The following is a 115,343-nucleotide window of genomic DNA, read 5'->3' on the forward strand; positions in this document are numbered from 1 at the left end:
CGCGCGCGAATGAGTTTCGGGTCATACCACCCACGCCGCCCGGGCACCGGAGCGATGCCAGTCCTACGGCAGAAATCATAGAAGGACGCGCTCGGCTCACTGTAGCCGAAGAGAAGCGCAAGCTCTGGGGTCGGAATCAGCTGAATATGGCTTGGGCTCATTTTTCCGCACTCTCACCCACGGCTTCTTGCCGCGACATGGCTGCCCGCAAACAAGACACCACCTGAGCGCCTTGTGAGCGCAAGTTCCGCACAGCCTCCTCTTCGAGCCAAGCTTTCACGTCCGCTGGAAGGTTAAGTTTGAACTGGGTTGTCTTCATATTTACACCTCAACAAAGGGACATAAAATGTCCATATCATTGAGGACAAATATTGTCCATCATGGAATCATGAAAGAAGAAGCCTTGGTCCAATTCAAACTCTTGCTTCCTGCCGCGCTCAAGAAGCGTCTGGAAACGCATGCAACACTGAACCGGCGCAGCCTGTCTCAGGAAATCGTCGTCGCCCTTGAGGAGAAGTACCCGGCTGCAGAACCGGACGCGACGTCGGATCCAGCAGCCCGGATGCTCTTCTGGCTTGCCAAACGTATCCGTCGAAGAAACCCGAAGCCCGGAACTCCCCGAGATAAGCAAGCCGCCCTATATGAGCGCATTGCGGGCGATATCGCGGAACGCATGAAAGACATCGGCGAATAGCCCTAGTAGGCCACCCACTCATATCCATGGTTGCCTTCGTGATCTTCCCATTCCACGCCAACTCCTCGTCGCCAATTCGATGATGAACAGCGCCGTGACGGCAGAACCCACTGCGGGGCATCTACAGGTGTCGTGCGTTGCCAGCCGAATTCGCCCTGCGTGCCGTAGGTGCCGAGGCGCATATTGTAACTCTCAGAACAATCATCGTCGCGCCCGCCTTTGCGGTGGCTGTAGTGCCGAACATCCCAGACGCGGATCGAGCGCACGAAATCGAATTCCAGACCGCTGATGTCGATATCGGCACCGCCTTCGATCACTTGTGCCAGAATGACTTGGGCGAGCGACTGACCAGCTTGATTGCTGACCTCCCAGATTTTCGGGACGGTGCTTTGCAGCGGTGCACGCTCAGAAACACCCATCGGGCAGCGCCAGATTTGCAACGGCGGCTCAATTGGCCAGGGCGTAATCCTGCGGATAAACACGGCGCGGGCATAAGCACATTCTGCGGACGCGGGCCACCCACCAGCCAGGCAAAGCAGAATGGCGCAATCGACCTGATAGGCCTTTGCCGCCTGCGGGGCCACGGTTGAAAGAAGAGCCACGACAGCTCCGGCGCTCCAATTTCTGATAAGTCTGCACCACATGTCAATAAATGCCTTATGCTTACATTACTGTATTATTGATACACTAGCGCCAACCTCAACCTTCACACCATATGCGAGCATAGAGTTTGTTACGTTCGCGTGCGTTTTGTGGAATATATTCCGTAGAGCGGCTCCTGTGATCTGGCCGAATACAGGCCATGAAATTGAGGGAACAAGTAGGGCTAAACATCCGGAATCTAAGAAATTCCAAAGGTATGAGCCAAGAACAACTAGCTTTGGCTGCAGACATGGACCGCAGCTACATCAGCGAGATCGAACTCGCCAAGAATTCAGCATCAATCGATATTCTGGAGCAGATTGCGCTTGCCCTCGATGTTGCCCCGAAGGAATTGTTTAACGAGAGGGGCTAGTTTTGCCCGAACTTGAGAGTGTTCGCACCACGGCCGAAGCCATCGGTCGCATTACGTGTATCAAGACTGGCGAAGAAATCGGTCTGCTGTATCAGTGGGATAACGGCGAGACGCAGGCAGCGTTATACGATGGCTGCCATCCTAAAACACCACTCAGCTCGGATCACTCCACTGAACCGGACCTTGGTGCAAAACAAAGCTAAAGGCCGGAAAGAGCCTGAAGTGACCGATGCTGTACGACGCACGAATGTTTGGTTCACATTTCAGCGGCGTGATGTCGCCGTAGTGCCGCAGTTAAGAATTTCTCCATTGAAAAGTGTTTGGATTGGAAAGTCGGGCAAGGGTGGTTCTTGTGCGGTCATCGCGCCAACCCCTGACATGATAGATACGACTTCGTCGTGGAATCCAAGCTGATCAGAATTCGTCTTCTGTGCCAGGTCATCAATATGGAACGACTGCTTTTCAGCATACCAGTCTTCAAGCCAAGAAATCAGTGGAGTGCAGGGATGGTCAAGGTAGCGAAGCAAAACCTGATCTTTAGGAATGCTGCCCATCATTCGGTCGAGATACTCAGTCATCTCGTTGAAATACATGATCTGTGATGCTCGCACTTGTGTTGATCCATCAATCTCTCCTCTCGCAAGGTGCTGAACGTCATAGTAATCGAGATGTTGATTAAAGCGGATTGCAAAGACGTCCGTATAAGGCCCGAACCCTTCTCTCCCCTTGCTTTCGTCGAAGGTCGCATAGGCTTCGATCTGCACAGCCGGGGTAAGGCTAAGCGTAAAGTACTGGTTGTCATGCACATCGGCATGTCCGCGCGTACGAAGAAATTCTACTAGAGCGCGACCATTGGTCGTTAATGGCGCTATGAAAGTTGGTTGTTCCATCTTCCGGTAGAGGGAGTCGTTGACGTCGTCGATATCAATCTTTGCAAGGCCGTGGTCGGTCAACAGGCGGATATACTTAACTATGAACGGGTAGATGTCGCCTCTAGAGAACGTGTATGCGATAGGCGCATCCTTCCCACGGCTAATAACCTGTTTCCGAATGCGCTGAAGCAGAACACTTGCATGAAACTGAACCTTGCTGCAAAGCCCCCAAAGCCCTCCAACGAATAGATCAAGTGCACTAATCGTCACCGCCGCTGTGCCATGACCGACCGTGATGGTTGATGCAACCATCTCATCTGTGAGCAAGGTCAAGCGGTCCGCATCGTAAACTTCTAGGGCAAACAATGTGACAAGATAATTCGCAAACGCTTTATCGAGCTTGTTTGATTTGGATATGACAATATGGGTGCTTTGAGAAGTCTGACCCTCGTCGTCGGGCACGTAGTTTGTGACGTGGTGCCAATAGACCTCGTCATCTTCCGGATGGTAAACGAACAAAAACAGGTGGATTGACAGTTGCAGCCAATATTCAAGGTCCGCAGCTCTAGCATAGAACTTGAACTGATCCGGTCGATCCCCGTTGACGTAGCTCATCCCGGATTTCACCTGCGCACCGACGATCTTACCCGTCGGAAAATCTCCAAGGCACACCTCTATCGTCCCATCGACGCCGACATCCTCTTGCAGTAAGTCCCGCCAAATTAGGTCATGATCGTTACATGCTTTTTCGACGGCAAGTAGTCCCGCCTTCTCGGCAGTCGCCGAGCTCGATCTTTTTTTCGGCAATGGTAGTCTCCCGCATGCTCTAGGGTCAGATAAATGGCGAAACTAGTACAACGCTGTCATCGGTGATAGCGGCAATTTCTTGGCAACTCATTTCAGTGAGCTGTCATTGGCGCAGTCGCCTTGAAAGGCAGTTTTTTTCGTGTTGGCGACCTTCGCCGCCAGTTTATTGAACGACAGCGTTCTCTATGTCAGGACGGGTATCAATTCATCACATCATCCAGGAATTCCAGAACGCGCGCATAGCTTCCGCTGACGTCGCGCGCTTGGTCGAAGACCTCTCGCCTCTGCTGATCTAGGCAACGAAAGTACCGCTCGACATCGGTAAAATAAGCCTCCGCATCGCGCTTCAACAGATCCGCATAGGCCTGCACGTCATCGGCATCGGTCGGCATCCACGGCGGCGCAGGCGGCAGGCAAGTGCCCGCAATCGCGGCAGAACCCCAGCTCAGAACGACCATAACCGCCCATGTTGGTTTCAAAAGCGCCATATTATCTTGGCTCAGCCACTCCGTTGCAGTAAATTTGTTTCAACGCATGAAGGGCGCAACAACTCAAATTGCACCTATTGATTGCAAGATTATAATATTGTATCGGTTCGGTAGTCCATGAGGGACTGCCGGGTCAATGCACAATTCTGCAAGGCTCGATCCTATGAATTTGATGCAAGACGCCCCCAATGTTGTCAGTGAAGACGGGCTGCGCACGTTGCTTGCCGAGGGCCATTCGGCAGATGTTGTGTGCCGGGTTACGCCCAAACGTACAGGTGCTCAGTGGTCCGGAGTTTGGACCGTGCATTGCGTCTCGCCAGATGGCGAGACGCGTCGCCTGCTCGTCACTGCACGCAACAACATGGCTGCCCGAGAGTTCAAGACAATCAATGGCTTATCCAGCTTCCTTGCTGGCCTTGGTGTTTCAATCGTCTCGATCCCGATGCTTGAAGGCAAGATCGCCTCTCACACGTTGGACGACGCGGGCTAAGCTACTTGCCGTCCTCGCAGCATTCCTTGCTGACCCTGCCTATTCTGAAGGCTTCGTGCTTTCCATGCGGGCCGATGGCCAGCTGGAGACCAAAACACCCCAATCAGGTTTTGCACAAAGCTATGTCGACGGGATTGGTGCAAACCCGCCAGAGCTGATCGTTTTTGCAGCGCCTGAGCCTGAAGCTCCGCCTCCTACACCCGCCCGCGCAGTTCCCCGCCCCGAAATCCTCGCCGCCCTTGAAAGCACCGCGCATCGATATGGCGGGCACCCGGCGTTGCGTCGCGCGGGTCTGTCGGTGACGGAATGGCAGGCACTCTTCCAAGCCAATATCGAGATCGAAAGCGCTTATCGTCCGAATGCACGCAGCTCTGCAGGTGCGATCGGCCTCGGGCAGTTAATGCCTGCGACGGCTGCACAGCTCGGCGTTGATCCGCATGACTGGCAGGCCAACCTCGATGGCTCTGCCCGTTACCTTCTGATGATGTTGGCGCAGTTCGGCACGCCCGAACTCGCACTTGCCGCCTATAACGCCGGACCAGACGCGGTCGCGCGCTATGGCGACATCCCTCCCTATCGAGAAACCCAAAATCACGTGCGCCGCGTCATGTCCGTGCGTGACCGACTGACTGGAGCCTCCTGATGCACATACAATTTCGCACGATCCTGTCGCTGGCTCTGGCCAGTCTAATGATTGCCAATCCCGCCATGGCGCAGAGCATCGACCTTTCGCCGGTGCAGAACCTGCTGCAGGGCATTGTCGACACGATTACTGGCCCCCTGGGCATTGTCATCGGCACCTTGGCCTTGATCGGTGTGTTTCTCTCCTGGCTCTTTGGCATTCTGGATTTCCGCCAAGCTCTTTGGGTGCTTGTTGCGATTGCAGGCATCGCAGCTGCACCGACCATCGTGACCGCGATCTGGGGCGCGTAAAATCGACATGGCAACGCAAACCCGCCTCTTCCTCGGTCTGATCCGGCCGCCAAAGCTCATCGGCTTGCCGATCATGTACGCCATGGTCTGGCTGTTCGGGTTTGTGTTGCTGTTTCTCTGGGTCCAGAGCTGGCCGGTGATCATCATCGCCGCTCTGGCCTATCCCGCACTGTGGAAAGCAGCCGATTGGGATCCGGCCTTTCTTGAGGTGATGGTCACTGCCCTGCAGGAAACGCCGCCCACCCCGAACCGCAAGATCCATTCGGGGGACAGCTATGCTCCGTGACCCCTCGGATGATCTTGAAACGCTGCCGGACTGGGCGCGCAAAGAGCGCCCGATGGCCAGCATGCTGCCCTATGTCAGCCTCGTGAATGGTGTGACGATCCGCACACGCGGAAATGCGCTGTTCCAGTGCATCCGCCTTGATGGCGTCAACAGCATGACCAGCGATGACGCGCATCTGGAGAAGGTCCGCGCGCTTTTCGCGGCGATCATTGCGCAGATTGGGCCAGAATACAGTTTCTACGTTCACAAAGTCTCAAAAGCGATCGAGACAGCATTGCCACCGGTGCCCAAGGAAGGGTTTGCCAGAGCGTTGGACGCCCGCTGGCAAACGGCGATGGCGCGGACAGGCCTGCGGGACAAGACGCTCACGCTCACAGTGCTGAAACGCCCTCCCCTCGGCGCGCGGCTGCGTCTGAAACGTTCAGACTCCATCGCACAGATGAAAGACCAGACAGCGAAGCAACTGCGTAAGCTCGAGGAAGTCGTCGGGTTTCTACTGTCGTCCTTTGCAGAGACGAACCCGCGCCTGCTTGGGGCTGAGAGCGGCGAACTGCTCGGGTTCCTCGGGGCGCTCAATATTGGTCAGGAACGGCCGCTGTTCGCCAAATCGCGATTTGGCGTCATTGCCGAAGATGTCGCCAACACGCGCGTCACGTTTCAGGGGCGAGGCTTTACGCTGGACGATGGAACCGCGGGCAAGCGGTTTGGTGCGAGTTTTGCAATCAAGACCTATCCAGCCAAAACCAGATGCACCATGTTCGATGAGCTGAACTTGCCTGTCGACATGGTGGTCACACATTCCTTCACGCCGATAAACAGCAACATCATGGCCAGCCGGATCAAACGCCAACAGCGCCTGATGAAGGCCAGCGATGATGGCGCGATTTCCCTCGCCGAAGAACTGGTCGACGCGCTAGATGATTTGGAATCCAAGCGTCTCAGCTTCGGCGATCATCACATGACGGTCACGGTTTTCGCCGAGACCGAAGAAAAACTGGAAGCCATCGCGGCCGAGGTGCGCAACATCGCCGCCAGTGAAGGCGTCAATCTGGTGAATGAGAGCTTCGCGGCTCGGACCCATTATTTCGCGCAGCATCCGGGCAACGGACAGATGCGCAGCCGCAAGGCCGCCATCACGAACACGAACTTTGCCGACCTCGCAGCGCTGCATCGCGGTCAATTGGGCAAACCCGGACACAAAGTCCCATGGGGCAAGCCGATCACTCTCTTCCCGACACCTGAACGATCTGGTTTCTTGTTCAACTACCATGAGGCTGGTCAGCCAGACAAAGAGCCGACCGGTGGTCATACTTTGATCCTCGGCCGTCCTGGCTCAGGCAAATCGGTGTTGTCGGCCTTCCTCATGACCCAAGCCCGTCGCTGCGACGCGCGCGTCTTCGTCTTCGACTATCGCGCTGGCATGGAAATGGCCGTGCGGGCCAATGGCGGGCGCTACAGCGCCATCAAGGCGGGTGAAGCAACCGGCCTGAACCCGCTGCGCACCGAAATCGATGGGCGCGGGCAAGCCTGGCTTTCTGATTGGCTGGCCACGTTGTTGCATCGCGCCGACAAGCCACTGAGCCCGGTTCAGATCAACCGCATCCAAGAGGTGGTGCGCCAGAACGCCGGGGCGAGCGATGCTGCCCTTCGCAACTGGCAGGATTTGGCCTCACTCTTTGTCGCTGGGGCGGATGAAGGCGATCTGTTCGAGCGGATTCAGGAATGGACCGCAAATGGTCGCTACGGTTGGATTTTCGGGCAAAGCTCTGAGGACACCTTTTCGCTCGATGGTGATGTCGTCGGGTTCGACCTGACCGGCATACTCGACAGCGAAAGCGAAAAGGAACGCATGGCGGTCCTCTCCTACCTGTTTCGGCGGGTCGAACGCGTGATCGAGGATCGCAAGCCGACGCTGATCATTATCGATGAAGCGTGGAAGGCGCTCGACAATCCGTATTTCGCAGACCGGCTGAGCAACTGGCTGGTCACAGCGCGCAAACAGAACGCGGTTGTCGTGATGATGACCCAATACGCGAGCCAGCTTGAGAAAACTCGCACTGGCAAAACGATTGTCGAGGCTGTGCCGACGCAACTTTTGCTTCCTAACATCCGCGCTTCGGCCAGCGATTACACCATGCTGGGGCTAACCGAAAAAGAGCTCAGCGTATTGCTCGGCACGGGCAGCAACTCCCGTTTGGCGCTGGTACGCGATGATCAAGGCTCGGTTGTGATCGACGCTGATCTGAGCGCCCTTGGCCCCTACCTCACGATCCTTGGCGGCATGGAAAAAGGCGAAGCGCTGGTCGGCGCGGATTATCGCCAGAACCCCGATTTTTGGAGACAGATTAATGCGTAGACTTGGCGTACTGGCCCTCACCCTTTTGACCCTGACAGCCTGTGCGGAATACCGGCCGTCAGAAGCCGAATGCTTCAACTCCTTTGCCCAGGTCAGCCGCAGTAACTGCAATTTCGAGCTGCTCGGGCCGATTGGCATTCTCAGTGACTAAGTTCCGCCTGCATATCTTTGCGGGCCTTGCCTGTTTCGCTGCGCCATTGGCCTTTGCCCAAGGCGTGCCCACATTCGATGCGGGCATGTTTCTGCAGCGCGAGCGCGTGTTGCAGCAGGGCGAACAAGATCTGGCGCTGCAGCGAGACCGGCTGACCAAAGAAGAAGGGCTCGAAGCGCTCGAGCAGGAACAACTCCAAGCGCTAGAAGACATCCTCGATGCCACGACGTTGGCCAGCGGGAACTCAGGCGCAATAGTCGCGAACTTGGAAGCTGGTTCATCACCTGAAAGCGCCGCAGACACGCTCTATGGTTCGGTCGACCCAAACCCCGGCGCAGCCCAGATGTTCGGCGATGCCTCGGGGTCGATTGAAGAGCTGATCATTCGCGCTTCTCAGGAAACGCACCATATGTCTGGCGTGCGCGCAGCTGGCCTATCGCCCAAGCAGTGGCGCTGCCTGTTGCAGGCGCTGATCTGGCAAGAAAGCCGTTTCGCCATCGGCGCGCGCTCCCCTGTCGGCGCATTCGGCCTGACCCAAATCATGCCCGGCACCGCGCAGGATCTCGGGATTTATCCGGCCTATTATGAAAATCCCTACATCCAGGTCGCTGGCGGCGCGCGCTATCTGGCCCAGATGCTGGCCATGTTTGATGGCAACATCATTCACGGGCTGGCCGCCTACAATGCCGGTCCTGGCAATGTGCAGCGCTACGGCGGCGTGCCGCCATTTGCCGAAACCCAACACTACATTCAGGTGATACCGGAGCGCTACAACCTTTACCTTGCCCGCGTCGGCGGCGTCGATGCGCTTGGCACGATTGATCCTGTCTTGCTTGCCAACTCCACGATGAGCCTGACCTCGTTCGGCGCAGGGGTCTATGGCGACTACTCCTTGGTCTCGGTGCAAGCGGCCGCGCTTCGCGTGCAGGACATCATCACCCGCATTGGTGAGACAGATGACATTCACGCGGCCATGTCGCTCAACACCTACGCGCGGGCTGAACTTGCTCGCCTGATCGCGATCCGCACACGCCTCAAGGCCGCCCATACCCGCCCGCTTAGCGCGGCAGAGCTGGCCATGGCGGCCGCGCAGGCCCGCGAACAAGACTTCATGCAATTCGATCTGGAGGCACTCCGATGACCCGCTTTCTATCCACCGTTGCCACTTGCGCGCTGTTGGTTGCTTCACCTGTGTCTGCCCAAGGTGTTCCGACTGTCGACACACGCAACATCGCCCAGGAAATTCGTCAGCTGCAGCAGATGCTGGAGGATTTCGGGATCCAGACCGACCAGCTCGACACACTTCTCGAACAACTCGATCTCGTGCAGCAGCAACTCGACACACTCAATGAGACTTACGACGCCCTGACTGGCGCGACGGATATTATCGAGATGGCCATGGGTGGTGATCTCGACGGGCTTCTCGATCAGGAATTCGGCGACCTCCTTGGCACCATTCGGCAAATCCAAAGCGGCGATTTCAGCGGCCTAATCGGCAATGCGGCCCCTCAGATGGAAGGACGCATGACGCAGGCTTTGGAAGATGCGGGCTTTGACCAAGACAGCCTTTCCGACATGGCCAACAGCGGCAATCCTGGGGCGGAGCGCATTGCCAGCCAGGCAGGCACTGGGGCTGTGATGTCGGCGGCCGCTGAAAACAGCTATGAAGAGGCCGCGCAATCCCTTGAACGGGTCGAGCAGCTGGTCTCGCTGATCCCGGACATGGAAACGCTCAAGGAAGCCGTCGATCACAACACCCGTGTCACCGCTGAGCTGGCCATCGCCATGACACGCATGTGGGAGCTCGAAGCCATTCAGACTGTCGGCGCAGGTCAATCCGGCGTGGTGGATGCCGCCACGCTGGCCGAAGAGCGCCGCTACATGGACTTCACCCTGCCAGAGCTTCGCGCGGACTGACCACATGAACAGCGAGGCCGAAATCATCGAAGAAGAGCTCGTCTACGGCGCAAGACGACGCGAGCTCATGTGGCAGAAATTGGGGCTGACAGGCATGGCGTTTGGCATGGCAGGTTGTCTCGCCGCTGCTCTTGTCGCTCTGTTCGACGTGGACCCGCCGCCCATGATCGTGCCCTTTGATAGCGAAACCGGCATGGCCCTCCCCAATGCCGTGGTTGAAGCGGTCTCACTCACGGAACGCCCCGCTATCATCGAGGCGCAGGTCTACCGCTATGTCATCGATCGAGAGACATACAATCAGCTCGACAATGATGTGCGTGTGCGGCGGGTCCTGGACCAGTCGGACAGCGCGGCAGCTGCAGGGCTGCGCGCATTATGGACCAGCGGCCACGAAGCCTATCCGCCCGACAGCTACGGCACAGATGCGCGCCTCGATGTCGAGGTTCTGTCGATCACCCATATCAGCGCCAACCGTGCCCAGGTGCGCCTACGTAAACGCCTCAGCACGCCGCGCGGCAATCAAAACGGGCTCTTCACCGCAACGCTGATGTTCGAGTTTAGGCCCGAGAATAGCCGGTCGATCGACGATGTCTGGCAGAACCCTTTCGGCTTCACCGTCACCGAATACGCGATCCGCTCGGATCGTCTGGAGTAACCCATGCGCCGCCTGTTCCTGATCCTCGCCCTCATTTTTCCGATTGCTGGCACCGCCTATGCGGAGACTCAGCCGCGCCAAGGCCCCTTTGATGCCCGTGTCCGGCTGGCTACCTATCAAGATGGGCAGGTCTACCGCATCCGCACCAGCCTGACCCACGTGACCAGCATTGAATTCGGCCAGGGCGAGACCATCCGCTCGATCATCGCGGGCGACACTGAAGGGTTTCTCCTGGACGGCGTGCCCGGCGGTCAGGCCTTTGCGATCAAACCAGTCTCGCGCGGCGCGCATACCAACATCACCGTCTACACCAACCGGCGCAGCTATTACTTCAACGTGACCGAGGCGAGCTCACCGACGTTCTATGTCATCCGTTTCACCTATCCCGATTCTGCCCCCCAGCAGTCTCGAGTTGCCGCAAGCAAACCTGCAAACCACGCCTATGGCGTCAGCGCACGGTCCGAGATCACACCGCGCGAAATCTGGGACGATGGCACCTTCACCTATTTCCGCTTTGCCGCAAACGCGCCGCTGCCAGCGATCTTTCGCTGGTCCGGTGGCAACGAGCGCAGCGTGAATGCTCTAGCCCGACCAGATGGCGTGATCCGTGTGTCAGGTGTCAGCGATCGATGGGTTCTCAGGCTTGGGGAGGACGAGATCTGCGTCCAAGAGATGAGCGAGGCAAACCAAGATGAGTGAAACAGCTGAGCTTAAGAAGCGCCTCGAAGCGCTTGAAGGAAAACCACAAAACCTAAAAGCGCGGCCATCTTTTGTCGCCATCGCCCTGGGCATTGGGGCAATCGCAGTCCTTGGTGGTCTCTTGCTGCTGTTCTCTGGCAGCTCTGAACCCGACAGCCTGGAAACCGCCTCACCGGATGAGTTCCAGGCGGCGGGACCGGGCTTTGGTGCGCTCGAGCCCACGCCTGCACCGATAGACACAACCCCACCGCCGGAGCCGCAAGCAGACAGAGAAACAGAACAGCTGCGCGCGCAAATGGCCGCTATGCGGGCCGAACTTGAAGCACTGCGCAACGCGCCAGCACCTGAAGCCCCAACTGTCGACCTCGAGGCACTGGATACCTTGGGCGCAGAAATCGACGCCCTGCGCAGCGAGGCAGAAGCAACGCAAACCGCCTTGCGCGAAGAGTTGGAAGAACGTGCGCGGCAAATCCAGCGCCTGCAGAACGATCTTGAGCTTGCACGCCTGGAAGCCCCGCGCTCGCCTGCACCAACCGGCCCGACGGCCGAGGAACTGCGCCTTCAGGAGCTGGAACGGCGGCGGCAAGCCGAACTTGAAGAGCTGCAAGCCCGTATCGCCAGCCCAATCATTGCTTTCGGCGGCTCGGGCAGCGGCAACAATGAAACCGCCACGCAGCAACGGCGGCTTGATGGTGACACAGACTTTGTCCGCAACGGCGCTGAACCTGCTGAGGTGACGCAAGCCCAGTTGATTGTGAACCCGTCAAATACGGTAGTTCAGGGCACGATGATCCAGGCGGTGCTTGAGACCGCGATCGACAGCTCGCTCGCCGGTCAGGTTCGCGCGATGGTATCGGAAGATGTCCACGCTTATGACGGCTCACAGATACTGATCCCGCGCGGGGCGCGCCTGATCGGGCGGTATCAATCCGGCCTCGACATAGCGCAACGACGCGTGACCATCGCCTGGGATCGGATCATTCTGCCCAGCAACCAGACCGTCGAAATCAGCGCCTTCGGCGGTGATGAGTTGGGGCGCTCCGGCACAACCGGTTTCGTCGACAGCCGCTTTGGCACGCGGTTCGGGTCAGCCGCACTGATATCGCTGATCGGAGCCTTGCCCGCCGTGGCAGCCCAGAACACCGAAGATGAGATCACCTCTGATGTTCTGGAAGGCATTGGCGAAGACCTGCAAGACAGCGCGCAAAGCGTGATCGGCGAATACCTCTCCGTCTCGCCCGTGATCTATGTCGATCAAGGTGCCCGTGTCACCGTGATGGTCGATCGCGATCTGGAGATTTTCTGATCATGGCGGCCAGCTATCTGCAAAGCTCAATGGACAAGATCCCCAAGGCGCGTGATCCGAAGCTGATCGAGCTTTGCATCAACCCCGACGGCACGCTGTGGGCCGAGTTTCAGGGCGATCACTTCATGCGGTCCGTCAGTCGACAGCTCTCGCAGAACGAGATCAAAGACTTGGGCAATCAGATTGCTTCCGCCGCCAACACCACGCTCAGCCGGACCAAGCCGATCGTGTCGGTCAGCATCACTTATCGCGACCGCCCCATCCGCGCGCAAGTCGTCCAGCCTCCAGCAGTTGAGGGCGATTACGCGATTTCTTTGCGGTTCTTTGCGGACCTTCCATTGGATCAGATCAAACTGTCTTATCTCTTCGGAAAAGAGCGCAGCAATGAAGGTGCAAGACGCAAGCGCAATGCCGAGCTGCGCGATGTCGTGGCCACCGGAGACATCGACGCCGCGATCAAGTTCTGCGTCACGCACAAGCTCAACATGATCGTGTCCGGCGGGACCTCGACCGGCAAGACCGTCACAGCGCGCAAGATCCTCTCCTTCGTGCCCGCCGACGAGCGTATCATCACGATCGAAGAGGCCGCGGAGCTGCGTCCAACACAGCCCAATGTCGTCACGCTGATGTCTGACCGCGACGAAGCCACGCGCAGCGCTGACGTCCTGCTGACTTCCACCCTTCGCATGCGGCCGGACCGCATCGTCCTAGGCGAAGTACGCGGCAAAGAGGCGATGACCTTCCTTGAGGCCATCAACACCGGGCATGGCGGCTCTCTCACCACGCTCCACGCTGAAACCCCTCAGCTGGCGGTCCAGCGCCTCGCCATCGCCGCCCTGAAAACCGACGTGCCTATGACCTACCAGGACATGAACGACTATATCACCCGCTCGATCGATGTGATCATCCAGGCCGGTCGCCATGAAGGCGCGCGCGGCATCACCGAATTCTACCTGCCGATTGATCCGGCCCATCCAAAGGAAACAGCCCATGTTTGAATACAAGATTGAACAGATTAACACCGCCAATACAAAGCCGCCAAAGATCGAAGCGCAGCTGACGGCTCTTGGTCAGGATGGTTGGGAGTTGGTCTCCGTCGTGCCGGATTTCGACGGCGAACACATCCTGAAGGCCTTCATGAAACGTCGCACTGGTGACAACGCCTAAAACAAAGCGAGGAAGATCCGATGGGCGTTGTCACCTGGATGGTTGAGACAACCGACAACTTTCTGGACGACGCGGCCCAAACCACTTTTGGCAACGTCGCCGGTCAGCTTGGCGGCATCGTTGCAGTCGCCTCGACGCTCGCCGTGATCGGCGTCTTCCTCAACATGGTGTTTCAGTACAAATCCATGGATGGGCGAACCGCCTTCTGGTTCGCCCTCAAGCTCATGCTGATCTCTTTATTCGCAATGAACTGGGTCCAATTCAACGCGGTGGCGAGCGCGCTGATCGATGGGCTAGACCAACTCGCGGGTGGCATGGTGGCAGGGCTTGGCGGTGGCGGTGCCGGTGCATCCTACTTTGCCGGGGCCTTCGACGATCTCATCGAGGAATTTGGCGACTACCTGAACGCGGCCGGTGACAACATGCATTGGATGGCCGGAGCCCTGATCGGCGCGATAGGTGCATTCCTTTTGGGCGTCATCGGCGCGCTCTGCGGCCTAGTTCTGATCTTCGCGAAGATCATGCTGGCCTTCATGATCGGCATCGCGCCAATCATGATCGCGCTTTCGCTGTTCGACGTCAGCAAGGACTATTTCCACCGCTGGCTGTCGAGCACAGTATCCTACGCGCTCTACCCTCTCGTGATCGCGGGCGTGTTTTCCACCGTCGTCGGAATGTCGCGCTCGCTGATGACTGAACTCGGTGATCCCTCAGGCGCTAGCAACATCGGCGCGTTGGTGCCCTTCTTCATGATGATGTTCCTCGCTGGCGGCATGATCATCGCCACCCCGCTGATCGTGCGCTCTATCTCAGGCAACTTCATGATGGCCGGACCGCCAAGCATTCCGGGTCCCGGCGGGTTCGCAAAGGGCTTAATTGGCACCAAAGGGTCACGGGCGCGGGCACGGTTTGGGACCAGGTCGAACGCTGAAATTGCGGGAGCTGGGATACGGCAGGCAGGCGGTGCGACTGTTTCGATGGTTCAGAGAGTTGCTGAACGGGCGAAGCGGTTGGGGTGAGATCGGCCCTGAGCCGCCGCTGGCTGATGTGTTGAATGCTTTGCAGCAGCGTCACCAGAACGGCCATTCGCACACAACGCAGCATTCTTAGGTTAGGCAAGACCGCGCCCAGCATTCTGCGCCAATGTCGCATATGAGTAATACAAACTCTGGCTGAGAAGCTAACTTGCCTGGAGTGACCACTTCGATTGGCCCGAAATGAAATCTATCTCACCCTCCTCTTCTCATGCGGACGCCCACAAGTACGGTGTGCTCTTCGTCTTTGCGGCGGGGGTCTTGTGGTCGACCGTCGGCCTTGGCATTCGCCTGATCGAAGATGCTGTCGTGTGGCAGATTCTGCTCTATCGGTCGATCAGCATGTCGCTGTTTCTTTACGTGCTTATCCGCGTGCGGTCTGGCGAAAGCCCGTTTGTTCAGATCCGCCGTATCGGCGCCCCTGCCATCATCGCAGGGCTTTCACTGGTCGCGGCCTATTCCGGCGGCATCTACGCGATCCAGAACACCTCGGTCGCGAATGCGATGCTCTTGTTCGCGACAGCACCGTTTATGGCTGCAGTACTCGGATGGATCGTGTTGCGAGAACCCGTTCGCGCGGCAACCTGGATAGCGATCGCCGTCGCAATCGGCGGGATCGCGATCATGGTCGCCGGCAAGTCCGGCGGCGTCGCCCTGAAGGGCAGCCTTGCAGCACTTGGATCAGCCTTCGGGTTTGCCGTTTTCACCGTGGCGCTGCGATGGGGCCGCACAGGGGAGATGCTACCGGCAGTCTTCCTGTCGGGTCTCTTCGCGATCGTAATTACTTTGGCCATATGCCTCGGCCTCGGGCTCTCAATCGTATTGAGCCCCAGTGATGGCGGCATTGCGATGGGTATGGGGGTATTCCAGGTCGGCGCCGGTCTGATCCTCTACACGCTGGGCTCGCGCAGCCTCCCGGCAGCAGAGCTCGCTCTGCTGTCTCTGGCCGAAGTCCTGCTCGGCCCACTCTGGGTGTGGCTGTTTCTGGGGGAAACCGCGACCGAAAATACCCTGATCGGCGGCGCAGTTCTGCTCGCGGCGATTGCGGGCAATGCGCTGTCGGGCAAGAGAAGAAAGCCACCTCCCATTACCGCACCGTAGAATAGGAGCCAACGGCCCTTTGCAGACGTTGGCGCGACGATCTGATGCTACGTCGCGGCTTCACCACTGCGGACATTCGGGGTGCCTGCAGCAATCTTCCTGTCCGAGCTTGAAGCAGGCTTCGCGCGGATTGCGGGTTGGCGTCGCGCAGAGTAAAAAATTCCGAGCAACACCGGGAGGTATTTATGGACCAGTCCGATCAGGAACTCGAGCGTCTCAGCGCGCTGTTGCATGCGCTGCCCATCGAGAACATGCCCATGACGCTCAGTGAACTTGATGGCTATGTAGTCGGTGTTCTTGCGTGCCCGGATATGATCCCGCCCTCGGAATGGATGTCCCATGTCTGGGGAGAGACAGGTGAGGCAAATTTTCCCGATCAGAAAACCGCCGAAGCCACGGTCGGTGCGGTCATGGCTCACTACAACTCGGTTGCGGAGGCGATGACCCGCTCACCTTGGATCGAACCCATCTACGAGGTTGACCCCAACAGTGATGAGGTGATGTGGGAGCCTTGGATCGATGGCTTCACTCGCGCTATGGGGCTAAGACCGGATGCTTGGGATCGACTGCTCGCTCAGGCCGACGAAGAGACGCGGACGACGATGATCTTCTTGATGGCGCTTCAGGAAATATACACTGGCCACAGCAAGTTCACGGATGAGGAGATCGACGAAATCGACCTTGAAGCACCCAATCTGATCCCGAACTGCGTTGCGACGATACTCTATCAGTCTCGTCCCGAGCTTTCCCGCATGGAGCCCGCAAATCGTTCCGAGATGCCGTTCAACGCCGGTCCCCGGCCCGGGCGGAACGACCCATGCTCCTGTGGGTCGGGCCGCAAATACAAGCAATGTTGCGGTCGGAATTGACCGATCGCCCAAGTCTCTCACGGCCCTGAGCCGACCGCCGCCGTCAGGTGCGATGCCGTAATGCAGCTTCACCAGACCGGACATTCGTGCATGGGTGCAGCATTTTCGGAGGGTGAAGGTCGGCAAAGCGGGGCGGAGCTGCCGGTCGAAAATGGGCGACTACACTTCATGCGTCAAATGGCAATGCAGATTGCTCGGCCAACACGATGATGATACCCTGAGACCTCAATCTCTTGTTGAAAATGTGAAATTGTATCCGCCGAAATGTCACTGTTGAATACCATAATCGAGAAAGCCAGCCTTCCGAAGGTGGCGTTCGTTGTGTGCGGTCTGTGCCTGCCTTTAAAACCAGCTTATGCTTGTATGCGTCTTAACGAGCCGCTGGATATTTCGATATGTGTCGCGGGCACGTCATGGGAGCTGCGTGAAGACAAGGCGGATAGCGCCCTCTTCTACAACACAGAAGATGGTTTTGCCGGGAGCCTCGGGTTTTTTGACGGGGGCACAGATAACGGGGTGGAAAGCGAGCACGCCGCACGCCTCATGGCCCAGTCAGATGGTAAAGAATCCCAAGACTTCGCTCTTTTGAAGTCGGGGAAGGTTTCAAGCGGCAATTATGTTTATGCAGCACGTGGGTCGGTGAATGGCCGATCCAATATCTATGTGAATACGATCTCTGTGGGCCCAACGAAAACGCTGCGCATCACCACTTGGCGCATTGGCGACACGATGTCCGATAAAGATCGCGAGATGCATATTGCGTTCGGGAATCTGCTAAAGACCGGGTTGTGAGAACGGCAGAGACGGTCCTTATGTGAGCCGAACGCAACCGGCAACGAGGTGCCATACAGTGGGATTTTTTATTGGATTAGGCGCCAAGGATCATTGCGGGCATTTCAATGCGCTACATGACATGGTGGAGGCGAAACACGGAGTTACGATTCCCCGAACGCACAAGCGTGCAGAACTTCTGCATCAGGCAGAAACCGTTTTCAAAGCTCCGCTTGGCCAAGAGGTAAAGTCGTTCCTGGGTTTCCTCGCAGATATCTCTGCCAGCAACGTTTTCGAGGCACTGGTCGCTGACAAAGGGAAAATGAAGCCAACCGAGCCCTGCCAGTATCACCTTGAATTGAAGGATCTGAGCGATATCGACCCTTCGATCGAAGGGATCAGTTTCATGGAAACGCGTGATGCGCGATCATATTTTACAATACTGAAATCACATCAAGCTCATTCCCCCTGTCCAACAGCAAACTATTCGCTGCGAAGAAACAAGGCGAAGCGAGAGCTTGCCCGTAGCCCATATGGTGATATCAGCCTCATTTCCTTCGCCTTGCGTTTCTTCGGGCAAAGATTGACGAAAGAAGGCCGTGCGCTGAGTTCGGTCTCATCAAATTCTGAGGCGTTTTTTGCGGAGGCATGCCGGTGTTTTGGCGCTCCCGCTGAATTGGGCGGAGGGGTGTATTTTTTCGAATCTGATAATGCCGAGATATTGGTAAGGCCAGTCGCCGATATTGGGATTGATCTGCATGTATTCGACTTGTGCAAGCCGTCGCCCGTTTCAGATGAGCTATTAAGGCTGTTGGATGGCGGGATGGCGACGTTCAGAGCCTGACCGACCACATCCAATGTCCGACTTGGGCTGATTGTGTTGAAAAAGTCGGTGTGCAGCAAAGAAGAAGCAAATCTGCAGAACATCCTCCCGCGAAAGCTACATCGCTCAAACACAGCTTGCCCAAGGGTGACATGCGGGAACGCTGTTCCAAAATTTTGAGGCGATTTTCCGGTTGCAGAGTTTTTCAACAGAATCGGCCCATAGCCGCCCTAGTGCACCTCCTGAAAATGCTGCGGTGGCAACCCGCTTTCCTGCCATTCGCTGCATATGAGAAGCTATAGATATGCCAATGAAAAACGGAAAGCTGCGGCCGCAGCTGGCCACGTCCCGCGTTGCGGCGCCTTCCCGATTTCGGGGCGCGCTATGGCATGCGGCGTTACTGATCAGCGACGACGATCTTTGTCCGCCACGCGTCACATGACGCAGCCAAATCTCTGGGCAGCGGCCTATCCGTAAAAAATGTGTCGATATCGGCGAGCGACGCAATCCGCGCCGGGGCGCTGCGCGACAGCTTTGACTGGTCGGCTACCAGATAGGTTTTGCGGGATTGGCGCAGGATGGCCTGGCTGACGGTCACTTCCTGAATGTCGAAATCCAGCAAATCGCCCTCGACGTCGAGCGCGGAACAACCAATCACCGCCAGATCGAATTTGAATTGGCGAATGGTCTCCGTGGCCAGATTGCCGACCAGACCGCCATCGGCGCGCCGCAGCTGGCCACCTGTCACGATAATTTCGCAGTCCCTGTTGCCGGCAAGAATGTTGGCCACGTTCATATTGTTCGTGACCACCATGAGGTTTTCATGATGCATCAGTTCCTGTGCGACGGCCTCGGTTGACGTGCCGATATTGAGAAACAGCGAAATGCCGTTGGGGATCTCGGCGGCACAGGCGCGGGCCATGGCGCGTTTTTCTTCAGCTTTGAGGGCACGGCGCTCTTCATAGCCGATATTGGTCGTGCCTGACGGCAAGACCGCCCCGCCATGCACCCGTTCCAGCCGACCCGCATCGGCAAGGTCGGTCAAGTCTCGGCGAATGGTCTGCAGTGTAACGTCAAAATGCCGGGCCAGCCCTTCGACCGTCACCTTGCCTTCACGACGCGCGATCTCAAGAATTTCGGGATGGCGGAATGTTTGCGACATGATCTTCCTTTTCACCAATGTTCGTTTGTGGCCGGGTCCATGCCGGTTTGGGGTAGGAGAATCGCGAAAAACGAATGAAAAGGCAATAAAAATTCTTCTGTTTGGCGCTGTGCTGGCTGTAATCGCTCGGATTTACGCCAGATAAGCCTTTGATAAACGGGTAAAAGTGTAAAACCGAACACAAACGAAAAAATAGTTGTTGCGATATGTCGGTGATTTCGCCACAAATGTGGCACAACGCGCTTGGAGGAGAATCGCGTGGAACACCCGAACGATACGGAAATCACTGACCTGTTCATCATTGGTGGCGGCATCAATGGCTGCGGTATCGCCCGGGATGCGGCGGGCCGTGGGCTGACGGTGGCGCTGGCCGAGATGAACGACCTTGCTTCCGCCACATCTTCGGCGTCGACCAAGCTGTTTCACGGCGGGCTGCGCTATCTCGAATATTTCGAATTCCGGCTGGTGCGCGAGGCGCTGATCGAGCGTGAAACACTGTTGAAGGCGATGCCGCATATCAGCTGGCCGATGCGTTTTGTGCTTCCATATCATAAGGATATGCGTTTTGAGTCGGATACGCCAACCTCGAAACTCCTCAGCCTGTTCATGCCCTGGATGAAAGGGCGTAGGCCCGCATGGCTGATCCGGCTGGGGCTGTTCATGTATGACCATCTGGGCGGACGCAAAATCCTGCCCGGCACGGCAACGCTGGATTTGACCGGCACCACCGAGGGCGCGCCGCTGCAGGATCGCTTTGCCAAAGCCTATGAATATTCCGATTGCTGGGTCGAGGATTCGCGCCTTGTCGTGCTCAATGCCCGTGACGCCGAAGCGCGTGGTGCACATATCATGACCCGCACGCAGGTGGTCAGCGCGACCAACGAAAACGGCATCTGGCGCATCGAAACGCGCAATACCGAAAACAACCATCTGCAAACCTTTTATGCCCGGATGCTGGTAAATGCCGGTGGTCCGTGGGTTGGCGACATCATCCAGACCAAAGTGCGGCTGAACTCGCGCGAAGGTGTGCGGCTGGTGCGCGGCAGCCACATCGTGACCCGCAAACTCTACGATCACGACAAGTGCTATTTCTTTCAGGGCACCGACGGGCGGATCATCTTTTCGATCCCCTATGAGACCGATTTCACCCTGATCGGCACCACCGACGCGGAACATGCCGACCCGTCGGTCAAACCGGAATGCACGCCCGAGGAACAGGACTACCTGCTGGGCTTTGCCAACCAGTATTTCAAACAGCAACTGACCCGCGATGATGTGGTCTGGACCTATTCCGGGGTGCGTCCGCTTTATGATGACGGCGCTAGCAGCGCCACGGCGGCGACGCGGGACTATACGCTAAAGGTCGATACCAGCGCGGGCGCGCCGGTGCTCAATATTTTTGGCGGCAAGATCACAACCTACCGCCGTCTCGCGGAAAGCGCGATGGACAAAATCGGGGAGCACCTGACGCTGGCCAAGGGCAAATGGACTGCGGGCGTTCCCCTGCCTGGTGGCGATTTCCCGGTGGATGGCGTGGCGGGCCTGATGGCCGATCTGCAATCCCGTTTCCCGTTCCTGAGCGATTTCTGGGCCAGGCGGCTGGTACGCGCCTACGGCACGGAAGCCTCCGACATCCTTGGCAATGCGGAGCAAGCTTCTGATATGGGTCAGGATTTTGGCGCCACGCTGACTGAGGCCGAGATCGCTTGGCTTATGACACATGAATATGCGCGCACGGCAGAAGACGTGATCTGGCGGCGTAACAAACTGGGACTGCGTTTGAGCAAAGAGCAGGTCCAGGCACTTGACGACTGGATGGCGCAGCGCCGCCATCCATCACCCGCGGCGGCGGAATAAGGAGGAGGACCTGATGACGCTGGAACTGAGAGGCGTATCAAAGACCGTCGAGGGGCAGACCCATATCTTCCCGACGGATCTGACGCTGGAAAAAGGCACGATGAATGTGCTGCTTGGACCGACCCTGTCGGGCAAGACATCGCTGATGCGGCTGATGGCCGGGCTTGATGTGCCCGCCACGGGGCAGGTCTTTTGGAACGATCAGGATGTGACCGGACAGCGGGTTCAGGATCGCAAGGTCGCGATGGTGTATCAGCAATTCATCAACTACCCGTCGATGAGCGTGTATGACAACATCGCCTCGCCGATGAAGCTGATGGGCGTGAACAAGGCCGAGATCGACACCCGCGTGCGCGAAACCGCGGAGTTGATGAAGCTCACCCCGATGCTGGAGCGCAAGCCGCTGGAGTTGTCAGGCGGTCAGCAACAGCGCTGTGCGCTGGCGCGGGCGCTGGTCAAGAATGCCGGTCTGGTGCTGCTCGATGAGCCGCTTGCGAACCTCGACTACAAGCTGCGCGAAGAGCTGCGGGTCGAGATTCCGAAAATTTTCGAAGCTTCCGGCTCGATCTTTGTCTACGCCACCACGGAACCCGAGGAGGCGCTTCTGCTGGGCGGCAATGTCGCCACCCTGTCCGAAGGCCGCATCACCCAGTTCGGCCCGACCCCGTCGGTCTACCGCCAGCCGGTGGATGCCACCACGGCGCGGGTGTTCTCGGACCCGCCGATGAACTTCCTGCCGATTTCCAAGACCGGCAACCGGATCATGTTCGGCGACGGTCAGAGCGCGGCGGCGACAGGCAAGCTCGCGGAACTGGCCGATGGCCGTTACACCGCCGGGTTCCGCCCGAACCATCTGGAAATCAATCAGCATTCTCCGGATGTCATGCAATTCGCCACCAAACTGTCGGTGACCGAGCTGACCGGGTCGGAGACCTTCGTGCATCTCGACCATTTCGGCGAGCGCTGGGTCGGTCTGATCCATGGTGTGCATGAGCTGGAGCTGGGCGCGCGGCTCGATGTCTGGCTGGACCCCCGCCATGTCTACATTTTTGGCGAAGACGGCAAGCTGGTGGCACCTGCCGCTTATGCGCTCGCGGCCTGAGGGAGGGAACCATGGCCAAGATCACACTTGATAACCTCGCGCATTCCTACCTGCCCAATCCGGGCAGCGAAGATGACTTTGCGCTGAAGGAACTGAACCATGACTGGACCGACGGCGAAGCCTATGCGCTGCTGGGCTCGTCGGGCTGTGGCAAGTCCACGCTGCTCAACATCATCTCGGGGCTTTTGCACCCGAGCCAGGGCCGCATCCTGTTTGATGGCAAGGACGTGACACACGCCCCCACCGCCGAACGCAATATTGCCCAGGTGTTCCAGTTCCCGGTCGTCTACGACACGATGACCGTGCATGACAATCTTGCCTTCCCGCTGCGCAACCGTGGCAGGGACGAGAGCTATGTCGCGGAGCGCGTTCAGGAAATCGCCCGCATGATCGGCATGGAAGACATGCTGCGCAAAAAGGCGCGCGGTCTCACCGCCGATGCCAAGCAAAAGATTTCGCTGGGCCGTGGCATGGTGCGCAAGGACGTGAACGCGCTCTTGTTTGACGAGCCGCTGACCGTGATCGACCCGCATATGAAATGGGAACTGCGCACCCAGCTGAAGCAGCTGCACCATGATTTCGGGCACACCATGATCTACGTCACCCATGACCAGACCGAGGCGCTGACTTTCGCCGACAAGGTTGTGGTCATGTATGACGGTCGCGTTGTGCAGATCGGCACGCCCGAAGAGCTGTTCGAGCGTCCCGAGCATACTTTCGTCGGCTATTTCATCGGCTCGCCCGGCATGAACGTGATCCCGGCGCGGATCGACGGCAACAAGGCCTATGTGAACGGCTCCTATGTCGAGCTCGCGCAGGGCTACAAGCCGCTGGATGGCAAGGTCGAGATCGGCGTACGCCCGGAATTCGCGCGCCTGTCGCAGTCCGAAGGCCTGCCGGTCAAGGTGCGCCGTGTCGAGGATGTGGGCCGTCACAAGATCATCCGCGCCGAGTTCTTTGGCAGCGATATCAATATCATCGCGGGCGAAGACGACCATATCAGCGCTGATATGAACCGGGTCACATTCGATGCGAACCGCGTCAATGTTTACGCCAATGACTGGCGCGTCAACGGGAGGCCGCGTGATGGAGGGCCGTCCGATCCTGACACCGCAACAGATCATGGAACGCCAGATCCAAATGGTTGACCGTTTCCTCGATCAGGCATCCGCACAAATCGCGCGCCCCGTGGCGCACTCGTCCGGGGAGGGGGCGAAGTAATGGAAAAGACAGTCAATCAAAAGGCATGGTTTCTCGTCTTGCCTGTGCTGCTTCTGGTGGCCTTTTCGGCGGTGATCCCGCTGATGACCGTGGTCAACTACTCGGTTCAGGACACGTTTGGAAACAACCAGTTCTTCTGGGCCGGGCTTGAATGGTTCGAAGAAATGCTGCGCTCGGAGCGCATGTGGGACGCGCTTGGCCGTCAGCTCATGTTCTCGGGCATCATCCTGGCCATCGAGATCCCGCTGGGCATCTTCGTGGCGCTGAACATGCCGAAATCGGGCTTCTGGTCGTCCTTCTGCCTCGTGCTGATGTCGCTGCCGCTGCTCATTCCATGGAACGTGGTCGGCACGATCTGGCAGATCTTTGGTCGCGTCGATATCGGCCTGCTGGGCTACACGCTGGACGCGCTTGGCATCAACTACAACTACACGCAGGACATTCTAGCGGCCTGGGTCACGATCATCGTCATGGATGTATGGCACTGGACCTCGCTTGTGGCGCTGCTGGCCTTTGCCGGTCTGAAGTCGATCCCCGACGCCTATTATCAGGCGGCCAAGATCGACCAGGCGTCGCGCTGGAAGGTGTTCCGCTTCATCGAACTGCCCAAGATGATGGGCGTGCTGATGATCGCGATCCTCTTGCGCTTCATGGACAGCTTCATGATCTATACCGAGCCGTTCGTCGTCACCGGCGGTGGCCCCGGCAACGCAACCACGCTGCTGTCGATCGACCTCGTCAAGATGGCGCTGGGACAGTTCGACCTTGGACCGGCCGCGGCCTTCTCGATCATGTATTTCCTCGTGATCCTTCTCATCTCCTGGGTGTTCTACACCGTGATGACCAACCTCGAAAAGCGGGAGGGCTGATCCATGGCCGATATGACCGTAAACCAATTCTCATCCCGCGGGCTGTCTCTGCCCAAGATCAACAGCAGTCTCGTGGTGATGACCCTCTATCTCCTGTTCCTTCTGCTGCCGATCTACTGGCTGCTGAACATGAGCCTGAAGACAAACACCGAGATCCTGAACGAGTTCACTCTGTTCCCGCGTGACCTGACATTCGCCAACTACGCCACGATCCTGACCGATCCGGCCTGGTACATGGGCTATGTGAATTCGCTGATCTACGTGACGCTGAACACGGTGATCAGCCTCGCGGTGGCGCTGCCTGCAGCCTATGCCTTCTCGCGCTATCACTTCATGGGCGACAAGCACTTGTTCTTCTGGCTCTTGACCAACCGGATGGCACCGCCCGCGGTTTTCGCGCTGCCGTTCTTCCAGCTCTATTCGTCGGTGGGCCTCTTTGACACCCATATCGCCGTGGCGCTGGCGCACTGCCTGTTCAACGTGCCGCTCGCGGTGTGGATTTTGGAAGGCTTCATGCGCGGCGTGCCCAAGGAGATCGACGAGACCGCCTATATCGACGGCTACAGCTTTGGCGCCTTCTTCGTGAAGATCTTCACGCCGCTGATTGCCAGCGGAATCGGGGTCGCCGCGTTCTTCTGCTTCATGTTCTCATGGGTGGAACTGCTCTTGAGCCGCACGCTGACCACCGTGGATGCGAAACCCATCGCCGCGATCATGACCCGGACCCAAGGGGCATCGGGCATCGACTGGGGCGTGCTGGCGGCTGCCGGTATCCTGACCATCGTGCCCGGCGCGCTCGTGATCTACTTCGTCCGCAACTACATCGCCAAGGGCTTTGCCCTGGGTCGCGTGTAAGCCTGAAGAAAGGGAGGATTTCCAATGGACTGGATGGCATGGACCTGGCCGACCGCGATCTTCTTCGCCGTCATCGCCTCGCTGCTGATCACCTTCACGGTGTTGGCCATTAAATTCCCGGAAACGCCCCGCACGGGCATTCTGCGGATCGAAACCACGAGGGGCGACCGGCTCTTCATCACCCTTCTGGGCTCGGCCTTTATCAATCTGGCCTGGCTCGGGATCGTTGGGGCGCAACAACCTTACGCCCTCATCGTCTGCCTGATCTACGCCGCCGCGGTGTTCCGCTGGGTGTAGCCACAGGCACCCGTGGCCGGGACAGGAGGAGACCCGTCCACGTCTCGAACTTCCTCATTCATCGGTTCAAAATGGGAGGACAAAACCAATGAACCTCAACCTCAAATCCACCACAGCGGCGCTGCTGGTCCTTGCGGGACCTGCCTTTGCCGACATGGACGCCGCCAAAGCGTTCCTCGATGCGGAAATCGGCGATCTGTCGTCGATCAGCCGCGCCGAGCAGGAAGCGGAGATGCAGTTCTTCATCGACGCTGCCAAGCCGTTCGAGGGCATGGAGATCAAAGTCGTTTCCGAGACCATCACCACGCATGAGTACGAATCTCAGGTGCTGGCCCCGGCCTTTACCGCGATCACCGGCATCCAAGTCACACATGACCTGATTGGCGAAGGTGACGTGGTCGAGAAGCTGCAGACGCAGATGCAGTCGGGCGAAAACATCTATGACGCCTATGTCAATGACTCCGACCTGATCGGCACCCACTGGCGCTACCAGCAGGTGCGCAACCTGACCGACTGGATGGCAGGCGAAGGCGCGGCGGTGACTCTGCCGACCCTGGATCTGGAAGATTTCATCGGCCTGAGCTTCACCACCGGTCCGGATGGCAAAGTCTACCAGATGCCGACCCAGCAGTTCGCGAACCTCTACTGGTTCCGCTATGACTGGTTCAATGACCCCAAAAACCAAGAGGACTTCAAAGCGGCCTATGGCTACGATCTCGGCGTTCCGGTCAACTGGTCGGCCTATGAGGACATCGCGGAATTCTTCACCGGGCGCGACCTGTCGCATCTGGGTGTCGAAGGCGAAGTCTTTGGCAACATGGACTACGGCAAGAAAGACCCCTCGCTAGGCTGGCGCTACACCGATGCGTGGATGTCCATGGCTGGCATGGGAGACGTGGGTGAGCCCAACGGTTTGCCCGTTGACGAATGGGGCATTCGTGTGAACGAAAACTCCCAGCCGACCGGTTCCTGTGTGGCCCGTGGCGGTGCAACCAACTCTCCGGCAGCTGTCTACGCAGTGGAAAAAGCCATCGAGTGGCTGAACAAGTACTCGCCGCCCGCCGCCGCAGGCATGACCTTCTCCGAGGCAGGCCCGATCCCGGCCCAGGGCAACGTGGCCCAGCAGATGTTCTGGTACACCGCTTTCACCGCCGACACGGTCAAGCCGGGTCTTCCGGTGATGAACGAGGACGGTACGCCGAAATGGCGCATGGCACCCAGCCCGCATGGCGTCTACTGGAAAGAAGGCCAGAAGGTCGGCTACCAGGACGCTGGCTCCTGGACGCTGATGCAATCCACCCCGGTGGATCGCGCGCAAGCCGCGTGGCTCTATGCCCAGTTCGTCACCTCCAAGACCGTGGACGTAAAGAAATCCCATGTGGGTCTGACCTTCATCCGCGAATCAACCGTGCAGCATGACAGCTTCACGGAGCGTGCCGACAAACTGGGTGGTCTGGTGGAATTCTACCGTTCCCCGGCACGTGTGGCATGGTCCCCGACCGGCACCAACGTTCCGGATTACCCGAAGCTGGCCCAGCTGTGGTGGCAGAATATCGGTGATGCTATGTCCGGTGCCAAGACCGCACAGGAAGCACTGGACAGCCTTTGCGCCGACCAGGAGCGAGTTCTTGAGCGTCTGGAGCGCGCCGGTATCCAGGGTGACATCGGTCCCAAGCTGAACGAAGAGATGGATGCGGAGCACTGGTTCGCCCAGCCCGGCGCCCCTTACGCCAAGCTTGAGAACGAGGACGAAGAGCCCCAGACCGTCAGCTACGATGCGTTGATCGCGTCCTGGAAGTAAGCCTTCCTCCCCGGTCGGGGCCCTACGGGGCCTCGGCCAATTCAATCCCCCACAAACTCCGCACCGGTTCGGTGCATCGCTACATCGCTTTAAGGAGAGGCGGTCATGACCCATATTCTGGCCATTGATCAGGGCACGACATCGACGCGGGCGATTGTGTATGACGCGGCAATGCAGGCCGTTGCTTCGGCGCAGGAAGAATTCCCCCAGTATTTCCCCGACAGCGGTTGGGTCGAGCATGACCCGGACGATCTCTGGGCGACCACGGCGGCGACCTGCCGGGCGGCCATCGAGAAATCCGGCGGAGCCGATATTGCCGCCATCGGCATCACCAACCAGCGCGAAACCACGCTGGTCTGGGACCGCGCCACGGGCAAGCCCATCCACAATGCCATCGTCTGGCAGGACCGGCGCACCTCGTCCATGTGCAAGGCGCTGAAAGCCGATGGGTTCGAAGAGGTGGTGACAGACCGCACCGGGCTGTTGCTGGACCCGTATTTCAGCGGCACCAAGCTGGCGTGGATACTCGACAACGTTGAAGGTGCCCGCGCCCGGGCCGAGGCCGGAGAGCTGGTCTTTGGTACGGTCGATACATGGCTGGTCTGGAACCTGACCGGCGGCAAGCAGCATGTCACCGACGCCACCAATGCCGCGCGCACGATGCTGTATGACATCCGCAAAGGGCGCTGGTCACGGACGATTTGCGACCGGCTGAACATCCCCATGTCCATGCTTCCCAAGGTGCGCGACTGTGCCGCCGATTTCGGCGAAACGCGTGCCGATCTTTTCGGCCACCCGATCCCGATCCTGGGCATCGCGGGTGATCAGCAGGCGGCCACCGTGGGTCAGGCCTGTTTCGAACCGGGGATGTTGAAATCCACTTATGGAACGGGCTGTTTCGCGCTGATCAACACGGGCGACACGCCCGTTCGGTCACAAAACCGGCTGCTCACCACCATCGCCTATCAGCTGGACGGCAAGCCGACCTATGCGCTGGAAGGCTCGATCTTTATCGCCGGTGCCGTGGTGCAATGGTTGCGCGACGGGCTGAAGATCATCCGCGAGGCCAAGGAAACCCAACCGCTGGCAGACGTCGCAGATCCGGCTCAAAACGTGGTGCTTGTGCCGGCCTTCACCGGGCTGGGCGCGCCTTATTGGAACGCCGAATGCCGCGGGGCGGTGTTTGGCCTGACCCGCGGCTCTGGGCCTGAAGAGTTAGCCCGCGCGGCGCTGGAAAGCGTGGGCTACCAGACCCGCGATCTTCTGGCAGCGATGCAGGCGGATATGGGCGGGGCAAGCGACGCGGTGCTTCGGGTCGACGGCGGCATGAGCGCCTCGGATTACACGATGCAATTCCTCTCTGACATCATCGACGCCCGCGTGGACCGGCCCAAGGTGCTGGAAACCACCGCCCTTGGCGCGGCCTGGCTCGCAGGCAGTCGCGCCGGGATCTATCCCGACATGGACGGCTTCGCCGCGACCTGGGCGCTGGAGCGCAGCTTCGAGCCGTCGATGAGCTCCGAGGACCGCGACCGAAAATATGCCGCCTGGCAACGGGCCGTGAGCGCGACGATGAGTTTCTGATCATGTCCGAACCGATCACCCTGCGCCGCTTCCTGACCCGCTATGCCGAGCCCGGCGGGCTTGATCCCAATCTCATTTTTCTGATCGAGGATATCGCCTCGGCCTGCCGTGTGATCGGCAACCGGCTGCGCAACGCGGCGTTCGAAGGCAATCACGGCCTTGCCGGGGACACCAATGTGCAGGGCGAAGATCAGAAAAAGCTCGACGTGATCGCCGACGAGGTCTTTGCCCGGATCTGCGAAAGCTCGCCGCGTCTTGCCGCGCTGGTCAGCGAAGAGCGTGAAGACGCGGTCTGGCTCAAGGAGCCGGAGGGCGGCGATTATCTCCTGTTCTACGATCCGCTGGACGGATCCTCGAATATCGACGTGAACCTGTCGGTCGGCTCGATTTTTTCGATCTGTACCGTGGGCACGGATGGCGACCGCGATGTGCTCAAGGCTGGGGACGCGCAGCACTGTTCGGGATACGCGATCTATGGCCCGACCATGATGCTGGTCCTGACCGTGGGCAGCGGCGTCTACGGGTTTTCCTGTGAATACGGCACCGGCGATTTCCGCTTGACCCATCCGCGCATGACGATCCCGGCGGAAACTTCCGAGTTCGCCATCAACGCCTCGCGCTATCGTCTATGGGACGCACCTGTGCGGCGCTATGTGGATGAATGCTCGGCTGGGATGACCGGCCCGTGCGGGCGCGATTTCAACATGCGCTGGACCGCGTCGATGGTGGCCGAGGTGCACCGTATCCTGACGCGCGGCGGCGTGTTCCTCTACCCGGTAGATGACGGCAACCGCGCAGCAGGTGGAAAACTGCGTTTGCTCTACGAGGCTAGCCCGATGGCGCTTTTGGTGGAACAAGCGGGCGGCGCCGCCACGGACGGCCATAGTCGCATTCTCGATCTTCAGCCCACGGGCCATCATCAGCGCGTGCCGGTCATCCTTGGTTCCGCCAACGAGGTGGACCGAATTGCACAATATCATACTGCGGACGCCGGTTCGGCCGCGTCCTGAGGAAAGGACCCTCCCATGGCTCTCGTATCCCTTCGTCAGCTGCTCGATCACGCGGCGGAACATGATTACGCGCTGCCCGCGTTCAACGTGAACAACATGGAGCAGATGCTGGCCATCATGGCAGCAGCGGACGCCACCCAAAGCCCGGTCATCATGCAGGCCAGCCGGGGGGCGCGCGCCTTTGCCAATGACATCGTGCTGTCGCATCTGATCCGTGCCGCGATCGAGCTTTACCCGCATATCCCCGTCTGCATGCATCAAGACCACGGCAACGCGCCAGCCACCTGCCTGTCGGCGATCACCAACGGATTTTCCTCGGTCATGATGGATGGCTCGCTGAAAGCCGATGGCAAGACACCGACCACGTTTGAAGAGAATGTCGCGGTGACGGCCAAGGTGGTCGAAATGGCGCATCTGGTGGGTGTGTCGGTCGAGGGGGAGATCGGGCATCTGGGGTCGCTCGAAACCCTGCGCGGCGAGGCGGAGGACGGGCACGGGTTCGAAGGGGCCTTGTCGCGTGAACAGCTCCTGACCGACCCGGAAGAAGCGGCCAAATTTGTGCGGCTGACCGGCGTCGATGCGCTGGCCGTGGCCATCGGGACATCGCACGGAGCCTACAAGTTCACCCGCAAACCCGATGGCGAGATCCTCGCGATTGACCGTTTGCGCGAGATTCATGCACGCTTGCCGGACACGCATCTGGTGATGCATGGCTCTTCCTCGGTGCCGCAGGATTTGCAGGATATCATCAACGCCCATGGCGGCGAGATTGCCCCGACATGGGGCGTACCGGTCGAGGAAATCCAGCAGGGCATCCGCTATGGCGTGCGCAAGGTCAACGTGGATACGGACCTGAGGCTGGCGCTGACCGGCGCGATCCGCACAGTCTTTGCCAAACATCCCGGTGAGTTCGATCCACGCAAATACCTCGCCCCCGGGATCGAGGCCATGTCCGCCGTCTGCCGCGACCGTTTCGAGCAATTCGGCAGCGTGGGCCATGCGCCGCGGATCAGGCCCATCGCCTTGTCAGACATGGCAGCGCATTATGTGCGCCAGGAAATCGGGAGCACCACCGCCGCATGACGGGTTTTGCGCTGACCGCTCCGAACCGCACGATTTTCGGTCGTGACTGTCGTGTTACGACCGCGGATGAGATCGCACGGATAGGATCCCGTGTGTTGCTGGTTCGGGGAAGGTCGGTCTCCTGGGTTGACGAACTGGCAGCGGAATTGACCCGCTTGGGCGGTTCCCTGAAGATTGTGTGTTCAGCCGGAGAACCGGATCTGGACGACGTCCGTGATGCCGTTGCCATCGCCCGGGATCACAGGGCGGAGTGCATTGTCTCGGTCGGAGGCGGAGCGATAATCGACTTGGGCAAGGCAGTTGCCGGGCTCTGCGTGAGCGAGGGCGATCCCGCGGAATATCTTGAACAGGGCAACGCATCCCCGCGACAGCTGAACGAACCGTTGCCTTTCATTGCCATGCCGACAACCGCCGGAACCGGAGCCGAAGCGACGCGGAACGCGGTGATTGGCGTTCCTGAACTGGAGGCAAAGATCAGCCTTCGCGACCCGCGCCTCGTCCCGGACCTGGCGATCGTGGATCCCGCACTGACTGACGGGTCCCCCAAAAGTCTGACGCTGGCGAGCGGGCTGGACGCGATCACCCAGTTCATCGAAAGCTATCTGTGCAACCGGGCCAATCCGGTGACGGACGCCCTGTGCGAGGCCAATATCCGACCGGCCATGGCCGCATTGCACAGGCTGATGGAAGGCGAAGATCCTCAGGCACGGGACACAATGGCGCGCGCAAGCTTTCTCAGCGGCATTGCGCTGGCGAATTCCGGCTTGGGGATCATACATGGTCTGGCCTCCGTCATCGGTGGGCGCGGTGCCCCCCATGGTGCTATCTGTGGCCGACTTCTGGCCCCTGGACTGACCGTAAATGCCGAAGCCCTGACGCGCCTATCCGCGGACACTGTGCGTTTTGACAAAGTGAACGGGTGGCTGGCCGATGGGCTTGGCGACCCCGGCGGGAGCGGAGCATCGGCCCTGCATTGCTTTATCGAGTCCAAAGGATTGCCGAGTTTGTGCGATTTAGGCATTGCCGAGTCAGAATTCGATAGTATCGCAAAGCTGAGCGCGTATGCTTCATCCACCAAAGCAAATCCCGTTGCGCTTGAACACGCAGACATCTGTCGCATCTTGCAAATCGCCTGAACGATGGGATCAAAAAGCAGCCCGTGAAAATTCGCATTGGTATGATTGTTGTCTCGGTCTGCTTCACGGGTCAGCCCGACATTCGAATCCCATTTCATACCGAAGTCACCGTGAATGATAACTTGCCTGACGAACGCATCCGAGTAATGGCGATATAGATCTCCCGGGAGATCAATGTCTGCTTTGACGATCCCCTCAGGTGCATGCTGCGAAGCGGCGAACGACCGGATTCCGCCCTTCATCCCCGAGCTGCCTCCTCCATAAATCTCTCCACCCGTTCAGCTCCTGCTTGATACTCGCCCAAACCAGGCTTTTCGCCTGACGCCGGACCCCGCTCTTCATTGGCCAAAGCATCGATCTCTTCGCGCCGCGTCCCTCCGCTTTCGGACCCGTCACCTGAAACCGCTCTCGGCATCTCAAGCGCCCCAATCTTCGCCTCCAGCGCCTTGATCTGCCCTTGCAGCCCGCGCATTTGGTCTCCGGCTGAGGGATATGGCAGATCGCCGGTCTGTTTGTCGAAGATCTGTTTGAAGAACCGATCCTCATAGTATTTGATCCGCTTGGCCCGCACGGGCATTTGTGCGTCGACGACCAAGACGATGTCATCAAGATCCATGCGCCGCGCCTCATCCTCGGGCAGCAACTCGGTTTCTTCAGTCCGTTCAGACATGCTGCGCCCGGCGAAAGGGTTTCGGCCGACAGAACGCGAGCGGGTCACAACGCGCTTGGTGGTTTTGCCGACGGCTTTGCTGAGCTCTTCAATGGTCTTTTCATCCGATGGTGTCAGATAGAGCTTGATGCCTGCGTTACCCTGCAGAGCGCGGCGGGCATTTTCTCCGTAGATTTCGTCCAAAGCCGGGATCGTCTGTGTGACGATCGCTAGGTTGGCCCGGTAGGATCGCAGCGTCTCGATACTGTCGAGCACGATCGGCATTTTGCCCAGGCGATTGAACTCATCGAGCATGATCATCACCGGCCAAGGTTCGTCCTTGCCGGGTTCATGGTCCTGCAGCGATGCCAGCAAGTCCGAGAAGAACAGGCGGATCAGCGGCGCGAGAGGTTTTACCATGAGCGGCTCGACCACAAGATAGACCGAAAACGGCATCTTTCGGATGTCGCGAAAATCGAAGTCTGAGGTAGCTGTTGCACGGTCGATGGCGGGGTTCGACCACTGCTTGAGGCCAGATGTCATCAAGAGCGACAGGTAAGATGTCAGGGTATCGTTGTTGGTCGAGGCCATACGCATGAAAATCAGCTTGGCGGCTGGATTGACCACTTCGTCGGCGCGGCGGCGATATTCCTTCTGCTTGTCCCCGCCTGAGGCCGTGATGCGGTAGATCTCACCCAAGGTCGGCCGCTTGCGCTCAAACGCCAAAAGCCCTGCCGCTACGAATAGATCGATACCGCCATCAAGGAGCCCCTGAACCCGATCGTTATCAGCCTGAAGGAACAGCGATGCCAAGAGTTGTAGCTCCATCTGCTGGCGGTCGACATTTTCGAGCGCTGATATGCGCAGTAACGGATTGTACCGGTGCGAGCGGCCATCCTTCCAATCAGTGGGCGCAAACCGGAACACCTTGTCGCCCTGCGCGGCCCTGTGGCGCGCTGTCGCCTCGAAATTTTCGCCCTTCACGTCCAGCACAACCGCGCTGCCTTGATAGGTTAAAAGGTTGGGAATGACGAACCCCGTGGTCTTTCCGCGTCCGGTTGGAGCCACGATCAGCGCATGGGGGAACACCTTGGACATCACGAAGGGTTTGCGGCTCTTGGGCTTGCCCATTTTGCCGAGGACAAAGCCGTGACCGGGCTTTCCGAAAAAGCCGTTCCGCTTCATCTCCGACATCTGCTGCCAGTGGGTTTCCCCAAATTTGGTCAGCGCATCGTTCATCAAGACCGCACTGAGCAAAACACCGGCACCAGTGCTGATCCCCACGATCAAGTGAACAATCTGCATATCGGCCGGATGGGTCATTCGGAGAACCCCATAGCTGCGCGCCAACATCAGAAAATCGATATCAGTCCCGACCCCGAACCAGCGGAATGTCAGAAAGGCCGACGCCAGAACATATCCCAGCACTACGCCGAGAAGAGCAAAGCTCATGACGCCGAGTGCGATCCGCGCCTTACCCATGCGTCACGCCCTTTTCGCCGTCGGCATCAACATGCCGCTCGCGTTGGAGGTCTATTTCCTCATTGGCGATCTCGTCGAGGACATGCTCCATCGCCACGCTGTTCGCCAGAGCGGCATCGCTCTGCAGATAGGCCTTGGCCGCATATAGACGGTCCAGACGGTCTTCGATATGTTCCTCAAACGCTGTCTCATCGCCAATCGCCAAGTCCTGGGTGCCCTCTTCACCGACCAGTTCCTCCATCTCAGCACGCAAGGTCTCGCGTTCCAGATCGTTACGGAATGGATCTGCCGTTGGGTCGTCCCTCATACGGCTCAGGATATCAGCCGTGGTCGGCGGCAACCCGTCGACTATGGCTTCCTGCCGGTCGGCCTCCACCACTCCACTGTCCTTGAGAACTTCAGCATCGGCCAACATACGACCCAGATCACTGTGCACCTGGTCAAGGCGGTCGATCGCTTTCTCAAGCTCATCGGCGCGTGACAGGTCAAAGCCATCCTTCTCGGCAATCGCCTTCAAATCCTGTCCAAGCCATTGCCGCTCGAGCGCGGCATTGCCCGCGCCGTTTTCGACACGACGTGTCACCTCTTGCGCGTTAATGCCGGTGCCTTTCAAAGCCTGCTGGAGACGTTCTGCCAGAGCTGGATCCTGCAACGCTTCTTGAGCTTCGGCCTGGATATTTGCGGCAGAATAAATCCCACTCTTGGACGCATCCTCGAGCAATGTGTGGGACTGCGTTCCCATTGGGCTGAGATGTGACAGTGAGCGATAGATGTCGTTGAGCTCATGCTCGAGCGCCGCCCGCCGTTCAACCGGAGCGTCCGCGACGATCCGTTCGGCCTGATGGATCTTGTCGTGAAAGGCATCCACGACCTCATCAAACGAATGCTGTTCTTCGGCCATGCCATATACCTTTCCATCTGCTTCAATCGGTTTGCCCTGCGCCAAAAGCGTCGCGGCCTTGTCCAAGGCTGCTGCAATGTCATGCTGGTTCTCGCGCGAGGCCTCGGCCGTCAAGCCGCGATAGTGCCGCGCGTTCTGCGCCACCTCAGCCAAGGCACGGTCAAGCTCCGGCCCCACGCGCTCACGCTCGGTCAGCTTCTGCCCCGTGGCTTCTGCACGACGTTGGTCCAAGTCGCTTGGGCTCTTCGTCGTGATCCCACGCTCGAGCTTTCGCGTCGCCTCAAGCCGCAGCCCATATCGGTCCGACACCTCGACCATGGCCTCACGAAAACTGTCGTAGTTGAAATGGTGCCCTTCTTTCAGAAAGAAGAATTCGCCGTCCTTGCTGCGACGGTTGAGAACGATGTGGGCGTGCGGGTGATCCCGGTCCTCATGCACGGCGGCGATGTAGTCAAAATGGCTGCCTTCGCCTTGAAAGAACCGCTCGCAAATCTCGCGCGTGATCTCGACGACATCCTCACCGCGCGTGCCAATCGGGAAGGCCATCAGTAGGTGCGATGTATGCCCCAGCTTAGGATGAAACCCCTCATTCCACTGCGCTGAAAACCGGCGCGTGACCTGCTCGATCTCTTTGGCCGACAAGACGCTTTGGCCGTCATACGTGCCACGGCTGTCGATGATAAAGCTCGACTTAGTTGTGAGGTATTCCAGCTGGTTGCGCAGCTGCACTTTGTTGTTCGTGCCGCCGTCGCGAATGGCTTTGAAGATCGCAGGGGAATGCCCCATGGCGGCGCGCGCCATCTGCTTTGCGCGGGCGCGCGGGACGCTGCCACGAATGCGGCTCCAGTCGCGATCAAAGAAGGCCTCCTGCGTGGCGGCAACGGCGCTATTCCGGGCCATCGGCAAAGCCTCCCAGTACGCGGGCAACCTCGCCAGACAGCGCGCTGCGGCGGCGCTGCGCCATGTCCTGAACCTGGTCGGCGATGTCGAAGATCAACCCGGCCAAGGCGCGGACCTGGCCATGGGCGGAATTGCCATAGGGCGGCGTCTTGCCTTGGCGCTTTGCCTCGTTCAGGCGCTGCGCAATCTGATTAACATTGTTGCCGGTGCGATTGAGCGAGGCCGAGAGCCCCTGCATCTGATTGGCCAGTTCGTCGTCAGGAACAAAGAGATCGTTTGAGGCATGGATCAGCCGCCGTAATCCCTCCGCGCGGCTGGTGATATCATGCCGCGTCAGCACCGCATCAAAGCTCGAAAGCTCCTTTGGCGTCAGCCGGACATTCACCAGTTCAGAGCGCACGCGCGCATCAAGCTTGCGGCTTTGATCGGCCTTCAATGTGTAGAAGATGCTCCGGGTCGTTACCCCGAATTCACGGGCCAGATCCTCGATCGACACCCCTTCGGCACGCTTGCGCACGATGGCAAAGCGCTGGTTCTGCGTCAGCCGCTTGTGGCGTGGTGCGCGCGGTCGGCCCATGTGAAGTAATCACCCCTATTTCTTGCCAGCATCATACAGGCAGCTCTGTTATGGCATTTCACCATAATTGAATCAATATTATAGCATTGCATCAACTGCCTGTATTCCATTTGGAGCAGCCATCGGCTGCGACCGCCGGGCAAAGCCCGGCCCCATGCGCAAGGCATGGCACCACTAATCGTGGTTCCACGCCTCAGCATCGCCAAGCAATTGCAAAGCTATTGCGCGGGCCGCGCCTTCGGCGCTGGCATAGGTTTGATGATCGAGCAGCTCGTGCAGATCAAAAGGCTGTTGTGGGTCGTCCGGGGTCTCGACCCGGACATAGATCGCCCAGCCATCGATCCGTGCTGGATCATCACAATACTCCTGCCCGCCATCGGGCAAGTTGCAAAACCCATGTAAATGCACGCTGGCGCGGCCCTCTCGGGCCGCCTGCTTGATATCAGAATACTTCATGGCAAACCTCGGCGCTTTCACTGATGAAGAATTCGTCAGGCCTGCCGTTCAGGCGAGTGCCATCCGGACTGGTCAAACCAATAGCTGACCCGTTCCGCGAGAAGGTGATGAGGTACTGCCCAAGACCATCACACGTCACCACATACCCGCTGTTGGCCCAGTGAACGCGGTTGCCCGCGTCCACTGCTGCTTTGATCTCATCCAAGGTCATCGCAACACCTCTTCAAGGATTGCGAGGGCCCCAAGGCAATCGTCGATATAGGCCTGCTCCTCGCCGTCCAGATCGTTCAGCTCCAGCCGGTTCAGAACCGCGTAAAGCGTGGCGCGGGCCTCTCGGGCAGCGCTTCGCAGGCTGACGGTGTCTTCCAGACGCGCCGTAGCGAAATCATCGCTGTGATAGTCAGGGGTCATCGGATTTCTCCCGCCTTGTGTTTCCAACGCGGGGCGATGTCCTTGAACGGCACCGTAAAGGGCGGCAGCGCGTCAAAGCCGTTCGAGCTTTTGGCCACCTTCACCTTGGCGCAATCATCCTCAACGCTGAGGATCTCGACACAGAACACACCGCCCAAACCTGACGGAACAACGATCTCCTTCAGCTCATGCCGATGCTTCCCGCAATAGACACAGGTGCTATAAAGCCCGTCGATGATGTGACCGCCGGTCGTGCGATCACAGTCGCAGGTCCAGAATTTTTGGGGCTGATATTTGTGAGCCATTTGTGGCCTCCTTTTGGGTGCTGCGGTTGGGGCTTGGCTCCCCTTCCGCCGATGGGCTGCACACCGGCCAATCTGATCTGACCGAATACGCATGTATTCGGCGGAACAGAGTGGGTGGGGGCACAGCCCGACCCACGCCCCTGGAGCGGCCAGTCAATGGGTCAGAGCCAGCAACTGGTGCGGCCCGCAGCGCGCGCCGCGCGAGGACACGGGTTGCAGGCTTTGACGACGCGCCCGCGCGGCGCTTGCCCATTGACGGGACGCGGCAGGGATGTTGGGCGGACCAATCAAATTGAAAGAAGCCTGAAGGAGGTGAGCGGGCTGAAAGCCAGCCGATCCTCCGCACAGTCCGTTTCTAAGGGCGGCCCGTGCGCAGCAGCACGGGCCACAATTTTTCATCTGGTTCAAAATGCCTGCGCCCCGCCACATGAGGCGGGGCGCAGACGTTTAAAGCTCAACACCGGCTTTCAAGTTGCCGTCCGGATCCAGCCAGGAACGGGCCTCGGCGCAATCCAAGCAAATACAGGAGCAACTGCCTTTAACGATGACCGGCGCGAGAAAGATCACTGGGTTTGACGCGCCGCATTTGCGGCACGTCATTGGGGGCAGGATTGCTGGGCCGCTCATGCTGCGGCCGCTTTCGATTGACCTGCGGCTGCTAGGACAAAATCGGCTGCCTTCTGGGCCTCGGACGCCGCGCGAAAAATCGCCCGTTTGTCCTCTTTGAGAGCTTTCAACCACCCTTCGACATAGGCGGCGCTTTGGTCGAATTCCGGCGCGACGCCAATCTGGGCACCAAGGAAACAAGCGCCGATTTCCGCCACCAGCTCTTCAAAGGCGTAGGCCTCACGGTTGGCAAACTTCTTGATCCGCTCCAACCGCTTTTCGCTGCCGGTCCAATGGATCACCTCATGGGCCAACGTCCCATAATAGCCTGCCGCATCGTGAAACGTGGCAATCGGCGGCATGTGGATGTGATCTTTGGCGGGGCTGTAATAGGCACGCGGGTCGTCGCTGGTGAGGATCTCCGCCCCTGTCCGGCTGAAAAACGCCTCAAGCTCTGGATCTTCCGCCGTCCCAAGGTCGCGGGGTTCCTCGGGCCGGATGTAGTAATCCTCCGGCAATCCCTCGATCTGATCCGCATTGAACACGCGATAGGCGCGCGCATAGGGCAGCTCTTCCTCGATGCCCAACTCGTTCTCTCGGGTGAACGTCCCGTATTTGACCACGGTCGACGACGTTTCGCCTCTGCAGACCTGACCGCCCAGCTCTTGGGCCTGCTTGTAGGTCATCCAGCGGCTGGAAACATGGCCATGCTTGGCCGCCATGATCCAGAGCATCAGGATATTAATCCCGCGATACTCCTCCCCGTTGTGTCGGGTCGGCAGGGCAATGCCGGACGCGCTCCCTGTCCACGGCTTGCGCCACGGTGGCGTGCCTGCCTCGATCTCAGCAATAATGGTTTCGGTGACATGGGCGTAAACATCAAACTTCGGTGCCATTTGTGGCCTCCTTGATCAAAGTGACGCGGGTGAGGCTTCGCGCCCCCTTCCGCCGATGGGCTGCGCCTCGGCCACCTGATCTGACCGAATACGCATGTATTCGGCGGAACAGAGTGGGAGAGGGCAAAGCCCGACCCACGGCCCTGAACGGGACTGTCAATCGGCCACATTTGCGAAGAAAATGTCTGCGCCAAAATCAGACGCCAATTTGACCCGCGAGGAATGGCTCGCTCGCGAGACAGGGGAAATTGGTGGCTGATTTTGGGGATGGACTAAGGTTGACCGCCACGGTCAGGGATGTTGGGCGGACCAAACAAAATGAGGGATGCCTGAAGCGGGGTGAGCGGGCCAACGGCCCGTTGAGCTCCGGTGCAGACATAATCACCACAAAAAACACAACCAGAAAGTGAAGTGTTTTTACGCTACCCCGTGATTTGCATGGTAAACGCCCGAGATTACGCATAATTTGCTTGCAATAATCTTGAGCAGTTGGGGGCAAATCCTTTGAACCAAAACCACGATAAACTTGTCGGCCTCATTTGGAGCATCGCCAACAAACTCCGCGGTCCTTACCGCCCCCCGCAGTATCGTCGTGTCATGCTGCCCATGACCGTGCTGCGGCGCATGGATCTGGTTCTCGCTCCAAACAAAGACAAAGTGCTCACCCAGTACGAAAAGCTGCAGGCCCAGGGCCACAGCGAAGAAGCGATTCACAAGATCCTCGGCAAGACCGCAACCGATGACCGAGAGCAACCGCTCTACAACGTCAGCAAGTATGACTTTGAAAAACTTCTTGGTGATCCGAACAACATCGCGCGCAATCTGGTCACGTACATCGAAGGCTTCTCCCCCAAGGCCAAAGACATCTTCTCAAAATTCGGCTTTGATGCCGAGATCGAGAAGCTCGACAACGCCAACCGTCTGTTCATGGTGATCCAAGAGTTCGCCAAGCCCGAAGTTGACCTGCACCCCGACCGCGTCAGCAACCTGCAGATGGGCTACGTCTTCGAAGAGCTGGTACGCAAGTTCAACGAACAAGCCAACGAAGAAGCCGGGGATCACTTCACCCCGCGCGAGGTCATCCGACTGATGGCCCACCTCATGTACACGGAGGACGAAGACGTCTACACGCCCGGCATCGCGCGCACGATCTATGACCCAACCTGCGGGACCGGCGGCATGCTCTCGGTGTCCGAGGAATACATCCGCGAGCAAAACCCGCAAGCCAACCTCATCCTATACGGCCAAGAATACAACGCCGAGTCCTACGCGATCTGCTGTTCAGACCTGCTCATCAAGGATGAACCGATTGACAACATCCACTTCGGTGACACGTTGGGCGACGGAAAATCTGAGGACGGCCACCCGGACAAGAAGTTCCACTACATGATGGCCAACCCGCCCTTCGGCGTGGAATGGAAAACCCAGCAATCCATCGTTCAGAAAGAGGCTGACGCGCTCGGCTTCTCGGGCCGCTTTGGCGCGGGAACGCCGCGCATCAATGACGGCGCGCTGCTGTTTCTCCAAACGATGATCAGCAAGATGCGTCCCAGCCCCGAGATCGGCGGCGACGGCTCCAAGATCGCAATCGTCTTCAACGGCTCCCCCCTCTTCACGGGCGACGCCGGTTCAGGCGAAAGCAACATCCGCCGTTGGATCATCGAGAACGATTGGCTCGACGCGATCATCGCGCTGCCGGACCAGATGTTCTACAACACCGGTATTTTCACCTACATCTGGATTGTCTCGAACCGCAAACGGCCCGAGCGGCGTGGCAAGGTGCAGCTGATCGACGGCACCAAGCATTTCATGAAGATGCGCAAGAGCCTGGGCAACAAGCGCAACGAACTTGGCGACGGCGAGGATGGCAAGCCAGACCACATCGGTGAGATCACGCGCCTCTATGCCGCCTTCAAACACGACGACACCTCGAACGTCATCATTGACGGCAAGACGAAAGAGCGGATTTGTTCCAAGATCTTTGACAACCGCGACTTCGGCTATCTCAAGATCACGGTCGAACGCCCGCTCAAGCTGAACTTCCAAGCCAGCGCGGAACGCATCGCGCGGCTTGCGGGCGAGACCGCCTTTGCCAAGCTGTCCGAAAGCAAGAAACGCAAGGACAGTGCGGTCATTGCGGCGGAGGAAGAGGCAGGCAAAGCGCTACAGGCCCAGATCATTGCCGTGCTGGAGGGCATGCCCGACACGCTGGTCAAGAACCGTGCTGACTTCATCAAAACGCTCAACGCCGCGTTCAAATCTGCAGGCATCAAGCTCGAAGCGCCGATCCGCAAGGCAATCCTTAGCGCGCTGTCGGAACGGGATGAGACCGCCGACACCTGCACAGATGCCAAAGGCAACCCCGAGCCGGATACCGAGCTGCGCGATACCGAACTGGTACCGCTGCCCAAGGATATCGAGCTGCCCATGCTGAACGCGGGCGAAGGCGAGCTGACGGATGATCAGCTGCCCGATCTCGTGCACGAACATGTTGAAATCTACCTCGCCGCCGAGGTGCATCCGCACGTGCCTGACGCCTGGGTAGACCACAAGAAAACCAAGATGGGATATGAAATCCCGCTCAACCGGCATTTCTATGTCTACGAGCCGCCGCGCAATTTGGAGGAGATTGAAACAGATATCGCGGACGTCACCCGTGACATCATGGACATGCTTAAGGGGATCACCGCATGACTTATGAACCCTACCCGGCTTACAAAGATAGCGGCGCAGACTGGCTTGGCAAAATTCCAACTCAGTGGGAAGTTAAGCCGATCAAATTTTTCGCGACATATAACGACGAAGCACTACCAGATGGCACAGACCCGGATTTGATGCTGAATTACGTCGATATTTCTAGTGTCAGCTTGGTCGAGGGCATTCAGAAAATAGAACAGGTAGAATTTGAAAAAGCTCCATCGAGGGCGCGCCGGATCGTCCGCGACGGCGACACAATCGTGTCGACAGTAAGGACCTACTTGAAGGCCATCGCACCGGTTCGCAGACCGATCGAAAATATGATCGTTTCGACTGGGTTTGCGGTAATTCGCCCCGACCGAACTATGAACCCCGACTATCTTGGCTATTTCATCCAATCCGAAGGCTTTGTTGGCGAAGTGGTCTCAAAGTCTAACGGTGTTAGTTATCCCGCAATCAACCCAGGCGATTTGGTTGGAATCTTAGGTCTCCGCCCACCGCTTGAAGAGCAGGCAGAAATCGTACGCTTTCTTGAAGAGAAAACCGCAGAGATCGACAAGCTTTCCGGCAAACTTGGTTTGGAAAACTCCCCAAAAGGAAGCAATGGAGCAAGCTTAGGACGCCTGCTTCACGAGTATAGGAGCGCCCTAATCTCGAACGCAGTGACCGGTAAAATTAAGGTCGCGTAATTATGACAGTAAATGCACAGGGCTACTTCAATCAGCTGCAGACACAGCTTTCAGACAAATACTGCGTCTTGCCCAATGATGCTGGGCAAATGGTTCTCACTGAGAAGCCCGAACCGGAGTCCCCCAAGCAAACGGTTCGCTTCACGTTTTCGGGGACAGCGCTCGCGGTGAAGCTGGATAAGTTTCAAGCGCCCCTGTTCCATTTTTTGGAAAACAAAGGGCATCCTTGGTCCAAGCGTTGTGACTTCGTCGTGTTTCATTGTCGACGCAACGCGGTGCGGGCCTATTGCATCGAATTCAAAACTGCGCGCACTAATATTCCGGTCGATAAAGTGATCCCGCAACTAAATGCAGCTCGAACAGCCCGAACAGTGCCCGCTTGACGCGCCGGGTATTGGTGCCGGAGAGATAGACTGCGGCGATCAAGGCTTCGGCCTTCTTGGTCAACCGCTGGTAACGGGGCAGCGCTTTCGAGCGCCATTCCGTCACCTTGCCAGCGTCATCCTCGATCCGGGCCCGCGGCACCCTCACCGTTTCCGTCCCGAAGGTGCAGGTGAGCTGCCGTTCGCGGTGCCCGTGGCGATAGCCTTTCGCAGCTCCGTCGCCACGGTCGTAGCGCAGGCGACCAAGAAAGCTGGCGAGTTCCTCCTCAAAAACGGCCTCGATGGTCGCGCGGACGTTCATCCGGAGCCGCTCCTCGATCGGATCGAACCCGGCCTCATGGGCCAGTAGCGAAAAGCTGGAAGTATCGGTATTCTTGGTCATGGCGTGATCTCCCTGGCGGTTGCCGCCGCCGGTTGGGTGGGTGGATGTTCACCCGGAGATTACGCCGCCTTCAAATTTCCACCAACTCCGAGACACGACCACAGCAGATGAGTTCATGACAGACCTGCTCAGCACGGCTCGTGTTGCGCAGTCAATTGGTAGCCTCCGTGACTTGGTGTCTCGTGAAGGGAATGGCCTTTACCATTTCCCAATCCCTACAGAAATAGTCAATGAAATTAATAAGTTGATGAATATACAGACCCCTCGCATGGTTGTTCAAATTCCTCGTGGTGGAATCGTGGGTATTTTGGATTTTGTTCGCAACAAAGTCCTGGACTGGTCAATCGAAATGGAACGAAGCGGAGTGTTGGGCGATGGTTTCACGTTCAATGCAACCGAGGTAGAGAGCGCGAAAACGGTCATGACAACATTTAACAGCGGTTCTCCAGGGCCGGTTGCTGCCATATGGTTGAAAAAATCCGGCACGGCGTCGGCCGCCGCCGCCTCGTCAAGACCGTCTAATTCTGGGAAGGACAGGATACACTCGATCGACAGCGTCGCTCCAGGATCGAGCTCGGTTTGGTCAGGCCTAAGCGCGCATCATCGCGGTTCTTTCTCCGATGCCGCTGGAGGGCGGCACCAATTCATTGCCCGGCCTTGTCGGCTGCGCGGGCTCAGCGGTGGTCTTGCGCCCCTATCGGTCTGTTCCGACGGAACGTCAGGAATGCCCTGCGAAGCCACGAAACAGCGAAACTTGTCAGGCCCGGACACCCATTCGCGGTGAGGACGGCCCTTGGACGAACATAATGGCGTTGGGGCGGCAATTACAATGGGGAAATTTCGGCAGGCCCGCGCAGCGGGGATGCGGCGCGAGTCATGGGCAGTTGGCGGCCAGCCAGTCCTGCAGCACTCCGACCTCTCGGCCATAGGCCGCAGCTTCCTCGGCGGCTTGGTTCTCGGGCACCTGCAGCCAAGCATAAAAGCTCGAACGCGGCGCAGAAATACCGTCGACCAAGACACCCACGAACGGATCGACGTTATCCCAGTTGATGATACGCCCGTCGGGAGCCGTATAGGTCGGCGGCTTGTTCCAACGGCGGCAGGACTCGCGGTGCGTGGCCTCATGCGTGAAAGCGCCCTTGATAATGATTGCCGGCTGGCAGCTTTTGGCCACGTCAGCGGGTTCCATCATCTTGATCTTGCAACTGACAGGGTCGACCTGCGCATAGGCGCCCGGCTGTGTCCTTGCGCCAGCGCTGCGATCGCCCGCATTCAACTCGCCTTGCGGAACTATCTCTTCGGGCGCGGGCGGTGCCCCGCCCGTGGCCGTACTCGCCAGGGTCAGGTCATCATAGCTGTAGCGCGGCTTGTCGCCACCAAAAGCGTGAAGCCTGCGATTGTCGTCCATCCAGAAATTCTCGCCTGGACCGCTGCCGCGCAACCCTTCGGCGCGGGCCTGGGCGATCAGCGCCTTGTCCTCGTAGGACGCAAGGCGCGACTCCAGGAAATCGAGCTCCTCGCGCACCTTGGCGCACATGCAGGCCGCCGCCCTGCCCTGCCCCTGCAATTCCATCGGCAGCTTGCGGTTGGGCTTGCCCATCGTGGACATGGCCGGGGGCAGCGTGATCTCGAGGGTGAAGCCCTCGGTCATCGCAAAGCTCGCCTCCAGTTGCGCCGTATACTCGCCGCTCGACATGTCCAGGGGCGGCGGCGCGGCTGTCAGCTCGTAGAGGAACGGCCCGCCGAAGGGCGACGGCTCGGCCCCCGACCAATAGCCCGTGCCGGCGGAGCAATGCAGGATCACGTCCACGTCCGGCCCGTCGAACCGCTTGGCCTGGATGCGCATCTGCGTGGGACAGGCGGCCGCGTCGCCATCGACATAGCTGAGTGTCAGCGGCTCGGACGTGCCGTACACGCCTTCGCTGGGCAGAGGGTTGCAGCCGCAGCCCTCCGCCAGGGCGGCCCCCGCCCACAGGATCACCGCCACAGACAGGCCGGCCCGCATCGCACCAGTCATCCCCATCGCACCCTCCTTGCGGGGGCGGGCAAGGGCGCGGCCCCCTCTACCCGACATTCCCCAAGTGGCCTGCCGCTTGACTTCAAGATCGCCTGATTTTGCTCGCTGGGCAAGCGTTTTTCGCCCCGAGCGGTGTCTGTCGTCGCGCAAACGGCCGAAGTCGGGTGGATCAAGCCTCGAACCCGCAGCATTCTGGCCCGGCAGAGCCGCTTTTCCGCGCGGCAGACGGACCTGTCCTGCCGCTTTCGTTCAGCTTGGGCATGGATCGTGGTCATGCGCATGACGGAGGCGTTCGAAGACGGCGGATGGCGGCAAGGACGGCCCGCACCATCGGGCCGGTGACGGCGACCTCGGCCAACTGGAAGGTAATGGCGCGGGCGTGGCGGACGACGCGGGCGCCGATCTTGATCAGCTTGAGTTGCAGGCTGGTCAACGACCAGTCCGCCATGGCCTCGGGCAGTTCGATGCAGCGCAGGAAGGTTGCCAGGTTGTAGGCCAGCGCGTGCAGTTGCAGCCGCACCTCGTTGTGCCGGAACTTCCGGCATGACAGCCGCGTCCAGCGAAAGGCATATTTGCCTTCCTTGATGTGCTGCTCTGCGGTGCCGCGCTGGTTGTAGAACCTCACCACCCAGTCTGGCTCCATCGGCAGGTTGGTGACGATGAAGCCGACTTTGGGGAACAGCTCGCCCGGATGCCATTCGATCTTGGCGATGACGCGGCGCGGCTTGTCCCAGGACGCCGCCTGATACTCGAAGTCCTCGAAGAACCGTTTGACCTTGGTCAGCGAAGGCCGTCCCACGGGCCGTGTCAGCCGATGCGCGATCTTCTCGCGCAAGACGGCGTTGGCGGGCAGACGGATGGCGTAGAAGAACCTGGCTTCTTCCAGCCGCATATAGATCGCGGGGATCGCGTAGGCAGCGTCGGCCCGGAAGAAGCGTCCACCAAGGTCGCGGCCAGCATATCGGGCAATGACGGGATCAAGGACATCCCGCCAGCCATCGGCGCTGTGGACATTGCCGTTACGCAGGGCGCAGCGCTCCAGCATGCCAAACTGGTTGAACAAGAAGATGGGGTGATAGCAGGTGCAGTCGAAATGCCCGTTCCAGGCAGCACCTTCCTGATCGCCGTGGGTGGGGCTGACCGAGCTGTCCATGTCCAGCACGATGTATTTCAACCCGTTGCGGTCATGAAACCGGTCGATCCATTGGCCGTTCAGATCGGCCAGCGCCGCCCGGTTCGCGGCCAGAGCCAGCGTCTCGGTCTCGAACCGTCCCATCTGCGATGCCGAAGCAGCTTGCGCCTCGACGGCCCTGCCGCCAACGACCTGACGCATCACGGGATCGAGGGCCAAGCGGTCGGCATCGTTCACATCCTCGTATCCGGCCAGTCGTCCGAACACCGATTGCCGGAACAATCCGTCAAGCCGATGGAGCGTGTTCTTCCCGGTGCGGCTGTCTCGCAGCGCCTCCGACGCCAGATTGGACAGGCCGAGCACGTCATCAAGCTCGCGCATCACCAGCAGGCCACCGTCTGAACTGATCTGCGCACCACGGAACTCCAGACGCACACGGCGGTCGAAATCAACCCGATCTCCCCGCGCCAAGCCCGCACCCTCCAGGTGATCCATGAAACGCGCCCCTCGCAGCCGTCAACGCCATGATTTATATGCGAAATATCACGATTACGACAGCGAAATCAGCGACTTACTTGGAGAATGTGGGATGCAGGCCATCACTGGTGCGAGTCGCTTCACAATACGATCCGGAATTACACCGCGTCGAAACGGCGTCTTCAGGTTTCAAAATATCTCTTCACCGCAAGTTTGGATCCCTCTGCGGTCTTGGATCCGACTGGGCGCTACCTTTTGAAGGATACGTCAATTCGACATTACAACTTCGACGAAGTTGATATGATGGATTTAGACGACATGGAAAATGACCATGTGTATACTGTTAGTTGATAGATATTATGAGCAAACACACCGAAATCCGTTTTGAAGATGCCATCATCGAAAGCCTGACCACGGCTGGCGGCTATGCCTTGGGCAACCCCGACGGCTTTGACGCCGAGCGCGGGCTGTTCCCTGACGATGTCATCGCCTTCATCGAGGCGACACAGGCCAAACGCTGGGCCAGCCTTCAGGAGTTCCACGGCGACCGCGCCAAGGGCACCTTGCTGGATTCGCTTTGCAAAGAGCTGTCGGCCAAAGGCTCGCTGCATGTGCTGCGCCACGGGTTCAAGTGTTTCGGCAAAACGTGGAAGCTGGCCTATTTCGCGCCCGCCTCGGGCATGAACCCCGACGCGCTGGCCGACTATGCCGCCAACCGCATGACCGCCACGCGGCAGGTGCATTTCGACCCCAAGAAAAAGGGCCTCTCGCTCGATCTGGTACTGTCGGTCAACGGCCTGCCCATCGTGACGATGGAGCTGAAGAACCAGATGTCCGGCCAGACGGTCGAACACGCCAAGAAGCAGTACAAGTTCGACCGCGATCCAACCTGCCCGATTTTCCGTTTCAAGGAACGGGCGTTGGTGCATTTCGCCGTCGATACCGATCTGGCCTCTATGACGACACGGCTGAGCGGGTCGAAGACGGTGTTCTTGCCGTTCAACAAGGGGCATGGGCACGGCGCGGGCAATCCGCCGGATGAGGACAACTACCGCACCGCTTATCTGTGGGAAGAGGTTCTGACCAAGGATAGCCTGATGGATATCCTGGCGCGTTTTCTGCACCTCGAGGTGAAGGAAACCAAGGTGGTGACCGCGCGCGGGATCAAGACCTCGCGCAAGGAAACGATGATCTTCCCGCGTTATCACCAGCTGGATTCCGTGCGGAAGCTAGTGGCCGACGCCAAGACACAAGGCCCTAGCCACAATTACCTGATCCAGCACTCGGCCGGGTCCGGTAAGTCTAACTCGATAGCCTGGCTGGCGCATCGCTTGTCGAGCCTTCACGATGAGAATGATCAGAAGGTGTTCAGCACGGTGGTGGTGATCACTGACCGGCGCGTTCTGGATCAGCAGCTGCAGGACACGATCTATCAGTTCGAGCATAAACAAGGCGTGGTCGAGAAGATCGACGAGAATACTCAGCAGCTGGCCAAGGCGCTGTCAGGTGGCGTGCCGATCGTAATCACGACGATCCAGAAGTTCCCTTTCATCGCGCAGGCATTGGACACGCTGTCCAAGAAGGGTGAAGGTGTTCAGATCGACACGACCGGCAAGAGCTTTGCCGTGATCGTAGACGAGGCGCACAGCTCCCAAAGTGGTGAGACTGCCATGGAGCTGCGCAAGGTGCTGAACCGTGAAGGCATCGCGGCCACGATTGCCGAACAGATCATCGATGATGAGGAGGAGCAGAACCTTTCCGACGAAGCGAAAGAAGCCCTGTTCCAGGAGATGCTCAAGCGTCCCCGCCAGAAGAACATCAGCTTTTTTGCTTTCACTGCGACGCCGAAATTCAAGACGCTGGCGGTGTTCAATGAGCCGGGACCGAACGGGAAGCCCCCCTTTCACCACTACTCCATGAGGCAAGCCATCGAAGAAGGCTTCATCATGGACGTGCTCAAGAATTACACGACCTACAAAGCCTACTACGGGCTAATCAAGTCGATCGAAGATGACCCTGAAGTCCCGCGCAAGAAGGCCGCCAAGCAGCTTGCGCGTTTCATGAGCTTGCACCCGCACAATATCGCGCAAAAGGTGGAAGTAATCATTGAGCACTTCCGCCATCATACGCGTCATAAGATTGGTGGCCGCGCGAAAGCGATGGTGGTCACCGGATCGCGCTTGCATGCGGTTCGCTATAAATTGGCTTTCGACAAATATGTCAAAGACAAAGGCTACGGCGACATCAAGGCACTGGTGGCGTTTTCCGGTTCGGTGAAGGATCCCGACTTCCCCGACAAGGAGTACACCGAAGTCGGGATGAACAAGGGCATCAAAGAAAGCGAATTGCCAGAGAAGTTCGGCACTGAAGAATACCAGGTGCTGCTCGTGGCCGACAAATATCAGACCGGTTTCGACCAACCTTTGCTTCACACCATGTATGTGGACAAGCGTTTGTCAGGCATTCAGGCGGTCCAAACGCTGTCTCGCCTCAACAGACGGACAGCGGGCAAGGAAGACACCTTCGTGCTGGATTTCGTCAACGAACGCGATGAGATTTTCCAATCGTTCAAGGATTATTACGAAACCACCGACGCGGGTGAAGCGCCGGATCCGCACCAGCTCTATGAACTGCAGCATTCAATTGAAGAATGGCGTGTTTTTGGCAGCGATGAAGTCGATCAGGTTTGCGAAATCTGGTTCAAGAATCGCAAAGAACCGACTGCTTCCGATCATCGCAACATGAATGCTTTGATTGACTTGGCTGTTGAACGCTTTGCGGCTCTGGAAGATGCCGACCGCGAGCTACTGCGTGGCAAACTCACCAGTTTCCGAAACCTTTACGCTTTCTTGTCTCAGGTCGTACCATATCAGGATTCAGACCAGGAAAAGCTCTACACCTACCTTCGCCTTCTTATCCCGAAACTGCCGAAACGCGCCGAGGACGATCCATTCCAACTCGGTGACGAGGTAGAGCTACAATACTACCGGCTGCAAAAGATCAGCGAGGGTGGCATCGACCTTTCGCAAGGTGAAGCTGAACCACTGAAAGGGCCAACGGAAGTAGGATCAGGGGTTTCTAAAGATGAAGCTGTCCAGCTAAGTTTGCTGGTCGACACGTTGAATGAGCGGTTTGGGACCGAATTCGATAAGGCTGACGAGCTGTTCTTCGATCAGGTAGTAGAGGTGGCAACAGGGAAAGAAAAGTTGCGCGAAGCCGCGCGGGCAAACACGTTGGATAACTTCTCCTTGGTCTTCAACTCCATGCTTGAAGGCATGTTCATTGAACGCATGGAAGGCAATGAAGAGATCTTTGCCAAACTAATGAACGATGATCGGTTTCGGGAGGCTGCTGCGAACGGCCTCGTGAAGCGAGTTTATGATTCAATCGTCGGTAAAGAAGCCCCCTCAGCGGACTGAACGCCGCCGACCGCAGTATTGGAGTTAGTTAGTCGATGTTCCGCGTTGATTTGAAACAAAATTACTTGCTTCGCCTCATGTTCGTCTCTTTGAACATCAAGGCCACTGAGGCGGAAGTGCAGGCGGTGCTATGAGCGAGGACATCAAGGTGTTTAGCGTGGACGATGAAACCGAAGCTTGGATGCTCTGCCGAGCCGATGCCGAAGTGTTGGCTGATATCCTGCAAGAACTGTGGAGTTGGAAGGCCGGTCTGGCCAGTGGCCAAGACATGCTCGCACTTGGGGCCGCAATTACGGCAATCGAGAGCATCCTTGAAAAGGACTACCGGGGATGTGGCGTGCAGGTCGGCTGGACGCTGCGCCCCGAGATGATGGAAGGTGTCTCCGTCGATTTGGCTATCAGCGACGACGGCATCGCACTCGGCAAGACGGAGTTCGTCCCAACCGGGCAAAACAATAGTTGTGACCATGCTTGCAAGACCTTGGCTTTCCTGAACGACGACGGTGGATTTGACGTCTCCGCCATCGGGCGCTGGCTCGAATTGGTTGTGAATGTGAAAGGCGACCAAGCGAAGTTCGACAGTGAGATTACTTGGCTGCAAGAGTACTGAGAAGAAAATATGTTCCGCGTTGATTTGAACCAAAACCGTTTGTCCCGCCTGACCCAGAAGCGCTTTTCTGACTTGAACCTGCGCGAGCGTGACCACTTGCAGGAGTGGCTGGCCAACCAACCTGATGCCCTCGGGGAGGAATTGCTGATCATTCAGAAGGAGTTCGACGGGTTTGATGAAACCCGCGAACGCCTGGATCTCTTGGCGCTCGACAAAGACGGCAACCTCGTTGTGATCGAGAACAAACTCGATGACAGCGGGAGAGATGTGACCTGGCAGGCGTTGAAGTACACCGCCTACGTCTCCGGCCTGACCAAGACGCAGATCGTCGATATCTACCAGCAATACCTCGACCGCTATGCGGGCGGCGGCAATGCGGCCGTGCGGATCTGCGAGTTCATGGAAGTCGAGGAGTTAGAGGAGACCGTCCTGAACCCCGGCAATGACCAGCGCATGATTTTTATCGCAGCCAATTTTCGGCGTGAGGTCACGGCAACGGTCCTGTGGCTCCTCAGCCGCGGAATTCGCGCACAATGCTTCAAGGTGACTCCGTATTCGTTTGGCGACGAGCTGATGGTCGACATTCAACAGATTATTCCCACGCCTGAGGCGGCGGACTTCATGATCGGAATGTCGAGCAAAGAAAACGAAGAGAAAGCCATCCAGGACACGCAGAAAAAGCGGCACAAGCTACGCTTGGACTTCTGGGAAGCTGCCCTTGAACAGCTGCGCATTGAAGGCGTTACGCTATACCAAAATATCAGTCCGACGAAGGATCACTGGCTCAGCGCAGGATCTGGGACGCGGTCTTGCCCCTATCAGATGATCTTCTCGCGAGATGAAGCGCGCGTCGAGATAAGCTTGCAGCGCTCTGAAACTGCAGAGAACAAATGGCTGTTCGATCAGCTCTATGGCCAGAAAGATGCGATCGAAGCAGCGTTTGGGGCCGAACTCGATTGGCGGCGCATGGACGATAAGAAGGCCAGCCGCATTGTCTATGCTCAACCCTTCGACGGCTTCAACAGGGAAGCGTGGCCCGAGATGATTGGTTGGCTTGTGGCTCATATCCAAAAACTGGAAGCGGCCTTCAGTGAACCCCTTTCGCGCCTGAACCGTCAGGTTCGGTCGCAAGATGAAGCGACTTAGCTGAGGATCCAGTTTTCAGGAATGAAGGCCAAGACGGGAAACCCGCCCTGGCGCTCAGGTCATTCCGTGACCGGATCTTCATCGCGGCGCGGGAAGGCGACCATTTCGACGTCGGGGATCCTATCGACAGTGCGACCTCACAACTGAGGCAGCCCAATTTCGCATGCTTTGGGCCGTCCGCCGACTTCACGGAACTGCAGCGAACTGGTCTTCAGCCCAGCGGCGGATCTTGTCCTCTCTCGGCATGCCTCGATATTGGCGCGGAGTATTCCAAGCTTGGGTTGATGGGTGCCCTGTTCGGTAGGCTCTTATGTCAGGCATATGCGCTTCAAACACTTCGTGGGCGAACTGTGCCGCCTTTCCCAAATAAACGATGATTTCGGGCTGAACGCGTTGCAAACGGGCAATGAGCCTAGCTCGGTTCTCGGGTGCCAGAACGTCCTGTTTGCGAGGCTGCGTACTCCCATCATATCCCTCGCGCTCGGGATATCTTGGCAGTGAATGCGCATTGACTAAGCTGTAGGCATCCAGTTGCAGCGATGGAAAAACCAGCGGATGCAGGACCTGCAAGCATCGGAGCATGATTTCAAGATTTTGTCCGGACTGCCCTGCGAAAGGCCGTCCGTCCCGTTCTTCTTCACGTCCAGGACAGGCCCCGACCAACAGTACTCTTGGATGTACATCGACAAATCTGAAATCAGCAGCGTTCCTACACATCTCGAAAACCTAGCCGACCATGATCGGAAACCCAAGGGCACTGGCGACGGGGTGCGAATACATCCTTACAGTCCAGCCGATAGTGAAGTGAATACCGCAGAAATCGATCGGCCATGCCCACGAAATTTCACCTGAAAGCCGAACTACAGCTTAGCAGGCTGCTGAAAAAGGCCGGTCTCGACGCGGTTTCGAGAACATGATTCACTTCCGGCACGGCAGCGGCAGTGAGGGTGACGATGCGTGGGACGGACGAAGTGAGCGGATCGCTGTTCAGCTATGTGGACCTTGATGAGCGGGTCCCAGCGGGTCATCCACTTCGCAAGATCCGGCAGATCGTGAACGACGCGCTGGCGAGCCTCGATGCCGAGTTCGGTGCGCTCTACACCGACTTCGGCCGCCCCTCCATTGCGCCGGAGCGCTTGATCCGGGCGAGCCTTCTCCAGATCCTGTTCTCGATCCGCTCGGAGCGGCAGCTGATGGAGCAGATGGATTACAACCTGCTGTTCCGGTGGTTCGTCGGCCTTGGCATCGACGACGCTGTCTGGGTCCCCACGGTGTTCAGCAAGAACCGCGACCGGCTGCTGACCACCGACATGTCGCGCAAGGTCATGGCCGCGATCCTCGCGCACCCTGAGGTCAAGCCACTGCTGTCGGACGAGCACTTCTCGGTCGACGGCACCCTGGTCAAGGCGTGGGCATCCATGAAGAGCTTTCAGCCAAAACATGGCGCGCCGCCGCCGCACGACGATGATCCCGGCGGGCCACCGCCACCAACTGACGAGACCTCCGCCAACACCGGACAGCCCCAACAGACCGAGACCCAACCGATGCCCGACACGCCCCGCCAAACACGCAACGCCGAAGTGGACTTCCGCGGCCAGAAGCGCTCGAACGCGACCCATGCCTCGGTCACGGACCCAGATGCCCGTCTTTACAAGAAGGCGCCGGGTGCCGCGGCGATGCTGTGCTTCATGGGGCATACGCTGATGGAGAACCGAAACGGCCTGGTTGTGCAGGCGGAACTGACCCACGCCGACGGCCATGGCGAGCGCAAGGCGGCACTCGAGATGATCAATCGGCACTCACCAGGCTCGACCCGGCGCCTGACGCTCGGGGCGGACAAGGGATATGACAGTGCTGACTTCATCGCCGATCTCAGGCGCATGGTCGTGACACCGCACGTCGCGCAGAAGGCCCGGCATTCCGCCATCGACGGACGGACTACCCAGCATCCCGGCTATGCCCTTTCCCAGCGGCGCCGGAAGAAGATTGAGGAACCGTTCGGCTGGGCCAAGACCGTCGGCGGCATGGCTCAGACCGTTCATCGCGGCCTCGACAGGGTTCGCGCGCAGTTCACCATGACCATGGCGGCCTGCAACCTCGCAAGGCTCCCGAAACTCCTGGCGGCCTGATGAACAAAGCAACCCAGACCTGGCGTCTGCCGCCGGTGCCGCAGAAAACCGCCTTGAAATCCATGCGGCAGGAACAACGTCCTTCAAGCCCGACTTCTTCAGCAGCCTGTTAGTTCTATCGCCTCAGAAGAAAGCCAGGGCGGGCGACCCGCCCTGGCACTGAGGTCATTCGGTGACCGGTTCTTCATCGCGGCGCGGGAAGGCGACCATTTCGACATCGGGAAACATGCTGTGCTTGACGTTGATCGACGTGATGTTGCCGCTGTCGTCGGTGTTGACGAAGAGGACACCGCAGCGGTCCCAGAAGTTCTTGCCATCTTTTTCGCCGGATTTGACGTTCAGTTTCAGAGTTTGAGTAGCCATTTTTTGATCCTCACTTTGAGTGTTTCGATGAACATGACCAAAGCTGGCACCAAGGGGCTGTCAGCGAGAAACTTGCCTCGCGAGGAATGCGCTGGCGCAGGGGAATTTTCTTGTTGAAGCGGGGCTTGCACCGCGTCTGCTACTGCTGCCCGCTTATGTTCAGCAATCAGAAACACGGCGCTGAGGGTCTGAGTTCGGCACTCCAAAATCGACTGCCACGTCATCCCGCATCGCAATGGCGAAGGACCTCAAAATCCCGCTACAGCCAAACGGCTTTCGCTCAAGCCCATTCAACAGCTGCCCCAGTTCACGCGCGCGCCAAATCCGCTTCCTCGTGATCAAAGGCTGACGCCATCTCCCTGATCTCCCTCTCCGGAGCCCCCAGGGCACGGGCAACGTCACGCCAAGCCATCGTCGCTTCGGCCACCTCTGCAATGATGCGATCTGCCTCACTGCGCTCGAGTAGATAGGATTCATGTTGAGCGCGGTGCAGGGCGATACTGGCATCCGGATTGTCATCATCAACGTAGCTCTTGAGCACACGCGGTTGGTTCGGCACGGGATTGATGTCGTAGGCCGGTGAGAGGTGCCAGCCGCCACGCCCACGAAGAAATCCGTGATTGCGCATATGGTCATCGAGGTTCGTCACGAGAATGGAAAAGGCAACCCGCCGGTAGAGCTCCTCTCGGTCTTGGTCGGGAGTGACGCTTTCTGAGGTGATGATATCGGCCAAGTCCAAATAGCTATAGCTTTCGCCATCTTTGCCGCCCAGCATGGCCATGGCCGACATGAACGGGATCCTGCCGTCATCGTTCCGATCAAACCGATGGGACAAGAAAACCGGCTTGTCGCCCGCCATCTCAAGCGTGTGATCAGAAACCGTGATTCCGGCGCGTCTTGCCAACGCCAATGCAATGGCTTCCCAGCGTTCCACGCAATAGGCGTCCGTCTCTTTCGGGAACTTTGCGACAGAAAGACGGCCGTGTTGGTCGAGGATGCTGGCCTTCGGCCGAGCGCCTCCTAAGGAACTTCCCGGAGCAAACAGCATTTGAAGATCCTCGGCGGTCTCCTCCCCGCGAAGAACGCGTTGCGAGGCATGAAGCAAATCCCCGAGGCTCACGAGAGCAGGCACGCCAATGCCGTCGCGCGCTTGAAACTCCCCATCAACCTTAAAGCGTAGCGCGCCCAAACGGGTCTCGTCATTCACCCCTAGCAGGTAGTCGGTTTCTTGCAGCACTCTCGGACGTCGCCCCTCGGCCTCTGCCATGCGCCCCTCATAGCGCCGCATCACCGTTCGCCCCCAGGTATCAGGGGCAGAATCCCCAAGCGGCGCAAGCATGTCCTGCCCCGCCTCAGGCACGAATTGCCCTTTGACGAGAGGCATGCCCGGCGAAAGCCCGAAGGCATTTTCGTCGGCAAGCCAATCGTCATGATAGGTAAAGGAGACCCGCTCTCGGCCCCGCCCAGCTGTACGGTGGAGCGTGCCGACCTGTTTCAGCCCTTTCCAGTCGATCCAGACCTCAACCATTTTTCAGTCTCGCACGCTGCGGGAGGTCATCCAGGGCCATTTGCTCGCCAACCGGGTCATCGAGATCCCCCCAGCCTTTCAGAAGGCCGAGCGCCTGCAGGACTGCCACATAAGTGCCGATCTTGACTGCGGGGTTCCCGCTTTCGATCTTGGCGATGGTCTGCCGCGTTGTGCCAGCACGCTGCGCAACAATCTCAGCGGTCAGTTTGCGGCGCAGTCGTGCAACACGAATGTTTTCCCCAAGTGCCACGAGCTCCTTACGCGCCGCTCTGGGCACCTTGATCGGAACAGCCATAATGATATCTCCAAGCAACACTAAGCACCAACATGTTACGCTGAGTAAACATTAATGTCAATTTTGATGACTTAAATCAACAGTGCAACACCCCCGTTCGAACCACACCTTATGTTATCTCAGGGGAACATTTCACAGATTAAAGTTATCTTTGCGCAACATAACCCGGCCCACCGAGCAAGCGTTCTATCCGCTGCCGAGCCACAAACGTGACACCCATCTCTGCGCAAGCAAGGCTGGTTGAAAGAAAGCGCTTTAACGGCCTTCAGAACCCATACTGCGTTCATCATGGAAAACCTGCTTACGAAATTCTCAGATAAAAGCTATCAATTGACGCGAATTATTCTGAGGATAACCGCCCCCCACAAGTGTCTGCAAAGGCCGGTTAGCTCGCAAGATGAAGTGACATGATCCATGGCTCGAAAACCCTCTCTTTCCATCGAAAAACTGACCGAGTTGCCCGCTCAGAAGCTTGCCCAACTGGTGCTGGATGAGGCCGAGCGCAATGCTGGCTTTCGCCGTCAGGTCAAAGCGGCGCTTGCCGCGAAATCCGGGCCGGAAGGCATTGCGAAGCTGATCGACCGGCGGCTGTCAGGGCTTGAACGCGCCAAAAGCTTTATCGAGTGGGACAAAGCCCGCGCCTTTCGCGGTGATCTGCAAAGCCTGATCGACACAATCGAGGCCGAGCTTGCACCGGCCGCACCGGATATGGCGATGGACCGTTTCATACGGTTCATTGCCACCCACGAGCGCGTGTTCGAACGGGTCGACGATTCATCAGGCCATGTTCAGGATGTCTATTACCTGGCAATCATAAGCGCCGGGAAATTGGCGGCACAGCTGAGCACCTCCGAGGCCGCGTTGCTGCCTGATAAAATCATGGCACGCCTTGGTGAAACCACGCATGGCTATCTGGCCGACCTGACCAAGGCCACCGCACCACATTTGCCGCAATCTACGCTGGCGCGGTGGGATGCGGAGCTAGACGCCGCGATTGCGCAGCGCAAAATTGAAGAGGCCAAGATTTCGACTGATCGCTGGCATTATTCCATGACCTCGCAATGGTCAGAAATGCGCCAAACACTTGCAGAAGCACGCGGTGATATGGACCTGATGATCGCCCTGGAAAGCGCCAAAAAGCCACATATGCAGGATGTTCAGGGGATGGCTGTGCGTTTGTTGACTGCGGGTCGCGCCGATGAAGCTCTGGAATGGGTGCGCAAACCTGGATCACGCGTCAAAGGTCAGGATGACGCGCTGTCCCCCAGTAGGGTCCAGATTGAAGCGTCTATTTTAGAAGCGCTGGATGACAAATCAGCAGCTCAAGCACTGCGCTGGCAGTGCTTTGAGAACCGACTATCAGCCGACATCTTGCGCGATTATCTGAAAAACTTACCTGACTTTGATGACATTGAAGCCGAAACAAGAGCTTTGCAGTATGGCCTGTCTCATCAGGTTCCGGAGTTGGCCTTGCGGTTTTATCTCGATTGGCCACGCCTTGACCTCGCCGCGCAGGTCATCCTTCAGCATCACGCTCATTGGGATGGTGGTCTCTGGCACAGCTTGCCCAAAACGGCAGAAACGCTGGAACATGAGCATCCGGCGGCGGCAACGATCCTCTATCGCGCGCTTCTGGACGACATCCTCAAGGCGGCGCGATCCAAGGCATATGGGCATGGGGCGAGGTATGTGGGAAAACTCGCCCTGCTGGCCGAGGCTGCTGATCCCTTCCTTCCGGAAGGAGTCATGGCACACGAGGATTATATGGCCGAGCTTCGAAAAAACCATGGCAGAAAATCCGGGTTTTGGGGGCGGGTTGGGTAGACGGGCCCCCGCATCCAGAACGGTCTCATCATGGTTGGCGCCGGATATTTGGGCGCATTCATGCCGTCAAGCATCAGGTCAACAGGTGCAACCTGGCCTTCAGCGCGCCATCGATCGAAGCAAGCAACGCCTCAGGGAAACCCGCCGGAAGCTGATTGAACGTGGCCTCAACGATCGCGTGCGAAGTCTCCTGCAGCTCTTCGAACAGGCGCTTCACGACTGCGCGGGACAAGCCGGATTGAACTCCGGTCTCCACGATGTGGCGTCCCACGATATTTGCCACTTTGTAGTGGTTTGAGTTTCCGAAATTCATAGCGAGCTTGAAGTATTTTCTCTCGATCTGCCGGGCGTCGACGGTGGGCTGCACCGTCAGCACATCGTAAAGCGGTGTCATGCGGAAACGGCCGCCGGGTAGGAGGCTGACGCTGAAGTTCTTGCCATGGCCGTCTGTTGCACCCAGCAACCAAAACAATACGTTGGCTTTGAAAAAATCGTACCGATCTTTGTTAGGATCATCACTCCCCAACAAGAGTTCCATGATATCAGAGATGCCTGGCCCGCCCTCGTTCTGGTATTTTTGAGTGGGCACAATGGATAATGCTTGGCAGCAATCCTCCTGCGGCAGACGGATCAAGCGGCCATCAGACGTCCAGCGCCGATCAAAACGCTCAACCACCAAGGCTTTCTTATCGCCAAACTGAGCGATTTCGACGTTCGCAGCCCGAAGCCCAAACGCCTCCATCAGCTTCAGGCACAGGTATTCGTTTTCAACGCTGTCGGACAGGTCCATACCGTTGGGCAGTCTACCAATTTGCGGCTTAATGATGTGCGTGGTTGGCGTCGTGCCGGTTGGCTCAATCCACTGGCCATCTTTACGAAGCAGCGCGGTTTTTTCCTGTGCACCAGCGACAGAAATGCGGAAATCATTCTCTCGGCGGATACCCAGTGGTGCTAGATCGAGGTCGCCCAAAATGGCCCCGATCTGCGCCTCGTCGACAGGTTCTCCAGTCAGCTCGGACATTGGCTGTGGCTCTTGCCCGTCGGGCAGAAACTGAAGCGCACCGATGCAGTCCCGCCCAATTTGTGACAGCAAGCTGAAGGCATCGACGCCTTCGGCCCCGACACGTTCCGCGACCCTTCGGCGGATGACATCGCTATCGGGCAACAGGTTGTCAAAGACGGCCATCACAGGTGCGCCGCTGTACCGGTTCTCCTGCAACGGCAACGACAACGAGACCGGCATCCGGTGCTCCCATTCGAGCCAGTCACGTGCATAGGCGAAACTGACGCCGCCCGAGGGCTCACGCACCAATTGACCCACGAGCCGCGAGTTCAGAAAAACGTTCAGCGGTGTGTAGCTGCGCTTGCGGCCCATGTCAGAAGATGTCCTCTAGCCCGTCTGATGTGCCTTTACTGCGCTCGTTCACCGTTATCTCGAGCTCCAAGGCCGCGATCAAATCGAATACCGTTTCCAGCTTGGTGCCCCCACTGCCGTTCTCAATTTTGGAAATTGTCTCTTGCCAGACACCGCTCATTGAGGCGAGTTCCTTTTGGGTAAGGTTCTTTGCCTTTCGAGCCTGGCGAATTGCGTGGCCCAAGTTTTTTGATGTACGAACGAGGTGCTTCATGGAGGTTCTCCTGCCACTCCATATGGCCTATAGATCATAAATTGTCAATATGATCTACAAGTCATAAGTTCGCAATATGATCTGAACACCATAAAAATCGACGACATTGGTGGCTGTCTCCCAGACTTCACCAATGCTCTCACGCCTTCAGCCCTACAGCACGAACCTGCTCGGGCGTCACAAGCTTTGACGCGATCAAATCCTCGATCTGCCGGTTGGTGATGTGGCGGCATAGAGGATGGCGCTCGTGAATCCACTCGGCGAGGCTGGCGCGCCCCTTGGCTTCGGCTTCTCGCGCTTTCTCTCGGTCCGCCTGTACCTGGACAAGCCCCTTCTCCCAACGCCGCATCTTGAACCAGTTGTCCGAGAAACAGACCTTGCTGCGCGTGTAGCCTTCGCTTTCCTTGGCATAGGCTTTGATCGCTTGCTTCAGATCATCGGGCTCTACCCCGGCTTTCACAGCCGCTGCGATCAGGCGCAGACTGGTTCGCCGGTCTCGGATCCTGTCTTCGGGATAGGCCGCCAAGATCTTCTCAGCTTCAAGATCTTCAACCTCCTCCGCCGCCTCGCGCCTGCGCGTAGGTGGTTTATGGATGGTTTTAGGATGGTTTGGGGTCCACCGTGAACCCCGTACCCCGTTCACGGTGGACCCCGTACCGGGTTCAGGCTGGACGGGGTTCATAGTGACCCCCGTCTCAATATCGGGTTCAGCCGTGGGTTCGAGCGCGGCCACGCGCTCCAGAACGATGCGGTAAATGACGGTGTAGCCATTCTTGCAGTGCCGCCGCCCCGTCTCAATCAGAATGCCTTCTCGCAAGAAGTCGATGATGGTGCGCTTGACCGTGCTCTCGCTAAGCTCTGTGTGGCGCTGGATCGTCCCCTTGGAACACCAGATGCCGGAGCCGTCATCGCTCGCTTTGTCGGCCAAGAACATGATGATCTGCTTGCGCGCGGCGCTGCCAAAGCGGCGCTCGGCGCATTCATTTGCGATACGCCAGCTCATGGTCTCACCGCCAATTGGGTTGAGCTCAGGCCGGAAATGCCGTAAATGTTGAGACGGAAATATACTTCTGTGCCGTTGAGGTGGGTGGCCGCCCCCTCAGCGGTTTTTCTTTGCCTTGTCGTCAGAGCGGGAGACTGTGAAAAACCGTTTACTTGGGCCTCGTAACCTATTGAAAAGTGACCCTGAACGAAACAAGTCCGTTTACAATTTTTCCCTATGAAATCAATGAAGTTTTCCGGATTGCAAATCCGTGTACACCGGTTCGATTCCGGTACTCGCCTCCATGTTTCGTGGTGATGCGCATTCCCTCGAGGCTGGGTGCTTTTGGCGTGAACCGGTTGTCGATGGCATCGGCTCAGTTTTGGAGCTGGTCAGGGCTGTCACTACACAGCGAAGTTCAAGTAATTGGCGCACCGCTCCTCGACGGCGCATCCTTTCTCGATCGGCTGTTCATCAGCCTATACGACCCTCGACCCCGACATGAGATCTGAGCCTGCAGGTCTTTGCGGATAAGGGCCCGTGAACGGTGCTATCCCCCACTGAATCAAAGGGATTGTTCGGGACAACGAGCAGTTCTGCGCAGCTTGGCTTGACCGCGATTCTCTCAGGTCGAATCGACTCTCGGCCGAAGTTATGTTAAGGAGATAGGATTAAAGTTTTAATGGTATTTGGGGGGATGCCGTTTGCATGCTTTTATTTTTAGAGCGTTTTTTTGCCTGATTGTTCTTCTTCTGCCGCTTCACGCAAGTGGTCAGACATCACTGGAAACACCTGACGATCAAGGCCCGTCCACTACGTCGTTGCGCCAAATACTGGCACTATTGGAAGACGAGATCGAACAGGCAACACAAGAGCGCGACCAACTGCTGGAAGAAACCGCGGCTGCCGAAGCCCGGCTTCGGTCGATTGAGGACGAGCTGGTTCAGCAGCAAGACCAATCGCGCACCAATCTGCTTTTGGCGGCTGAAATCGAAAGAACCCGCAAATCGCTGGAAGGTGAGCTGTCCGAGGCACAGAAATTGCTGGACAAATACACGTCGGCATCGGAATCCGCGTCGCTCGAGCTGGCCGAACGACAGGCCAAGGCAGAACAGATTGCCGCAGACACTCAGGCAGCACAGGCGGTCCTGACGGGGTTGCAAGCGAAGATCGAGACGTTGAAAGATACCGCTGAACAACTGCGTCTGGACAGCGAGAAGGCGGACGACATGGCCGCAGAGATCGCCGATCTCGAAACGCGGAAGGCCGACGGCACCGCCGCTCTTGAAGACCTGACCGCGCAGATAGAGGCTGCCCGCACCGAGCTTGAGGGGCTGAAAGCTGGTATTGCCGAAGACGTTGCCGCACACGAACGCACAAAGAATGAACTTGCCGCCTCTGAAACTCGGCTGACGGAACTGCGTGACGGCATCGCCGAGGCCGAGGCAGACGCCCTACGGCTGGAAGAGTTGCAAGCCCAGACGGCATCGTTGTCTCAGAAAGTCACGGCGTTGACGGATGACATCGAAGCCCGGGAACTCCGTCTGACCGATCTGAACAACCAGATGAAAGACGCGGAAAACAAACTTGCCAACACGCGCGACGCGATTTCGGACGAAACCCTCAATCTTTCTGCGCTGCGCACCGAACTTGCCGCGGCACAAGCGATCATTGACGATCAGAACGCGGCAGAGGCAAAGCTCAAAGAGCTTCGAGCGGAACTGGCAACGGTGAAGCAGGCGCATCAGATGGCGGTTTCACAGACCGCAGCCGCGAAGCAGGATCTTCAGACGGTAAATGCCGAACTGGCCCAGACCCGCGATGCGCTGGCAGTGGCATTGACCGAAGCCGAGGCTGCCGAGGCCAGAACTGCCGGTGCCGAGGAAGATCTGGCGGCGGCCACAGGGCAGCTTGAAACTGTAGAAGCGCAAATTGCCGAGCAAGAGTCGCTGGTCGTGGACAACACCGACGCCCGCGCCAGTTTGTCTGCGCTCAGGACTGATATTCAGGCTGCAACGGCTGAAAAAGAAACGCTTGCCGAGTCGTTGGCAGCCGATCAGCAAGAGCATGCGGCGCTGCAGGCCGATATCGCTACGGCCAAGACGAATCTGGCCACCATTGACGAGACCGTAACGGCCCAGCGCCAGTTTCTTGCCGAACTGACGGATGAAATCGGCAAGAGCCAGGCGCGCCTGCTCGACCTGGCACAACAAACCGCCGATGCCGAAGCGCGGCAGCAGGAGCTTGATCAGAAGCGTGCCGAACTGGCCGAACTGACGGAAAAAAGCAGTGCCATCTCGGACGAGCTTGACGCCCTGCAAGACAGGATCGCCGTGACGCAGGCAGAGCTGGACACCACGCAGGATGAACAAAAGAGTCAGTCTGCCGAACTGGCGCAAACCGTTGAGAAGCTTAAAAATGCCCGCAACGAGCTGGCCGGGATCGAGCAGGCCAAACGCACCCGCGAAGATGAGGTGGCACAGCTTGAAGAGGAGTTGGCTGAACTGCGCACCAACCGCGAAACCGTCCGCGCCAACATTCACTTCATGACCCAGACCTTGACGGGGTTGATCGGGACTGGCGCGTCAGCCTCAACCACAGCGCCGCCGACCGTTGTCGAGACCGCACCGCAGGCCATGCCGGTTGTGGCCTCGCAAACGGAAGACGCCCAAACGACCGGCGCAACGGACGCGCAATCGCCGGATCGTGGCGAGCCAAGCCAGGTCGCGCAGCGCCGCCGTGCAGTGCCGTTGACCGCAGTTCAGGTGCAAGCCTTGCTGTCGCAAACGCCCGGTCTGTCCGGCGCCGACCCCGACGCGCTGGCAGTATTGCGGACCGAACTGGAAAACGGTGCCTGTACGGTGCAAGCCCTGCAATCGGCTTTTGGCACGGTCAACCGGCAGACCCTTGTTGCAATGGTTCGCGAGATCGGCCCGTGTTGATTAATTGAAAGATAATTAAGCATTTAAGAAGAAGGAGATAAGCAAGTGAGACAATTTGATTTCGGTATTTTCAAGCGGATTTGTCTGGGCGCTTGCCTGATGGTCGGGACGTTCGGCGGCACCACGGCTTCGGCGCAGGAGTTTGGCAAGAACATTCTAACGGGCGGCCCCAACGGCACATATATTCAGATCGGCCGCGATCTGGCCGAAGTGGCCGACGCCTGCGGGCTGACATATGCCATTCAGGAAAGCGCCGGGTCGCTGGAGAACTTCCTGGGGGTGCGCAGGCGCTCGAACACCCAGTTCGGCATCGTGCAAAGCGACGTGCTTGAGTACCTCAAGACATATGCCAGCGACGACCCGAATATCGCCCGCGCGATCTTTGGCGTCCGCATCGCTTTCCCCTTGTACAATGAAGAGGTCCACATTCTGGCCCGTCGCGACATCGCATCGCTGGCCGGTCTGAACGGCAAACGGGTTGCGGTCGGGGTCGAAGACAGTGGCACCTTCCTGACCTCGTCTCTGGTGCTGGATCTGGCGGGGGTCAAACCGTCTGAACGGGTCACGATCAACGCAACGGATTCGATGGAGCGCCTTCTGGCAGGGGATATCGACGCGATGTTCTATGTCGCCGGGGCGCCGACGAAGCTGTTCCAATCCGACCAGATCGACGCGGCACAATTCCATCTTTTGCCCATCGACGATCCCACGCTCAGTTCGGTCTATGTGCCGACCAGCATTGCGGCGGGCACCTATCCGTTTCAAAGCGACGCGATCGACGTTGTCGCGGTCAAAGCGGTGCTGATGACATATGACTACAACGCGAAAAAGAACGAGTATCACAGGCTGAGCTGCAAGGCGGTGTCGGACATGTCGAACCTGATCCTTACAAATTTCCGCCAGTTGCAAGAGGTCGGCCACCCGAAATGGAAGAGCGTGGACCTGAACGATATACCGCCGGGATGGGATATCGGTGAATGCGTGAACGCAGGTCTTGCCGACAGCTATCAGATGCAATGCGCCTCTCCTGCCCCGATGGCGGCGGATGAATCGCTGGAAAGCCAGGCGAACGAGGCATACCGCGCCCGCATCTGCGCCGCGATTGGTTGCTGACGCCTGCGTGGCACGGCGTTTGCGCACTGCGCGGCGCCGTGCCAATCGGTGCTGATCGGGACCGGGCCACCTGATAGCGAAGTCAGCGAATGCCGGATCAGGGGGCGTTCAGGGCGGCCTTGGTGGCGTCGCTTGATCCGTCGCTCGCCGCAAGATCAATGGGAAACCAGTCTGACACGGCACCGGCCGACACGCCGTCCACCACCTGCGCACGCACTCGCCAAAGCGCCGCGCCTGCGGGAACGGGGTGACGCAGGACCGAGCTTTCGATCCCTTCTTTTGCCGTAACCACCCTGCCCTGATGATCGGCAAACTCGATTGCATACAGGGCCGGGTCCGCCCCGGTGCCGCTGGTCCAGACAAGCACTGCTGTCTGACCGTCCACCAGGAACGACAGCAGAGGCACAGGCGCCGCTGGCGCCCCCTGCGCGCGGTCCGGCGGCGGCGTGGTCAACCGATCCGCAGCGGCTTCGACCTGACCCGCGGCCTGTTCATACCACCTGCGCGCCAGCACATGATCGACCGGCACCCCTTCGCCCAACTCGTAAATCTGTCCCAGAAAATACGCCGCACGCGCGTGACCCGAACTGGCTGCCAGAGCAAAGGCCACCACCGCCGCCTGCGGGTTCTTGTCAGCCACGGTCAGTGCAAGCCGATACCAATCGTCGACTTCTTCCGGTGGTGCGCCGAAGCTGTCCAGCACAGCCAGGGCTGCCGATGTGTCGGCAAGGCGCGGCGGCGGAGGTGCGGCGGCCACCGCCTTCGGCAAGGCAGGTTCATCGCCGCTTCCCTTGGTTGTATCTGCCGCGACATCCTCTTGCGTTCCGGCGACCCTCTCGGTCCCGGGCGCAGGCTCCCCCCCCATCTTTCCCGCAAGCATCGCCGTATCGGTTGCGCCACCTGAATCGCGCGTGTCTCGGGCCGGTCCGATGACGCCATAGGCCACCAGCGCAAGGCCGGCCACCCCGGCAAGACCGGCAGCCAGCCTTGGGCGGGACCGTTTCCCGCGCTTGGTGGCGGGGTGCGCGGCGGGCGAAGGCTTGGGATCAGGTGCCGCGACCGGATCCTCATCCGGATTTTTCACCGACGCAGATGCAGGCGGTGCAGCGGGGGCAACCGTGCTATCGGGCATTTGCACCTTCCGGTTGCTCTTGAAACTTGGCGGCGGCAGGTCCGGCAGGTCCCCGCCGTCGCCGGTCGCCACTGGTGCCTGAACATCCAGCTTCAGACCCAGGGCTTTCGTGGTCGGCAGTTTGCACCGCTCGACCATCGGGGTCTTGATCTGGGTCTGTCCCAGCGACCGGGCCTCATTCAGCAACATCTGGCAAAGCAGGTTGATCGCTTGCGGGTGTCCTTGCGTGCGGTCGTGGACCGCCTTGAGCGCCTCATCCTGGAAGCCCACATCATTGACGCCTGCGACCGTCAGCCGATGCCGGACATAGCCCGCCGTATCCTTGTCCGCCATCGCATCCAGGTTGAAGGACGGCCCCAGCAACGCGGCCGAGGTCTGGTCAAGCCGCGTCAGCAGATCGGGCAGACCCACAAGAACAATCTTGAACAACGCATTCTCGGGCCCGTCATTCAGCCGTGCGATATCGAATAACGCAAAAAGATGCGCGTCTTTCAGGTTATGCGCGTCTTCGACGATGACGGTTGGCAGGTCGATGTCCTGCTTCGCGGCCTCAAGGCTTTGTTCCAGAATACGACGGTGCAGATCCTTTTCCCCCGGCCCCGGATCAGCGCCGAACGCTTCGAGGATTGCGCGACAGGGGTCGACCTTGATCCGGGGACCGTACGGGCAGATGCCAAGCAGTCGGGCGGATTGTGCGTCCGACATCACCTTGCGAACCACGGTCGATTTTCCCGCCCCCTCGGCGCCGGTAAACACCGTCAAAAGGATGCCGCTGTTGATCGCAAAGGCCAGACGGTCGACCGCCAGCGCGTGCACCGCGCTCCAATAGTCATACTCGGGTGAGGTGCTTTGAAACGCATCGACAGTCAGGACGGGATCAGGGTCAGACATTCAACCTGTTACCTTCGTTTACATTCCAGTCTTGCCCAAGGCGCCGGCTCAGGCGGGGTACCCGTGGTTCTGGATCAGCATCCACACATCAGAATTCAACGCTTTGAGGTCATTCAGCGACTGTTCGATGTCATCAATGGTCGCCCCATCCAAAGCCGACTTTTGCCCGACCTTGATCTGGTTCTTGCGGTCGGCCACCCGCATCCGGATGGTCGAAATATCGCCGCTTTGGGAGTTAAATGAATAAATGCAATGATTGTACTTGTTGCGCAGGCCGGACAGCAGCTTGATCCGGCGGGTGATTTCCAGCACCGCCTCTCGTTCCGTCTGTGACACGCGTTCAAGTTTCGAAAGCCGTTCGACAAGGTCGATCCGGGCGCGCGTGGTGTTGAGCGTCAGAAAGATCACCACCGCGGTCTCTTTATCCGTATGCGACAGCCCTGCGATCAGGTGGATCAACAGGCTTTCGGTGTTTGTCCAACTGTAATTCAAACGGCCAAGCAGCAGCAGGAACCGGTCAAAATCCCCGCCGGGTCTGTCCTGTGGGTCTGGGTGATCAACGGCGGTCATGGATTACCTTCCCTGCAGTCTGTCCAATGTTTGGCCGTGCGACAGGAACCAGTTCGTGGCGCTGACTCTGTTATGCACCTTGAGCTTGCCGAAGATGTGATGAACATGCAGCTTCACCGTATGTTCGGACAGGCCCAACTGTTCGGCGATGGTCTTGTTCGCCATTCCGGTGGCCAGCAGACCCAGCACCTCTGCCTCGCGCACCGTCAGGTTTGGCAAGGCCGGCGGCGGAGGGGTCTTCTCTGCCGTTTCATCCGCCTGACCCGTCACCTGTGAAGCCCCGGGTTCAGCCCCGGCAGAGGTCGGGTTTTGACGGGTCAGCAATTCGGCGGGGACGAACGCCTCGCCCAGAAGCAGAAGCCTGAGCGCGGCGAACCAGGCGTCCAGAGACGATTTCATCGGCAAGAACCGCAGAGTGTGTTCGTCTGATGAACCCGCCAGTTGTTGGCGCAACACGCGCCCCGTCTGCGCCGAGGAATAGGCAAGCACCTTGCCGGCACCGCTGTACACCGGGTCCAGTGCGGGCCGGGTCCGCAGATAGGTTTCCATCGAAGGTTCGTCGAAGATGATCAGGTCCGCGGCCAGCTTGCTGACATCATCCAGCGCGTCCAGATCTGAAACGCTGCGAAGGCGCATCGCAGTAACGTCCTTGAATTCATATTCAAGCGTTCTGAGCAACCGGTCGGAGAAAACCATACTGTTTCCCAGAAAAATCAGGACGGTATGATCGGGTTGTGTCAATGACTTCGGGGCCTGGGCAATCGGCTCTCTCTGCTTATCTTGCATCTGCAACACAATACATCCTCCAATACTTCGTCCGTCGAGGAGCACATAGGCCTGCCAGTGTGGACTGGCTGACCGGCACCGGTGACGTCGCGTGATTTCCTGACAGTTGCTCCTGTCAAAAAGAAATATCTCTAAACACTTCAGTCTAAAATCGTAATTATATTCCCATGACTATAACACAGTTGGCCGCGTTGAACAAATTTTCGCCATATTTCCCGTAAACCCGGTCGAAAACTAATCAATTCGTACTAGGGCCGCCACGCGCAACATGTGCAACTCGCCTTTGGCGTGTAAATCAAGGGGAGTCGATCTAGTTAGAATCACGCAAAAGGTCAGCATCACTCGATCCAAAGTTGATTCTGAACCGATCAGCGCCGCGTTCTTGAACAAAAAAATGCCGCATTTCAAAACCCTGCACAGCTAAACCCTTTGTCCGGCTGTTTTTCGGGGCAACTCCAATACAGGCTAAGCGTGCGTCTGCATTTTCAGGCGCCGTAGTGTGAATTGGTTCAGCAAGTTTATTGAAACAGCCAGGTCGGCAGCCCGCCTTTTCGGGCAAGCAACATCAGGCACCGATCCATATTTTCGGATCAAACACTGGTTTCGACCGGCACAGCATAAAGGGGGTACGCGCATTCAGCTTCACGCGGCTGATCCTGTTTTGCCTCGGCAATCCGCTTCACCCGCATCTCACAACATCAAACCTCAACCATGCCCGCAGATTGGCCACTTTGGAAAGACTGGTGGCGTCCATGGGCATCAGTAAAGGATTTAAGTCATGTCAAAAGACAGAGGACATCACACCGCCAACCAGTTCGCCATCGGCGAAGTGCAGGTTGACGAAGCGAATTTCGACGTCGATGCAGATATTGATGTCGGCTATGCCGATGTTGATCTTGACGCCCAGCAGCAGCAACAGCAGCAGCAGGTCGACACGTCGGATGTAAACGACAACGCCAACAGTCAGGGCCAGGATCAAGGTCAAGGCCAGGATCAGGGTCAGGGTCAGGACCAGAACCAACAAGCAAGTTCCGACCAAAGCCAGACCAATGGCGGAGATGACAGCAACGACAACTCCAATTCGGTCAATATCGACTTTGGTGGCGGTGAGTGGATCCCGCGTGACGACGATGTCGTGGACATCGACGTCAAGGACGGCACCGTTGAAAATGTCGTGACCGCTGGGGGCGACATCGCTCTGGATCCCGGCGACGACATCGGTGACATCATGACCAACGTCAGATTTGGCGCGGGCAATGATACCGGCGTTGTGAACGTGCAGGAGGCTTACCTGTCCGACGATGACCACCTAGGCGCAGCCTCGGTGGCCAACAATGGCGACTTCACCCAAAACGGCAATGCCAACGGTGGCAGCGCCTCGGCTGGTGACGGTATCGCAAATGACACCTACACCGGTGACGGTGGTTCGGGTGCGAATGCGGATGGCGGCCAAGCCAATGGTGGCGAAGCCATCGGTGGATATGCCGATGCAACCGGCGGCACCAGCGGTGATGGTGGCGACAGCGACGCGACCGGCGGCGATGCTGGCGACAGCGGCGAAGCAAGCGCACTGGGCCTGGGCCTTGGCCTTGGCATCAGCGGCAATTCTGGTCAGACCAATGGTGGCGACAGCGGTGACGCGGATGCCAACAGCGATGCGACCAGCGATGTCAGCAGCAATAACAACACCCAGGGGTTTGGCGGTAACAGCGGCGACTCCTATGCCGAAAGCGACGCCAATGATGGCTCGATCAGCAGCGATGCCAACGGCAACGCAGTTGGTGGCTATGGCACCGGCGGTGATGGCGGTGACGGCGATGGCGGCGACGGCGGCGACGGCGGTAACGGTACCGGCGGTGACGGCGATGGCGGCGACGGCGGCGACGGCGGCAACGCCCATGGTGGCGACGCAACCGGCGGCATTGGTGGTGCTGGCGGAGACGGCACAGGTGGCGCTTCGACCACTGGCAATGGCGGCGACGGCGGTGATGGCACCGGCGGCGACGGCGGCGGCGGTGATGGCGACGGCGGCGACGGTGGCGACGGTGGCAATGGCACCGGCGGCGATGCGGTCGGCGGTTATGGCACCGGCGGCATTGGCGGCGACGGTGGTGATGGCGCTGGCGGCGACGGTGGCAATGGCCCCGGCGGCGACGGCAACGCAAACGCCAACACCAGCAACTCGGGCTTCAGCGACAATGACGCTACGACCGACAACGATGCCTCCAGCGACAATGATGCAACCGGAAACGGCGGCGACGCCGGGGCAGCATCTGGGGCCGCAGCCGGCGCAGCAGCCGGGCTTGGACTGCTGAATCTTGCAGGTGCAGGCGCCATGGCTGGCGACCCGACGGCAACGGCCGGCAATGGCCCAGCCGATGCGGGTGGTGCGTCAGACGCAGGAGGCAACGCCGATGCGGCCGGTGACGGCAGCGGTGATGGCGATGCTGATGCCAGCGGTGACGGCGGCAAAGGCACCGGAGGCGCCGGAGCCGGCGGTGACGGAGCCATGGGTGCCCAAGGCACCGGAGGCACCGGAGCCGGTGCAACCGGCGGCCAAGGTCCGGGTGGTGCAGGCGCAACCGGTGACGGTGGCGACGGTGCAGCCGGTGACGGCGGCCAGGGTCCGGGCGGAGCCGGTGCGGCTGCAAACGGCGCTGACGGCGGCCAAGGCCCCGGCGGTGACGGAGCCATCGGTATGGGTGGCGTCGGCGGCCAAGGCCCCGGTGGGGCTGGTGCAGTCGGTGCAGCCGGTGACGGTGGTCAAGGCCCGGGTGGCGATGGTGCCATGGGCGATGGTGGCGACGGCGCCATGGGTGACGGTGGCATGGGCGGTGACGCCGATGGGTCCGCCGACGCCAAGAATGACGTCGACGGCACCGCAAGCTCGACCGCAGATACCGGGGACGGCGGCCTGGCCGATGTCTTCTCGGAATCGGCCACTGACGGTTCAGCCGACAGCATGGCAGATGCCATCTCGGGCTACGGCGGTGCGGCGGACACCAACCAGACCTCGTCCGCCAGTGCCGATGGCCAGTCCGGCGGCACCAACACCGCAGCCAGCGGTGCCGGTGGCATGGGTGGTACGGCCAACTCGACCGGCGGCTACAGCGGTGACGCCATGGGCGGCAGCTCGAACGGCGGCATGGCAGATGCCAGCGGCGTGACCGGCGGCATGGGTGGCACGGCCACCAATGGCGCAAGCGGCATGGCCGATGGCGGCAAATGGGGTTCAGGCAATGGTGACGACGGTTATGTCACCGGCGAATCCTATGCCTCGGCCGCAGCCGTGGTGGACACCGCCGCGTTCAATCAGAGCATCGTGATGGGTGCCAACGTGCTGGGCAACACGGTCGACATGACCGTTGTTGGCGGCTCGATGAGCTCGACCTATGTCGGTGACGATTCGAACGACGCCTAAACAATCAACGTCCGGGGCCGCTTGTCGGCCCCGGACCCGTTCAGTGCCAGGTTCGTTTGTTTGACAACAGTATTCAGCAAGGAGTTGACGCAGCCATGAGCCTTGACCAGACAACCGAGTCCATCGCGCACTTCATTGGTTTGTTCCACCTCGCTGAAAACGAAGCACGGCTCAGAACGGATTACTACGAATTCAAACTGAAACAGAAACTGGCCGAGGCGGGTGAATTTGAGTTCAAGCCCGTCCTCAACAAAGCCCCTTTTGAACTGGGTAAGTTCAACCCCCACTCACAGTACACGCCAATCCCCGAACCGCCTGCTCAAGTCGCAGGAAACGGGTCACTCGCCCTTCCGGCGCTGACCGTGCCGCTTGATGGCACGGGCGCCGTCGGATCGGATGGCCCCGTCCCGATCGACACCGGGGCTGCGGTGGATTTCATCATGGGCAGCGTCACGATCCTGCCTTTCATCCCCCTGCCCTCATCCGTGATCACGGTGACGATCCAGACCATTCACCTGGATGACAACGATGTGATTGGTGATATCGATGCGGCAGGGTTCCAATCGCTCGACGGTCTGTATGCCGCGCTTGAGGCCGCGATCGAACTGGCCGAAACACTCCAGCCCTGGACCACTGACGGGCTGATTGCCGAGCTTCTGGACGATGCCGGAAATGTTCTGCCATTCCTCGACATGATCAACGCGGTCGAAGACCCCGAAATCGAGGGGCTGAACGTCACGATCATCGAAGACGAGGACACGGAAGGTGTGTATGTCAACGGCGAACTGGTCGACGAGGTGCCGGAACTGGACGACCATCTGCCCGCCTTTATCAAAGCAAAGCGCGACAAGCTGGACGACGACGAGGACGACGACCAATTGGCCGGTGTTGCCAAGGATCAGGTCATCCTGGACACCGGAAACGACGCTTGGCCAACCCCTGTCAATTCCGAACACAATGTCAGCGCCGGCGCGAACGAGGCACATAACCATGCCGCAATCCACACAAGCTGGATCGACGCGGGCGTCATCGCCGTGGCTGGCGATGTGATCAACCTGAACGCGGTGTCTCAGGTCAACGTGCTTTATGACACGGACCAGTATCACGACACTCTCCAGAACGACCCAAGCGCGCCGTCACAGGCCCAGAACATCGCGTCAACCCAGATCGACAACCGCGACGTTCCTGACGGGTTCGAAATCGAAGCATCGGCGTCAACCGACCTGCCGACAAACTGGCATGTGGTGCGGCTGGAAGGCGATGTGACTGTCACCAACTATCTGCAACAGCACACGTTCGTGATGGATTCCGACCGGCTGGACCTGACATTTTCGGCCAACTCCACCTCGATCGTGACGGGCGAGAACCTGACCTACAACCTTGGTGCGGCCGCCGATTTCGGCCAGGGCTATGACCTGATTTTCGTTGGTGGCACCATGCTGTCGCTGAACGTGGTCAATCAGACCAACGTCCTGTTGGACAACGACCAGTTCTATGGCTCGGGAATGGATGACGCCGCAGTGTCGGGGCACGACAACCTGTTGCGCAACGAGGCCAGCATCCACCAGGAAGGTATCGACACACAGGTCGACATGCTGGACGATTTCAAGACCGCGCTGGACGAACTGCAGCAAGGGGTCGACGACCTGTCGGCTGCCGTGGCCCAAAGCGCCTATTTCGAGGGGCTGGACCAGCTCAGGGTTCTTTATATCGACGGTGATCTGACCCAGATGAACGTCGTCGATCAGGTCAACTATCTGGGCGATATGGATCAGGTGCATATGGCACTGGATTCGGTCCAGTCCGCTCTGGACGACATTCCGGTGGCCATTACCACCGGGTCCAACCTGTTGACCAACACCGCGTCAATCACCCAGACGGGCTTTGACTCGGATGTGATGGCGGGTGGCGATTATTATAACGACGCCCTCCTGTACCAGGCCGATCTGATCGACACCGACGCCAACCCGTCGGGCGTCGGCATGACCGGCCTGACAAACGAAGCCGTGGCCTTTCTGGCCGATGACATGATTGCCGATGCGGTGAATGACTCGCTCGAAGCCGCAGGCATTGCGAACGACGCCCATACCGGCGGCACGGCGTTGGACGTTATGCAGACAATGACAACTTAATCCATTTTCAAAGCGAGTGATTACATGACCAATGCGGCACAGCAGGTCCGCGACCCGGAAGCACCTTCAAAACCACGGTTGGTGTTGAAAACGGTCGACCGGGTCGAAACCGAGACGCAGCCGACATCCAAGATGGACGGCGCGGGGATCGGTGTAACCATCGACCAGAAGGCGAACCAGCCGATTTCAAACAAGACCAACCCTCCCCCCACCCGTTCCGGCGGTGGTGGTGGCGACGGTGGCGGCGGAGGCGCCAATTTCCACAAGCGGATCGGACCGCAGGACTTTTCGCAAAGCCTGAAGGAAGGCATGGCCGCCGTGCGCGGCAACCTTCTGTTCGTGATGGTGATGACCTGCGCCACCAACATCCTGATCCTGTCGATCCCGATCTATCTGTTCCAGATTTCCGACCGGGTGCTGACCAGCCGGTCCACCGACACGCTGATCATGCTGACCATCGTCATCGCGGGCGCGGTGATCCTTCAGGCCGTCTTTGATGCGGTCCGGCGGTTCGTGCTGATGCGCACGGCGGTCGAGGTCGCGGCGAAGCTCGGCACCCCGATCCTGAGCGCCGCGGCGGCGGCATCATTGAACGGCACCGGGCGCGAATATCAGACGCTGGGCGATCTTCAGCAACTGCGCGGCTTCATCGTGTCGGGCACGCTGATCTCGTTCCTTGACGTACCCTTTGCGCCCCTGTTCATCCTGGCGATTTTCCTTGTGCACCCGCAGCTTGGCATGATCGTGATCGTGACCTCTCTGCTGTTGCTGGTGATCGCGCTGATCAACCAGAAAGCCACCGCAAAACCCTTTGCCGAAGCCAACCTGGCGCAGTCCAAGGCAAACATGCACCTGGATTCGATGTCCCGAAACAGCCAGATCATCAACGCGTTGGCCATGATCCCCGAGGCCGTGTCGATCTGGGGCAAGGACACCGCCGCATCACTGACCGCGCAGGTGCGCGCGCAGGACCGCAACATCATCTCAGCCGCGTTTTCGCGTGGCGTGCGCCTGTTGACGCAGATCGGAATGCTGGGCTGGGGCGCGTACCTGGCCATTCAGGGCGAGATCACGGGCGGCATGGTCATCGCGGCGTCGATCATCGCGGGTCGCGCGCTCGCCCCGATTGAGGGGTCGATCGAGGGGTGGAATGCTTTCATCCTGACCCGCGGCGCCTATGGCCGTATCCGCACGCTTCTGCAAAACTCTAAACTGCAATTCGAAAAACTGCGCCTGCCCCGACCCGAAGGCCGGCTGGATGTGGAACGTCTGCTGTTCGTGCCCCCCGGCACCAAGGATGTGGTGCTGAACGGTCTCAGTTTCCAACTAAACCCCGGCGAAAGCCTGGCGATCATCGGCAATTCCGGCGCGGGCAAGACGACGCTGGGCAAGATGCTGGTTGGCTCGATCCTGCCCACATCGGGCAATGTGCGGCTGGACCTGATGGACCTGCGCAACTGGGAACCGCGCCAGTTCGGTGAAAGCATCGGCTATCTGCCGCAGGACGTGCAACTGTTCCCGGGTTCGATCAAGGACAATATCGGCCGGATGCGCGCCGATGCGACGGACGAACAGATCTATGAGGCCGCCAAACTGGCCGATGTGCATGAGATGATCGCCAACCTGCCGCAAGGCTATGAAACGATGGTGGCCGCCGATGGCTCGCCGCTGTCGGGCGGGCAGAAACAGCGTATCGCGCTGGCGCGCGCGTTCTTCGGCAACCCCCGCATGGTAGTGCTGGACGAGCCGAACTCGAACCTCGATGCGGCGGGCGACAAGGCGCTGGCGCGCGCCATAGAACATGCGCGCCGCAGCAAGATCACCGTGGTCGTGATCACCCAGAAACCCGCCCTTCTGGACGTGGTCGACAAGATCATGCTGATCCGCGACGGCTCGATCGCGCTGTTTGGTACGCGCGACACCGTGTTGCAGCGGATCCGCGACGACCAGCGCGCGCGCCAACAGCCACCCAAACCACTGGGGGAGCAAACCTGACATGACCCAGTCGAACCTTCCCGCCAACGCCGTCGTCATCCACGAATGGCATGACAAGGTGCCGCGCTCGATCAAGAAACACGTGATGTTCGGACTGCTTCTGCTGGTCGTGACCTTTGGCGGATTCGGCGCATGGGCGTTTCGCGCACCGCTTGCCGCTGCGGTCATCGCGCAAGGCAGTTTCGTGGCCACCGGGCGCAACAAGATCGTGCAGCACCTTGAAGGTGGAATCATCCATGAAATCCTGGTCAGAGAAGGCGACGAGGTCTCGGCGGGCGACGTTCTGCTGACCCTTGATGAAACCGCCGCGCTGGCAAACCGGCGCGAATTGCACATTCGCAAAGCGCGGCTTGAGGCGACCGTGACCCGTCTTGCCGCCGAGTACCGCGAGCTGGAACAGCTCGATTTTCCGCAACAGCTTTTGGACGAGGCCAGTCAGGATCAGGAAATCGCGTCGATCCTTGATGGTCAGCGGCTGTCATTCAGCACCGCCCGCGCTTCGCTGAACAATGATGTCTCGCTATTGGAACGCAACATCAACGCGCTCGAAATCCGCAAGACCGGGTATCAGATCCAGCATGATTCCCACGTCAAGATGGTCGAACTGCTGGATCAGGAATACGCCGACAAAAGCAAATTGCTGAGCGGTGGTCTGATCCGCCAGACCGAGGTGAACGCGCTGCTGCGCGCCAAAATCGAAGCACAGGGCCAGATCGGGCGCCTGCAAGCCGAGGTGAACGAAAACGAGCAGTTGATGCTGAAACACCAGACCCAGATCGAAAAGGTCCGCAGCCTGTATCGCGAAAATGCGTTGGATGAATTGCAGGTCATCCAGGCCGAACTTGAAAGCGTGCGTGAAAAATACCGCAAGGCGGAAAACGTCCTGACCCGGTCCGAAGTCACGGCCCCGGTCAGCGGCACGATCCTGCGCCTGCACTATTTCACCCCCGGTGGGGTGATCGAAACCGGCAAGCCCATCGCGGAAATCCTGCCCTCCAGCGCGCCCCTGATCGTCGAGACCTTGATCCTGCGCACCGATATCGACAGCGTGCATCGTGGGCAGAACGCCGTTGTGCGGCTGACGGGGCTGAACGCGCGTACGACGCCGGTGCTGGACGGCACGGTCGATTATGTCTCGGCGGATGCGATTGCCGACAACGCAAACGGTGTCACGCGCGAAGTGTTCGTGGCACGCGTAACCCTGTCGCCCGAAGAACTGGCCCGTGTCAAAGGCTTCGTCCCGACGCCGGGTATGCCGGCCGAGGTGATGATCCAGACGGCCGAACGGACCTTTGCGCAGTACATTGCCCGGCCGCTGGCCGACAGCATGGCGCGCGCGTTCCGGGAACAATAGGGAACCGGGAAGAACGCGCTTTCCGAAAGTGCGATGCCAGCGTGATATCCGGCGGAGGCATGCAGTCGGTTGTGGGCCGCGATCCCCGCCCCATGGAAATTCAGCCATGCAACCCCCATCTTAGACAGGACTGACTTTTCCAAGGGGGTTCAGATTTGAAGACTTATGAAAAATCCGCTGAAGCCATCGCCAAACTGTCGCCTGAACAATATCGCGTGACGCAGGAGAACGGCACCGAGCGTCCGGGTAGTGGTGAATACCTCGGCAACAAGGAGCCCGGTATCTACGTCGACATCGTTTCGGGCGAGCCGTTGTTTGCGTCCTCGGACAAGTATGAAAGTGGCTGCGGCTGGCCCAGCTTCACCAAGCCGATCGAGCCTGCCCATATCACCGAGCTTCAGGATGCCTCGCTCGGGATGATGCGGACCGAGGTTCGGTCGTCCCATGGCGACAGCCATCTTGGGCACGTGTTCCCTGACGGGCCAAAGGACCGGGGCGGGCTGCGCTATTGCATCAACTCGGCCTCGCTCAGATTCGTGCATCGCGACGATATGGAGGCGGAAGGCTACGGGGACTATCTCAATCAGGTGGAGGATATCGGATGACACAAGAGCGTGCAGTTCTGGCCGGGGGGTGTTTTTGGGGGATGCAGGATCTGATCCGCAAGCTGCCCGGCGTGATCTCGACCCGGGTGGGATATACGGGCGGCGATGTGCCCAATGCCACCTATCGCAATCATGGCACCCATGCCGAGGGGATCGAGATCATTTTCGACCCTGATAAGATCACCTATCGCCGCTTGCTGGAGTTCTTCTTCCAGATCCATGACCCGACCACACCGATGCGGCAGGGCAATGACATCGGGCCGTCCTATCGTTCCGCGATTTATTACGTGGATGATGCACAGAAGGCCGAAGCCCTGAACACCATCGCGGATGTCGAGGCATCCGGCCTGTGGCCCGGCAAGGTCGTCACTGAAGTTGAACCCGTGGGCGATTTCTGGGAAGCGGAGCCTGAGCATCAGGATTATCTTGAGCGCGTTCCCAACGGATACACCTGCCACTTCGTGCGCCCCGACTGGGTTCTGCCCAAACGCGACGCCGCCGAATGACAGGTTAAACCAGGACGCGGGCTGGTCATACCCGGCCCGCGCGCCCGATCTGTCGCAGCAAAAGACCTTGCCGCCCCCGTCTGCATGTCGTTATCTGCTCGGCGATCATGTATATCCGTCGCGCCCTTTCTGTTGCCCACATTCTCCTGCATCGCTCAGGCCTGCTTGCGGTGTGGCTTGGCTGCGCGGTGGCCATGGCCCTTTTGTTCACATCCACAGTTGCGCGGGCGGATGAGATCACCGTGTTTGCCGCCGCCAGCCTGAAGGACGCGTTGGATAAAGCCGTTCAGGGCTTCGAGGCCGAAACCGGAAACACCGTTCATCTGTCCTATGCCGGCTCGTCAGTGCTTGCCCGGCAGATATCGCAGGGCGCGCCTGCGGATGTGTTCATCTCGGCCAATACCGACTGGATGGACGTGCTGGAAACCGATGGGCATATCGCGGCGGAAACGCGGGTTGATCTTGTCGGCAATGATCTGGTGCTGATCGCCCCCGCGAACGCTGCGGCCCCCACACCGGTCGAACTGACCGATCTTGCCGGGTATCTGGCCGGACGGCGATTGGCGATGGGGCTGGTCGAGGCCGTTCCCGCCGGCATCTATGGCAAGGCGGCGCTTCAGTCTCTGGGCCAGTGGGACAGCGTTGCCGCCCTGGTCGCGCAAACCGACAATGTACGCGCGGCGCTGGCGCTGGTTGCGCTGGGGCAGACGCCGTTGGGCATCGTCTATGGCAGCGACGCCTTGGCAGATGCCCGGGTGCAGGTGGTGATGCGATTTCCGGCCGACAGCCACCCTGCCATCCGTTATCCGGCAGCAGTCATCGCGGGCAAGGGCCGGGACACCGCCCACGCGTTCCTGAATTGGCTTCAGCAGGACATGGCAATTGAGGTTTTTCTGAACTACGGCTTCACCGCGTTGGAGGGGACATGACCGGCTGGCTGGGGCCGCAGGAGTGGCAGGCGGTTGCGCTGTCGCTGAAGGTGGCATTCTGGGCAACGGTGTTTTCCCTGCCGCTGGCAATTCTTGTCTCGCATGCCCTGGCGCGGTGGGACTTTCCGGGCAAGCAGGCCGTCAACGGCCTTGTGCATCTGCCCCTGATCCTGCCGCCGGTCGTCACCGGTTACCTGCTGCTGTTGATGTTCGGGGCAAACGGTCCTGGCGGGCGTGTGTTGGAAACGTTGGGCATGGGCATCGCCTTTCGCTGGACCGGTGCCGCGCTGGCTGCGGCGATCATGGGGTTTCCCCTGATGGTGCGTGCCATACGGCTGTCGATCGAGGCGGTCGACCAGCGGTTGGAACAGGCCGCCGCCACATTGGGGGCCAGCCGATTGAGTGTCTTTGCCACTGTCACCCTGCCGCTTGCCCTGCCCGGCATTCTGACCGGCACCATTCTTGGGTTTGCCAAGGCAATGGGCGAGTTTGGAGCGACGATCACTTTCGTTTCGAACATTCCGGGGCAGACGCAGACCCTGCCCTCGGCTATTTACAGCTTTTTGCAAGTGCCTGGTGGTGAAACCGAAGCAATGCGGTTGGTCATCGTGTCGATCTTCGTCGCCATGGCCGCGCTGATATTGTCCGAGGTCTTTGCCCGCCGCATCGCCAACCGGATGGCAGGCGCATGACCCACCCTGCCCTTTCCGTTCACCTGAAACAGGACCGCGACACCTTCGCGCTGGATGTAAGTTTCGATGCACCGTCGGGCTTGACCGTGCTGTTCGGCGCTTCGGGATCGGGCAAGACCTCGGTCATTGATGCGGTCGCGGGGCTGGGCACCTCGGCCACCGGGCAGGTCGCGGTTGGGGATCAGGTTTTGATGGATACGGCGCGCAAAATCCATCTGCCGCCACACAAAAGGCGGCTGGGATACATCTTTCAGGACGACCGCCTGTTTCCGCATCTGAGCGTGGCGCGCAATCTGGATTATGCCCGCTGGATCACCCGCCAACCCAAGGATCAAAAAGCCTTCGATCGCGTGGTCGAGATGCTGGGCATCGGATCGCTTCTGCCGCGTCGCCCGGCGCGATTGTCGGGGGGGGAAAAACAACGTGTTGCCATTGGACGCGCGCTGTTGGCCCGCCCCAAGCTGATCCTGGCGGATGAACCTCTGTCCGCGCTGGACGATGCGCGCAAGGCGGAAATTCTGCCGTATTTCGAGCGGTTGCGCGATGAAAGCGATGTGCCGATCCTGTATGTGACCCACGCCGCGACCGAGGTGGCGCGACTGGCGACAACCGTCGTGGCGCTAGCGGCGGGACGGGTGATCCGACAAGGCACCGCCGCCGAGGTTCTGGGCGACCCCAGCTTCACACCGGGCGGCCTGCGCGATATCGGAGCGGTGATCGAAGCACAGGTGTTGACCCACCACGCAGACGGCTTGACCGAGCTGGACGCGGGTGGCCTGCCCCTTCTTTTGCCGCAAGTGGTCCGATCTGTCGGTGACAAGCTGCGGCTGCGCATCGCCGCGCAGGATGTGATCCTGTCAAAGACCCGGCCCGAGGGGATGTCGGCCCTGAACATCCTGCCCGGCACCATCGCGGACATTCAGACAAGCGACGGTCCGGGCGCGGTGGTCTCGCTGGATACAGCCGCTGGGCGGGTGCTGGCGCGGGTCACGAAACGATCCGCGCAGGCAATGGGATTGCAGCCGGGGGGGAGCATCTTTGCGGTCGTCAAATCGGTCGCCGTAGCCCCCGGCGACGTTGGCACAGCGTCGCGCTAAAGCTTGTCGCGCAGGGAAAACCAGAACATGGCCGCGACCAGAAGGGGCCAGCGCATCGCCACGCCACCCGGGAAGCGCGGGGTCGGCACGGACGCCATCAGGTCGAACTGCTCGGCTTGACCGGCGATCGCCTCGGCAGCCATTTTGCCGCCCAACGTCGCCATCGCCACCCCGTGCCCGGAATAGCCGGATGCCGACAGGACATTGCCCTTCAACCGGGCGAAATGCGGCATGCGATTCAGCGTGATGCCCAGCGTGCCGCCCCAGGCATAGTCGATCCTGGTGTCCCTCAGTTGCGGATAGATCTCCAGCATCGGTTTGGACACCAGCTTCACAATGTCCTTCGGGAAGCGATAGCCATAGCTTTCGGCACCCCCAAACAGCATCCGGTTATCTTCGGACAGACGGAAATAGTTGATGACGAACTTGCTGTCCGCCACCGCGTGACCGTCGCGGATCAGCGATTTGGCAAACCCGTCCTCCAAAGGTTCGGTCGCAAGGATGTAGTTGTTGATCGGCATGACCCGCGCGGCCACGCCCGATTCGGCATTCCCAAGATAGCCATTGCACGCCCACAGGACGTGATCGGCAGTGACCCGCGCCGTGTCGGTTGTGACAACCACCTTTGCCCCATCGCTCACGCCCGTGACGCGGCTGGTCTCGCAGATACGCGCGCCCGCAGCCTCAGCCGCCCGTGCCATGCCGAAGGCCAGACGCAGCGGATGGGTATGCCCCCCGCCCATATCCAGCGACCCACCATGATAGGCAGGCGAGCCGCACAGTTGGCGCATCTCGTCCCGATCCACAGCGCGGATCAGGTCATAGCCATATTCTTCGTTCAGCTTGCGCACATAGGCATGATCTTCCGGCACGTAACGTGCGCGGTGCATCGCGTGCAGGATACCATCGGTGAAGCCAGCGTCGGGTGCGTGTTTCGCCACAATGTCGCGCACGAGTTGAACGCTCTCCAACGCCATGTCCCAGAGCTTTCGCGCGTCGTCGCGCCCCACCATCTTTTCCAGCGCGTCCTGTTCCAGCCGCTGCCCGGTGCCCACCTGACCACCATTGCGTCCCGACGCCCCGAAGCCCACGCGCTGTGCCTCGAGCAACAGCACGTCGTAGCCGCGTTCGGCAAGGTGCAGGGCTGCCGAAAGACCGGTATAGCCACCACCGATGACGCAGACATCGCATCGCATATCCCCTGCCGCCGCGGGATACGGTCCGGGGGCATCCGCCGTGGCGGCATACCAGGATTGCGGGTATTCCCCGCTGCGGTCATTGGCGGTCAGTAAGTCCATGAACCCCTCATAGGACAGGGGCCGGGAGATCCCGGCCCGATCAGGTCAGATCAGATCAGCCTGCGACCAGCAGACCTTTCTCTTTCACGATCTCATAGGCTTCGTCCAAGGACTTGCGCGCGCGTTCGATCAGCGTGTCGATTTCGGCCCTGGTGATCACCAAGGGCGGCGAGATGATCATCCGATCGCCCACATGGCGCATGATTAGGTTGTTGGCAAAGCAACGTTCACGCGTGATGTAACCGACCGTGCCGGTATCTGCAGCAAACGGTGCGCGCTTGGATTTGTCCGGCGTCAGCGCCAGCGAGGCCATCATACCGACAATCTTGGTCTCGCCCACGAACGGGTGATCGGCCAGCGAATGCCATTTCTCGGCCAGATAGGGCGCGGTGTCTTCGCGCACGCGGTCGACGATGCCTTCTTCCTGAAGAATGCGCAGGTTTTCCAAAGCGACCGCACAGGCGACGGGATGGCCGGAATAGGTATAGCCGTGGTTGAACTCGGTCGCTGCCAGCACATCGGCCACCTTGTCCGACACGATAGACGCACCGATGGGGACGTAGCCCGAGCTGAGCCCCTTTGCGACGGTCATGATGTCGGGTTTGATATCCAGGGTCTGGCTGCCGAACCAGTTGCCGGTGCGGCCGAAGCCGGTGATGACCTCGTCGACGATCAGCAGAATGTCGTATTTCCGGCAGATGCGCTGGATTTCAGCCCAATAGCCGTCGGGCGCGACAATCACACCCCCCGCCCCCTGCACGGGTTCACCGATGAACGCCGCGACTTTTTCGGGGCCGATTTCCTTGATCTTGGCTTCAAGTTGCTGGGCGCGTTCCAGACCGAATGCTTCCGGGTCCGTGTCGCCGCCTTCGGCATACCAGTTGGGCTGGTCGATGAACTCGATCCCCGGAATGGGCAGGCTGCCCTGCCCGTGCATCCCCTTCATGCCACCCAGCGAGGTGCCGCCGATGGTGGACCCGTGATAGGCGTTCCAGCGCGAGATGATCACCTCGCGTTCCGGCTGGCCCTTTTCGGCCCAATAGGTGCGCACCATGCGGATGTTGGTGTCATTGGCGTCCGAGCCGCCATTGGCATAGAACACATGGTTCAGATCGCCCGGCGCCAGTTCGGCCAGTTTTTGGGCCAGCGCGATGGCGGGCACATGGGTCGTCTGGAAAAACGTGTTGTAATAGGGAAGCTCGCGCATTTGGCGGGCGGCCACATCCGCCAGTTCGTCACGGCCATAGCCGATATTGACGCACCACAGACCCGCCATGGCGTCCAACACCTGCTCGCCCTCGCTGTCCTTCAGCCAGATACCCTTGGCCGAGGTGATGACCCGCGCGCCTTTCTGTTTCAACTCGCCATCGGCGGTGAAGGGGTGCATGTGGTGCGCTGCGTCGATCGCCTGAAGCTCGGCGGTGGGCAGGTGATTGGTGATTTTGTTCATCTCGGGACTCCTAGAACGGTGCGGGGCGGGACCACGGCCATGGAATCATCAGTGACGCCGCCCAGAGAAAAGCTGCGGTCAGAATATGATCAAAAATTTCGCTGTCAACGGCGAGACCGAAATATGATCAAACCTTTTCGGCCAGAAGGGTTTCCCGAACCTGGGCGATTCCCTGCTCGATGTCACCGCGCACCGCCGCCGCCACGCGGTCGGCGTCACCGGACTTCAGCGCCTCCAGCGCCTCGGCGTGTTTGTCAGGCAGGTTCGCCGTGCCGTATCGCCCCAGCACCACGCGCAGCGATGGGCCTGCGCGCAGCCACAGCATGTTGGCGATGGATGACAGAACCTCGGTGCCCGCAAGATCGTACAGATAGGCGTGGAACCTGTAATTGTGCTCCAGATAGCCGCGCACATCACCGCGATCAATCGCCGCGTTCAGCAGGTCATCATAGCCGACCAGCCGTTCAATTTCTGCCGGGCCGACATTTTCCGTAGCCATACGAGCGAGCTCCGGCTCGATGCTCAGACGGGCGAACGCGATTTCATCCCATTGCGCCATGTCAGGCTGCGGCACAGACACGCGGCGGTTTCCCTTGAAGATCAGAGCACCCTCGGACGTCAGGCGGCGGATCGCCTCGCGCACCGGGGTCATGCCCACATCCAGAACCTGCACCAGCCCCTGAATTGTAACCGGCTGCCCCGGAGCAAGTTCGCCAAACAGAATCATTTCGCGCAATTTGCGGTAAACGCGCTGGTGATCTGGCAGTTTCGCGGGTTTCTCGGACACGTGCGCCCCCTACATCATATTTGTTTTGCCAATTCCGGCGGCAAAGATAATCTTTGAAAGCAATCTACTATGCTATCGGTAATATTACCATATTGCGCCGATGGTATTTTTTTGATCAAATGTCGCAAGTCTGGGCGCAAGCCCAAATCAGGGAGAGACTGCAAATGAAAAAAACTTGGGTAACCTTGGGTGTCGCACTGGCCATGGGGGCAACCGCCGCCACCGCCGAGGAAGTGCGCGTGTACAACTGGTCGGATTATATCGACGAGGACCTGCTGGCGAAATTCGAGGAAGAAACCGGGATTGACCTTGTCTATGACGTGTTCGATTCCAACGAAGTGCTTGAAACCAAGATGCTGGCCGGTGGGTCGGGTTATGACGTGGTTGTGCCAACGGCGTCATTCATGGAGCGTCAGATCACCGCCGGCGTGTTTCAGACGCTTGACAAGTCCAAGCTGCCCAATGCCGGCAACCTCTGGGATGTCATCGCCGAGCGCACCGCCCAATTTGACCCGGATAACGCCTATTCGATCAACTACATGTGGGGCACCACGGGTCTGGGTGTGAATGTCGGCAAGGTCAAGGAGGTTCTAGGCGAGGATGCGCCGATTGACAGCCTTTCACTGATCTTTGACCCCGCCAATATGGAAAAGCTGGCCACATGCGGCGTGCATATTCTGGACGCACCGGACGAAGTGGTGCCGGCCGCTCTGACCTATCTTGGGGAAGACCCCAACAGCCACGACCCCGACGTGCTGGCGAAAGTCGAACCCTTGATGTCGGCGATTTCACCCTATGTGCAGAAATTCCACAGCTCGGAATACATCAACGCGCTGGCGAATGGCGACATTTGCGTGGCCTTTGGCTGGTCTGGCGATGTCCTTCAGGCACGCGACCGGGCAGCCGAGGCCGACAACGGCGTTGAAATTGCCTATAACGCCCCGAAAGAGGGTGCGCTGATGTGGTTTGACCAGATGGCAATTCCGGCAGACGCCCCCAACCCGGAGGGTGCGCACAAATTCCTGAACTTCATGCTGGATGCGCAGAATATGGCGGCGGCATCGAACTATGTCTATTACGCCAACGGCAACAAGGCATCGCAGGAGTTTCTGGAAGAAGATGTTATCGGTGATCCCGCCATCTATCCGACAGAAGAAGCCATGGCGAACACTTATGTGAAAGCCGCCTATCCTTCCAAGGTTCAGCGGGTCGTGACGCGCATGTGGACCGCGATCAAATCGGGCACCTGAGCCTGACCTGACGCGCCTTCCGTGTGATTTTGACATGCGGAAGGCGCCTTCATTTTTCCCGCCGAGGTTATCATGTCTGACGCCGCAACTGCTCCGGTTTCTGTTTTCGCACCCTGGGAAGACCCTCAGGCCAAGCCCCTTATCCAGTTTCAGAATGTCACCAAGCGATGGGGCGATTTCACCGCCATCGACGATCTTTCCATCGACATCTATACAAAAGAGTTCTTCGCGCTTCTGGGGCCGTCAGGCTGCGGCAAGACGACGATGATGCGGATGCTGGCCGGGTTCGAGACACCAACCGAAGGCAAGATCCTGATCGACGGGCAGGACGTCGCGGCGATCCCGCCGAACAAGCGCGCGGTGAACATGATGTTTCAAAGCTATGCGCTGTTTCCGCATCTGTCGGTCGCCGAAAACATCGCTTTTGGTCTGAAACGCGACAAGCTGCCCAAGGATCAGATTGCCGCGCGGGTCGAAGAAATGCTGACCCTTGTGCAGTTGAACAAGTTTGCCAATCGCAAACCGCACCAGATTTCCGGCGGTCAGCGCCAGCGTGTCGCGCTGGCCCGGTCGCTGGCAAAGGCGCCCAAGCTCTTGTTGCTTGACGAACCCCTTGGCGCGCTGGACAAGAAGCTGCGCCAAGACACGCAGTTCGAACTGATGGACATTCAGGAAAAAACCGGCACCACATTCGTGATCGTGACCCACGATCAGGAAGAGGCGATGACCGTCGCCAGCCGTATCGCGGTGATGGATCACGGCCAGATCATCCAGGTCGATACGCCCTCCAAGATCTATGAAGAGCCGAAATCGGTCTATGTTGCGGATTTCATCGGCGATGTGAACCTGATCAAGGGCAAAGTGTCCCACTACGACGATGGCCATGCCGCCATCAGTTGGGCCGAAGGTCAACCGGAGCTGAAAGGTATCTCGCCCCTGTCGCTGACCCTTGGCAGCGAAGCGACCCTCGCCGTCCGCCCCGAAAAGCTCAGCATCTACACCTCGCGCCCGAAAGATCAGACCAACGTGATCAAGGGCAAGGTTTTGGACATTGCCTATCTGGGCAACATGTCCACCTATGTGATCGAAACGCCGACCGGTGAGCATATCAAAGCCCAGATCGCCAATACGCGCCGCATTCAACGCAGGCAGATCACCTGGGAAGACAAGGTCTGGCTCAGCTTTACGGAAACCGCAGGCGTGGTGCTGGACAGATGAAACGCCTCGCCCTGATCTCTGTTCCATATCTGTGGCTGCTGGCCCTGTTTCTGGTGCCGTTCCTGATCGTTCTGAAGATCAGCCTGTCGGACACCGCCCTGTCGATCCCCCCCTATACACCAACGCTTGACCTGTCCGAAGGCTGGGCGGGTGTCAAGGAATGGTGGGCCGGGCTGGATATGGAGAACTTCTGGTGGCTGACCAGTGATGACCTGTATTGGAAGGCGTATCTGTCCAGCCTGAAGATCGCCATCATCTCGACCATCCTGACGCTTCTGGTCGGCTATCCCATCGCCTATGGCATGAGCCGCGCGCCCGATGAATGGCGCCCCACCCTGATGATGCTGATCATCCTGCCCTTCTGGACCAGCTTCCTGATCCGCGTTTATTCGTGGAAGGCGATCCTGTCGAACGAAGGGCTTTTGAATCAGCTTCTGATGAACCTTGGCATCATTCAGGAGCCGCTGATCATCCTGAACACAAACGTCGCCGTCTATATCGGCATTGTCTATACCTATCTGCCCTTCATGGTGCTGCCGATCTATTCGGCGCTGGAACGGCTGGATGAAAGCCTGCTGGAGGCCGCCGAAGACCTTGGCTGCTCGCGCTTCACCGCCTTCTGGCTGGTGACATTTCCGCTGTCCAAACAGGGCATCATCGCCGGATCGTTCCTTGTATTCATCCCCGCCATGGGCGAATTCGTGATCCCGGCCCTGCTGGGCGGGTCCAAGACGCTGATGATCGGCAAGGTGCTGTGGGAGGAGTTCTTCTCGAACCGCGACTGGCCGGTGGCCTCGGCCGTGGCCGTCATTCTGCTGCTCCTGCTGATCATCCCCATCGTCCTGTTCCAGCGGAACGAGGAAAAGCAAAGGGAGGCTGAGAAATGAGGCGCCTGTCCTGGTTCAATGCAATCTCCCTGACGTTGGGATTTGCCTTTCTTTACATCCCGATGCTGATCCTGATCACCTATTCCTTCAACGCGGGCAAACTGGTGACCGTGTGGTCCGGTTTCTCGACCAAATGGTATGGTGAGCTGTTCCGGAACGAGGCGTTTCTGGACGCCGCCTGGGTCACGCTGAAGGTTGCCGTGATGTCGTCCACCATCGCCACCGTCCTTGGCACCATGGCGGCCTACGTGATGGTGCGCGCCGGGCGCTTTCCGGGTCGGACGCTGTTTTCCGGCATGATCTATGCGCCGCTGGTGATGCCCGAAGTCATTACCGGCCTGTCGCTCCTGCTTTTGTTCATCTCGATCGGGCTGGATCGCGGGGTTTTGACCATCGTGCTGGCGCACACCACCTTTTCGATGTGTTTCGTGTCAGTCGTCGTGTCCTCGCGTCTGGTCACCTTCGACCAGTCGCTGGAAGAGGCCGCGCTTGATCTTGGCTGCACCGGGTTCGAGGCGTTTCGCCTTGTCACCCTGCCCATCATCATGCCCGCCGTCGTGTCGGGCTGGCTGCTGGCCTTCACCCTGTCGCTGGACGATCTGGTGATCGCGTCCTTCACCTCGGGCCCCAGTTCAACCACCCTGCCGATCAAGATTTTCTCGGCGGTGCGATTGGGCGTCAGCCCGGAAATCAACGCGCTGTCGACCATCATGATCGGTCTGGTGACGATCGGTGTGATCGGGGCTTCCCTGACCTCGAAACGGTCTATCGCAAAACGCCAAAAAGACGAGCAAGGGGCCATCCAATGAGCGATTTCCTGAACGAGTTCGCCACCTATTGCGACACGCATGGCCGCCCCGACCGGATCGAGCTGATGCTGTGCGACATCAACGCTGTCCTGCGCGGCAAGTGGTTGCCGGGGGACGACGAAAAGAAACTGTCCGAAGGGGCTGTGCGCCTGCCGCATTCGACCTATGTGCCCAACATCCTTGGGGCCGAAGTGTCCGAGACAGGTCTGGGCATCATCATCGGCGACCCGGACGGGCGCATCGTGCCGATCCCCGGATCGCTGAAACCGGTACCATGGGCCAAGGGCAACATGGCGCAGGTGCAGGTTGAAATGCTGGACCCGGACACCGGCAAGATCAGCGAACTGTCCTCGCGCAAGCTCTTGTCCAACATGGTGGATCGCTTCCATGATCAGGGTTGGCACCCGGTACTGGCCAGCGAGTTGGAGTTCTATCTGATCCAGCCCCGGCAGGACGAGGACGAGGCACCAACCCCGCCCGAGCGCAGCCCGGATGCCCAGAACTATGATCTGGAGGTGTTGGAGCGCACCCAGGACGTTCTGGACGACATTCTTGAAGTGGCGGCCAAACAGGGTCTGGCCACCGATACGCTGATTGCCGAATACGGCCCCGGCCAGTTCGAGGTGAATTTTCACCATACCAACGACGTGATGAAAGCCGCCGACACGGCGCTGCTGTTCAAACGCCTCGTGCGCGGCGTGGCCCGCAATCACGGGCTGGAAGCCACGTTCATGGCCAAGCCCTATGCCAATTTCCCCGGCAACGGGATGCATCTGCACGCCTCGGTCGTTGATCGGGACGGCAAGAATATCTTCGACGACGGCAGCGGGCAGGCTTCGGACATGCTGCGCGCGGCGGTGGGTGGCACGCTGGACACGATGCGCGATCTGCAGGCGATCTTTGCGCCGCATCTCAACTCCTATCGTCGCTATCGCCCGATGAGCTTTGCGCCCTCGGCCCCGGACTGGGGCTATGACAACCGCGCCGCCGGTGTGCGCCTGCCCGAAGTCTCTGGCCCGGGCGCGCGTCTGGAACACCGGATCGCCGGGGCGGATGTGAACCCCTACCTCGTAATCACCGCGATCCTCGGGGGCATCCTGCACGGGTTGAACACCAAACCCGACCTACCGCTTCCGCTGGATGATCCGAACGCCGAAACCGCGCCGCGTTTGACCGCGGACTGGATTCGCGCCGTTGATCGCTTCTCACAGTCCGACATCGCGGCCGAGATCTTCGGGACGCGCTATCGCGACATCTATGCCGCGGTGCGTCTGGACGAGATTGACCAACTGACCAACGAAATCAGCCAGATCGAATACCGCGCCTATCTTGGCCGGCTCTGACACCATGCCCCGCCGCATCTATGAAGACTACGCCTATTCCGATGCGGCGCGGGCAGAGTGTATCTGGCCGCTGCCCGATCAGAACTGGCCGGCGCTGAACGCAGATACAAGGACCGATATCGCGATTATCGGCGGTGGCTATACGGGGCTGTCGGCAGCCCTGCATCTGGCACAAGCGGGGGTGGGTGTCACAGTGCTTGAAGCCAACCAACCGGGTTGGGGGTCTTCTGGCCGAAATGGCGGCTTCTGTTGCATCGGTGGCGACATGCGGGGGCTGGGCGCGATCCAGAAGCGCTATGGCGACACCGCAACCCTGGCCTATTTCAACGCCCAGCGCGACGCGATCGACCTGGTGGCCGACCTTCTTGCAATCCATGCCATCGACGCCGACACCCACTCGGACGGAGAGGTGCAGCTCGCTCACCATCCCAAGGCGATGACACAACTCGCCACTGAAAAGGACCACTGGGCCGCCTTCGACATCGACGCCCGCCTGATCCCGGCAGATGGCCTTGCTGCAAGGGGACTCGCGGGCCGGTTTCATGGCGCGCTTCACGTGCCTTTGGGATTTGCCCTGAACCCCGGAAAATATGTTGGCGGTCTCGCCAAAGCGGCCACCCGCGCAGGTGCCACGATCCATGCGCGCAGCCCCGTCACACGGATCGTCAGAACACCAAGCGGTTACACGCTTATTACCCCGCAGGGCAGGATCATTGCCGACAGACTGATCCTTGCCACCAACGGCTATGGAACCGACGGCCTGCCAGACTGGATGACCGGACGCTACCTGCCGTTGCAATCCAACATTCTGGTGACGCGCACCCTGACCGGGGACGAGATCGCCGCGCAAGGCTGGTCTTCCGACCTCATGGCTTATGACAGCCGAAACCTTCTGCATTATTTCCGGCTGCTGCCCGACCGCCGCTTCCTGTTCGGCGCACGCGGCAATATCCGGGCCAGCGCGCCGGGACAGGACGCGATGCGCGCACGGTTGCACCGCGATCTGGCAGCCTTGTTCCCCGCATGGGCCAATATCGAAACGCCCCATTTCTGGTCAGGCCTTGTCAGCCTCTCGCCAGACCTGCTGCCCTATGCCGGCCCGATCGGAGACTGGGAAAACGCCTGGGCAGGCATGAATTATCACGGAAACGGCGTCGCCATGGCCACATGGGTGGGTGCGCGGCTGGCCGACATGGCCCTTGGGCGCCAACAAGCCCTTCCCGTCCACACCCGCCCCCTACCCCGCTTTCCCCTTGCGGGGATCCGACGCAGCTATCTCTATCCGGCTGTTCTGGGTTACCGCCTCATGGACGGTCCGCCCCCCACGTGACCCCGTGTTTTCTTCTGGCCATAAATATCCTGGGGTGAATTGGCGCAGCCAAGAGGGGCAACGCCCCTTTCCCTTGTTCCCTATCCCTGCAACAGATCGGCGTAGGTTTCGCGCATAATGTTCTTTTGCACCTTGCCCATCGTATTGCGCGGCAAGGCCTCTGCCATGACGACGCGCTTGGGCTGTTTGAACTTCGCAAGGCGGCCCGAAACCCCGTCCAGAATCACACGCTCGTCGATCGCCGCCCCTGCCCGGGCAACGACGACAGCCACCACGGCTTCCCCGAAATCCGGGTGCGGCACGCCGATCACCGCGCTTTCCAGCACACCAGGCAGCGCATCAATCACGCCTTCGACTTCTTTCGGATAGACGTTGAAGCCCCCGGTGATGATCAGGTCCTTGCCCCGCCCGACGATCGTGACATAGCCGTCGGCATCGATCACTGCCAGGTCCCCGGTGATGAACCAGCCATCCGAACGCAGCTCTTCCGCCGTTTTCTCGGGCATCTGCCAATAGCCTGCAAAGACGTTGTCGCCGCGCACCTCCAGCACACCGATCTCGCCCCGGGGCAGTTCGGCACCCGTCTCGGGATCGCACACTTTCACGTCAACGCCGGGCAGCGGGACGCCCACGGTGCCCGCGCGCCGTTCCCCATCATAGGGGTTCGAGGTGTTCATGTTGGTTTCAGTCATGCCATAGCGTTCAAGGATCGCGTGGCCCGTGACCGCCCGCCAACGCTCGTGCGTTTCCGCCAAAAGCGGCGCCGACCCGGAGACGAACAGGCGCATGTTGCGCGCGGCGTCCGCCAGCCGATCATCTTGCAACAGCCGGGTGTAGAAGGTCGGCACCCCCATCAATGCAGTGGCCCGCGGCATGGCGCGGATGATCGCATCGGCATCGAAGCCGGGCAAGAAAATCGCCGCGCCACCCGCCATCAATGTGACATTGGTTGCGACGAACAGACCATGGGTGTGAAAAATCGGCAGGGCGTGGATCAACACGTCCTTGTCGGTGAACCGCCAGTAATCGCGAAGGGTTTCGCTGTTCGACGCCAGTGCCCGGTGGGTCAGCATCGCGCCTTTCGACCGCCCGGTCGTCCCCGATGTGTAAAGGATCGCCGCCAGATCCAGCGCAGCGCGTGGCACCGCCCGGAACCCCGGTTCCTGCGCATCACGGGCGGGCACCAGCGTCCCTGCTTCCCCCTCACCCAACGTCATTACATGGGCCACATCGGCATCCGCAGCCACAGACGCCAGCGCGTCCAGATTCGCCGGGTCGCAGACGAAGACGCGCGGCGTGGCATCGCCAAGGAAATAGGCCACCTCGTCCGGCGTATAGGCTGTGTTCAGGGGCAGGAATACACCACCCGCCAACACCGTGCCCACGTAAAGCTCCAGCATCGCGGGTTCCTTCGGGGCCTGCACCGCCACCCGATCCCCCGGCGCAAGGCCACGCGCCACCAGCGCCGCCGCCATACGCTCTGCATTCGACCAGAAATCACCATATGTGATCGTGCGGCCGTCGCGCATATCCGTCAGGAAGGTTGCGGCGTGACGTCCGTCAGAGGCGCGCGAAATGGCATGGGCAAGGTGGTTCTGGTCGTACATTCTATCCTCATGACGCTGTTCATGAATTAGCCGCGCGTCCTTGTGGGGTCAATCGACCTGACCCGGAACGGCGCGACTGCCGACCCGCGCCACCGACCAGTTTGACAATCGCAGCGATTGCCCCAATCTGGGCGCATGACGGACCTCAAGATTTGCATTCCTTACTATTCGGGCTTCGGCCATACGAAACGGATCGCCCAATCCATCGCCAGGGGTGCCGGGCCAACCGCAACGCTGCTGGATGTCGAGAACATGACCGGCGCCGACTGGGAGGCGCTGGACGCAGCAGATGCCATCATCTTCGGGGCGCCCACCTATATGGGGTCGGCCGCAGCGCGGTTCAGCCTATTTCTGGAACAGGTGGATACGAGATGGGAAAACGGCGAATGGGTCGACAAGATTGGTGCTGGCTTCACGACCGGCATTCATCCATCAGGCGACAAGCTGGCAACGCTACAAAGGTTTTCGTTGTTCGCGGCCCAGATGGGCATGATCTGGGTCGGTCAGGCCGAAATCGGCGCCCCCGTGAAACCGGATCGGCCGGGCGCAAATCGCGACGGAAGCTGGCTGGGTCTGATGGTGACCGAGCAATTGGGGCAGGATGACGATCTGCTTGCCGAGGATCTGGAAACCGCTTGCCGGTTCGGGCAACGCGTGGCAGCGGTGACGCACCAGTGGGTGCGCGGCAGCCCCTAGCCCGTGGATCCCATGGCCGTCGACCGCTAGCGATACGCCTTTCGCGCGATGGCAATGCGCGCCTCCATCATCGACATATCCTTCAGAATGTCGTGGCGACGGGACGGTTCGCCGGTGGCGGCCAGTTCGTCCCGCAACTGTCGCAATTCGCGCGACAGGCTGACAAATTCGGGCACGGCGTTGCTGTCTCGGATCAGGCGGTTCAGCAATGCGTTTTCGGGATCTTCGACCTTTGGCAGGGGTTTTCCAGCCCCTGGCAGATCATCAAATTCACCCGCTGCCTGTGCGTCGCGAATGCGTTGGTCAACAAGGTCGAACAAGGGGTGATCCATGGGTCAAGAATACCCCGGCACCGCAAGGGATCAAGAAATGAAAACCCCCGCCGTTACCAGCGGGGGCTTCCTGTTTCACTCCGGCGCAATTACTTCTGCGTGATCCGCCCATCCAGCGTCGGCGCGGTCGACCCCAGTTCGGCCAGATATTCTGCCGTCACATCCGCAAGGTCCGGCCCGAAATCATAGGCGTTCTGGGCATCACGGAACATTTTGTATCCGTCCCCGCCATTGCGCACATAGTTGTTGGACACAACACCATAGGTCTTGGCCGGGTCGATGGGGACAAAGCTGTCACCTTCCATCACCATCACATCCGAAATCCGTTCGCCTGCGGGTTTTGACACATCGAACGTGTATTTCAGACCCGCCACCTGCGGGAAGCGGCCTGCACCTTCCTCGTGCTGGCTGACCCCGTTTTCCAGTGCCTCGACAATGGTCGCGCCGCTGACCTGGAAGGTCGACAGGGTGTTCTGGAACGGAAGAACCGTCAGCACTTCGCCCATCGTGACCTCGCCCGCGTCGATCGAGGCACGAATACCGCCCCCGTTCTGGATCGCGATCTGAATGCCCTGATCCTTGACCCGTGCCAGCATCGCATCGGCAATCAGGTTGCCCATGGCGCATTCCTTGGAGCGGCAGCTGTCCCGCTCGCCGTCGATCATTTCCGAGGTCTGCGCCACCACCCGGTTGCGGATTTCGTCCAGCGGTGCGGCCGCTTCGGCAATGCGCGCCACGGTCGCTTCGTCCTCGGTCACGGCAGCGTCCATGATGATCGGCTCGCCCGTGGCTTCGGTGATGTTGCCTTCGTCATCGAATGTGACGTTCAACTCGCCCAGGAATTTGCCATAAGCATAGGCCGACACGATTGCGGTGTTGCCCACCATGGTCGGATAAGGCCCTTCGGCGCGTTCGTTGGAGTTCGACAACAGCGTGTTGGTATGCCCCCCCACGATGATGTCCACGCCGGTCGTTTCCGCGGCCACCTTCTGATCGACCCCATAACCCGAATGGCTAAGCACGATGATCTTGTTCACCCCTTCCGCGGTCAGCTTGTCAACCTCGCCCTGTACCGCCTGCACGGGGTCGGTGAAGATGATGTTGGGACCGGGCGAGGCCAACTCGTCGGTGTCCTGCGGGGTCAGGCCGATCAGGCCCAGCTTTTCCCCGCCCCGTTCGATGATGGTTGACTTCGCCAGCTTGTCCGCCAGCATCGGCTCGCCCGATACATCGGCGTTGGACATCAGGACCGGGAAATCCACCGCGTCCATGAAGCCGCGCAGAACTTCGGGGCCGTCGTCAAATTCGTGGTTGCCCACGGTCATGGCGTCATAGCCCATCTTGTTCATCATCTCGGCGGCCAGCTTGCCCTTGTAATAGGTATAGAACAGCGTGCCCTGGAACTGGTCGCCCCCATCCACGAGGATCGAGTTGTTCGAGCGCGCGCGCGCTTCGGCAATCGCGCTGACCAGACGGGCGGACCCGCCGAAGCATTCGCCAGCGGTGTTGTCTTCGGCCGAGCACCCGCTGTCATACTTGCTGATCGGCTCGAACCGTGCATGGAAGTCATTGGTGTGCAGAACGGTCAATGTATAATCCGCCGCTGCTGTGCCTGCTGTCATGGCCAAAGCCGCTGCGGTCGTCATGAAACGCGTAATCATTGGGAACCCCCTGTTATTGTGTCTTGCCAACAAGTTGACGCGAGTCGGCCCGACTTGTCAAAGATCGCGATATGATTGACGAACTGACGTAAGGGGAAGATGTCAGCGCGGGCAGCGACCAATTGCTGCGTTCCGCCAACACCGCTTGACGTTGGGCAAGCTGCGCGTCACATGAAGGGCATGCAGATATACAAGATCTTCCGCGCCGCAGAATGGCAGGCGTTCGAGGCAACGGGCAAAACCCTGGGCGCCCCGATTGACCTGACCGATGGCTACATCCACTTCTCGACCGCTGATCAGGTCGCCGAGACCGCGCGAAAGCACTTCGCAGGCGAAGACGGTCTGGTTCTGGCAGCCTTTGAAACCGATGCGATGGGCACCGCCCTGAAATGGGAACCGTCCCGCGGCGGTGCGCTGTTTCCACATCTGTATCGCGAACTGGTCCTGTCCGAAGTCCTGTGGCATCGCACCTTGCCTCTTGGCGAAGGCAGCCACCAATTCCCCGAGTGTCTGGCATGAACCTGATCGAAAAAATTGGACTGAAACTTCTGCATCAGGTTGATCCGGAACGCTCGCACACACTGGCATTGATGGCGATGAAGGCCGGTATTGTGCCGATGCCCGGCATCGTCACAACCGACCGGCTGAAAACCTCGTTCTGCGGGATGACGTTGACCAACCCGGTCGGGCTTGCCGCAGGGTATGACAAGAACGCGACCGTCGTGGATGCTCTGACGCAAGCCGGCTTCGGGTTCGTCGAAGTGGGCGCCGTCACCCCCCACCCGCAACCCGGCAACCCGAAACCACGGCTGTTTCGCCTGACCGAGGATCAGGCGGTTATCAACCGCTTCGGCTTCAATAATGAAGGAATGGGGGCCGCCGCTGCCCGGCTGACCCGGCGGTCGCGCCGCCGCCCGGTGCCCGTGGGTCTGAACCTTGGCGCCAACAAGGACAGTGATGACCGCGCCGCGGATTATGTGCAGGTCTTTGAAACCTGCGCCCCCTTCATTGACTTCGCCACCGTCAATGTCAGCTCGCCCAACACGGAAAGGCTGCGCGATCTGCAAGGGGCCGAGGCGTTGCGCGGGCTGTTGTCTGGCGTGCTGGCCGCACGCGAAAACCAGGACAAGTATACGCCGATCTTTCTGAAGATCGCGCCGGACCTGACCGACGCGGAACTGGCCGAAGTGGCCCAGGTGGCGCAGGACGTGGGCGTGGACGCCATCATCGCCACCAACACCACCCTGTCCCGCGACGGGTTGAAAAGCCGTCACAAGGACGAGGGCGGCGGCCTGTCCGGCCCCCCCTTGTTCGAAAAATCCACCCGCGTGCTGGCACGGCTTTCGAAATTGACGGATGGTGACATGCCCCTGATCGGGGTGGGTGGCATTGCCTCGGCGGACGATGCGTATCAGAAAATCCGTGCCGGGGCTTCGATCGTACAGCTTTATTCGGCGCTGGCTTACAAGGGGTTGAGCCTTGTCGAAGAGATCGCGCTGGGGCTGGACGCATTGTTGGAACGGGACGGGTTCGCCCATGTCGCGGACGCCGTCGGAACCGGACGAGAGGACTGGCTATGACCGAGATATGGCACAACCCGCGTTGTTCGAAATCGCGCCAGACGCTGGCAATTCTGGAAGGTCGCGGCGAGGACGTGACCGTGCGCCGCTATCTGGACGATCCGCCCGATGCGGGCGCACTCAGGTCAGTTCTGGCAGCCCTTGGCGTAGCCCCCATCGAACTCGTGCGCACCGGCGAAAAGGTGTTCAAGGAGCTCGGGTTGTCCAAGGACAGCCCGGATGACGAGTTGATTGCTGCGATGGTGTCCCATCCGATCCTGATCGAACGACCCGTGGTGATCAAGAACGGCAAGGCCCGGATCGGCCGGCCGCCGGACAGCGTGATTGACATTCTCTAGACTTCAGGCCGCACTGCGCTCCAGCGCAGGATAGCGCAGGCCCAAAGTCACGCCGCGCGCGATGAACGAGATCAGCAGCGCCAGCCAAAGCCCGTGATTACCCAATGGCGGCATCAGGACCAGCACCGCGATGATGTAAACCACTGTGGACACAACCATCATGTTGCGCATGTCAGCGGTGCGGGTGGCACCAATGAAGATCCCATCCAGCATCCATGACGGCCATCCGACCAGCGGCGCAAACACCATGTAGATCAGAAAGACCCGTGCGGTGGCGCGCACCTCTTCGGCGGTGGTCATCAGGTCGATGGCCATGCCGCCAAACAGCAGAAACCCCAGCGCCAGCGTCGCCGAAATGCCTGCCCCCCACTGGCTGGACATGATCGCAGCCCGGCGCAGCCCGGCCCTGTTGCGCGCGCCCAGCGCCTGACCGACGAAGGTCTCGGCCCCGAAGGCAAAGCCATCCATCGCATAGGCCGTGACGTTCAGGAATTGCACCAGAATCTGGTTGGCAGCCAGTTCCACGTCGGAAAACCGCGCGCCGAGAAACATGAAACTTGTGAACATCGCGGTCAGCAGCAGCGAGCGGATCAGGATATCGCTGTTCACCACCGCAATGCGTTTCAGGGTTTCGGCGTGCATCACCCGTCCCCAGTCACGCCAGGCGGCGTTGGCGAACACATCCCGACACAGCCAGACGGCCAGCGCGGCACCACCGACCTCTGCGATCAAAGTGGCGATTGCAACACCTTCCACGCCCCATCCCAGCCCCATGACAAACCACAGGTCCAGCACGATGTTGACACCGTTCATGGCAACCTGAAGAACCAGAACGGCGCGCGTCCGCTCCAACGCGATCAGCCAGCCGGTAAAGGCGTTCAGCGCGATGGCAAAGGGCGCGCCCCAGATTCGGATCGTCAGATAGGCTTGCGCCATGCCCTCGACCTCGGCCGAGGCCGGGGCCAGTCTGAACGCCGCCCAGAACAGCGGGATTTGCAGCGCAATCAATGCCAGTCCGGCGACGGCCCCGATCATCGTGGCACGGGTCAGCATGGCCGACACCTCGCCCATGCGTCCTGCGCCATAGGCCTGTGCGGTCAGGCCCGTTGTGCCCATCCGCAAAAACCCAAACACCCAATAGAAGGTCGAGATGATAACCGCGCCGATCCCCACCGCGCCGATTGGTGCCGCCTCGCCCAACTGGCCGATCACGCCCGTATCCACGATGCCCAGGATCGGCACCGTCACATTGGACAGCACAATCGGCCCTGCCACCGCAAGGATACGGCTGTGGGTAATCTGAACTGCACGCGGGGTCATTTCTGAGGCATCAGGAAATGGCCGGTCGCCTGTGCATAGAGCTTGTTTCGATTGTCTTGCCAGGCCTCGACATGCACCGAGGCATAACGCCGCCCCTGCCGAACGATCCGCGCACGTGCATAGGCGTCGCGCGGCAGACCTGACCGAAGATAGTCGATCGAAAAGTCGATGGTCTTGGGCAGATAAGGAAGGTTGTCCGGTCCCAGAGTGCCAGGATCCAGCTTGCCGCTCTCCATATCTTCCCACAGAGAGACCCAGCTGAGTTCGATCACCGCAGCGGTTTCAAGAAACGCTGCCGTCACGCCACCATGAATGGCCGGCAACAACGGATTGCCGATCAGCTTGTCGGAAAAAGGCAGAACCGCCGTCAGCTCGTCGCCATGGCGTTCCACGGTGATCCCGAGAAAGGTCAGGTATGGCACACTGCCCACCAAAGCCGACAGGGTCGCATCGCGCCGTTTTTTGACGACCTCGACCGGTTCCGGGCGCGGGCGTTTGACAGATCCGCTCATGTGTCGTCGCCTCCGCTGATTTCGGCCGAGATTTCGGTCGAACGCCGCCTGGGATCCCCATCGGCGGAAAACGCGCCGGTTGCTGTGGCCACCGGGCGGCTTTCATCTTCATCCAGTGCAACGGCACGCACAAAGGCCACCGACCGCGTGACGTGATAGCACGTGGCACGCGCGGTGATCCGCTGCCCGGGCGTCGCGGGTCGCATATAGTCGATGCGCAGGTCGATCGTGGCCGTGATGGCGGGGGCGTCCGGGTGGCTCATCACCGCCGATCCGCAACAGGTGTCCATCAGAGCCGACACCGCGCCGCCGTGAATCACCCCCGATCGCGGATCACCGATGAAACGGGGATCATAGGGCATGGACATTACGGCCTCGCCCTCGCCCAATTCGTCCAGCGTCATCCCCAAAGCCCCGCAATGCGGGATGGCCTCGGTGAATTTCCGAGCGATTTCAGCTTTCTTCTCTGCGGTCAGACCTTTGATCATCACGGGCCCTCTTTTGTATCTCCGCCATTTATTGGCCCTTGCAAATCGCGCGTCCAGCCCTTACTTTCGCAATTAAGAATTATTCTCAATCGCAAGAGCTTCCATGACAGACGCCACAGCCCTGACAGCCCCGATGGGGAAAATGCGCCCGAAACGCCTTTTGGTGTTGGCGATCATGCTTGCCTTGTCAGTGGCACCCGGACAACTGGGCGAGCTGACACGCGAGCTGATGACCGATGCTTACGTTCAGGTTTCAGTGTTTGTGGCAGCCACGCTGTTGCTGTTTTACGGGGCCGAGCGACTCTTCAGCTTCGACATCGGCGAGAGCCTGTCCAGGGCGCGCGGGGCACAGGTGCCTCTGGCGGCGCTGTTGGGGGCCACTCCGGGTTGCGGCGGGGCTGTCGTGGTCGTTGCTGCCTACAGTTCAGGCCATGTGGGATTCGGCGCCGTGGTCGCCACGCTGACGGCCACCATGGGCGATGCGGCGTTCCTGCTGATTGCCACGCGGCCTGATGCCGCCATCATCGTTCTGCCCCTGTCTTTGCTGGTCGGTATCCTGTCCGGCTGGCTGATCGACCATTTCCACACGGTTGAATACCGCGCCTCGACGCTGGCAAGTTGCGAGCTTGCCCCGCTGATCGGGCGCACCCGCCCGCAGGACGTGGCCTATCTTGTTCTGGCGGCTCCGGGTCTGGTGGTGGGTGCCGCGCAGCTTGCTCAGGTCGAGATCAACGCGCTGTTCGGCATTCCGGTCCAGTGGATCGCCCTTGCCGGTACATTTCTGGGCCTGACGATCTGGGCCACCTCGAAACTGGCTGCAATGACCAACACACATGACAGCCCGCTGACCCGGATGGCCGAAGAAACGAGCTTTATCTCGGTCTGGGTGATCGGCGCCTATCTGGCTTACGATTACGTTGCCGAGTTCGCCGGGGTGGATATCGAGCTTCTGTTCCAGTCCATCGCCCCGCTACTGCCGTTGATGGCCATTCTTGTCGGGCTGATCCCCGGTTGCGGCCCGCAGGTGCTTGTCACCACCCTGTACTTGAACGGCGTCATTCCTTTCGCCGCGCTGATGGGGAATGCGATCTCGAATGACGGCGATGCGCTGTTCCCGGCGATTGCGCTGAACCCGAAAGCGGCGCTGATGGCCACGCTGTATTCCACCATCCCGGCCCTGATCGTGGCCTATGGATTCTATGTTCTGGCACCCGGCTTCATGAACTAGACCTGCGCAGCAGAGGAAAAGGCTCTCGGCAATTGCACCCGCTGCAACGCTCCTTTACGCTGTGCTCCATCAAGACTGGAAATGGGGCACCGATGACCGACGACCGCCTGACCTTCAAGGAAATGTGCGCGAAATTCGACGTAACGCCGCGCACACTCAGATACTACGAATACATCGAACTTCTGAGCCCCGAAAAGGAAGGCCGCGCCCGGTACTATACCCCGCGCGAAGTTGCCCGCATGACACTGATTCTGCGCGGGCGGCGGTTTGGCTTCTCGCTTGAAGAACTCCGCCAGTGGCTTCTGATCTACGATGAAAAAGGGACCGAGGCGCAAAACCGCGCCTGGGTCGAGCTTGCCGACCGGCAACTGGTTGACCTGCGCAGACAGCAGGAACAACTGGCCGAAAGCATCACGGATTTGCAGAAACTGCGCGATGACGTGGCCAACGCGCTGGACTGAGTTGCTCTGATTCCCCCGGGAATCGCGCCTGAAGGCCGCCGTCACCTCGGTTTCTTCAGAATCCGGCCAAACCGGCGCTGTTTTAGTTTTTGATGAAAAAACATGCCCTTGCGTAAAGCGATGGCGTTTTCGACGTTACGTAACGACAAGAAAACCCCTGACGCCACGTTACATTTACGTCAACGTCAACTTATATAGTAAGACGTGCTGGTCAGAACACACGACCGGCGTCGGGTAAAGATTGGAGCAAGTATGACCGACGAACTGATGACCATTCGGCAAATGTGCGATGCATTCAACGTCACCGCGCGCACGCTGCGTTTTTACGAGGCGAAGGAACTGATCGCCCCCATTCGCGAAGGCCAGAAGCGGCTGTTCACCAGACGTGACCGCGCGCGACTGAAGCTGATCCTGCGGGGCAAACGCTTTGGCTTTTCGCTGGAGGAGATTCGCCAGCTTCTGGATCTCTACGACCGTGGCGATCAGCAGAAGACACAGTTGAAACGCACCTATGACGTGGCACTTGGACATCTGGATGACCTGAAGCGCCAACGCGCCGAACTGGACGACGCAATCGACGATCTGACCAACCAGTTGCAATGGGTGAACGACAAGATCGCTTCGCTCGACGATGACCACTAAGATTTAGGACAAGGACGACCCCTATGCCCAGCTATACCGCGCCCACAAAGGACATGGCCTTCCTGCTGCACGAAGTGCTAAAGGCCGAGACGCTGAACATCCCCGGATACAACGACCTGGAACCCGATTTTACGGGGGCCGTTCTGGAAGAAGCCGGAAAAGTGGCCAGCGAGGTTCTGACACCCCTCAACGTGGTGGGCGATCACGAAGGGTGTCGGCTGGAGAACGGCGTCGTCTACACCCCGTCCGGGTTCAAGGATGCGTTCGAGCAGATGAAGGAAGGCGGCTGGACAGGTCTGGACATGCCCGAAGAGTTCGGTGGCCAGAACATGCCCGTCCTGCTGGGCACCGCGGTGGGCGAGATGTTTTCAGCCGCCAACCAGGCGTTCACCATGTATCAGGGGCTGACCCACGGCGCGGCCTCGGCAATCCTGGCGCATGGCACGGATGAGCAGAAGGCGACCTTCCTGCCCAAGATGATCAGTTGCGAATGGACCGGCACGATGAACCTGACCGAACCGCATTGCGGCACCGATCTGGGCCTGATGCGGACCAAGGCGGAACCGCAGGATGATGGGTCCTACAAGGTGTCAGGGCAAAAGATCTTCATCTCGGCCGGCGATCACGACATGTCCGAGAATGTCATCCATTTGGTGCTGGCAAAAATTCCGGGCGGTCCCGACGGCATCAAGGGTGTGTCGCTGTTCATCGTGCCAAAATTCAACGTGAATGAAGATGGGTCGATCGGCGCGCGCAACGGTGTCAGCGTGGGCAACATCGAGAAAAAGATGGGGATCCACGGCAACTCGACCTGCGTCATGAACTATGACGAAGCAACCGGTTATCTGCTGGGTCACATGCACAAGGGCATGCGCGCGATGTTCACCATGATGAACGAAGCCCGCCTGGGCGTCGCCATGCAAGGCCTGGCGCAAGCCGAAGCGGCTTATCAGAACGCCGTGATCTATGCCAAGGACCGCCTGCAAGGACGTGATGTGACCGGCGTCAAGAATCCCGACGGACCCGCTGATCCCCTGATCGTGCATCCCGACATTCGCCGGTCTCTGATGGATCAGAAAAGTTTTATCGAAGGTGCGCGCGGCTTCCTTCTGTGGGGCGCGCTGCTGATTGACCAGGCGCACCGCGCAGACGACAAGGACGCCGATGGTCTGATCAGCCTGATGACCCCGGTCCTCAAAGGTTTCCTGACCGATCAGGGCTTTGACATGACCGTTCTGGCGCAGCAGATTTACGGCGGCCACGGCTATATCGAAGAACACGGGATGAGCCAGTTCGTCCGCGACGCCCGGATCACCCAGATCTACGAAGGGGCCAATGGCGTTCAGGCACTTGACCTTGTGGGCCGCAAGCTGGCCGCCGACGGGGGCAAACACGTCATGGCCTTCTTCGATCTGATCAAAGCCTTCTGCAAGGAGCAGGGTGAAGATGATGCAATGAAAGATTTCATTGACCCCCTTAAAACCGCGTCGAAGCACCTGCAGGCCGCGTCGATGTTCTTCATGCAGAATGGTATGAAAAACCCGAACCATGCACTGGCAGGCAGCTATGACTTCATGCACCTGTTCGGCCATGTCTGCCTGGGCTACGCTTGGGCGCAACAAGCCCGCGCCGCGCTGGACGCCCTTGCAAACGGTACCTCTGACGCCACGTTTTACGAGACCAAATTGACAACGGCGCGCTACTATATGGCACGCCGCCTGCCCGCCACGTCGATGCACCTGGCACGGATCGAAAGCGGCGCGGACACCGTCATGGCGCTGGACGCTGAAGCGTTCTGAACCGCGTCAACAAAGCTAGGAGAGAACATGCCGAAACGCTTCAAACTGACCCGCCGCTTCCCCTGTGCCATGACAGAGGATGGCTATCGTCGGCTGAGGCGTTTCGCGAAAGAGGCAGGGCTTGACGAAGGTGAAGCCCTGTCCTTCCTCTTTGAACATTTCGACAGCGTAACGGACCATGAAAACCTGACAGCGCGTCTGCGCCTGTTCAATTCGGAACTGGATGCACGCAAACGCTGAACACACCGCCCACGGCCATCACAGGAGCCTCCGGCGGGGATATTTATGACAAGAAAAATCGCGCTCTTTTTCTTGTCACAAATATCCCGGGGGTCCGGGGGCAGCGCCCCCGGCGACGAGGCATCAAAAAGGAGGCATGGATGACAGTCAAGCTCTACTGTTTTGGGGAAAGCGGCAATGCCTACAAGGCGACTCTGACGCTGGAGTTGTCCGGTCTGGAGTGGGAGCCGGTTTTTGTCGATTTCTTCAACGGCGAAAGCCGAAGCCCCGCGTTTCGCGAACTGAACCCGATGGGTGAAGTGCCGGTCATGATCGACGGGGATGTGACCCTGTCTCAGTCAGGCGTCATTCAGGACTATGTGTCGTCGAAATCTGGCAAGTTGGGCGGGCGCAGCGCGAATGAACGCCGCGAAATCCTGCGCTGGCAGTTCTGGGACAATCACAAGATGTCCTCGGTTGCAGGCAACACCCGTTTCCTGATGAATTTCCTGCCTGAAGACAAGCGTCCCGCCGAAGTCATCGACTTCAATCAGGCGCGACTGAAAAGCGCCTACAAGGTGCTTGAAGGCGAGTTGGCAGAGCGCAACTGGCTGGTTGGTGATGCCATCACGCTCGCTGATATCTCGTGCTGTGGCTATCTGTATTACCCTGAACCCTTCGGCTTCGACCGCGCCGAATGGCCCGCCATCGACGCCTGGCTGACCCGGATTTCGGAGACGCCCGGCTGGAAACACCCCTATGACCTGATGCCCGGCTCCCCCGCGGACCGCGCGTAAGATCCTGAAAGGAAGCAAGAAAATGACCGACGCCTATATCTATGACGCCGTACGCACCCCGCGTGGCAAAGGCAAGAAGGACGGCACGCTGCACGAAGTAACCGCCGTGCGCCTATCTGCGGTGGCCTTGAACGCTCTGAAAGAGCGTAACAATCTCGACGGCCACGCCGTGGAGGATGTGATCTGGGGCAACGTGACCCAGGTGGGCGAACAGGGCGCGTGCCTCGCGCGTTCATCGGTGCTCTATTCCGATCTGGACGAACGGATTCCCGGTGTCTCGATCAACCGCTTCTGTGCGTCGGGCCTGGAAGCCGTGAACATGGCCGCCAACCAGGTGAAGGGCGGCGCGGGCGACGGTTATATCGCCGGCGGCGTGGAAAGCATGAGCCGTGTGCCGATGGGCATGGATGGTGGGGCAATTGCCGCCGATCCTCATCTGGCGATGAAAGCCTATTTCGTGCCGCAGGGCATCTCGGCCGACATTATCGCGACCGAGTACGGGTTCAGTCGCGATGACTGTGACGCTTATGCCGTCGAAAGCCAGAAGCGCGCGGCTGCCGCCCGCGCGGACGGGCGCTTCAAGTCGATCGTGCCGGTCACCGACCAGAACGGGTTGGTGATCATGGCCGAGGACGAAATGATCCGCGAAACCACGATGCAGACCCTCGGCGGCCTGAACCCATCCTTCAAGGCAATGGGCGAGGCAATGCCGGGCTTTGATGCCGTGGCACTTCTAAAATACCCGCATCTGGAAAAGATCAACCACGTGCACCACGCAGGGAACTCGTCCGGGATTGCCGATGGATCCGCCGCCGTGCTGATCGGCAACAAGGAGTTTGGCGAGCGTCACGGTCTGAAACCGCGTGCGCGCGTCAAGGCAACATCCAAGGTTGGCACCGATCCGACCATCATGCTGACCGGTCCCGTTCCTGCCACAGAGCGTGTTCTGCAAGCCGCTGGCATGTCGTTTGGCGATATCGACCTGTTCGAAGTGAACGAAGCCTTCGCGTCCGTCGTGCTGCGCTTCATTCAGGCGTTTGACGCCGACACTGACAAAGTCAACGTGAATGGCGGCGCCATCGCCATGGGCCACCCGCTGGGTGGAACCGGCGCGATGATCCTGGGCGCGTTGCTGGACGAGATGGAGCGGTCCGACAAGGAGACCGGTCTGGCCACGCTCTGCATCGGGTCGGGCATGGGTGCCGCAACCATTCTTGAACGCGTGTAAGAAGGAGACGTTACAATGGCTGATTTTCACTATTCCGTGGACGCCGATGGCGTCGCCACCATCACCTGGGACGTGCCGGGCAAATCCATGAACGTGCTGTCCTATAACGCGCTGCGCGAGTTGGACGCACATATCGACACCGTTCTGGCCGACGACGCCGTGAAAGGCGCGATCATCACCTCGGGCAAGAAAGATTTCGCCGGGGGAATGGATCTGAACGTGATCGCCCAGATGAAGAACGACGCTGGCGACAACCCGGCGCAGGGACTGTTCGACGGCGTGATGGGGATGCACGGCGTGCTGCGCAAGATCGAACGCGCCGGCATGGACCCCAAGACCAACAAAGGCGGCAAACCGATCGTCGCCGCCCTGCCCGGCATCGCGCTTGGCATTGGTCTGGAAATCCCGCTGGCCTGTCACCGCATCATTGCGGCGGACAACCCCAAGGCCAAGATCGGCCTGCCCGAGATCATGGTCGGCATCTTTCCCGGCGCCGGTGGCACCACGCGGCTTGTGCGCAAGATGGGGGCGATGGCGGCGGCGCCGTTCCTGTTGGAAGGCAAAACGGTTGCGCCCGACAAGGCCAAAGCGGCTGGCCTGATCGACGAGGTTGTACCGGCAGACGAACTGCAAGCCCGCGCGAAAGAGTGGGTGTTGAACGCAACCGACGCAGATATCGTCAAACCCTGGGACCAGAAGGGCTATAAAATGCCGGGCGGTGCGCCCTATCACCCCGCTGGGTTCCAGACCTTCGTGGGGGCCGCAGCCATGATCCACGGCAAGACCAATGGCGTTTATCCTGCGGCGAAAGCCCTGCTGGCAGCGGTGTACGAAGGTGCGTTGGTGCCGTTTGACGACGCGCTTCGCGTGGAATGCCGCTGGTTCGTCAATGTGCTGATGAACCCGTCCTCCTCCGCAATGATCCGGTCGCTGTTCATCAACAAGCAGGCCTTGGAAAAGGGTGCTGTGCGCCCGAAAGGCGTCGATGATCAATCGGTCAAGAAAGTTGGCGTTCTGGGCGCGGGCATGATGGGCGCAGGCATCGCGCTGGTGTCCGCCATGGCGGGGATGGAGGTCGTGTTGATCGACCAGACCCAGGACGCCGCAGACCGCGGCAAATCATACTCCGAGAGCTATCTGGACAAGGGCATCGCCCGCAAGAAAGCCACGCCCGAGAAGAAAGAGGCCGTCCTGTCCGCCATCACCGCGACCACCGATCTGGACGCGCTGAAAGGCGCGGACCTGATCATCGAAGCGGTGTTTGAGGACATGGGCGTCAAAGCCGAGATGACCAAGAAAGTCGAAGCGGTGGTCGGGGAAGATTGCATCTTCGCCACCAACACCTCGACCCTGCCGATCACCGAACTGGCCAAGGCGTCAGTGCGTCCCGATCAGTTCATCGGCATCCATTTCTTCTCGCCGGTCGAGAAGATGATGCTGGTCGAGATAATCAAGGGCAAGGAAACCGGGGATCGTGCGGTGGCCAAGGCGCTGGACTATGTGCGTCAGATCCGCAAGACGCCGATCGTCGTCAATGACGCGCGCTTCTTCTACTGCAACCGCTGCATCATTCCCTATATCAACGAAGGGATGCGCATGGTTGGCGAGGGCGTCGCGCCCGCGCTGGTCGAAGGGGCGGCGAAGCTTTTGGGCTTCCCCGTCGGGCCGCTGCAACTTGTCGATGAAACCTCGATCGAGCTGGGCGTGAAAATCGCCAAGGCCACCAAGGCGGCGATGGGTGATGATTACCCTGACGACGCGGTGGACGAGATCATCTTCTGGATGGCCGATCAGGGTCGCATGGGCCGCAAGGCCAAGGCGGGTTTCTATGACTATGACGACAAGGGCAAGCGCACAGGGTTGTGGGAAGGGCTTGGCGACAAGTTCCCGCTGGCCGACGATCAGCCTGACCTGACCGAAGTAAAACATCGCCTGATGATGGCACAGGTGCTGGAAGCCGTCCGCGCGCTGGAAGACGGCGTGTTGGAAGACATTCGCGAAGGTGACGTGGGTGCGGTTCTAGCCTGGGGCTTTGCGCCGTGGTCCGGTGGCCCGTTCAGCTGGCTGGACATGATCGGCGCGGACAAGGCGGTCGAGATTTGCGATGGCCTGACCGACGCACACGGCGCACGCTTCACCACGCCCGCACTGCTGCGTGATCTGGCGGACAAAGGTGACACATTCTATGGCCGCTTCGACACCGCGCAAGACGCTGCCTGATGGCCGCTGAAAACACCCAAAAAGCCCGGCCGACCGCCGGGCTTTTTCAATTTGCGCCTACCACATCAGGGCAAGCAACAGATATCCGGCCATCCCGTAAAGCGCAGCCAGGCTCACGCTCATGAATATCCCGCGCAGCACTGCTTTGCCCCGTAGCGCGCTGTAGGTATAGCCCAACCTGCCTATGCCAAACCCGATGATCCAGATCTGAGACGTGAGCGTTGATGGCGAAGCCAGTGCCATCAGCAAAGCCAGACCCCCGAACTACATCGTGTTTTCGGTCGCGTTTCGGTGCGCATTGTGATGCCGTTCCAACGCGCGCCAACCCAATGCCGGCACATCTTCCTTGCGCGCATTGGCTTCTGCATACTCCTTGGGCGAGGCATAGATGCCGTGGTGCAGGCGGGTCAGTTCACTCCACGTCATCAGCCAGGTATGGTTCAGCAGCAACAGCGCGTTTGCCACAACCAGCGCGGCCATGACCCCGACAGATGGCAGGGCCACGGTCAAAGGCTCGACACCAAGAACAAGGTTCACCACCATCGAAATCACAATCAGCCCGATAGGGTAGACGACGATGATCCGAGTGAGTTTTCGTATGCGTGCCGCACTGTCCGACATGAAACCCTGCCGTTTCGGCGCGTTTCATCGCGCGCAATTTGATCGCTCAAAGACAGGGGCTGAGATCGTCTTAAAATGGGGCGGCTATCAATCAGTCGAACCGATATCCGAAACGGGCAATGTCCGTGGCACAGCATTCTGCAACGATTTCAGCGAGCTCGTCGGTATAGGCGGCACGATAATCGCGGACGCGGTCAGACCGGTTTACATGCGGCAAAGGGCGCAGTGAGAACCCCAGATGGGTTTCAAAAGGTGCAAGATCATCGGACAGCGCCTCCATCCGCGCGAACAGATCGCACCGCTCTTGCCCGTTTTGATCCGTCACATAGGACGCAAATGGCGATGCGGCGAAACTGTCCAGCGTGTGCTGGTGGGTTACGAACTCCGAAAAGGTCAGGACATGCGCCAGATCGACCGCCGGATGATCGAAATGCTGCGCCTTGAGCCAGTGATAATAGCTGACCAGCCTGTCCCACGGGTTGCGCACAAGCGTCACGATGAAATAGTCATCGATCTGGTCTTGCGTTACGGGGCCATAGATATCGCGCAGGCGCGAATGCTTCCACAACCGCCCGGAGGACTGAACATGCGCCATGCGTTTGCGCCGGCGGATCGCCTTGGGCGTATCACCCAGTAAGATGTCGTCTTTCATCGCCCGCGCCTCAAGTGCCATTGCGAGAGACGTACCCCCGGTTTTCGGCGGATGGATGAAGATGTAACGACGTCCATGCGAAATGATCATGCCCCGACCTTAGCCGGGTTTCAGACCACACGCGAGCGCAGAGAGATGATAGCCCCCGAAACGATAATTAGGGCCATGCCGAAAATTGCGCGGGCAGGCACCGGATCGCCGAACAGCACGAAACTCCACCCTGCCGCAAAGGGGAGCAACAGGTATTCATAGATCGCCACCTGTGCCGCCTCTCCCATCTGGTAGCCCTTGAAAATCAGGCCAACCGCGACAAGCGACCCCACCGCCTGCATCACCGTCAACCCCCAGCCCAGTGGCGTGGGCCAGACCAGACCGCGCAGGATGAACCCGTCCGCACCGGCAGGCGCCTCGGGCGCCCAAACGGTCATCGCGATCGACCCGATCAGACCGAACAGCCCCAGCGACAGGAAGAAAAACAACAGCATGGACAGGGCACTTTCCCCTTCGCACCATTGCCGGGTGGCGATCCCTCCAATGGCATAGAAGAACCCGGCGGCCATCGGGACCAGCGCCAAAGGGGCAAGACCGTTGGCAAACGGGTCCAACACGATCAGCACCCCGACAAATCCGACAATCGCGGCGCCAAGGCGGATTGCACCGACCGGCTGGCCAAGAAACAGGGCAGAAATCAACAAAACCCAGATCGGCGCGGTGAACAGCCCGGCGGCAACCTGACCGATGGGCAGAAAGGCCAGGCACCCGAAATAGATCAGCATCGCCACCGCTGCGAACCCACCGCGCACCATCACTGCCCAAAGGCGAACAGGCGCCAGTCGTGCATGTCCATACCGGGATAACAGCATCAGAATACCAACAGCCATGATCGCGCGCATCAGGTGAAACTGCCACAAACCAAGGTCTTGCGCTATCAGCGTCACGAAATTGTCGAAAAAGCCCAGAAGGAACATTGCCAGACAGATCGTGCCCGCCGCCGCAAATGTCCGATTTCCTGACATGTCGTTTTCGTCCTTCCTGACCGTCATCCCGGGATTGACCACACGGGTGTCGTTCTGATCTGCTTCCAGAACGACATACAGCACTGACAAACCGAAACAAGACAGGGAGCAATGCCAATGGGCTGGATGGCTGATGAAACCGGATTGGATAAATGCGCGGCGAATTTCGTGCCTTTGACGCCCCTGTCGCATCTCAGACGCGCGGCGCTGGTCTTTCCCAAGCGCGAAGCACTGGTCTATGGCGCGCGGCGTCTGACCTATGCCGACTATCATGCGCGCGTCTCGCGTCTGGCCGCGGCACTGGCCGGACGCGGGATCAAACCGGGCGACGTCGTGGCCACACTTCTGCCCAACATCCTTGCACATGTGGAAGCCAGCTTTGGCATTCCCGCCTGTGGGGCCGTGCTGAACACGATCAACACGCGGCTGGATGTGGATACTGTGGCCTATATCCTTGACCACGGCGCGGCACGCGTGGTGTTGGTGGACACTCAGCTTCTGCCGCTGGCTGAACGCGCCATCGCGCAACTCGCGGATCGGGGCCAGCCCGCCCCGACCATCATCGAGGTCGCCGACCCCGATGCCGGATTCCCCGCCACCGGAAATCATCTGGAATACGAGGATCTGCTGGCGGAAGGGGATCCCGCGTTCGACTGGATCATGCCGCAGGACGAATGGGAAAGCCTTGCGTTGAACTACACCTCTGGCACCACCGGGCGCCCCAAGGGCGTGGTCTATCACCACCGCGGCGCCTATTTGATGACGATGGGCACGCCGATCAGTTGGGGGATGACGCTGTATCCGCGTTATCTGACCATCGTGCCTCTGTTTCACTGCAACAACTGGAACCACACATGGATGATCCCCGCACTTGGCGGCACGGTGATCTGCTGCCGCGACATCACCGCCAAGGCAATCTATGACGCGGTCGCGGACGAGGGCGTGAGCCATTTCGGCGGTGCACCGATCGTGCTGAACATGATCGTGAACGCCCCCGAAACCGATCGCCGCAGCTTCAACCACACGGTCGAAGTCTTCACCGCCGGTGCCCCGCCCGCCGCCGCCACCCTGGCTGCGATCGAACCCTTGGGTTTCAACGTCACCCAGGTCTATGGCCTGACCGAAACCTACGGGCATGTCACCGAATGCCTATGGAACGGCCCGGAATGGGATGATCTGCCGCAGGACGAGAAGGCTTTGATGAAAGCACGCACCGGCGTTGCCATGCCTATGATGGAGCACATCACAGTCCTGGATCCCGAGACGATGGAACAGGTGCCGATGGACGGCGAGTCGATTGGCGAGATCATGATCCGGGGCAATTCCGTGATGAAAGGCTATCTGAAAAACCCGGATGCCACGCGCGAGGCGTTCCGGGGCGGTTATTTCCATTCGGGTGACATCGCGCATCAGACACCGGATGGCTATATCCGCATCACCGACCGGGCCAAGGACATTATCATTTCCGGCGGCGAAAACGTCAGCTCGGTCGAGGTTGAGGGCGTCCTGATGCATCATCCCGCCGTCAGCCTGTGCGCCGTGGTCGCCAGGCCGGATGAGAAATGGGGCGAGGTGCCCTGCGCTTTTGTCGAATTGAAAGACGGCGCACAGGTGACCGAGGACGAGTTGATCGCCTTTGTGCGCACGCGTCTGGCCGGGTTCAAAACCCCGAAAATGATCGAGTTTTGCGAGCTGCCCAAGACCTCGACCGGGAAGATACAGAAGTTCGAGTTGCGCGACCGGCTGCGGAACACGTCCTGACCCACCACGCGCATTGCCCCGACGCGGGCAACGCTCTATTCTTGCGGCAATGATAACGAGCAGGCGAGACCCGTCCCGACCATGACGGCCCTCACGAAATATCAGCGGCTGGAAGCGGCCGGGTTGTGGCGCGCCGATACGCAGGCGCAGCGCCGCGATGTGATCGTGTCGCTGGGGGATGCGACGCTGACCATCACCGACACGCATGAAACCGCGCTGACCCATTGGTCCCTGCCCGCCATTCTTCGGCTGAACCCGTCCGAACGCCCGGCCCGCTATGCCCCCGGCGAAGATGCCACGGAAGAGTTGGAGATCGACGACGACACGATGATCCGGGCGATTGAAAAGGTGCGCCGCGTTGTCGAACGCCGACGCCCCCACCCCGGTCGCCTGCGCCACTGGATCACGGCCGGACTGTTTTGCCTGTTATTGGTGCTGGGTGTGTTCTGGATGCCAGGGGCGCTGCGCAATTATACGGTCTCGGTGGTGCCGGACCCGACACGGGACGCCATCGGGCAAAGAATTCTGGATCGAATCGGCCGGGTGGCGGGCCAACACTGCGACGGGCACGAAGGGTTGGAGGCGCTAGACCGCTTGCAATCCCGCGTTCTGAACAGTGCGGATACCCGCGTGATCGTGCTGTCGGGCGGGGTGCAGACCGCGACCCACCTGCCCGGTCGGATCACCCTTCTGAACCGCGCCTTGATCGAGGATTACGAAGAACCCGACGTGGTCGCCGGTTTCCTGCTGGCCGAGGATCTGCGCCGCCAGAACACCGACCCGATGAACGCCCTGCTGGAGCACGCGGGTCTGAAAGCGACCGCTCAGCTTCTGACGACCGGTGATTTGCCGGACAGCGTTATCGACAGCTATGCCGAGGATCTGTTGACCGCCCCTCCGGCCCCGCTGGACCAGACAGACCTTCTGGCGCGATTTGAACAAGCGGGGGTTCGCTCCACCCCCTATGCCTATGCGCTGGACATTTCCGGCGAAACGACGCTGGACCTGATCGAGGCCGATCCGGTCCCCTTGGCAGAGGCCACGCCCTTGTTGACGGATGCCAACTGGGTGCGTCTGCAAGGGATCTGCGGCGAATAAGCGGCCCGGCAGATAACTGCCTTACTTCGTGCCGAACATCCGGTCGCCCGCATCACCCAATCCCGGCATGATATACCCTTTTTCGTTCAGCTTTTCATCCAGCGCGGCTGTGATGATCGGCACATCGGGATGGGCTTCCTTCATCCGGGCCACCCCTTCGGGCGCAGCCAGAAGGCACATGAACCGAATGTTGCGTGCACCGGCCTTTTTCAACAGATCAATCGCCGCGGCCGAGCTGTTGCCGGTGGCGAGCATCGGATCGACAGCAATGACCAGACGATCTTCCAGCGCCTCGGGCACCTTGAAGTAATACTGCACGGGCTCCAGCGTTTCCTCGTCGCGGTACAGCCCGACGAACCCCACGCGGGCCGATGGGATCAGTTCAAGAACCCCGTCCAGCAACCCATTGCCCGCCCGCAAGATCGACACCAGTGCCAACTTGCGCCCCGCCAGCACCGGGGCGTCCATCTCCTGCATCGGCGTCTTGATCCGCTGGGTTTCCATCGGAAGCTCGCGCGTCACCTCATAGGCCAGAAGCTGGCTGATTTCGCGCAGAAGCTGGCGGAAATGGTTGGTCGGCGTGGTCTCGTCGCGCATCAGGGTCAGCTTGTGCTGGATCAACGGGTGCTTCACGACGGTCAGATGCTCATACATCCTGGGCCTCCACTATCTTGCGCACACGCTCGCGTGTCGCATCATCACAAAACGCCGCCTCGATGGCGGTCAGGTTCAGGGCTTTGAAATCTGCCGCATCCCAGCCAAACTGGCGCGACAGATCTTCGTATTCTTTCACCATATCGGTGCGGAAAAACGGCGGGTCGTCGGTGGACACCGTGACTTTCACACCCCGATCGCGCAGCCTGGCAATCGGGTGGGCTGCAAGGTCGGGATAGACACCAAGAAAGACGTTGGAGCCGGGGCAGACCTCTAGCGTGATCCCGTCTTGGACCAATCGGTCGACCAACGCAGGGTCTTCGATGGCGCGCACCCCGTGGCCGATACGTTCAACCCGCAGATCATCCAGGGCTGCCCGCACCTCGTCCGGGCCGTTCCATTCGCCCGCATGGGTGGTCAGCTTCAACCCGGCCTCGCGCGCCATGTCGAATGCATAGGCAAAATCGCCCTGTTTGCCGGATTTCTCGTCCCCACCCATGCCATAGCCGGTGATGAACCCGCCCGCGGTCTGTTGCGCACACCGCGCGACCTCACGCGCCGCGTCCGGGCCGAAATGACGC

107 protein-coding genes, 1 tRNA gene and 2 pseudogenes (1 of these 110 only partly in view) are annotated in these 115,343 nt (G+C 59.5%); 71 read left to right on the plus strand and 39 right to left on the minus strand.

Annotation, left to right across the window (positions count from 1 at the left end; all coding sequences use genetic code 11):
• Positions 1–388: 388 nt before the first annotated feature.
• Positions 389–694 carry a hypothetical protein gene (locus IE188_RS03180; protein WP_050673817.1) on the plus strand — a complete coding sequence of 102 codons (306 nt, stop codon included), beginning with the start codon at positions 389–391 and terminating at the stop codon, positions 692–694.
• A 2-nt stretch (positions 695–696) separates the two neighbouring features.
• On the opposite strand, the gene IE188_RS03185 is transcribed toward IE188_RS03180, so the two are convergent.
• Positions 697–1,338 carry a hypothetical protein gene (locus IE188_RS03185; protein WP_191285008.1) on the minus strand — a complete coding sequence of 214 codons (642 nt, stop codon included), beginning with the start codon at positions 1,336–1,338 and terminating at the stop codon, positions 697–699.
• Positions 1,339–1,496: 158 nt separating this feature from the next.
• Between IE188_RS03185 and IE188_RS03190 the strand changes: the two genes are divergently transcribed.
• Together IE188_RS03190 and IE188_RS03195 are read left to right on the plus strand one after the other, a co-directional pair.
• Complete coding sequence (locus tag IE188_RS03190; RefSeq protein WP_191285009.1) at positions 1,497–1,709, plus strand: helix-turn-helix domain-containing protein; 213 nt, start codon at positions 1,497–1,499, stop codon at positions 1,707–1,709.
• 2 nt (positions 1,710–1,711) lie between these two features.
• Positions 1,712–1,912 carry a hypothetical protein gene (locus IE188_RS03195; protein WP_191285010.1) on the plus strand — a complete coding sequence of 67 codons (201 nt, stop codon included), beginning with the start codon at positions 1,712–1,714 and terminating at the stop codon, positions 1,910–1,912.
• A 60-nt stretch (positions 1,913–1,972) separates the two neighbouring features.
• On the opposite strand, the gene IE188_RS03200 is transcribed toward IE188_RS03195, so the two are convergent.
• Together IE188_RS03200 and IE188_RS03205 are read right to left on the minus strand one after the other, a co-directional pair.
• Complete coding sequence (locus IE188_RS03200; protein WP_191285011.1) at positions 1,973–3,388, minus strand: DUF4365 domain-containing protein; 1,416 nt, start codon at positions 3,386–3,388, stop codon at positions 1,973–1,975.
• A gap of 200 nt (positions 3,389–3,588) precedes the next feature.
• Entirely contained in the window at positions 3,589–3,876 is a 288-nt protein-coding gene (locus IE188_RS03205) for a hypothetical protein (RefSeq protein WP_191285012.1), read from the minus strand.
• 163 nt (positions 3,877–4,039) lie between these two features.
• Here IE188_RS03205 and IE188_RS03210 point away from each other — a divergent pair, with 163 nt between their 5' ends.
• The 17 genes from IE188_RS03210 to IE188_RS03290 all read left to right on the plus strand — a co-directional run bounded on the left by IE188_RS03210 (position 4,040) and on the right by IE188_RS03290 (position 18,455).
• Positions 4,040–4,366 carry a hypothetical protein gene (locus IE188_RS03210; RefSeq protein WP_191285013.1) on the plus strand — a complete coding sequence of 109 codons (327 nt, stop codon included), beginning with the start codon at positions 4,040–4,042 and terminating at the stop codon, positions 4,364–4,366.
• 64 nt (positions 4,367–4,430) lie between these two features.
• Positions 4,431–5,009, plus strand: coding sequence for a lytic transglycosylase domain-containing protein (locus IE188_RS03215; RefSeq protein ID WP_191285307.1), 579 nt, complete (start codon positions 4,431–4,433; stop codon positions 5,007–5,009).
• Positions 5,009–5,299: a TrbC/VirB2 family protein gene (locus tag IE188_RS03220; RefSeq protein ID WP_191285014.1), complete on the plus strand. Its 291-nt coding sequence runs from the start codon at positions 5,009–5,011 to the stop codon at positions 5,297–5,299. The genes IE188_RS03215 and IE188_RS03220 overlap by 1 nt, the downstream gene beginning before the upstream one ends.
• Positions 5,300–5,306: 7 nt before the next feature.
• Positions 5,307–5,585 carry a type IV secretion system protein VirB3 gene (locus IE188_RS03225; RefSeq protein WP_024096577.1) on the plus strand — a complete coding sequence of 93 codons (279 nt, stop codon included), beginning with the start codon at positions 5,307–5,309 and terminating at the stop codon, positions 5,583–5,585.
• Entirely contained in the window at positions 5,575–7,941 is a 2,367-nt protein-coding gene (locus IE188_RS03230) for a VirB4 family type IV secretion/conjugal transfer ATPase (protein ID WP_191285015.1), read from the plus strand. Before IE188_RS03225 ends, IE188_RS03230 begins: the two co-directional genes overlap by 11 nt.
• A 143-nt stretch (positions 7,942–8,084) precedes the next feature.
• Positions 8,085–9,233 carry a lytic transglycosylase domain-containing protein gene (locus tag IE188_RS03235; protein ID WP_191285016.1) on the plus strand — a complete coding sequence of 383 codons (1,149 nt, stop codon included), beginning with the start codon at positions 8,085–8,087 and terminating at the stop codon, positions 9,231–9,233.
• Positions 9,230–10,009: a type IV secretion system protein gene (locus IE188_RS03240; RefSeq protein ID WP_191285017.1), complete on the plus strand. Its 780-nt coding sequence runs from the start codon at positions 9,230–9,232 to the stop codon at positions 10,007–10,009. The genes IE188_RS03235 and IE188_RS03240 overlap by 4 nt, the downstream gene beginning before the upstream one ends.
• Positions 10,010–10,013: 4 nt before the next feature.
• The gene (locus IE188_RS03245; RefSeq protein ID WP_191285018.1) at positions 10,014–10,664 is read left to right on the plus strand and encodes a virB8 family protein; all 651 of its coding nucleotides are present in this window, start codon (positions 10,014–10,016) and stop codon (positions 10,662–10,664) included.
• Between the two features lie 3 nt (positions 10,665–10,667).
• Positions 10,668–11,363, plus strand: a complete 696-nt coding sequence (locus IE188_RS03250; protein WP_191285019.1) for a TrbG/VirB9 family P-type conjugative transfer protein — start codon at positions 10,668–10,670, stop codon at positions 11,361–11,363.
• Positions 11,356–12,669: a TrbI/VirB10 family protein gene (locus IE188_RS03255; protein WP_191285020.1), complete on the plus strand. Its 1,314-nt coding sequence runs from the start codon at positions 11,356–11,358 to the stop codon at positions 12,667–12,669. The genes IE188_RS03250 and IE188_RS03255 overlap by 8 nt, the downstream gene beginning before the upstream one ends.
• 2 nt (positions 12,670–12,671) lie before the next feature.
• Complete coding sequence (locus IE188_RS03260; RefSeq protein ID WP_191285021.1) at positions 12,672–13,667, plus strand: ATPase, T2SS/T4P/T4SS family; 996 nt, start codon at positions 12,672–12,674, stop codon at positions 13,665–13,667.
• Positions 13,660–13,836, plus strand: a complete 177-nt coding sequence (locus IE188_RS03265) for a DUF4177 domain-containing protein (protein WP_191285022.1) — start codon at positions 13,660–13,662, stop codon at positions 13,834–13,836. Before IE188_RS03260 ends, IE188_RS03265 begins: the two co-directional genes overlap by 8 nt.
• Positions 13,837–13,856: 20 nt before the next feature.
• Positions 13,857–14,855 (plus strand): type IV secretion system protein, encoded by a 999-nt coding sequence (locus IE188_RS03270; RefSeq protein WP_191285023.1) that lies wholly within the window; start codon positions 13,857–13,859, stop codon positions 14,853–14,855.
• Between the two features lie 198 nt (positions 14,856–15,053).
• A complete protein-coding gene (locus IE188_RS03275; protein WP_114963512.1) occupies positions 15,054–15,971 on the plus strand; it encodes a DMT family transporter in 918 nt (305 codons plus the stop codon).
• A gap of 185 nt (positions 15,972–16,156) precedes the next feature.
• Positions 16,157–16,840, plus strand: a complete 684-nt coding sequence (locus IE188_RS03280; RefSeq protein ID WP_073061664.1) for a UPF0149 family protein — start codon at positions 16,157–16,159, stop codon at positions 16,838–16,840.
• A 264-nt stretch (positions 16,841–17,104) separates the two neighbouring features.
• A complete protein-coding gene (locus tag IE188_RS03285; protein WP_114963510.1) occupies positions 17,105–17,632 on the plus strand; it encodes a hypothetical protein in 528 nt (175 codons plus the stop codon).
• A 58-nt stretch (positions 17,633–17,690) separates the two neighbouring features.
• A complete protein-coding gene (locus IE188_RS03290; RefSeq protein ID WP_162804693.1) occupies positions 17,691–18,455 on the plus strand; it encodes a hypothetical protein in 765 nt (254 codons plus the stop codon).
• Positions 18,456–18,831: 376 nt separating this feature from the next.
• Here the strand turns inward: IE188_RS03290 and IE188_RS03295 are convergent, their stop codons facing one another.
• Positions 18,832–19,596, minus strand: a complete 765-nt coding sequence (locus IE188_RS03295) for a DeoR/GlpR family DNA-binding transcription regulator (protein ID WP_095587535.1) — start codon at positions 19,594–19,596, stop codon at positions 18,832–18,834.
• Positions 19,597–19,854: 258 nt separating this feature from the next.
• Between IE188_RS03295 and glpD the strand changes: the two genes are divergently transcribed.
• From glpD to IE188_RS03350, 11 genes are all read left to right on the plus strand, one after another.
• The gene (gene glpD, locus IE188_RS03300) at positions 19,855–21,453 is read left to right on the plus strand and encodes a glycerol-3-phosphate dehydrogenase (protein WP_095587536.1); all 1,599 of its coding nucleotides are present in this window, start codon (positions 19,855–19,857) and stop codon (positions 21,451–21,453) included.
• 13 nt (positions 21,454–21,466) lie between these two features.
• Positions 21,467–22,555, plus strand: a complete 1,089-nt coding sequence (locus tag IE188_RS03305) for an ABC transporter ATP-binding protein (protein ID WP_191285024.1) — start codon at positions 21,467–21,469, stop codon at positions 22,553–22,555.
• 11 nt (positions 22,556–22,566) lie between these two features.
• Complete coding sequence (locus IE188_RS03310; protein WP_095587538.1) at positions 22,567–23,703, plus strand: ABC transporter ATP-binding protein; 1,137 nt, start codon at positions 22,567–22,569, stop codon at positions 23,701–23,703.
• A gap of 72 nt (positions 23,704–23,775) precedes the next feature.
• Entirely contained in the window at positions 23,776–24,645 is an 870-nt protein-coding gene (locus IE188_RS03315) for a carbohydrate ABC transporter permease (protein ID WP_191285025.1), read from the plus strand.
• A gap of 12 nt (positions 24,646–24,657) precedes the next feature.
• A complete protein-coding gene (locus IE188_RS03320) occupies positions 24,658–25,500 on the plus strand; it encodes a carbohydrate ABC transporter permease (RefSeq protein WP_407648171.1) in 843 nt (280 codons plus the stop codon).
• A 24-nt stretch (positions 25,501–25,524) separates the two neighbouring features.
• Positions 25,525–25,797: a DUF2160 domain-containing protein gene (locus IE188_RS03325; protein WP_095587541.1), complete on the plus strand. Its 273-nt coding sequence runs from the start codon at positions 25,525–25,527 to the stop codon at positions 25,795–25,797.
• An 88-nt stretch (positions 25,798–25,885) separates the two neighbouring features.
• On the plus strand, positions 25,886–27,598 hold the full coding sequence (locus tag IE188_RS03330; protein WP_095587542.1) for an ABC transporter substrate-binding protein: 1,713 nt from the start codon (positions 25,886–25,888) through the stop codon (positions 27,596–27,598).
• A 105-nt stretch (positions 27,599–27,703) separates the two neighbouring features.
• Positions 27,704–29,182: a glycerol kinase GlpK gene (glpK, locus tag IE188_RS03335; protein ID WP_191285026.1), complete on the plus strand. Its 1,479-nt coding sequence runs from the start codon at positions 27,704–27,706 to the stop codon at positions 29,180–29,182.
• A gap of 2 nt (positions 29,183–29,184) precedes the next feature.
• Positions 29,185–30,192: a class 1 fructose-bisphosphatase gene (locus tag IE188_RS03340; protein WP_095587544.1), complete on the plus strand. Its 1,008-nt coding sequence runs from the start codon at positions 29,185–29,187 to the stop codon at positions 30,190–30,192.
• Between the two features lie 15 nt (positions 30,193–30,207).
• Positions 30,208–31,275: a class II fructose-bisphosphate aldolase gene (gene fba, locus IE188_RS03345; RefSeq protein WP_095587545.1), complete on the plus strand. Its 1,068-nt coding sequence runs from the start codon at positions 30,208–30,210 to the stop codon at positions 31,273–31,275.
• Positions 31,272–32,411 (plus strand): iron-containing alcohol dehydrogenase, encoded by a 1,140-nt coding sequence (locus IE188_RS03350; RefSeq protein WP_095587546.1) that lies wholly within the window; start codon positions 31,272–31,274, stop codon positions 32,409–32,411. The genes fba and IE188_RS03350 overlap by 4 nt, the downstream gene beginning before the upstream one ends.
• Positions 32,412–32,649: 238 nt before the next feature.
• On the opposite strand, the gene IE188_RS03355 is transcribed toward IE188_RS03350, so the two are convergent.
• The 8 genes and pseudogenes from IE188_RS03355 to IE188_RS03390 form a co-directional block, all read right to left on the minus strand.
• Positions 32,650–34,542, minus strand: a complete 1,893-nt coding sequence (locus tag IE188_RS03355; RefSeq protein WP_191285027.1) for a type IV secretory system conjugative DNA transfer family protein — start codon at positions 34,540–34,542, stop codon at positions 32,650–32,652.
• The gene (locus tag IE188_RS03360; RefSeq protein WP_229836451.1) at positions 34,535–36,244 is read right to left on the minus strand and encodes a relaxase/mobilization nuclease domain-containing protein; all 1,710 of its coding nucleotides are present in this window, start codon (positions 36,242–36,244) and stop codon (positions 34,535–34,537) included. The genes IE188_RS03355 and IE188_RS03360 overlap by 8 nt, the downstream gene beginning before the upstream one ends.
• Positions 36,245–36,329: 85 nt before the next feature.
• Complete coding sequence (locus IE188_RS03365; protein ID WP_191285029.1) at positions 36,330–36,920, minus strand: helix-turn-helix domain-containing protein; 591 nt, start codon at positions 36,918–36,920, stop codon at positions 36,330–36,332.
• Positions 36,921–37,094: 174 nt separating this feature from the next.
• Complete coding sequence (locus IE188_RS03370) at positions 37,095–37,376, minus strand: hypothetical protein (RefSeq protein ID WP_191285030.1); 282 nt, start codon at positions 37,374–37,376, stop codon at positions 37,095–37,097.
• Between the two features lie 7 nt (positions 37,377–37,383).
• Positions 37,384–37,587, minus strand: a pseudogene (locus IE188_RS03375) (hypothetical protein); the annotation flags it as partial.
• Positions 37,584–37,787 (minus strand): hypothetical protein, encoded by a 204-nt coding sequence (locus tag IE188_RS03380; protein WP_191285032.1) that lies wholly within the window; start codon positions 37,785–37,787, stop codon positions 37,584–37,586. The gene IE188_RS03380 and the pseudogene IE188_RS03375, both read right to left, overlap by 4 nt.
• Complete coding sequence (locus IE188_RS03385) at positions 37,784–38,092, minus strand: hypothetical protein (RefSeq protein WP_191285033.1); 309 nt, start codon at positions 38,090–38,092, stop codon at positions 37,784–37,786. Before IE188_RS03385 ends, IE188_RS03380 begins: the two co-directional genes overlap by 4 nt.
• Positions 38,093–38,715: 623 nt before the next feature.
• Entirely contained in the window at positions 38,716–39,594 is an 879-nt protein-coding gene (locus tag IE188_RS03390) for an ArdC family protein (RefSeq protein ID WP_191285034.1), read from the minus strand.
• 504 nt (positions 39,595–40,098) lie between these two features.
• Between IE188_RS03390 and IE188_RS03395 the strand changes: the two genes are divergently transcribed.
• Together IE188_RS03395 and IE188_RS03400 are read left to right on the plus strand one after the other, a co-directional pair.
• Positions 40,099–42,288: a type I restriction-modification system subunit M gene (locus tag IE188_RS03395; RefSeq protein WP_191285035.1), complete on the plus strand. Its 2,190-nt coding sequence runs from the start codon at positions 40,099–40,101 to the stop codon at positions 42,286–42,288.
• Positions 42,285–42,980, plus strand: a complete 696-nt coding sequence (locus tag IE188_RS03400) for a restriction endonuclease subunit S domain-containing protein (RefSeq protein WP_191285036.1) — start codon at positions 42,285–42,287, stop codon at positions 42,978–42,980. The genes IE188_RS03395 and IE188_RS03400 overlap by 4 nt, the downstream gene beginning before the upstream one ends.
• A 354-nt stretch (positions 42,981–43,334) precedes the next feature.
• On the opposite strand, the pseudogene IE188_RS03405 reads toward IE188_RS03400, so the two are convergent.
• Positions 43,335–43,745 (minus strand): annotated as a pseudogene (locus IE188_RS03405) (transposase); the annotation flags it as partial.
• 115 nt (positions 43,746–43,860) lie between these two features.
• On the opposite strand from IE188_RS03405, the gene IE188_RS03410 reads away from it, so the two are divergent.
• A complete protein-coding gene (locus IE188_RS03410) occupies positions 43,861–44,529 on the plus strand; it encodes an AbiTii domain-containing protein (RefSeq protein ID WP_191285037.1) in 669 nt (222 codons plus the stop codon).
• 90 nt (positions 44,530–44,619) lie between these two features.
• On the opposite strand, the gene IE188_RS03415 is transcribed toward IE188_RS03410, so the two are convergent.
• Positions 44,620–45,768 (minus strand): hypothetical protein, encoded by a 1,149-nt coding sequence (locus IE188_RS03415; RefSeq protein WP_191285038.1) that lies wholly within the window; start codon positions 45,766–45,768, stop codon positions 44,620–44,622.
• 265 nt (positions 45,769–46,033) lie between these two features.
• The gene (locus tag IE188_RS03420) at positions 46,034–47,389 is read right to left on the minus strand and encodes an IS1380-like element ISPme1 family transposase (protein WP_012112698.1); all 1,356 of its coding nucleotides are present in this window, start codon (positions 47,387–47,389) and stop codon (positions 46,034–46,036) included.
• Between the two features lie 341 nt (positions 47,390–47,730).
• On the opposite strand from IE188_RS03420, the gene IE188_RS03425 reads away from it, so the two are divergent.
• The 3 genes from IE188_RS03425 (at position 47,731) to IE188_RS03435 (ending at position 52,546) form a co-directional block, all read left to right on the plus strand.
• On the plus strand, positions 47,731–50,790 hold the full coding sequence (locus IE188_RS03425) for a type I restriction endonuclease subunit R (RefSeq protein ID WP_191285039.1): 3,060 nt from the start codon (positions 47,731–47,733) through the stop codon (positions 50,788–50,790).
• A 130-nt stretch (positions 50,791–50,920) separates the two neighbouring features.
• Positions 50,921–51,400: a hypothetical protein gene (locus IE188_RS03430; protein ID WP_191285040.1), complete on the plus strand. Its 480-nt coding sequence runs from the start codon at positions 50,921–50,923 to the stop codon at positions 51,398–51,400.
• Positions 51,401–51,409: 9 nt separating this feature from the next.
• Positions 51,410–52,546 carry a DUF4268 domain-containing protein gene (locus IE188_RS03435; RefSeq protein ID WP_191285041.1) on the plus strand — a complete coding sequence of 379 codons (1,137 nt, stop codon included), beginning with the start codon at positions 51,410–51,412 and terminating at the stop codon, positions 52,544–52,546.
• A 186-nt stretch (positions 52,547–52,732) separates the two neighbouring features.
• Here IE188_RS03435 and IE188_RS03440 read toward each other — a convergent pair whose 3' ends face one another.
• Complete coding sequence (locus IE188_RS03440; protein ID WP_191285042.1) at positions 52,733–53,263, minus strand: uracil-DNA glycosylase family protein; 531 nt, start codon at positions 53,261–53,263, stop codon at positions 52,733–52,735.
• 236 nt (positions 53,264–53,499) lie between these two features.
• On the opposite strand from IE188_RS03440, the gene IE188_RS03445 reads away from it, so the two are divergent.
• The gene (locus tag IE188_RS03445; protein ID WP_191285043.1) at positions 53,500–54,675 is read left to right on the plus strand and encodes an IS5 family transposase; all 1,176 of its coding nucleotides are present in this window, start codon (positions 53,500–53,502) and stop codon (positions 54,673–54,675) included.
• A gap of 165 nt (positions 54,676–54,840) precedes the next feature.
• On the opposite strand, the gene IE188_RS03450 is transcribed toward IE188_RS03445, so the two are convergent.
• The 3 genes from IE188_RS03450 to IE188_RS03460 all read right to left on the minus strand — a co-directional run bounded on the left by IE188_RS03450 (position 54,841) and on the right by IE188_RS03460 (position 56,861).
• Positions 54,841–55,038 carry a hypothetical protein gene (locus IE188_RS03450; RefSeq protein ID WP_054463755.1) on the minus strand — a complete coding sequence of 66 codons (198 nt, stop codon included), beginning with the start codon at positions 55,036–55,038 and terminating at the stop codon, positions 54,841–54,843.
• A 307-nt stretch (positions 55,039–55,345) separates the two neighbouring features.
• Positions 55,346–56,566, minus strand: a complete 1,221-nt coding sequence (locus IE188_RS03455) for a type II toxin-antitoxin system HipA family toxin (RefSeq protein ID WP_191285044.1) — start codon at positions 56,564–56,566, stop codon at positions 55,346–55,348.
• Positions 56,559–56,861, minus strand: a complete 303-nt coding sequence (locus tag IE188_RS03460) for a helix-turn-helix domain-containing protein (RefSeq protein ID WP_191285045.1) — start codon at positions 56,859–56,861, stop codon at positions 56,559–56,561. The genes IE188_RS03455 and IE188_RS03460 overlap by 8 nt, the downstream gene beginning before the upstream one ends.
• A 414-nt stretch (positions 56,862–57,275) precedes the next feature.
• Here IE188_RS03460 and IE188_RS03465 point away from each other — a divergent pair, with 414 nt between their 5' ends.
• Positions 57,276–58,685, plus strand: a complete 1,410-nt coding sequence (locus IE188_RS03465) for a DUF6880 family protein (RefSeq protein ID WP_191285046.1) — start codon at positions 57,276–57,278, stop codon at positions 58,683–58,685.
• 73 nt (positions 58,686–58,758) lie between these two features.
• On the opposite strand, the gene IE188_RS03470 is transcribed toward IE188_RS03465, so the two are convergent.
• The 3 genes from IE188_RS03470 to IE188_RS03480 form a co-directional block, all read right to left on the minus strand.
• Positions 58,759–60,060: a type II toxin-antitoxin system HipA family toxin gene (locus tag IE188_RS03470; RefSeq protein ID WP_191285047.1), complete on the minus strand. Its 1,302-nt coding sequence runs from the start codon at positions 60,058–60,060 to the stop codon at positions 58,759–58,761.
• 1 nt (position 60,061) lies between these two features.
• Positions 60,062–60,313, minus strand: coding sequence for a helix-turn-helix transcriptional regulator (locus IE188_RS03475; RefSeq protein WP_191285048.1), 252 nt, complete (start codon positions 60,311–60,313; stop codon positions 60,062–60,064).
• Positions 60,314–60,452: 139 nt separating this feature from the next.
• On the minus strand, positions 60,453–61,316 hold the full coding sequence (locus IE188_RS03480) for a hypothetical protein (protein ID WP_191285049.1): 864 nt from the start codon (positions 61,314–61,316) through the stop codon (positions 60,453–60,455).
• A gap of 219 nt (positions 61,317–61,535) precedes the next feature.
• On the opposite strand from IE188_RS03480, the gene IE188_RS03485 reads away from it, so the two are divergent.
• From IE188_RS03485 to IE188_RS03495, 3 genes are all read left to right on the plus strand, one after another.
• Positions 61,536–61,600, plus strand: a tRNA-Cys gene (locus tag IE188_RS03485).
• 516 nt (positions 61,601–62,116) lie between these two features.
• A complete protein-coding gene (locus tag IE188_RS03490) occupies positions 62,117–64,237 on the plus strand; it encodes a coiled-coil domain-containing protein (RefSeq protein WP_191285050.1) in 2,121 nt (706 codons plus the stop codon).
• Positions 64,238–64,282: 45 nt separating this feature from the next.
• The gene (locus IE188_RS03495) at positions 64,283–65,350 is read left to right on the plus strand and encodes a TAXI family TRAP transporter solute-binding subunit (protein ID WP_229836453.1); all 1,068 of its coding nucleotides are present in this window, start codon (positions 64,283–64,285) and stop codon (positions 65,348–65,350) included.
• A 97-nt stretch (positions 65,351–65,447) separates the two neighbouring features.
• Here IE188_RS03495 and IE188_RS03500 read toward each other — a convergent pair whose 3' ends face one another.
• The 3 genes from IE188_RS03500 to IE188_RS03510 are packed head-to-tail and all read right to left on the minus strand — an operon-like array spanning position 65,448 to position 68,774.
• Entirely contained in the window at positions 65,448–67,373 is a 1,926-nt protein-coding gene (locus tag IE188_RS03500) for an AAA family ATPase (protein WP_191285051.1), read from the minus strand.
• 48 nt (positions 67,374–67,421) lie between these two features.
• The gene (locus IE188_RS03505; protein WP_191285052.1) at positions 67,422–67,943 is read right to left on the minus strand and encodes a hypothetical protein; all 522 of its coding nucleotides are present in this window, start codon (positions 67,941–67,943) and stop codon (positions 67,422–67,424) included.
• Between the two features lie 3 nt (positions 67,944–67,946).
• Positions 67,947–68,774, minus strand: coding sequence for a helix-turn-helix transcriptional regulator (locus IE188_RS03510; protein WP_191285053.1), 828 nt, complete (start codon positions 68,772–68,774; stop codon positions 67,947–67,949).
• 733 nt (positions 68,775–69,507) lie between these two features.
• Between IE188_RS03510 and IE188_RS03515 the strand changes: the two genes are divergently transcribed.
• From IE188_RS03515 to modC, 9 genes are all read left to right on the plus strand, one after another.
• Positions 69,508–72,150 carry a beta strand repeat-containing protein gene (locus IE188_RS03515; protein ID WP_191285054.1) on the plus strand — a complete coding sequence of 881 codons (2,643 nt, stop codon included), beginning with the start codon at positions 69,508–69,510 and terminating at the stop codon, positions 72,148–72,150.
• 95 nt (positions 72,151–72,245) lie between these two features.
• On the plus strand, positions 72,246–74,282 hold the full coding sequence (locus IE188_RS03520; RefSeq protein WP_191285055.1) for a hypothetical protein: 2,037 nt from the start codon (positions 72,246–72,248) through the stop codon (positions 74,280–74,282).
• A 24-nt stretch (positions 74,283–74,306) separates the two neighbouring features.
• On the plus strand, positions 74,307–76,277 hold the full coding sequence (locus tag IE188_RS03525; RefSeq protein WP_191285056.1) for a type I secretion system permease/ATPase: 1,971 nt from the start codon (positions 74,307–74,309) through the stop codon (positions 76,275–76,277).
• Between the two features lies 1 nt (position 76,278).
• Complete coding sequence (locus IE188_RS03530) at positions 76,279–77,631, plus strand: HlyD family type I secretion periplasmic adaptor subunit (RefSeq protein WP_191285057.1); 1,353 nt, start codon at positions 76,279–76,281, stop codon at positions 77,629–77,631.
• 155 nt (positions 77,632–77,786) lie between these two features.
• The gene (msrB, locus tag IE188_RS03535) at positions 77,787–78,236 is read left to right on the plus strand and encodes a peptide-methionine (R)-S-oxide reductase MsrB (protein WP_191285058.1); all 450 of its coding nucleotides are present in this window, start codon (positions 77,787–77,789) and stop codon (positions 78,234–78,236) included.
• The gene (gene msrA / locus IE188_RS03540) at positions 78,233–78,742 is read left to right on the plus strand and encodes a peptide-methionine (S)-S-oxide reductase MsrA (protein ID WP_191285059.1); all 510 of its coding nucleotides are present in this window, start codon (positions 78,233–78,235) and stop codon (positions 78,740–78,742) included. The genes msrB and msrA overlap by 4 nt, the downstream gene beginning before the upstream one ends.
• A 194-nt stretch (positions 78,743–78,936) precedes the next feature.
• Positions 78,937–79,671 carry a molybdate ABC transporter substrate-binding protein gene (gene modA / locus IE188_RS03545; protein ID WP_191285060.1) on the plus strand — a complete coding sequence of 245 codons (735 nt, stop codon included), beginning with the start codon at positions 78,937–78,939 and terminating at the stop codon, positions 79,669–79,671.
• Positions 79,668–80,363, plus strand: a complete 696-nt coding sequence (modB, locus tag IE188_RS03550) for a molybdate ABC transporter permease subunit (protein ID WP_191285061.1) — start codon at positions 79,668–79,670, stop codon at positions 80,361–80,363. Before modA ends, modB begins: the two co-directional genes overlap by 4 nt.
• Positions 80,360–81,460: a molybdenum ABC transporter ATP-binding protein gene (gene modC / locus IE188_RS03555; RefSeq protein WP_191285062.1), complete on the plus strand. Its 1,101-nt coding sequence runs from the start codon at positions 80,360–80,362 to the stop codon at positions 81,458–81,460. Before modB ends, modC begins: the two co-directional genes overlap by 4 nt.
• Here modC and IE188_RS03560 read toward each other — a convergent pair.
• From IE188_RS03560 to IE188_RS03570, 3 genes are all read right to left on the minus strand, one after another.
• A complete protein-coding gene (locus IE188_RS03560) occupies positions 81,457–82,758 on the minus strand; it encodes an NAD(P)/FAD-dependent oxidoreductase (protein ID WP_191285063.1) in 1,302 nt (433 codons plus the stop codon). The genes modC and IE188_RS03560 overlap by 4 nt on opposite strands.
• Positions 82,759–82,813: 55 nt before the next feature.
• Positions 82,814–84,208: an aspartate aminotransferase family protein gene (locus tag IE188_RS03565; RefSeq protein ID WP_191285064.1), complete on the minus strand. Its 1,395-nt coding sequence runs from the start codon at positions 84,206–84,208 to the stop codon at positions 82,814–82,816.
• Positions 84,209–84,335: 127 nt separating this feature from the next.
• Positions 84,336–84,995, minus strand: coding sequence for a GntR family transcriptional regulator (locus tag IE188_RS03570; protein WP_229836454.1), 660 nt, complete (start codon positions 84,993–84,995; stop codon positions 84,336–84,338).
• 164 nt (positions 84,996–85,159) lie between these two features.
• Between IE188_RS03570 and IE188_RS03575 the strand changes: the two genes are divergently transcribed.
• The 6 genes from IE188_RS03575 to IE188_RS03600 all read left to right on the plus strand — a co-directional run bounded on the left by IE188_RS03575 (position 85,160) and on the right by IE188_RS03600 (position 91,832).
• A complete protein-coding gene (locus IE188_RS03575; protein WP_191285065.1) occupies positions 85,160–86,245 on the plus strand; it encodes a polyamine ABC transporter substrate-binding protein in 1,086 nt (361 codons plus the stop codon).
• 72 nt (positions 86,246–86,317) lie between these two features.
• Positions 86,318–87,463 carry an ABC transporter ATP-binding protein gene (locus tag IE188_RS03580; RefSeq protein WP_191285066.1) on the plus strand — a complete coding sequence of 382 codons (1,146 nt, stop codon included), beginning with the start codon at positions 86,318–86,320 and terminating at the stop codon, positions 87,461–87,463.
• The gene (locus IE188_RS03585; RefSeq protein ID WP_191285067.1) at positions 87,460–88,350 is read left to right on the plus strand and encodes an ABC transporter permease subunit; all 891 of its coding nucleotides are present in this window, start codon (positions 87,460–87,462) and stop codon (positions 88,348–88,350) included. Before IE188_RS03580 ends, IE188_RS03585 begins: the two co-directional genes overlap by 4 nt.
• Positions 88,347–89,159 (plus strand): ABC transporter permease, encoded by an 813-nt coding sequence (locus tag IE188_RS03590; RefSeq protein ID WP_191285068.1) that lies wholly within the window; start codon positions 88,347–88,349, stop codon positions 89,157–89,159. Before IE188_RS03585 ends, IE188_RS03590 begins: the two co-directional genes overlap by 4 nt.
• Positions 89,156–90,502 (plus strand): glutamine synthetase family protein, encoded by a 1,347-nt coding sequence (locus IE188_RS03595; RefSeq protein ID WP_191285069.1) that lies wholly within the window; start codon positions 89,156–89,158, stop codon positions 90,500–90,502. Before IE188_RS03590 ends, IE188_RS03595 begins: the two co-directional genes overlap by 4 nt.
• A 4-nt stretch (positions 90,503–90,506) precedes the next feature.
• Complete coding sequence (locus IE188_RS03600; RefSeq protein ID WP_191285070.1) at positions 90,507–91,832, plus strand: NAD(P)/FAD-dependent oxidoreductase; 1,326 nt, start codon at positions 90,507–90,509, stop codon at positions 91,830–91,832.
• An 80-nt stretch (positions 91,833–91,912) separates the two neighbouring features.
• Here IE188_RS03600 and IE188_RS03605 read toward each other — a convergent pair whose 3' ends face one another.
• On the minus strand, positions 91,913–93,439 hold the full coding sequence (locus IE188_RS03605; protein ID WP_191285071.1) for a malonate--CoA ligase: 1,527 nt from the start codon (positions 93,437–93,439) through the stop codon (positions 91,913–91,915).
• Between the two features lie 135 nt (positions 93,440–93,574).
• Between IE188_RS03605 and IE188_RS03610 the strand changes: the two genes are divergently transcribed.
• The gene (locus IE188_RS03610) at positions 93,575–94,135 is read left to right on the plus strand and encodes a flavodoxin family protein (protein WP_191285072.1); all 561 of its coding nucleotides are present in this window, start codon (positions 93,575–93,577) and stop codon (positions 94,133–94,135) included.
• Between the two features lie 26 nt (positions 94,136–94,161).
• Here IE188_RS03610 and IE188_RS03615 read toward each other — a convergent pair whose 3' ends face one another.
• Positions 94,162–94,467, minus strand: a complete 306-nt coding sequence (locus IE188_RS03615) for a DnaJ family domain-containing protein (RefSeq protein ID WP_191285073.1) — start codon at positions 94,465–94,467, stop codon at positions 94,162–94,164.
• An 89-nt stretch (positions 94,468–94,556) separates the two neighbouring features.
• Positions 94,557–96,128, minus strand: coding sequence for a bifunctional metallophosphatase/5'-nucleotidase (locus IE188_RS03620; RefSeq protein ID WP_191285074.1), 1,572 nt, complete (start codon positions 96,126–96,128; stop codon positions 94,557–94,559).
• Between the two features lie 180 nt (positions 96,129–96,308).
• On the opposite strand from IE188_RS03620, the gene IE188_RS03625 reads away from it, so the two are divergent.
• From IE188_RS03625 to arsC, 3 genes are read left to right on the plus strand one after another with little or no spacing between them, the layout of a single operon-like run.
• Positions 96,309–96,647 (plus strand): DUF952 domain-containing protein, encoded by a 339-nt coding sequence (locus IE188_RS03625; protein WP_191285075.1) that lies wholly within the window; start codon positions 96,309–96,311, stop codon positions 96,645–96,647.
• The gene (locus IE188_RS03630; RefSeq protein ID WP_191285076.1) at positions 96,644–97,708 is read left to right on the plus strand and encodes a quinone-dependent dihydroorotate dehydrogenase; all 1,065 of its coding nucleotides are present in this window, start codon (positions 96,644–96,646) and stop codon (positions 97,706–97,708) included. The genes IE188_RS03625 and IE188_RS03630 overlap by 4 nt, the downstream gene beginning before the upstream one ends.
• The gene (gene arsC / locus IE188_RS03635; RefSeq protein ID WP_191285077.1) at positions 97,705–98,046 is read left to right on the plus strand and encodes an arsenate reductase (glutaredoxin); all 342 of its coding nucleotides are present in this window, start codon (positions 97,705–97,707) and stop codon (positions 98,044–98,046) included. The genes IE188_RS03630 and arsC overlap by 4 nt, the downstream gene beginning before the upstream one ends.
• Positions 98,047–98,049: 3 nt before the next feature.
• On the opposite strand, the gene IE188_RS03640 is transcribed toward arsC, so the two are convergent.
• The 3 genes from IE188_RS03640 to IE188_RS03650 are packed head-to-tail and all read right to left on the minus strand — an operon-like array spanning position 98,050 to position 100,366.
• Positions 98,050–99,366 (minus strand): MATE family efflux transporter, encoded by a 1,317-nt coding sequence (locus IE188_RS03640; RefSeq protein ID WP_191285078.1) that lies wholly within the window; start codon positions 99,364–99,366, stop codon positions 98,050–98,052.
• Positions 99,363–99,878: a PaaI family thioesterase gene (locus IE188_RS03645; protein ID WP_191285079.1), complete on the minus strand. Its 516-nt coding sequence runs from the start codon at positions 99,876–99,878 to the stop codon at positions 99,363–99,365. The genes IE188_RS03640 and IE188_RS03645 overlap by 4 nt, the downstream gene beginning before the upstream one ends.
• Positions 99,875–100,366: a PaaI family thioesterase gene (locus IE188_RS03650; RefSeq protein ID WP_191285080.1), complete on the minus strand. Its 492-nt coding sequence runs from the start codon at positions 100,364–100,366 to the stop codon at positions 99,875–99,877. Before IE188_RS03650 ends, IE188_RS03645 begins: the two co-directional genes overlap by 4 nt.
• Before the next feature lie 103 nt (positions 100,367–100,469).
• Between IE188_RS03650 and IE188_RS03655 the strand changes: the two genes are divergently transcribed.
• From IE188_RS03655 to IE188_RS03690, 8 genes are all read left to right on the plus strand, one after another.
• On the plus strand, positions 100,470–101,594 hold the full coding sequence (locus IE188_RS03655; protein WP_191285081.1) for a putative manganese transporter: 1,125 nt from the start codon (positions 100,470–100,472) through the stop codon (positions 101,592–101,594).
• Between the two features lie 92 nt (positions 101,595–101,686).
• On the plus strand, positions 101,687–102,055 hold the full coding sequence (locus IE188_RS03660; RefSeq protein WP_191285082.1) for a MerR family transcriptional regulator: 369 nt from the start codon (positions 101,687–101,689) through the stop codon (positions 102,053–102,055).
• A 252-nt stretch (positions 102,056–102,307) separates the two neighbouring features.
• Positions 102,308–102,697 (plus strand): MerR family transcriptional regulator, encoded by a 390-nt coding sequence (locus IE188_RS03665; protein WP_191285083.1) that lies wholly within the window; start codon positions 102,308–102,310, stop codon positions 102,695–102,697.
• A gap of 23 nt (positions 102,698–102,720) precedes the next feature.
• Positions 102,721–104,496 (plus strand): acyl-CoA dehydrogenase C-terminal domain-containing protein, encoded by a 1,776-nt coding sequence (locus tag IE188_RS03670; protein WP_191285084.1) that lies wholly within the window; start codon positions 102,721–102,723, stop codon positions 104,494–104,496.
• Positions 104,497–104,523: 27 nt separating this feature from the next.
• Positions 104,524–104,736 (plus strand): hypothetical protein, encoded by a 213-nt coding sequence (locus tag IE188_RS03675; RefSeq protein ID WP_091430943.1) that lies wholly within the window; start codon positions 104,524–104,526, stop codon positions 104,734–104,736.
• Positions 104,737–104,876: 140 nt separating this feature from the next.
• Complete coding sequence (locus tag IE188_RS03680) at positions 104,877–105,512, plus strand: glutathione S-transferase family protein (RefSeq protein WP_191285085.1); 636 nt, start codon at positions 104,877–104,879, stop codon at positions 105,510–105,512.
• Between the two features lie 22 nt (positions 105,513–105,534).
• A complete protein-coding gene (locus tag IE188_RS03685) occupies positions 105,535–106,740 on the plus strand; it encodes an acetyl-CoA C-acetyltransferase (protein ID WP_191285086.1) in 1,206 nt (401 codons plus the stop codon).
• Between the two features lie 15 nt (positions 106,741–106,755).
• The gene (locus IE188_RS03690; RefSeq protein ID WP_191285087.1) at positions 106,756–108,960 is read left to right on the plus strand and encodes a 3-hydroxyacyl-CoA dehydrogenase NAD-binding domain-containing protein; all 2,205 of its coding nucleotides are present in this window, start codon (positions 106,756–106,758) and stop codon (positions 108,958–108,960) included.
• A 264-nt stretch (positions 108,961–109,224) separates the two neighbouring features.
• Here the strand turns inward: IE188_RS03690 and IE188_RS16745 are convergent, their stop codons facing one another.
• The 3 genes from IE188_RS16745 to IE188_RS03705 all read right to left on the minus strand — a co-directional run bounded on the left by IE188_RS16745 (position 109,225) and on the right by IE188_RS03705 (position 111,333).
• Positions 109,225–109,581: a hypothetical protein gene (locus tag IE188_RS16745; RefSeq protein WP_229836456.1), complete on the minus strand. Its 357-nt coding sequence runs from the start codon at positions 109,579–109,581 to the stop codon at positions 109,225–109,227.
• 91 nt (positions 109,582–109,672) lie between these two features.
• On the minus strand, positions 109,673–110,323 hold the full coding sequence (locus IE188_RS03700) for a sulfotransferase family 2 domain-containing protein (protein ID WP_191285088.1): 651 nt from the start codon (positions 110,321–110,323) through the stop codon (positions 109,673–109,675).
• Positions 110,324–110,343: 20 nt separating this feature from the next.
• On the minus strand, positions 110,344–111,333 hold the full coding sequence (locus IE188_RS03705; RefSeq protein ID WP_229836458.1) for a DMT family transporter: 990 nt from the start codon (positions 111,331–111,333) through the stop codon (positions 110,344–110,346).
• 33 nt (positions 111,334–111,366) lie between these two features.
• Between IE188_RS03705 and IE188_RS03710 the strand changes: the two genes are divergently transcribed.
• Entirely contained in the window at positions 111,367–113,010 is a 1,644-nt protein-coding gene (locus tag IE188_RS03710; protein WP_191285089.1) for an AMP-binding protein, read from the plus strand.
• A gap of 81 nt (positions 113,011–113,091) precedes the next feature.
• Positions 113,092–114,108, plus strand: a complete 1,017-nt coding sequence (locus IE188_RS03715; protein WP_191285090.1) for a hypothetical protein — start codon at positions 113,092–113,094, stop codon at positions 114,106–114,108.
• 21 nt (positions 114,109–114,129) lie between these two features.
• On the opposite strand, the gene upp is transcribed toward IE188_RS03715, so the two are convergent.
• Together upp and IE188_RS03725 are read right to left on the minus strand one after the other, a co-directional pair.
• Positions 114,130–114,762 (minus strand): uracil phosphoribosyltransferase, encoded by a 633-nt coding sequence (gene upp, locus IE188_RS03720; protein WP_191285091.1) that lies wholly within the window; start codon positions 114,760–114,762, stop codon positions 114,130–114,132.
• A protein-coding gene (locus IE188_RS03725) for an adenosine deaminase (protein ID WP_191285092.1) crosses the window boundary here: on the minus strand, positions 114,755–115,343 show its 3' portion. The gene runs 404 nt beyond the window's last position; only the last 589 of its 993 coding nucleotides appear in the window; its start codon lies off the right edge, out of view; it ends in the stop codon at positions 114,755–114,757. The genes upp and IE188_RS03725 overlap by 8 nt, the downstream gene beginning before the upstream one ends.

It is taken from the genome of Aliiroseovarius zhejiangensis, assembly GCF_014656375.1.
GTDB lineage: Bacteria > Pseudomonadota > Alphaproteobacteria > Rhodobacterales > Rhodobacteraceae > Aliiroseovarius > Aliiroseovarius zhejiangensis.

Bases quoted from the DNA above. Each gene is read 5' to 3' on its own strand.
- IE188_RS03190 (WP_191285009.1), top strand. From the start codon at position 1,497: ATGAAATTGAGGGAACAAGTAGGGCTAAACATCCGGAATCTAAGAAAT.
- IE188_RS03435 (WP_191285041.1), top strand. From the start codon at position 51,410: ATGTTCCGCGTTGATTTGAACCAAAACCGTTTGTCCCGCCTGACCCAG.
- upp (WP_191285091.1), bottom strand. From the start codon at position 114,762: ATGTATGAGCATCTGACCGTCGTGAAGCACCCGTTGATCCAGCACAAG.
- msrA (WP_191285059.1), top strand. From the start codon at position 78,233: ATGACACAAGAGCGTGCAGTTCTGGCCGGGGGGTGTTTTTGGGGGATG.
- IE188_RS03420 (WP_012112698.1), bottom strand. From the start codon at position 47,389: ATGGATCACCTGGAGGGTGCGGGCTTGGCGCGGGGAGATCGGGTTGAT.
- IE188_RS03665 (WP_191285083.1), top strand. From the start codon at position 102,308: ATGACCGACGAACTGATGACCATTCGGCAAATGTGCGATGCATTCAAC.
- IE188_RS03525 (WP_191285056.1), top strand. From the start codon at position 74,307: ATGACCAATGCGGCACAGCAGGTCCGCGACCCGGAAGCACCTTCAAAA.
- IE188_RS03715 (WP_191285090.1), top strand. From the start codon at position 113,092: ATGACGGCCCTCACGAAATATCAGCGGCTGGAAGCGGCCGGGTTGTGG.
- arsC (WP_191285077.1), top strand. From the start codon at position 97,705: ATGACCGAGATATGGCACAACCCGCGTTGTTCGAAATCGCGCCAGACG.
- IE188_RS03225 (WP_024096577.1), top strand. From the start codon at position 5,307: ATGGCAACGCAAACCCGCCTCTTCCTCGGTCTGATCCGGCCGCCAAAG.
- IE188_RS16745 (WP_229836456.1), bottom strand. From the start codon at position 109,581: ATGTCGGACAGTGCGGCACGCATACGAAAACTCACTCGGATCATCGTC.
- IE188_RS03305 (WP_191285024.1), top strand. From the start codon at position 21,467: ATGACGCTGGAACTGAGAGGCGTATCAAAGACCGTCGAGGGGCAGACC.
- IE188_RS03590 (WP_191285068.1), top strand. From the start codon at position 88,347: ATGAGGCGCCTGTCCTGGTTCAATGCAATCTCCCTGACGTTGGGATTT.
- IE188_RS03450 (WP_054463755.1), bottom strand. From the start codon at position 55,038: ATGGCTACTCAAACTCTGAAACTGAACGTCAAATCCGGCGAAAAAGAT.
- IE188_RS03310 (WP_095587538.1), top strand. From the start codon at position 22,567: ATGGCCAAGATCACACTTGATAACCTCGCGCATTCCTACCTGCCCAAT.
- IE188_RS03605 (WP_191285071.1), bottom strand. From the start codon at position 93,439: ATGTACGACCAGAACCACCTTGCCCATGCCATTTCGCGCGCCTCTGAC.
- IE188_RS03645 (WP_191285079.1), bottom strand. From the start codon at position 99,878: ATGAGCGGATCTGTCAAACGCCCGCGCCCGGAACCGGTCGAGGTCGTC.
- IE188_RS03360 (WP_229836451.1), bottom strand. From the start codon at position 36,244: ATGGCGCGCGCCGCCATGGGGCATTCCCCTGCGATCTTCAAAGCCATT.
- IE188_RS03475 (WP_191285048.1), bottom strand. From the start codon at position 60,313: ATGAAGCACCTCGTTCGTACATCAAAAAACTTGGGCCACGCAATTCGC.
- IE188_RS03425 (WP_191285039.1), top strand. From the start codon at position 47,731: ATGAGCAAACACACCGAAATCCGTTTTGAAGATGCCATCATCGAAAGC.
- IE188_RS03505 (WP_191285052.1), bottom strand. From the start codon at position 67,943: ATGACCGCCGTTGATCACCCAGACCCACAGGACAGACCCGGCGGGGAT.
- IE188_RS03355 (WP_191285027.1), bottom strand. From the start codon at position 34,542: ATGGGTAAGGCGCGGATCGCACTCGGCGTCATGAGCTTTGCTCTTCTC.
- IE188_RS03330 (WP_095587542.1), top strand. From the start codon at position 25,886: ATGAACCTCAACCTCAAATCCACCACAGCGGCGCTGCTGGTCCTTGCG.
- IE188_RS03220 (WP_191285014.1), top strand. From the start codon at position 5,009: ATGCACATACAATTTCGCACGATCCTGTCGCTGGCTCTGGCCAGTCTA.
- IE188_RS03430 (WP_191285040.1), top strand. From the start codon at position 50,921: ATGAGCGAGGACATCAAGGTGTTTAGCGTGGACGATGAAACCGAAGCT.
- glpK (WP_191285026.1), top strand. From the start codon at position 27,704: ATGACCCATATTCTGGCCATTGATCAGGGCACGACATCGACGCGGGCG.
- IE188_RS03710 (WP_191285089.1), top strand. From the start codon at position 111,367: ATGGGCTGGATGGCTGATGAAACCGGATTGGATAAATGCGCGGCGAAT.
- IE188_RS03295 (WP_095587535.1), bottom strand. From the start codon at position 19,596: ATGTCGCAAACATTCCGCCATCCCGAAATTCTTGAGATCGCGCGTCGT.
- IE188_RS03615 (WP_191285073.1), bottom strand. From the start codon at position 94,467: ATGGATCACCCCTTGTTCGACCTTGTTGACCAACGCATTCGCGACGCA.
- IE188_RS03415 (WP_191285038.1), bottom strand. From the start codon at position 45,768: ATGGGGATGACTGGTGCGATGCGGGCCGGCCTGTCTGTGGCGGTGATC.
- IE188_RS03520 (WP_191285055.1), top strand. From the start codon at position 72,246: ATGAGCCTTGACCAGACAACCGAGTCCATCGCGCACTTCATTGGTTTG.
- IE188_RS03460 (WP_191285045.1), bottom strand. From the start codon at position 56,861: ATGGCTGTTCCGATCAAGGTGCCCAGAGCGGCGCGTAAGGAGCTCGTG.
- IE188_RS03410 (WP_191285037.1), top strand. From the start codon at position 43,861: ATGACAGACCTGCTCAGCACGGCTCGTGTTGCGCAGTCAATTGGTAGC.
- IE188_RS03585 (WP_191285067.1), top strand. From the start codon at position 87,460: ATGAAACGCCTCGCCCTGATCTCTGTTCCATATCTGTGGCTGCTGGCC.
- IE188_RS03270 (WP_191285023.1), top strand. From the start codon at position 13,857: ATGGGCGTTGTCACCTGGATGGTTGAGACAACCGACAACTTTCTGGAC.
- IE188_RS03265 (WP_191285022.1), top strand. From the start codon at position 13,660: ATGTTTGAATACAAGATTGAACAGATTAACACCGCCAATACAAAGCCG.
- IE188_RS03670 (WP_191285084.1), top strand. From the start codon at position 102,721: ATGCCCAGCTATACCGCGCCCACAAAGGACATGGCCTTCCTGCTGCAC.
- IE188_RS03205 (WP_191285012.1), bottom strand. From the start codon at position 3,876: ATGGCGCTTTTGAAACCAACATGGGCGGTTATGGTCGTTCTGAGCTGG.
- IE188_RS03625 (WP_191285075.1), top strand. From the start codon at position 96,309: ATGCAGATATACAAGATCTTCCGCGCCGCAGAATGGCAGGCGTTCGAG.
- IE188_RS03680 (WP_191285085.1), top strand. From the start codon at position 104,877: ATGACAGTCAAGCTCTACTGTTTTGGGGAAAGCGGCAATGCCTACAAG.
- IE188_RS03325 (WP_095587541.1), top strand. From the start codon at position 25,525: ATGGACTGGATGGCATGGACCTGGCCGACCGCGATCTTCTTCGCCGTC.
- IE188_RS03260 (WP_191285021.1), top strand. From the start codon at position 12,672: ATGGCGGCCAGCTATCTGCAAAGCTCAATGGACAAGATCCCCAAGGCG.
- IE188_RS03245 (WP_191285018.1), top strand. From the start codon at position 10,014: ATGAACAGCGAGGCCGAAATCATCGAAGAAGAGCTCGTCTACGGCGCA.
- IE188_RS03400 (WP_191285036.1), top strand. From the start codon at position 42,285: ATGACTTATGAACCCTACCCGGCTTACAAAGATAGCGGCGCAGACTGG.
- IE188_RS03350 (WP_095587546.1), top strand. From the start codon at position 31,272: ATGACGGGTTTTGCGCTGACCGCTCCGAACCGCACGATTTTCGGTCGT.
- IE188_RS03275 (WP_114963512.1), top strand. From the start codon at position 15,054: ATGAAATCTATCTCACCCTCCTCTTCTCATGCGGACGCCCACAAGTAC.
- IE188_RS03575 (WP_191285065.1), top strand. From the start codon at position 85,160: ATGAAAAAAACTTGGGTAACCTTGGGTGTCGCACTGGCCATGGGGGCA.
- IE188_RS03600 (WP_191285070.1), top strand. From the start codon at position 90,507: ATGCCCCGCCGCATCTATGAAGACTACGCCTATTCCGATGCGGCGCGG.
- IE188_RS03620 (WP_191285074.1), bottom strand. From the start codon at position 96,128: ATGATTACGCGTTTCATGACGACCGCAGCGGCTTTGGCCATGACAGCA.
- IE188_RS03255 (WP_191285020.1), top strand. From the start codon at position 11,356: ATGAGTGAAACAGCTGAGCTTAAGAAGCGCCTCGAAGCGCTTGAAGGA.
- IE188_RS03185 (WP_191285008.1), bottom strand. From the start codon at position 1,338: ATGTGGTGCAGACTTATCAGAAATTGGAGCGCCGGAGCTGTCGTGGCT.
- IE188_RS03630 (WP_191285076.1), top strand. From the start codon at position 96,644: ATGAACCTGATCGAAAAAATTGGACTGAAACTTCTGCATCAGGTTGAT.
- IE188_RS03470 (WP_191285047.1), bottom strand. From the start codon at position 60,060: ATGGGCCGCAAGCGCAGCTACACACCGCTGAACGTTTTTCTGAACTCG.
- IE188_RS03595 (WP_191285069.1), top strand. From the start codon at position 89,156: ATGAGCGATTTCCTGAACGAGTTCGCCACCTATTGCGACACGCATGGC.
- IE188_RS03285 (WP_114963510.1), top strand. From the start codon at position 17,105: ATGTCACTGTTGAATACCATAATCGAGAAAGCCAGCCTTCCGAAGGTG.
- IE188_RS03655 (WP_191285081.1), top strand. From the start codon at position 100,470: ATGACAGACGCCACAGCCCTGACAGCCCCGATGGGGAAAATGCGCCCG.
- IE188_RS03315 (WP_191285025.1), top strand. From the start codon at position 23,776: ATGGAAAAGACAGTCAATCAAAAGGCATGGTTTCTCGTCTTGCCTGTG.
- IE188_RS03690 (WP_191285087.1), top strand. From the start codon at position 106,756: ATGGCTGATTTTCACTATTCCGTGGACGCCGATGGCGTCGCCACCATC.
- modC (WP_191285062.1), top strand. From the start codon at position 80,360: ATGACCCACCCTGCCCTTTCCGTTCACCTGAAACAGGACCGCGACACC.
- IE188_RS03340 (WP_095587544.1), top strand. From the start codon at position 29,185: ATGTCCGAACCGATCACCCTGCGCCGCTTCCTGACCCGCTATGCCGAG.
- IE188_RS03580 (WP_191285066.1), top strand. From the start codon at position 86,318: ATGTCTGACGCCGCAACTGCTCCGGTTTCTGTTTTCGCACCCTGGGAA.
- IE188_RS03610 (WP_191285072.1), top strand. From the start codon at position 93,575: ATGACGGACCTCAAGATTTGCATTCCTTACTATTCGGGCTTCGGCCAT.
- IE188_RS03215 (WP_191285307.1), top strand. From the start codon at position 4,431: ATGCGGGCCGATGGCCAGCTGGAGACCAAAACACCCCAATCAGGTTTT.
- modA (WP_191285060.1), top strand. From the start codon at position 78,937: ATGGCCCTTTTGTTCACATCCACAGTTGCGCGGGCGGATGAGATCACC.
- IE188_RS03675 (WP_091430943.1), top strand. From the start codon at position 104,524: ATGCCGAAACGCTTCAAACTGACCCGCCGCTTCCCCTGTGCCATGACA.
- IE188_RS03560 (WP_191285063.1), bottom strand. From the start codon at position 82,758: ATGGACTTACTGACCGCCAATGACCGCAGCGGGGAATACCCGCAATCC.
- IE188_RS03445 (WP_191285043.1), top strand. From the start codon at position 53,500: ATGCGTGGGACGGACGAAGTGAGCGGATCGCTGTTCAGCTATGTGGAC.
- IE188_RS03240 (WP_191285017.1), top strand. From the start codon at position 9,230: ATGACCCGCTTTCTATCCACCGTTGCCACTTGCGCGCTGTTGGTTGCT.
- IE188_RS03500 (WP_191285051.1), bottom strand. From the start codon at position 67,373: ATGTCTGACCCTGATCCCGTCCTGACTGTCGATGCGTTTCAAAGCACC.
- IE188_RS03385 (WP_191285033.1), bottom strand. From the start codon at position 38,092: ATGGCTCACAAATATCAGCCCCAAAAATTCTGGACCTGCGACTGTGAT.
- IE188_RS03440 (WP_191285042.1), bottom strand. From the start codon at position 53,263: ATGTGTAGGAACGCTGCTGATTTCAGATTTGTCGATGTACATCCAAGA.
- IE188_RS03320 (WP_407648171.1), top strand. From the start codon at position 24,658: ATGACCGTAAACCAATTCTCATCCCGCGGGCTGTCTCTGCCCAAGATC.
- IE188_RS03210 (WP_191285013.1), top strand. From the start codon at position 4,040: ATGAATTTGATGCAAGACGCCCCCAATGTTGTCAGTGAAGACGGGCTG.
- IE188_RS03380 (WP_191285032.1), bottom strand. From the start codon at position 37,787: ATGACCCCTGACTATCACAGCGATGATTTCGCTACGGCGCGTCTGGAA.
- IE188_RS03515 (WP_191285054.1), top strand. From the start codon at position 69,508: ATGTCAAAAGACAGAGGACATCACACCGCCAACCAGTTCGCCATCGGC.
- IE188_RS03480 (WP_191285049.1), bottom strand. From the start codon at position 61,316: ATGAGCTGGCGTATCGCAAATGAATGCGCCGAGCGCCGCTTTGGCAGC.
- IE188_RS03455 (WP_191285044.1), bottom strand. From the start codon at position 56,566: ATGGTTGAGGTCTGGATCGACTGGAAAGGGCTGAAACAGGTCGGCACG.
- modB (WP_191285061.1), top strand. From the start codon at position 79,668: ATGACCGGCTGGCTGGGGCCGCAGGAGTGGCAGGCGGTTGCGCTGTCG.
- IE188_RS03390 (WP_191285034.1), bottom strand. From the start codon at position 39,594: ATGGCACCGAAGTTTGATGTTTACGCCCATGTCACCGAAACCATTATT.
- IE188_RS03530 (WP_191285057.1), top strand. From the start codon at position 76,279: ATGACCCAGTCGAACCTTCCCGCCAACGCCGTCGTCATCCACGAATGG.
- IE188_RS03365 (WP_191285029.1), bottom strand. From the start codon at position 36,920: ATGGGCCGACCGCGCGCACCACGCCACAAGCGGCTGACGCAGAACCAG.
- IE188_RS03640 (WP_191285078.1), bottom strand. From the start codon at position 99,366: ATGACCCCGCGTGCAGTTCAGATTACCCACAGCCGTATCCTTGCGGTG.
- IE188_RS03700 (WP_191285088.1), bottom strand. From the start codon at position 110,323: ATGATCATTTCGCATGGACGTCGTTACATCTTCATCCATCCGCCGAAA.
- IE188_RS03685 (WP_191285086.1), top strand. From the start codon at position 105,535: ATGACCGACGCCTATATCTATGACGCCGTACGCACCCCGCGTGGCAAA.
- IE188_RS03465 (WP_191285046.1), top strand. From the start codon at position 57,276: ATGGCTCGAAAACCCTCTCTTTCCATCGAAAAACTGACCGAGTTGCCC.
- IE188_RS03565 (WP_191285064.1), bottom strand. From the start codon at position 84,208: ATGAACAAAATCACCAATCACCTGCCCACCGCCGAGCTTCAGGCGATC.
- IE188_RS03660 (WP_191285082.1), top strand. From the start codon at position 101,687: ATGACCGACGACCGCCTGACCTTCAAGGAAATGTGCGCGAAATTCGAC.
- IE188_RS03280 (WP_073061664.1), top strand. From the start codon at position 16,157: ATGGACCAGTCCGATCAGGAACTCGAGCGTCTCAGCGCGCTGTTGCAT.
- IE188_RS03250 (WP_191285019.1), top strand. From the start codon at position 10,668: ATGCGCCGCCTGTTCCTGATCCTCGCCCTCATTTTTCCGATTGCTGGC.
- fba (WP_095587545.1), top strand. From the start codon at position 30,208: ATGGCTCTCGTATCCCTTCGTCAGCTGCTCGATCACGCGGCGGAACAT.
- IE188_RS03650 (WP_191285080.1), bottom strand. From the start codon at position 100,366: ATGATCAAAGGTCTGACCGCAGAGAAGAAAGCTGAAATCGCTCGGAAA.
- IE188_RS03230 (WP_191285015.1), top strand. From the start codon at position 5,575: ATGCTCCGTGACCCCTCGGATGATCTTGAAACGCTGCCGGACTGGGCG.
- IE188_RS03180 (WP_050673817.1), top strand. From the start codon at position 389: ATGAAAGAAGAAGCCTTGGTCCAATTCAAACTCTTGCTTCCTGCCGCG.
- IE188_RS03370 (WP_191285030.1), bottom strand. From the start codon at position 37,376: ATGAAGTATTCTGATATCAAGCAGGCGGCCCGAGAGGGCCGCGCCAGC.